Source organism: Microbacterium sp. LjRoot205 (assembly GCF_056175745.1).
The window spans coordinates 728,165-843,507 of sequence record NZ_JBGFFH010000001.1; the positions used below are offsets into that span (position 1 = coordinate 728,165).

Below are 115,343 nucleotides of genomic sequence, written 5' to 3' on the forward strand. Positions count from 1 at the left end.
CGATCGTCCGCACCGGGCTAGTCTCCTTGCTAATCGTTTAACTGCTAATCGTTTAACACGAGAATCCGACGCAGTGACGATCCCCTGCACCCGTCGAAGGAGACACCGATGCCCCGCACTTCCCCCCGCGCCCTCGGCGCCCTCGCCGCCTCCGCGGCAGCCGTCCTCGCGCTCAGCGCCTGCTCGTCGTCGGCCGGGGGCGCGAGCTCGTCCGGCGGCGATGTCACCCTCAGCTACGCCATCTGGGACGAGAACCAGAAGCCCGCCATGGAGGACATCGCCGCGGCGTTCGAGAAGGAGAACCCGAACGTCACGATCGACATCCAGGTGACGCCCTACAAGGAGTACTTCACCAAGCTCCAGACCGCGGCCACCGGCGGATCCGCGGCCGACGTGTTCTGGATGAACGGCCCGAACTTCCAGCTCTACGCCTCGAACGGCCAGCTCGCGCCGCTGGACGATGCGGGGGTGGATGCCGCCGACTACCCGCAGGGCCTCATCGACCTCTACACCTTCGACGGAAAGCTCTACGGCGCTCCCAAGGACTTCGACACCGTCGCCCTCTGGTACAACAAGGAGCTCTTCGACGCGGCCGGCGTCGAGTACCCGAGCGCAGGCTGGACCTGGGATGACTTCACCGCCGCGGCCGCCGCGCTGACCGACCCTGCCGCGGGGCAGTTCGGTGTCGCAGCCAGCCAGTACGGGCAGGAGAACTTCTACAACTCGATCGCCCAGGCAGGTGGCGAGGTCATCTCGGCAGACGGAACCGAGAGCGGCTACGGCTCGCCCGAGGCGCTCGCCGGCATCGAGCTGTGGACCGACCTCATCGAGGCCGGTTCCTCGCCGACAGCGCAGCAGATGACCGACACCAACCCCGAGGACTTCTTCCTCTCGGGCAAGGTCGCCATGTTCCAGAACGGTTCGTGGGCCGCCATCGCCTACGGAGGCAACGCCGACATCGCCGACAAGGTCGACGTGGCGCCGCTGCCCGAGGGCCCCGAGGGCAACCAGAGCGTGATCCACGGCGTGGGCAACGTCGCCAACGCGAAGAGCCCGCACGTCGCAGAGGCCAAGGCGTTCGCGGCCTTCGCCAGCGGCGAAGAGGCCGCCGAGATCCAGGCGGAGACCGGCACGGTGATCCCCGCATTCAACGGCACCCAGCAGGGGTGGGTCGACGCACTGCCGCAGTACGACCTGCAGGTCTACATCGACGCGCTCGATTCCGCGGTGCCCTACCCGGTCTCGAAGAACACGTCCGCGTGGACCAGCATCGAGAGCGAGGTGCTCTCGCAGGTGTGGTCGGGCGCCGTCGCCCCCGCAGAGGGCCTGAAGGACCTGGCCGAGCAGATGCAGACCGCGCTGGACGCCGAGCAGGAGTAACCGGACATGACCGTCGTCGCGTCACCCGCGCGCGCCCAGGCAGAGCGGATGCCGGAGGCCTCGAGCCCCGGCATCCGCCGCCGGCGACGCAATCCCGGTGCCTCCCCGTGGTGGGCTCTCGTCTTCCTCGGGCCGACCGCACTCGGCATCGCCGTCTTCTACCTGTGGCCGACGGTGCGCACGCTCATCATCTCCTTCACGAAGTCCGGCCCCTTCGGCGGCTCCGAATGGGTGGGGATGGAGAACTACGCCCGCCTGCTCCAAGACCCCGAGCTGATCGGCGCCCTGCGCAACACCGCGCTCTACACGGTGATCGCCCTCATCGGCATCCCGCTCGCCGTGGGCATCGCCGCGCTGCTGAACACCGCGGGGCTCAAGGGGCGCAGCGCCTACCGCACGCTCTACTTCATCCCGGTCGTGACGATGCCCGCCGCGATCGCGCTGGTGTGGCGCATGATCTACAACGGCGACTACGGCGTGCTCAACGCAGCCCTCGGCTCGGTCGGCATCGAGGGCCGCAGCTGGCTCACCGACCCGAACACCGCCCTCGTCGCCATCGCGGTCGTCGGCATCTGGGCGGGTCTCGGCACCAACATCGTCATCTTCCTCGCCGGCCTCCAGGGCATTCCCGACACGATCATGGAGGCGGCCGACCTCGACGGCGCGGGTCCGGTGCGCAAGTTCTTCTCCATCACCATCCCGCTGCTGTCGCCGTCGATCTTCTTCGTCAGTGTCATCAGCGTGATCGGCGCTCTGCAGGTGTTCGACCTCATCTACATGATGCTCGGCCGCAGCAACCCGGCCATGCCCAACACCCGCACGGTCGTCTACCTGTTCTACGAAGCGGGGTTCCTCGACAACGACCGGGGGTACGCCGCCGCCATCGCCTTCCTGCTGCTCGTGATCATCCTCGTGCTCACGGTCGTGCAGTTCCGTCTGCAGAAGAAGTGGGTGCACTATGAGTGACGTCTCGCTCGACACGCGTGCCATCGTCGGCGCTCCGACCGGTCGCTCGGCCGCCCGTCCCGGAAAGCCTCGCAACAGGGGGCTCTGGATCGTCCACGTCGTGCTCCTCGTCGGCGCGATCCTCATGGTCTTCCCGTTCATCTGGCAGCTGCTGACCTCGTTCAAGACGCTGTCCGACTCGGTGCAGGTGCCGCCGAGCCTGCTGCCGCGCGAGTGGGTGTTCACGAACTTCGGCGAGGTCTTCGAGTCGATGCCCTTCGCGCAGATGTTCGCCAACTCGGTGCTGCTCACTGTGGGGCGCACGGTCGGGCAGGTCGTTCTGTGCACGATGGCCGGCTATGCCTTCGCCCGCATCCCTTTCCCCGGCCGCAACGCCCTGTTCGTGGTCTTCCTGTCGGTGCTGATGGTCCCCTCGCAGCTGTACCTGCTGCCGCAGTACGAGATCATCCAGGCGCTCGGGTGGCTGAACACTCTGCAGGCGCTGATCGTGCCCGGCATCTTCAGTGCATTCGGCACGTTCCTGATGCGCCAGTTCTTCATGTCGATGCCCGCGGAACTCGAGGAGGCGGCCCGCATCGACGGAGCGAATCCGTGGCAGACCTTCTGGCGGATCATGGTTCCGCTCGCGAAGCCTGGCATCATCGCTCTCGTGGTGTTCACTGTGCTGTGGTCCTGGAACGATCTGCTCTGGCCGTTGATCGTGACGACCGACCCCGCCAAGATGCCGCTGTCGGTCGGGCTCTCGCAGCTCGTCGGCATCCACGGCACCGACTACCCGGTGCTGATGGCAGGAGCGCTGCTCGCGACCCTGCCGATGCTGGTCACCTTCATGATCCTGCAGCGGCAGTTCATCCAGGGCATCGCCTTCAGCGGATCGAAGGGCTGACCCATGGCAGAGCGCAGGCAGCAGTCGGCGACCGCACGGCGGCCGACCCTGAAGATGGTCGCAGAGCGCGCAGGCGTCTCGACGGCCACGGTGTCGTACGTGTTCTCGGGGCGCTCGGGCGCGGCATCGGGGGCGGGCGTCGCCGAGGCCACCGCGGCCAGGGTGCTCGCTGCGGCCGACGAGCTCAACTACCGACCGAACATCGCCGCGCGGACGATCCGCACCGGGCGCAGCGGCATGGTGCAGCTCTCGCTGCACATGCTGAGCGACCCGTGGTCGCTCGCGGTGGCCGACGCCGTGAACGCCGAGGCGAACAGGCACGGTCTCACGACGCTCATCCTCGCCGACGGCGACTGGCATGCGGCCCTGGACAGGGTCGAGAGCGACGTCGCCTATCTCGACGGCGTCGGGATCGACGAGGATGCCGAGCGCAAGCTCGCCGACCTCGTGCAGCGCGGGCAGCGGCTCGTCGTGTTCTCGGAGCACCTCGAACCCGCGGGCTTCGACGTCGTGCGGTCGGATGCGATCCCGGGGTGCGAGCTCGCGATGGAGCACCTGCTCGAGCGGCACACGGCGATCGGGTGTCTCGCCGCCGAGGGTGCAGTGCGCCTCGCGCCGACGCAGGTCACCAGATACACGCCGTACCTCGAGAAGATGGCCGGTGCCGGCCTCGAGGTCGATCCGGACTGGACCGTCACATACACCGAGGGGCAGGCCAGCGCGTTCGCGGCGGCCGTGCAGCTGCTGTCGAAGGACGACCGGCCTTCTGCGATCTACGCGACCACCGACTTCGCGGCCATCGCGGCGATCAACGCGGCGCACATGCTCGGGCTCCGCGTGCCGCACGACGTCGCCGTGATCGGCGTCGGCAACACCCCTGACGCGCAGCTCGTCGCCCCCACGCTGACCACGGTCGGCCCGACCGACTTCTACGACAGGCAGGCGCGCATCATCATCGACCGCGCGTTCGCCGCAGACGATTCTCCCGGGCAGCTGCACGAGTTCGCCTGGTCGCTGTTTTCCGGGGCGTCGACCGACCTCGACGCCCCCTCCTCTCACTCGCGCTGACGCCGCCGTCTGCGCGCACATCTCTACTCCCAGAAGGACCACCGTGGATCTCACCATCGGAATCATCGGCTTCGGCGCGCGCGCCACACTGCGCGAGGAGGTGCACCGCCCCGGCCAGGGGTCGCGCATCACCGCGGTCTGCGACCCGTCGGAGCGCGCCCGCGACGACGCTCGACGCCTCCTTCCGGATGCTCTCATCACCGACTCGCTCGACGAGCTGCTCGCCTCGGGTGTCGACGCCGTGATGGTGCTGACGCCGGATGACACGCATGCGGCGCTCAGCATCCGGGCCCTCGAGGCGGGCGTCGCGGTGTTCTGCGAGAAGCCGCTCGCGATCGACCTCGCCGACGCCGACGCGATGCTCGAGACCGCCCGCCGCACGGGCAGCCGCCTCTACATCGGCCACAACATGCGGCACATGCCGGTGATCACGCTGATGCGCGGACTCATCCAGGACGGCCGGATCGGTGACGTCAAGGCCGTGTGGGTGCGCCACTTCGTCGGGCACGGAGGCGACTACTACTTCAAGGACTGGCACGCCGACCGCCGCCGGACCACAGGTCTTCTTCTGCAGAAGGGGGCGCACGACATCGACATCATCCACTGGCTCGCGGGTGCCTACACCGAGCAGGTCGCCGCGATGGGCGAGCTCAGCGTCTACGGCGACATCACCGACCGGCGGGATCGCACGGGCGAGCGCATGCCCGACTGGTTCAGCGTCGACAACTGGCCGCCCACGTCGCTCACCGGGCTCAACCCGGTGATCGACGTCGAGGACATCTCGATGGTCAACATGCGGCTGTCCGGTGGCATCCTCGCCTCGTACCAGCAGTGCCACTTCACACCCGACTACTGGCGCAACTACACGGTGATCGGCACCGAGGGGCGCATCGAGAACGTCGGCGACACCGCCGGCAGCGAGGTCAGGTTGTGGAACCGCCGTCACCGCGGTGCGGCCGACGCCGACGAGACGTTCCTCGTCCCCGAGTCGGAGGGTGCAGGGCACGACGGGGCGGACGCGCTGCTCGTCGCCGAGTTCCTGCGCTTCGTGCGCGACGGAGGAGCCACCGAGACCTCGCCGGTGGCCGCGCGCGAAGCGGTGGCGGCCGGAATCCTCGCCACCGAGTCGCTGCGCGGCGACGGCTCGGCGATCACGGTCCCTCAACTGGACGAAGACCTCGTCGCCTACTTCGAGCGCGGCCAGGTCGAGTAGGCGGCGCGAGCGGCAGCTGTCGCACCAGCGGCGCCCTGAGCGAACCCCCAGGTTCGGAATGCAGAATGTACAGAAGTACATGTACGCCCGTACAGGGGTGATCGCTGGGGGTCCGGAATGAGCGATGGCACGCGCCGCCGCCGCGACCCTGAAGCGCGCCGTCGAGAGATCGTCACCGCGGCAGCCGAGCTGATCGTCGAGATCGGCGTCGACGCTCTCACCCACCGCAAGGTCGCCGCGCGCGCCGGGGTTCCACTCGGCTCGACGACCCAGTACTTCGCCACCCTCGACGACCTGCGCGAGGCGGCGATCGGGGCGTTGGCCGTCGAGATCGAGGCGCGCATCGACGCGACCCGGCAAGCCGTGATCATCGAGGGAGTGACGCCCGAGGGGATCGCCCGCCTGGTGCGCCGAGGGCTCGACGACGCGCGTGCGGTGCAGGCCGACCGTGCCGTCGTCACCGCGGCCGTGCACGACCCGCGCGTCCGACAGTTCGCCCGGCTCTGGTCCGACGAGATCGTCGGCTTCATCGCCCCCGTTCACGGAGTGGACAGGGCCAGGGCCGCAGCCGTCTTCATCGACGGCGTACTCTGGCACTCTCAGATCCACGACGAGCCGCTCGACGAAGAGCTCATCCGCGACGCCCTCGCCGGGATCCTCACTCCTCAGGCGTCCACTTCAGCATCCACCGCCGCAGCATCCGCCTGATCAGCAGAGAGAGAACCCGCCTTGTCGAACCTCGCCGTCCTGAGCCTCAAGAACCGCGCACTGATCGCGTTGATCACGATCGTCGCCGCCGTGTTCGGCGGGCTCGCTCTGACGAACCTCAAGCAGGAGCTCATCCCGTCGCTCGAGCTGCCCAACCTGATGGTCATGACGACCTACCCCGGCGCCTCGCCCGAGGTCGTCGAGAACGACGTCTCGACGCCCATCGAGTCGGCGATCCAGGGTGTTCCGGGCCTTGAAGGCACCACTGCCACCAGCACGACGAACGCCTCGATCGTGCAGGCCACGTTCGCCTACGGAACGAACCTCGCGACGGCGGAGCAGAAGATCCAGCAGGCGATCAACCGCATCTCGGGTCAGCTTCCCGAAGACGTGAGCCCGCAGGTGCTGACGGTGTCGATCGACGACTTCCCGGTGATCCAGGTCGCCGTGACCGGCTTCGAGGATGCCGAGAACGCGCAGGCGGAGCTCCAGAACGTCGCGATCCCCGAGCTCGAGGACGTCGACGGCGTCAACGCCGCGGAGATCATCGGCGGCGTCGGCCAGCGCATCACGATCACGCCCGACGTCGCGAAGCTCGCTGCGGTCGGTCAGAGCACGCAGGCCATCACCACGGCGCTGCAGCAGAACGGCACGCTGTTCCCCGGCGGCGACATCACCGAGAACGGTCAGACGCTCACCGTGCAGACCGGTGCGAAGATCACGTCTGTCGATGAGCTGGCGGCGCTGCCGCTCGTCGGCACGAGCGAGACGATCGGCGACGTCGCCACCGTCGTGCAGGAGACCGACCCCGTCTCGTCGATCTCGCGCGTCGACGGCAAGGACGCCCTGTCGATCTCGATCACCAAGCTGCCGGCGGCGAACACCGTCGAGGTGTCGCAGGGGGTCATCGCCGCGCTCGACACGCTCGAAGAGGCTTTCTCCGACGCGAAGTTCACGATCATCTTCGACCAGGCGCCCTTCATCCAGCAGTCCATCGAGACCCTCGCCACAGAGGGCCTGCTCGGACTCGTCTTCGCCGTGATCGTCATCCTCGTGTTCCTGATGTCGATCCGCTCGACGCTGGTCACGGCGATCTCGATCCCGACCAGCGTGCTGATCACCTTCATCGGTCTGCAGGCGTTCGGGTACTCGCTGAACATCCTCACCCTCGGCGCGCTCACGATCGCGATCGGCCGCGTGGTCGACGACTCGATCGTCGTGATCGAGAACATCAAGAGGCACTACGTCGGCGACGCCGACAAGGGAGACGCGATCCGGCTGGCCGTGCGCGAGGTGGCGATGGCCGTCACCTCGTCGACCATCACCACGGTCGCCGTGTTCCTGCCGATCGTGTTCGTCGGTGACATGGTCGGCGAGCTGTTCCGACCGTTCGCCATGACGGTGTCGATCGCGATGGTCGCCTCACTGCTGGTGTCGCTGACCATCGTGCCGGTGCTCGCCTACTGGTTCCTCCGCCCGGGAAAGCCGCTGCTCGACGAGAACGGCGTGCAGATCGACCCGGAAGACCCCGATGCGCCGCCGACGCGGCTCCAGAAGGCATACCGCCCGATCCTCGGGTGGACGCTGAAGCACTCCGGGCTGACCGTGATCCTCGCGGTCGTCGTGCTCGGCGCGACGCTCGCCGCCGCACCGCTGATGAAGATCAACTTCCTCAGCGACTCGGGCCAGAACACCATGACCGTCACGCAGGACCTCGGTCCGACCGCGAGCCTCGAGACCAAGTCGGAGGCGGCGATCGCCGTCGAGGACGCGCTGCTCGACATCGACGGCATCACCCACGTGCAGGCCTCGATCGGCTCGAGCGGATCCGCTCTGCGCGACGCGTTCTCCGGCGGAGCCGGCGTGACCTACTCGGTGCTCACCGACGCGGATGCCGACCAGGAGAAGCTCCGCGCCGATGTGCAGGATGCCATCGAGGGACTCACCGACGTCGGAGAGGTGTCGGTCGCCGCGTCTGCCGGACTCGGCTCGAGCGACATCGAGATCACGGTCTCGGCATCCGACTCCGAAGACCTGCAGACCGCGACGACCGCCGTCATCGACGAGCTCGACGGTCGAGACGGAATCGGACAGGTCACCGACAACCTCGCCGCAGCGCTGCCGTACCTCGCCGTGGTCGTCGACCGCGACGCCGCGGCGCAGCGCGGACTGTCCGAAGTGGCCGTCGGATCGATCGTCTCGAACACGATGCGCCCGGAGCAGGTCGGAACCGTCGAGATCGACGACACCGCGCTGACGGTCTACCTCGCAGCGTCCGAGCCGCCGACCACCGCGCAGGCCCTGCGCGAGCTGGCCGTCCCGAGCGCGACCGGTGTGGTGCAGCTGCAGGACATCGCCACCGTCGAGGAGCGCAACGGCCCGACCTCGATCACCACGGAGCAGGGACGCCGCACCGCCACGATCACGGTGCCCCCGGCATCCGACAACCTCGCCGTGGCGACCCAGTCGGTCACCGAGGCGCTCGCTGCGGTCGACCTGCCTGACGGCGCATCGGCCGAGGTCGGTGGCGTCGCCTCGCAGCAGGCCGACTCGTTCTCGCAGCTCGGACTCGCGATGCTCGCCGCGATCCTGATCGTCTACGTCGTCATGGTCGCGACCTTCAAGTCGCTGCGGCAGCCGCTGCTGCTGCTCGTGTCGGTGCCGTTCGCGGCGACGGGCGCCATCCTGCTGCAGATCGTGACGGGCGTGCCGCTCGGCGTCGCGTCGCTGATCGGTGTGCTGATGCTCATCGGCATCGTGGTGACGAACGCGATCGTGCTCATCGACCTCGTGAACCAGTACCGGGAGAAGGGGCTGTCGACCATCGACGCCGTGAAGGCCGGTGGCGAGAAGCGTCTGCGACCCATTCTCATGACAGCGCTCGCGACGATCCTCGCGCTCACCCCGATGGCGCTCGGCATCACGGGTCATGGCGGCTTCATCTCGCAGCCGCTCGCGATCGTGGTGATCGGCGGACTCCTCTCGTCGACCGTGCTCACGCTGATCGTGCTGCCGACGCTCTACAACCTCGTGGAGGGTGCGAAAGAGCGACGCCGGGCCCGTAAGGCGGGTTCGGGTGACGACGGGTCTGCGCCGACGAAGGATGCCGAGCCGTCGGACGGGCCCGTGCCTGCCGATGGCCTGGCGCTTGCGGGTGCCTCCAGTGGCGGTGCCGCTCCGGCCTCGGAGTGGCCGCACGCGAACCAGCTGACGCGGCGCGAGCTTCGCGAGCGCGGCGAGTAGCAGCATCCGCCGTCCACGATTCAGCACGACTGAGCTCGATGCCCGCCCGGAAGCGTTTCCGGGCGGGCATCGGCGCGTTTCTTGCTGAGTTGTGAACCGGGGCGGTCGAGCTCAGTCGAGCTCAGTCGAGCGTGATGCCCCATTCGAGGGTCCAGGTCTCACCGGGATTCAGGCGGCGCAGGCCGACTCCGCTGTTCAGTGCATCGGCCGGCGCGGTCATGGGCTCGATCGCGACGGCGAGGGACTGCCCCGGATACTTGTCGGTCGTGTAGACCTGCACGACGTCGAATCCCGCACCCTGCCAGAGGGTGAGTCGACGCCCGTCGGGTGCGGTGAGTGAGTGCCGAACGAGTCCGTCGGCGTCGCGCTCGAGGTCGGTGAACCCGGTGTCGAGAGAGATGTCGCCGAGGCGCACGCCGTCGCGAAGCACCCCCTCGGCCGGGCGCGTGCCCACGGGCAGCATGCGCTCGTCGGTGTCGATGGCAGTCTGCGCCGGAACCCGCAGCACGAGCTCATGGGGATCCACGTCGCCGATCGTGAGGAACGGGTGCGTGCCGAGCGCGACCGGTGCTTCGGTGGCAGAGCGGTTGGTCAGCGCGTGCGTCACGTCGATCCCGTCGGCGCGCAGCACGTAGGTGACACTCGTCTCGATCAGATACGGGTAGCCCGTCTGCGGGAAGATCGTCGCGCTCAGCGTCGTCGCCGACGCGGAATCCGCGATGTCGTAGGCCGCGAAACGCAGCAGACCGTGACTCGCGTTGCCGAACTTCGGCTCGGTGATCGCCAGCTGCCGCTCGGTGCCCTCGTCGTTCCAGAGTCCGTCCCTGACCCGGTTCGGCCAGGGCGCGAGCACCACGCCGGAGCAGGAGGGGGTGGGCGAGTCGAGCGGATACGGGGCGATCAGGTCGACAGCGCCGATGCGGAGGGAGCGGAGCGAGGCGCCGACCTGCGCGATCTGAGCGCTGACGTCGCCAAGCTGGAGGTGCACCTGTGTGCCGGTGGGGGATGCGGAGTTCACTCCGCAATCGTATGGCGACCCGCATCCGCCATGGGGCAGGGGAGTCTTTCAGGTGCGACCGCTACACTTGATGCGTCGGCTTCGGACACCCGCGCAGTGCGCGGACGTTTTTGTGTAAGAAGTGTGAGTCCAGGGGCCGATGGTGAGCGTCGCTCGACGCTAATCAACCATCACATGAATGGCCCCGGCCGCTGGCAGTCCGGAAACCCCGCGTGGTCGCATCCCACCGCGCGCAGGGTACCGCGCGTGTGCGCGGCGCCGTTCTCGTGGCGAGAACTCAGAAGGACACACTCATGCCCAAGAACAAGAAGCCCCGCGGCGGACGCCCCTCCGCCAACTTCGAGCCGCGTTACGGCGCGAACAAGACGTCGTTCCACGACCGCCACAACGGTGGCCGTGACGGTGCACGCGACACCCGCGATTCGCGTGATGCACGCGGTGGACGTGCGGATGCCGGTGAGCGGCGCACTCCCGCGGCCGGATACGACCGTCGTCCCGGCAGTCGCAGCGTCGGCCACCGCGGCTACCGCCCGGCCGAAGAGGGCGCCGCACCCAAGCAGCGCTGGTCGTCGCAGGAGCGTGCGGGTCGCGACGAGTCGCGCGGCATCCGCAACCGTGCCGAGTCGGGTCGCCGTGAGGCACCGCACAGCCGTGACGACCGTCCGCGCTACAACGACCGCTCTTCCGCGGGCTTCGACCGTCCGCGCCGCGATGACCGCGGCGGACAGCGTCCGACCGGTCCTGGTACGTACCGTGATGAGCGTGGCGGCCAGCGCGACGAGCGTCCGCGCCGTGACGACCGCGGTGCCGGCACGCAGCGCCAGGGCTTCCGCGATGGCGATCACCGCGACGGCGGACGTCCGGGTCGCGACGACCGCCGTGACCAGCGTTCCGGTGGCTTCCGCGACGACCGCGGTGGCCAGCGCTTCAACCGCGACGACCGCCCGCAGCGCGACGACCGCGGCGCTTCCGAGCGTCCGCGCTTCAACCGCGACGACCGCGGCGCATCCGAGCGTCCGCGCTTCGACCGCGCAGCATCCGAGCGTCCCCGCTTCGACCGTGACGACCGTCCTCGTCGCGACGACCGTGGCGCAGGCCCGCGCCGTGATGACCGTGGCGGTGCCGAGCGTTCTGAGCGCTCCTACGACGCCGACCGTGCGCGTCGTGCCTTCGACCGTGACCGCACTCAGCGTTCGATCGAGGGTGGCCGCGACGAGCGTTCGCGTCCCTCGACCGGTGGCGCGTACCGCACCGATCGTCCCCGCCCGCTGACGTCGGACACCCGTGGACGGCCGTCGCGCAACGAGCGCCCCAGCCGCAACGACTGGAACGCCACATCGAGTGCGGCCCCCGCCAAGAAGTTCGAGCCGACCGACGACGTCGTGCACGAGCGCCTCGAGGCGAAGTCCGTGGCGGCCGTCGAGGTCGACGGTGTGACCTTCGGCAACCTCGGTCTCGGATCCAACATCGTCGAGACCCTCGCCGGCATGGGCGCGGCGACGCCGTTCCCGATCCAGGCTGCCAGCATCCCGGCAGTGCTCAAGGGTCGCGATGTCCTCGCCCGCGGTCGCACCGGCTCGGGAAAGACCATCGCGTTCGGTGCTCCGCTCGTCGAGCGTGTGCTGCAGTCGCAGGCGGGCAAGCGCCGCGAATTCGGCCGCAAGCCCCGCGCGATCATCCTCGCTCCGACGCGCGAGCTCGCGCTGCAGATCGACGGCACGATCCAGCCGATCGCCCGCAGCGTCGGCCTCTTCACCACGCAGATCTACGGTGGCGTGCCCCAGGGCCGCCAGGTGGGCGCGCTGAAGAAGGGCGTCGACATCGTCATCGGCACACCCGGTCGCATCGAGGACCTGATCAACCAGGGCAAGCTCGACCTCTCGGACTGCCGGATCGCCGTTCTCGACGAGGCCGACCACATGTGCGAGCTCGGATTCGTCGAGCCCGTGCAGCGCATCCTGCGTCACACGGCCGACGGCAGCCAGAAGCTCCTCTTCTCGGCCACGCTCGACCGTGAGGTCGCGGCCCTCGTCGACGAGTTCCTCGTCGACCCGGCCGTCTACGAGGTCGCAGGTGAAGATCAGGAATCGAGCACCATCGAGCACCGCGTGCTCGTCATCGAGCACCGCGACAAGGCCGACATCCTCACGTCGCTGGTCGATCGCGCGGGCAAGACCCTCGTCTTCGCCCGCACCCGTGCGTATGCCGACATGCTCGCCGAGCAGTTCGACGACGCCGGCATCCCCGCGGTCTCGCTGCACGGTGACCTCAACCAGGCCAAGCGCACGCGCAACCTCGAGCGTCTGACGTCGGGCCGCGTGAACGTGCTCGTCGCCACCGACGTCGCCGCCCGCGGCATCCACGTCGACGACATCGATCTGGTCGTCCAGGCCGACGCACCCGACGAGTACAAGACGTACCTGCACCGCTCGGGCCGCACCGGTCGCGCCGGTCGCTCGGGCCGCGTCGTCACGCTGATCACGCGTCAGCGTCAGCGTCGCATGACCGAGCTGCTGCAGCGCGCCGAGATCGACGCTCCGTTCGAGAACGCTCGTCTGAACGACGACCTGATCGAGGAGATCGCCGGTCGCATGCCGACCGCGTCAGACCTCACGGCCTGATCCGCCGCCGACGAAGGCCCTGTCCCCGCATCCGCGGGGGCGGGGCCTTCGTCATGTTCGTCCGGTTCGCCGGGGCTGTGTGCGTCGCCACATCGGCACGGGGCGTCGGGGGCTCACCCTCTTCGGCGCGTGATCTGCTTCGGAAGGGGTGGTCTCCTTCGGCGCGTGTGATCTGCTTCGGAAGGGGTGGTCTCCTTCGGCGCGCGTGATCTGCTTCGGCGCGTGGGGCGACGTCTTCGGGAGGAGATCTGCGCCTCGGGAGGACTCATCGGTCGGAATCGTCCTCCCGAAGCGCAGTCGTCCGCCGGAAGCGCAGTCCTCCGCCGGAAGCGCAGTCCTCCGCCTGAAGCGCAGTCCTCCTCCCGAAGCGGAATCCTCCGCCCGAAGCGCAGTCGTCCTCCCGAAACGCAGTCCTCCGCCCTGCGCTCAGCCGAGCTCGTGCTCGTGGATCGCTGTCGTCAACGTCGTGCCGTTGAGGTCGAGGTAGAGCACCTGCTCGGTGACGGTGAGCGTCATGGTGTTGCGGCGCTCGATGAGCGGTGCGGCGGAGTCGATGAACCCCGCATCGAAGCTGAAGACCCGGATGTCCTCCGAGCGGTGGATGCGCTTGTCTGCCCAGGGGGCCATGACCTTCGCGGGATCGCGATGCGTGTAGACGACGGTGCGCTCTGCCAGTCGGCTGCCGTAGTGCAGACGCTCGGCATCGGGCGCTCCGATCTCGATCCAGGCCGTGATCTGGCCGGTGAGGTCGCGGACGAGGACGGCCGGCTCGTCGGTCTGCGAGATCCCGCCGCCGAATGCGATGCCTTCTGCGAACTCGAGTCCGTAAGCGAGCACGCGGGTGAGCATGTACGCATCGGTCTCCGACGGATGCCGTGCCGCACGCAGCGAGAAGTCGTCGTACACACCGCGATCCATGTCGGCCAGTTGGACTTCGAACGTGTGCATGGTGGAGCCGATAGCCATAACGTCCGAGCTTACGCGCCCGGGGCGTTGGCCGCCGACGCGTCCTGTTCCCTCAGAACAGCATCGGCTGCGCAGGGGCAGGCGACGGGGTGAACGCCGGCGCCGGGCGCCCGTGCGGCGCGGACCCCCGGATGCCGCGCACCGGGTAGTCGTCTTCGTGCTGGCCGTCGAGGCCGTGCAGCCTGATGAGCGGCCGCGCCCGCTTGGCGAGCCATTGGCGATAGCCTTTGGGTGCCTCGGCCGAGACGCCCGGATACAGCCCCCGGTACGACGAGACCAGGTCGGGACGGAACTCGCCGAGCCACTGCATGAACCAGGGCTTCACACCGGCGCGCAGGTGGAGAGCGCCATAGATGACGCGATTCGCTCCCGCCTCCTTGATGCGTCGCAGCGCTGTGTCGATCGCCTCGACGGAGTCCGTCATGTGGGGCATGATCGGCATCAGGAACACGGTCACCCTGAAGCCCGCATCCCGGAGCGCTCGCACCGTGTCGAGCCGAGCCTGCGTCGTCGGGGTGCCCGGTTCGATCGCCTTCTGCAGCTCGTCGTCGTACATCGCGATCGACATCTGGATGTCGACGGGCACCCGCTGGGCCGCCTTCACCAGCAATGGGATGTCTCGCCGGATCAGCGTTCCCTTGGTGAGGATCGACATCGGGGTGCCCGACGCGGCGAGGGCGTCGATGATCCCCGGCATCAGCTTGTACCGGCCCTCGGCGCGCTGATACGGGTCGGTGTTCGTCCCCAGAGCGACGGTCTCGTGCTCCCAGCTGCCTTTGCGCAGCTCTCTCTCCAGCACTTCGACGACGTTCACCTTCACGACGATCTGAGAGTCGAAGTCCGAGCCGCCATCGAGATCGAGGTATTCGTGGGTGCCCCGAGCGAAGCAGTAGACACACGCGTGACTGCATCCGCGATACGGGTTGATGGTCCAGGCGAACGGCATGCGCGATGCGCCGGGAACATGGTTGAGCGCGGACTTCGACAGCACCTCATGGAACGTCATGCCCGCGAAGTCGGGAGTGGTCACCGTGCGGAGCACCCCTGTGCGCGCCTCGAGGCCGGGCAGGGCGGCGTCATCGACGTCGCCGAGTTTCTGCCCTTGCCACCGCATGCCGATAATTCGAACATACTTACGATGGAACGTCAACCCGGGGTGGGAATTCTGTTCGATCGGACTTAAGGGACAATGGAAGCATGTTCTTCCCGCCGCAGCCTCAGCATGCGGCACAGCGCTCTCCGATCCGCGGACCCGCCTTGCCCATCGGTCTTGCGGTGACGGCGATCGGCGTCCTGCTGTCGATCGCGGGCGCGCCCATCGCCGCATCCGCGCCCGCGGAGATGGCGATGCCGGAGCCGCTGGTGGTGCAGGAGGTGCCGGCGGTCGAGGTCGGTGCGACCACCGCGGCCGATCCGTGTTCGGAGCCGAGCGTGCTCGAGGCGATAGCGGTCGCCGACGATTCGGCGATCATCGCTGGCTTCGGCGGCGGCGAGAGCTTCCGGGCCGCCGTCGTCGCGGGCAACGCCCCGTGCATCGCGCTCGACGACCCCGCTCATGTCTGGGTGGTCGTGAACAAGGCGCGTCCCCTCGCTCCGCTCTCTTTCGCGCCTTCGTCCCTCGCCGACCTTCCGCTGCAGATGACGACTCGCTCGGGGCAGGCCCGCACAGACGTCGCCGCGGCAGTCGGAGAGATGGCCGATGCCGCCGCCGCCGAGGGAGCGGGCCGCATCGGCGCTAACAACGGCTACCGGTCATACGACCTGCAGGTCGCGACCCACGCATCGCATGTGCGCAACAGCGGCCAGGCCGGGGCGGATGCCTCGTCGGCGCGTGCCGGTCACAGCGAGCATCAGACCGGGCTCGCACTCGATCTCGTGGCCTGCGACTCGTCGTGCGGAGCCATCGAGTCGTTCGGGGCGACCGTGCAGGGCGAGTGGATCGCGGCGAACGCCTGGGAATACGGCTTCATCGTCCGATACGAGCAGATCGGTTCGGGGATCACCGGGTACAAGCCGGAGCCGTGGCATCTGCGCTACCTCGGACGCGAGCTCGCGGCTGCCTACCACCAGGGCGGATATCACACGCTGGAGGAGTTCTTCGGGCTCCCCGCCGCTCCCGATTACACCCACTGACCGCGTCTCGCGCATGTCCGGATCGGCCCGATTGCGGCATCCGACAATCGCGGTACCCAGTCCCACGGATTGTGGGATGCATTCTCACAACGGGCTGTCGTGGTGTCGGTGACCCGGCATAGAATCGCCGGAGCAAAGACGCACGAACGTTCAGGAGGACGCAATGGAACGCGACATCTACGAAGAGGATCACGAGGCATTCCGCGACCTCGTCAAGGACTTCGTCAAGCGCCACGTGAGCCACGAGGCGATCGAGCGGTGGGATGCCGCGGGTGAGATCGACCGGGCGACCATGCTGGCGGCGGGCGAGGCGGGCCTGATCGGACTGTCCGTGCCCGAGGAGTTCGGCGGAGCCGGGATGCTGCAGGACTACCGATTCCGCACGGTCGTGATGGAGGAGGTCATCGCCTCCGGCGCGGGTTCGCTGGCCGGCGCCTTCGGCATCCAGGACGATCTGGCTGTTCCGTACCTCGTGCACATGGGCACGCAGGAGCAGAAGGAGAAGTGGCTGCCCCGCATGGCCACCGGCGAGGTTCTGGGCGCGCTCGCCATGACCGACCCCGGCGCCGGCTCCGACCTGCGCGGCATCAAGACCAACGCCAAGAAGGTCGACGGCGGCTACATCCTCAACGGCGCCAAGACGTTCATCTCCTCCGGCTCGACGGCCGACGTCGTCGTGACCTTCGTCAAGACCGGCGAGGGCAACCGTCCCGACGCGTTCAGCCTGCTGCTCGTCGAGAAGGGCATGGAGGGCTTCGACCAGGGCAAGAAGCTCAGCAAGATGGGCTTCCACGGCTGGGACACGGCTGAGCTCAGCTTCACCGACGTGTTCATCCCCGACGAGAACCTCATCAGCGGCAAGGAGGGGCAGGGCTTCATCCAGCTGATGCTCAACCTGCCGCTCGAGCGCCTCTCGATCGGCGTCGCCGCGGCCGCGGCCGCTCAGGCCGCCCTCGACTGGACCGTCGCCTACACGAAGGACCGCGAGGCGTTCGGCGAGCGCATCGCCGACTTCCAGAACACCCGTTTCCGGCTCGCCGACATGGCGGCGACCACCGACGCGATGTGGGCGTACATCGATCGCGCACTGCTCGCCTACAAGAACAGCACGCTCAGCGCCGAGGACGCCGCGAAGGTCAAGTTCTGGGCGACCGAGCGCGAGTGGGAGGTGCTCGACATGGGCGTGCAGCTGCACGGAGGCTACGGCTACATCATGGAGTACCCGATCGCCCGGGCCTTCACCGATGCCCGCGTGCACCGCATCTACGGCGGCACGAACGAGATCATGCGCGACCTCGTCGGTCGTCAGATCGTCGGCAAGCGCTGACGCATCGAAGATTCGAAGGGCCCCGGATGTCGGCATCCGGGGCCCTTTCTCGTGGTGCCGGGTCCACCCCGAGTCGGCTCGTGGGCGAGTGGATCGGCTTCGCTCCGCACATATTCCGCGGGCAGGAGCGACGCACCGGAACCGGATGCCGGAGCGCGGCTCGCCGCGAGTCGGCATCCGAAGCTGTGTCCGGACGACAGGCACCTGACGGGTCCTGCCCCGGTCAGCGCGGCAGCCGTGCTCCCACGCCGGCCTTCCGCAGCCGGTCGGCGATCAGGATGCCGAGGGCAGTCGCCCCGAGGCAGCTGGCGAGGGTCACGGCGAAGAACGTGACCTGCAGGGGCAGCTCGAAGCTGCCGAGGTTGAACGACGTCCAGGCGAGCACCGGGTAGACGATGCCGACGATCGCGGCGCCGAGGTAGTGCAACCAGGTTCCCCAGTAGCGCCAGAGCACGAAGAGGAACGGCAGCTCGGTGAACGCCGCCCACCACAGGTTGGTGGCGACGCTGCTGAAGCCGTATCCCGAGAACGGGACGATGACGAGTCCGGCCAGCAGGCCCACCAGCAGACCGACGAGAGGGCGGCGCAGCAGACGCAGGGCGATGACCGAGGGGAGCAGCCAGAGTCCGGCGAGCCCGACGCTGACGAAGGGGAGACCGGGGAAGAGGATCGTCGAGATCCAGTTCGCCGGCGCGAGCAGCGCTCCACCGGCGACACCGAGCGCGGCACATGTCAGGAGGATCGCCGTCGGGAACCGGAAGCGCGAGCGTCCGCCACCGGTGGGTGGTCGATTCTGCATCCCAGAAGGCGATTTCGGATGCGTTTCTGACCGCTCACCACCGTGGGAGGCCGAATCCGCGTAGGGGTTCGAGCCCGCGGCATCCGCTCAGGGCATGCCATCCGCGCCGCTCATGCGAGGGGCTCCGCTGCCGCTTCGCGGGCTGCCTTCGACGTCGGCGACGCAGCGCCGATCTTCCAGTACCCGCAGAAGCTGACGTCGTTCTTGTCTACGCTGCGCTCGCCCACGAGGTGCTTGCGCGCACCGGATGCGAGCGACTGCTCGCCCGCCGCGTAGGCGTGGAACGGCGCGTCGGGGAGCGTCAGCTCGCGCAGTCGAGCCAGAGCGAAAGACCCGGGGTCGAACTCGTGCGGGCGCACGAGCCAGACCAGGTCGACACCGGCCGGATGCGGGAAGTCGAGCGCGTCCTCCTCGGACGGCACCTCGATGATCGCCGTGCCCGTGGCGTGCGCGGGCAGCGACGCGCAGATCGAGGCGATCGCCGGCAGCGCCGTCTCGTCGCCGACCAGTACGACGCGGTCCGTTCCGCGCTGCGGGTTGAACGTCAGTCCCTCGTCGATGATCAGCACGTGCTCGCCGGGCGCGCAGGTCTCCGCCCATCGCGAGGCGGGCCCGGCCGTGCCGTCGGCCGCAGACCCGTGCAGCACGAAGTCGACGTCGATCTCGGCGCCCGACTCCGCCGTCGCCGGGCGGTGTGCGCGCACGCTGTAGTTGCGCATGACGGGGCGTTCGCCGTCGGGGATGCGCAGGAATTTGAGATACCCGAACATCTTGTTCGCCTTCGCGGGCACCCGGTCGAGGCCCGCATCGCCGCCGATCGGCAGGAACAGTCGGAACCACTGGTCGAATCCCATCGGGTGGAACTTCTCGATCTCGCCTCCCCCGAGGGTGACTCTCATCCAGTGCTCGGAGAGGCGCTGGGTGCGCAGCACGCTGAGGTGGATGAGCTCGGACGATTCGGGCTTGACCAGTTTGCTGTATGCCATGCGGGCGCCTTTCAGGGCAGCTGCCAGGGGAAGAAGAGCACGAAGATCGCGGCGGATGCGGCGATCGACGCGATGATGAAGACGGTGTCGCGGGTGCGGAACGGCACGAGATGACGCTCGGTGCGTGTCGGGTGGGCGCCGAAGGCGCGGGAGTCCATGGCGAGAGCGACGCGCTCGGCGTGGCGGATCGCTCCGGCGAGCAACGGCACGATGTAGCCCCAGCCTCGGGCGATGCGTGCGAACGGACCGCTGCCGCCGTGATGACCGCGCACCCGATGCGCGGCACGGATCACAGCGAGCTCGTGGCCGAAGCGCGGCACGAAGCGGAAGGCGGCGAGGGCCGTGTAGCCGATCCGGTAGGGCACGCGCAGCTGCTGCACGCTGGCGCGCACGAGGTCGGGGCCGGTGGTGGTCAGGCCGCCGACGAGCGCCAGGGCGACGATCGCACCGAGTCGGAGGGCGGTGGCGAAACCGATCTCAAGAGCGCCTCGGTACAGCGTCCACTCGCCGATCTGCAGCGCGGCACGGGTATCGTCGACGAGCGACGCATCGACCCACAGCGAGAACCCGACGCCGATCGCGAGCATGCCGATCGGCAGCGCGACGAACAGCAGCGCGGCCGTGCGCCAGGTCACGCGGGAACCCGCGACGATCAGTGCGAGAGACAGCACCAGGAAGGCGGCGGGTGTGGCGAGGTCGCGCACGAAGATCAGCAGCACCATGGCCGGGGCGACTCCGGCGACCTTCGCCAGCGGGTTGAGCGCATACAGGAACTGGCGCGGAGAGGATGCCGAGACGGCGGCGTACGGGTCGAAGACGTGCGCGCTCATGCGATCGCCTGCCCCGCTTCGGCCAGAACGCGCTGCAGCGCCGGGAGCCGGAGCCCCGCCTCGACGAACGGCGCCTCATCGCGGAAGAGCTCGTCGGTGCGATCGGCGGCGTGCACTCGACCGTCCTTGAGGATGACGGTGTGCGACGTGTGCTCGGCGACGAGCTGGAGGTCGTGGGTCACGATGACGATCGTCGTTCCCTCAGCGCGCAGATCGCGCAGCAGCGCGAGGAGCTCGGAGGCCCGCGCGCGATCCTGACCGAAGGTCGGCTCGTCGAGCGCCAGCACCTGCGGACGGGTGATGAGGGCCGTGCCGACCGAGAGGCGTCGCTTCTCTCCGCCCGACAGCAGGAACGGGTGCACGTCGGCCTTGGCTTCGAGTCCGAAGCGGGAGAGCATGGCATCGACGCGCTCGCGCGTCTCGGCATCCGGGGTGTGCCGCAGCCGAAGCCCGTGTGCCAGCTCGTCGAACACCGTGTGGGCGATGAACTGATGCTCGGGGTTCTGGAACACGAACCCGATGCGGCTTGCGAGCTCACGCGGCGACGCCGAGCCGGGGTCGATGCCGTCGACCGTCACCTGGCGCTTCGGCGGCGGCACGACTCCGGCCAGCGCCTGCAGCAGGGTGGTCTTGCCTGCGCCGTTGGTGCCGATGATCGCGGTGAGGGTTCCCGGCTCGATGTCGAGATCGATGCCGTGCAGGATCTCGGTGCGGTGGCGGCGCACGGTGAGACCGCGGGCGCTGATGATCGGTGCGGTGTCGCCGGTCTCGGTCGTCGAGCCGCGACCTGCGTCCGTCTGCAGGACCGTGGCACGAACGTCGGCCGAAACAGCGTCGTCTGGTCCTGCATCCGTGCCTCGGTCCTGCAGACGGTTCGGGCGGGAGGCGGCGGACGAGGCCGTGCCCGGGCCCTGCAGGTGGTTCACCCGCGTCACGGTCAGCGCCGCGGCGAGCTCGGAGGGCGTGAGGGGGAGTTCGTCGAAGTGCGCCCCCGCCTCCTGCATCCGCAGTGCGGCCAGAGTCGCACCCGGCAACCAGACCCCCATGGCCATGAGCTCGGGGGCGTGTGTGCGGATGATCTCGGCCGCCGGGCCGTCGAACGCCACGCGTCCCGCACGGTCGAGCACGATCGTGCGGGTGACGAAGCCCATCGCCGCGTCGAGGTTGTGCTCGACGAGCAGGATGGCCCGATCGCCGGCGGCGACCACATCGGTCAGTGCGGCATAGACATCGTCGATGCCCTGCGGGTCGAGGTTCGCGGTCGGCTCGTCGAGCACGATCAGGGGAGACCCCATGGCCAGTGCGCACGCGATCGCGAGGCGCTGACGCCCCCCGCCCGACAGCCGGTCGGGGTTCTCGTCCCGTCGCTCCCACAGGCCGACGCGACCGAGCGCGTCCGCCGTCCTGGCGTGCACCTCGTCGAGGGGGAGCAGCAGATTCTCGGGTCCGAACGCGACCTCGTCGTAGACGGTGCCGGTGACGATCTGCGCATCCGGGTCTTGGAAGACCATCGCGACGTGGGTGCTCAACGACGCGGTGTCGGCTTCGGCCGTGCTGACGCCGCCGGCGTCCACCGCGCCCGTCATGGTCGCCGGCACGGCATGCGGGACGAGCCCGTTGAGTGCGAGCGTGAGCGTCGACTTGCCCGAACCGGAGGGGCCGAGGAGCAGCACGACCTCACCGGTGTCGATGTCGAACGTGACGTCGTGGGGCGAGGGGCGCACCGCACCGGCGTGGGTGATCGAGAGGTCACGCACGCTGAGATGGGGCGCGGATGAGCGCACGGCATAACCCCGGTTTCGGCGGATCGGTACCGTTCTAACTTAGCTGAGCCTTACCTGAATCGCCACGCGCCGGATCAGCCGCGATCGACGCTCAGCGCCGGGCCACGCCTGCCCGGCTCAGGGCGCCTCCGATCGCCAACCCCACGGCCGTCCAGGCGATGGGGCCGAGCACCGAGATCACGAGATAGGCGATCTGCGCCCATGGCGGCAGCACGGCCAGGTGAGCGGCGAAGAACACCACGACCGCCACGATGACCCCGATGACCCCGGCCGAGATGAAGAAGCGCCACGCCCCCCACGAGCGGTACCGCGTGAGTGCGGCGATGCCCTCCTGGATCGCGCCGAACAGCAGCGCGGTGCCGATGAAGCGCAGCGTCCAGGCCGGGTTGAAGGCGCTCGAGATGAGCGCGGCGATGACGTGCGTGACGAGTGCGACCAGGGGGCGGCGCAGCACCTCCTGGGCGATGATGCCCGGAAGGACGTGCGAACCGAGGACCAGGCCGTAGAGGAATGCGGGGCCCGCGAGAACAGGGAGCGTGATCCAGCCGGCGATCCCTCCGAGGAGGCCCGTGGCGACGCCGATCGCGGCGCAGACCAGCAGCACGCGGGTCGTCAGGACGGGGGAGGATGCCACTCGTCCAGCCTACTGTCGACCATCGGCGACACGGCTGGCCGTTCGTCCAGGAATAATCCCCGACTCTGGTGTGTGGACGGAAGCCCGGCGTAGCTTGAACGGCGGTGCGGCAACGCAGTCGCACCGTGATCATCGGGAGAAGCGCATGGGTCGAACACCCCTCCGGATGGCAGCGGCCACAACCCTGGCAACGCTGTTCATCGCATCGACGGCAACCGCAGGCTACGCAAGCACGGAGGAGGTGAACCACCCCACTCCGGTCGAAGGCACGCCCGGTCACTACATCGTCGTGCTGAAGTCCGATCCACTCGCGAGCTACACCGGCGACGTCAACGGCCTCAAGGCGACGAAGCCGGCCGAGGGCGAGCAGCTCGAGAGGCAGTCGCAGGATTCGCAGCGCTATGTCGAGCATCTCGAGTCCGAGCAGCAGACGATAGCGCAAGAGGTCGGGGTCACCCCGGAGAACACCTACCAGGTGGTGCTCAACGGCTTCAGCGCCGAGCTGTCGGGAGAGCAGGTCGACAAGCTCCGTGCGTCGAAGGACGTCTACGGCGTCTACCCCGACTTCATCCGTCACCCCGACGCGCAGACCTCGACGGACTTCCTCGGTCTCGGCGACGACAAGAAGGGCCGCGGCGGCGTCTGGCAGCAGACCGGCGGTGTCGACAAGGCCGGCGAGGGCGTGGTCGTGGGTGTCATCGACACCGGGATCGCCCCCGAGCACCCGTCGTTCGAGGGCAAGAACCTCAAGAAGCAGCCCAAGAAGGACAAGCGCCACAAGGGGAATCAGCCGTACACCGACGGCACCTACGTCTACTTCGACAAGTCCGACGGCGGTCAGTTCCAGGGAACGATGGTCGAGGCCCAGGAATGGGACAAGGGCGACTACTCGACGAAGCTCATCGGCGCCCAGTACTTCTACACCGGCGCTGAGGCGGCAGGATTCGACTTCCAGTACGACTACCTCTCGCCGCGTGACGGCGACGGCCACGGTTCGCACACCGCGAGCACGGCGGCCGGCAACTTCGGTGTGAAGGCCTCGATCGAGGACGTCGACTTCGGCAGGATCTCGGGCGTCGCACCCGGTGCCAAGGTCGCGGCCTACAAGGCCTGCTACGTCGGACCCGACGAGGCGGTCACGACCGACGACATCTGTGCCGGCAGCGACCTGATCGCCGCGATCGACCAGGCCGTCGCCGACGGGGTCGACGTGATCAACTACTCGATCGGCGGTGGAGCGGCGTCGACCGTGCTCGCGCCGGAGGACATCGCGTTCTTCAACGCGGCCGCCGCGGGCGTCTTCGTGGCGACCAGCGCCGGAAACGACGGCCCCGACCCTGTCACGGCCGATCACGCGTCTCCGTGGTACACCACCGTCGCCGCCTCGACCATCCCCACGTGGGAGGGCACCGTGCAGTTCGACGGCTTCGCCCAGGCCGGTGCGTCGGTGAGCGTGCCCTTCGGCACGACGGTCACCGGCCCGTCGATCTACGCGGGCGATGCGCCGGCTGCAGGTCAGGCCGCCGCCGATGCCGCGCTGTGCCTCCCCGGCACGCTCGATGTCGCGAAGGTCACCGGTCACATCGTGGTCTGCGACCGAGGCGGCAACGCTCGCGCCGAGAAGTCGCAGGTCGTGAAGGATGCCGGTGGCATGGGTGTCGTGCTCGTCAACGTGCCCGGTGCCGCCGACTCGCTCGACAACGACTTCCATGCCGTGCCGACCGTGCACCTCGCCTCGGTGCATCGCGCAGCGGTGCTCGCCTACGTGCAGGGCGGCGTCGACCGTCCGATCACGCTCGTGGGTGAGAACACGACCGGAGTGGTGACGCCCGTGCCGCAGATCGCCGGATTCTCGAGCCGCGGCCCGATGCTGGCAGACGGCAGCGACATCATGAAGCCCGACATCGCCGCCCCCGGTGTCGCGATCCTCGCGGCCACGCAGAACGCTCCCGGAGAGGCGCCGACGTTCGGCATCCTGTCCGGCACGTCGATGGCCTCTCCGCACATCGCCGGTCTCGCGGCGCTCTATCTCGGCGAGCGGCCGAACGCCAAGCCCGCCGAGATCAAGTCCGCGATGATGACCACCGCATACGACACGGTGAACCCCGACGGCTCTGCCAACAAGGACCCGTTCCAGCAGGGCGCGGGTCAGGTCGACCCGAAGCGCTACTTCAACCCGGGTCTGCTCTATCTGAACGACGTGCCCGACTGGGTGGCGTTCCTCGAGGGCAAGGGCCTGGCCGACTTCCCCGGCGAGCCGATCGACGGCAGCGACCTGAACGTCGCGTCGTTCTCGATCGGATCGCTCGCCAGCGCGCAGACGGTCACTCGCACGGTCACCGCGACGGAGAAGGGCACGTTCACGGCATCCGTCGATCTGCCCGGCGTGAACGTGACGGTGGAGCCGTCGACGCTGAAGTTCGACAAGCCGGGGCAGACCGCGACCTACACGGTCACGTTCGACAACCAGAGCGCACCGGTCGAGCAGTGGGCGACCGGATCGCTCACCTGGACGAGCAAGAAGAACACGGTGCGGTCGCCGATCGCGGTGTTCCCCGTCACGGCGGATGCTCCGGCCGAGGTCGAGGGCACGGGAGTCGACGGTTCGACCACGGTCGACATCACTCCCGGCGTCGACGGCGCTCTCGCGCTCGGGGTGTCGGGCCTCACGCCGTTCACGCTGCTGGAAGACCCGGACGGCCGGGTCGTCGGCCACTCGGGTGACGAGGCATCGGGAGACGCGAACAAGGACGTGTCGTGGATCGTCGACGTGCCGGAGGGCACGACGCTCTCGCGCTTCGACCTCGACTCGTCGGATGACACGGGCAGCGACCTCGACCTCACGGTCTATCGGGTCGTGAGCCCCGACGACCTGCGCTACTACGAGCGCTGGCAGTCGGCGACGGGGTCGGCCGACGAGCGGGTGACGCTTCCTGCACCGACGGCCGGCACCTACCTGGTGGTCGCGAACGTCTACTCGACCTCGGCGCCGATGACGTGGGACATGACCTACGCCAACGTGCAGCCCGAGGGTGAGGGGGCGTTCACGGCGACCCCGAACCCGATCGAGGCCGTGCGCGGCCAGGCGACGAGCTACGAGCTCAGCTGGACCGGCCTCACCGCCGGCACCCGCTATCTCGGACTCGTGCAATACGGTGAGTCCGCCGTGCGCACGATCGTGACGGTCGACGCGCAGTAGCAGTCACAGGCGACGCCCCGTGCTCTTCGGAGCGCGGGGCGTCGTCATGCGCTGTGGAGTCAGATCTTCCGACCGCGGGGCATGAGCCGCACGTCGGGCAGGGGAGGTGCGGGGATGCGCACGTCGTGCCCCTCGACGACGCCGAAGCGAGCGGATGCCGCCTCCCACTCGGTGCGCGCCTCGACGATCTCGTCGTGATCACGTCCGGCGAAGTTCCACCACATGACGATCTCGTCGGCGAACGGCTCGCCTCCGATGAGGAAGAGCAGGGCACCCTGCACGCTCGTCACCTCGACGGCATCGCGCGAGTCGCCCAGGTAGAGCATCTCGTTCTGGGTCATCCCGTGCGTCGCCACGTCTGCATCTCCCTCGACGAGCATCAGGGCGTGCTCCCATTCGGGGCGCAGCGGCAGCCGGACGCGGGTGCCGGCCGGCACCACGATCTCGGCGCCGACGATGGGTGTGTGCACGGTGGCCGGTGAGGTGACGCCGGCGAACTCACCGAGAACCACGGTGGCCGTGGCCGACGAGCCTTCGTCGGCCCGAAGCGAGACCTGAGGGAGATCGGTGTGGCGCTCGAAGCCGCCCGCTCCCTGGCGTGCACCGTCGGGCAGGACCACCCAGAACTGCAGGGCGTCGAGGGGGATGGGGTCATCGCCGATCGAGTACTCGGAGTGCGAGATGCCGTTGCCGGCGGTCATCAGGTTGAGCTGCCCGCGTCGCAGGTCGGCGTCGCTGCCGAGCGAGTCGCGGTGACGGATCTCTCCGACCAGCGGCCAGGTGACCGTCTGCAATCCGATGTGGGGGTGCGGCTCGACCCGCATGCGGGTGTCGGCCGGTCCGAACCGGTCGAGGAAGCACCAGGCCCCGATCGTCGGCAGGTTGCGGTGCGGCAGAACACGCAGCACATTCATACCGCGCACCCCGCCGAGAGGCACCTCGCGCGGTTCGAGGACGATGCGACGTTCGCCGATCCGTGCTTCGCCGTCGACGTCACCGGATGGGGTCGCGATATCGGTCATCCGATTCTCCTTCGCTCAGGGGCGTCTGCGCACCGGCACTCCGGTGGACTCCTAGGCTCGCCCCATGATGTCTCGACGTTCTCCCATTATCCTGCTCGCCCTCGGTGCCTCGGCGGTGGTGCTGTCGGGTTGCGCCTCAGGGGGCGATGCCGGGTTCTGCGGTCCACTCCGTGACGAGCATGAGGCGGCGGCGGTCGCGTTCGTCGCGCTGGTCCCGGGGATGAACACGGAGGCGGACGTGCAGACGCGGCTCAGCCTCGTCGAGGAGCTCGAGCCGACCCCGGAGCTCGCCGATGACCTGACGGCCTGGACCGACTACCTCACGGTGGGTGCGGAATCGATCGATGACGATCCCACGGCGGTCATCGAGGCGTACGACGACGACGCCAAAGCATCAGGAGAAGCCCTGTTCGAGTACTACATGGGCACCTGTCTGCAGTAGTCGAGCCCTGGAGTCAGGTCATCCCCATCAGGCCATTCCCGCCAGGCCATTCGCCCAGGTCCGAATCCGGTCAGGCCTCGACCGGTGCGGTGCCGGGGCGTTTCGGCCAGCGGATCTCGGCGCCGGCGATCTCGTGCGTCGTCAGGTACTTCGCGATGTACGGGCACAGCGGCACGATCGCATCGCCGGAGGCGGCGGCATCCGTCAGCGCCCTCTCGGCGAGGATGCCGGCGAGGCCCTGCCCCTGGAACGCGGGGTCGATCTCGGTGTGGATGAAGCGGATCGCGCCGGGGCGCAGATCGAACTCGGCGTAGCCGGCGAGCGTGCCGTCCGAGCGGATCTCGTAGCGGGATTCTGCGTCGTCGCGGGTGACGGTGATGTCGGTCATCGGGATCTCCTTCAGGCGTCTGCGTCCAACCTACGCCCGTGGAGTTGTGGAGGGGCGGGCCGAGGTCGGCGGGGGTCGTTACGCTGGAGGGATGCCGCAGACTCCCCGTGACCCGTACGAGGATCTGCCGTACGCAGACGAGCCCTGGGACGGCGCAGGATGGGAGCCCTCCGAGCCGCCGGAGCCCATGGACTGGGAGCCGCAGGGCGCCGGGTTCGAGCCTCCGCTCGACTGGGGTCCCGGTCCCGTGACGCCCGTGACGACGAAGGTCGGGCGGTCGGCGTCCCGCGCGACGGCATCCACCGCAACGTCCTCCGCGGCATCCGCTCCCGCGGTGCGGCGTGCCACTCCCAGTCGCTATCCGTCGGCGGCCGAGGCGCTGCACACGGTGTTCGGCTACGACGAGTTCCGCGGCGACCAGGCCGCGATCGTCGATCAGGTCATCGGCGGCGGCGACGCGGTCGTGCTCATGCCGACCGGTGGCGGAAAGAGCGTCACCTATCAGGTTCCCGCTCTCGTGCGCGAGGGCACGGGTCTCGTGATCAGCCCGCTCATCGCCCTCATGCACGATCAGGTCGACGCCCTTCGGGCCAACGGCGTCAACGCCGCGCATCTCAACTCCACGCAGGGGATCGACGAGCGGCGCGAGGTCGAACGGGCGTACGTCGCCGGTGAGCTCGACCTCATCTACGTCGCCCCCGAGCGGCTGTCCTCGCCGCAGACCACGGCGCTGCTGCAACGAGGCACACTCAGCGTGATCGCGATCGACGAGGCGCACTGCGTGTCGCAGTGGGGCCACGACTTCCGCCCCGACTACCTCGCACTCGGCGACCTCGGCGAGCGGTTCCCCGGCGTTCCGCGCATGGCGCTCACGGCGACCGCCACCCGTGCGACGCACAAAGAGCTCACCGAGCGACTGAGGCTCGACACGGCGAAGCACTACGTCGCCAGCTTCGATCGGCCGAACATCCAATACCGCATCGTGCCCAAGGTCGATCCGCGCAAACAGCTGGTCTCTTTCATCCGCGCGCAGCCGGAGGGCTCGGTGGGCATCGTCTATGCGCTGAGCCGCAAGTCGGTCGAGCAGACGGCGACGTATCTCGCGGCGCAGGGCTTCGACGCCCTGCCGTATCACGCGGGCCTTCCCGCCGAGGTGCGGGCGAAGAACCAGTCGCGGTTCCTGCGCGAAGACGGTGTGGTGATGGTCGCGACGATCGCCTTCGGCATGGGCATCGACAAGCCCGACGTGCGCTTCGTCGCCCACATCGACCTGCCGAAGTCCGTCGAGGGGTACTACCAGGAGACCGGGCGTGCGGGCCGCGACGGCGAACCGTCGATCGCGTGGATGGCCTACGGGCTCGGCGACGTGGTGCAGCAGCGGCGCATGATCGATCAGAGCCCGGGCGACCGCACCTTCAAGATGCGGATGGGACAGCACCTCGACGCGATGCTCGCGCTGTGCGAGACGGTCGAATGCCGTCGCCAGAACCTGCTCGGCTACTTCGGACAGGAATCCCAGCCCTGCGGCAACTGCGACACCTGCCTCGTGACGCCCGAGACCTTCGACGGGCTCGTCCCCGCGCAGAAGCTGCTCTCGACGATCGTTCGCCTCAAGCGCGAGCGCAACCAGTCGTTCGGCGCCGGTCACCTGATCGACATCCTGCGCGGGGCCTCGACCGAGCGCATCCGCCAGCAGGGCCACGAGAAGCTCGCGACCTACGGCATCGGCGCCGACCTCTCGGATCAGGACTGGCGCAGCGTCGTCCGTCAGCTGCTCGCGCGCGGCATCATCGTGGCGCAGGGCGATTACGGCACGCTAGCCCCCGGCGAGCAGTCGGTCGGCGTGTTGAAGGGCGAGACGCCTGTGCCGCTGCGCAAGGACACGATCGGGCGACCGGCGTCCTCACCGCGGGCCCGCAAGGCGAGTGCGGCGGATGCTCTCGACGCCGGCGACCGTCCGCTGTTCGAGGCGCTGCGCGCGTGGCGTGCCGAGACCGCACGGGAGCAGGGGGTTCCCGCCTACATTGTCTTCGGCGATGCCACGCTGCGCGCTCTGGCCGAGCACCGGCCGGCCTCGCTCGCCGACCTCGACGGCATCACCGGCATCGGCGCCAAGAAGCGCGACGCCTACGGCGAGGGCGTGCTCGCGGTGATCGCCGCGGCCTGACGCCGTCTGAGGCCTCCGGCAGGACGTCGCACGCGTCAGCGCAGCGGAAGAACGTCGTCGAGATGGGCGCGCAGGTGGGCGGTGATGTCGACCGCGTCCCTGTCGTACAGCCATTGATACTGCAGCCCGTCCCACATCGCGACGAGCCAGACGGCCTCGTGCTCGGGGTCGCGATGCTCCGACAGGTCCCCGTCGACCTGCGCGAGCCGGAAGAGCTCGGCGAAGTAGCCGATGACCTCCTCGAAGCGCTCGGCGAAGTAGTCGTGGGCGGGGTGCGTCGCGGGAACGGCCTCGCACGACAGCACCGCATACACCTCGATCAGGCCCGGCTCGTCGAGTGCGCTGACGCGCGCGCCGGTGGGGAGATCGCGCAGTGCGGCCCCGGCGCGTTCGGGATGCTCGTCCTCGCTGCGCTCCTGAATGGCGCGGTCGCGCTCGGTGAGCACGGCGCTCAGCAGCAGCTCCTTCGAGGGGTAGTGGTGCAGGAGCGTCGACTTCGACACCCCGACAGCCTTGGCGATGTCGCTGAGACTCGTGTCGCCGTATCCTCCCCGCGAGAACAGATGCATCGCGTCCGCGAGGATCTGCGCCCGACGGCGTCGACCCACTGCGTAACCGGGCTCGCTGTCGCCAGCGCCCTCGACGAGCGCCGCCGACATGGCGGGCAACGGACCCGCGGCCACGTCTGCGGGTGCGGGCTGGGCAGGGTCGCGCCAACCGACGGGCAGCGCCCACAGCGATTCACGCTCCTCGAGCATCTGCACGACATCGACGCGGTCGGGAAGGTACTGCGAGATCAGCTGCAGCCCGTCCCAGCCGGCCATGTGACGGGTGGTCTCGTCTGACACATCCCTGCCGGCGTCGATGGTGCCGTGCAGCGCCGCGTCCTCGAGCACCTCCGAGCTCAGCTCACGCAGACGGGCGTATCGCTGTCGCATCCGCTCGTGGGCCGGATGCTCGGGGGCCGACGCCTCGCCCGTGAGTGCCGCGAAGAGCTCCAGGTAACCCGGGGTGCGCGCGTTGCGCCGGGCGACGTCGGCGAAGATCAGCTCTCCCGAGTCCGATGCCGCCCCGACCAGATCGAACGCCCTCTCGTTCTCCTCCTCGAATCCGGCGACGACTTCGGCGAGCAGGTCGTCCTTCGAGGCGAAGTGGCCGAGGAGGCCGGGGTGGCTCACGGATGCCGCGGCGGCGATGTCGCGCAGGGACGTCGAGCGGTACCCGTTCGAGATGAACAACTCGCGGGCGGCGTCCACGATCCGCTGGCGCGTGGCCGCGGCGCGCGCCTGACGCGAGCCTGTCGTCGTCGCTGTCGTCATCGCTCCCCCTTCCCCCTCATTCTCTCTCATTACCAGTCGGTAGACATTCACTTACCAAACGGTCGAGATTCGTGTATCGTCTTCCTCACGTCCGGTCGCAGATGACCGACGAACCTTGCCCGAAAGGATCCCCCGTGACAGAGCTGTCATCGGCCGCGACTGCGGCTGCCGTCGGTACCACCGGCTTCAAAGTCCCCGGCACCACGCCGCTGAAGACGCCCCGCGGATATACGCCCGGACTCGCCGCCGTGAACTTCGGCGTCTACCTGGCGCTTCTCACCCCCGTGATGGTGTCGATGGCGTTCAAGATCCAGCGCCTCGACCCCACGAACACCGAGGCGAGCCTCGGCCTCGTGATGGGCGTCGGCGCTGCATTCGCGCTCATCGCGAACCCGCTGGTGGGGCGTCTCTCCGACCGCACGACCTCGAAGTGGGGCATGCGCCGCCCCTGGATCCTCGGCGGAGCGATCGTCGGTCTCGGCGGCTTCGCGATCATCGGAGCCGCGACCTCGGTGCTCGTCGTGCTGCTGGCCTGGTGCCTGGTGCAGGCGTCGATGAACGCGGTGCTCGCTGCAGCCAACGCCACGCTGCCCGACCAGGTGCCGGTCTCGAGCCGCGGCAAGGTCTCGGGCATCATCGGCATCACGACACCCATCGGCATCCTCGCCGGCAGCTTCATCGTGAACTTCCTCCCCGGTGACTTCGAGCGGTTCTTCGTCCCCGGTGCGATCGCGCTGATCCTGGTCGTCGTGTTCGTGCTCACGCTGAAGGATCGTCGACTCACCGAGAAGCCGGCCACACGCTTCACTGTCGGCACGTTCTTCGGCTCGTTCGTGTTCAACCCCCGCAAGCACCCGGACTTCGGCTGGACCTGGCTGACCAAGTTCTTCGTCATGTTCGGCTACGCGGGCATCGCCACCTTCCTTCCCCTGTACCTCGTCAACAAGTTCGAGCTCGACGAGCAGGGGGCGGTCGGCACGATCCTCATCGCGAACCTCGCGTCGATGGCGGCGATGGCCATCTCCGCCCCGCTCGGAGGGTTCCTGTCCGACAGGATCGGCAAGCGGCGACCGTTCGTCGCGACCGCCGGAGTGATCATGGTCGTCGGCCTCGTGATCCTGGCCCTGGCACCCTCGATCCCGGTCGTGATCGTCGCGCAGGCCATCATCGGTCTGGGGGCCGGCTCGTTCCTGTCGGTCGACCTCGCCCTCGCCACCGAGGTGCTGCCGAATCCCGACGATGTCGCCAAGGACCTCGGCGTGCTGAACATCGCGAACGCTCTTCCGCAGTCGATCGCTCCCGCCATCGCGCCGAGCATCATCGCACTCGGGGCGGCGACCCCGCTCGGCGGCTACACCACCTGGTATCTGTTCGGGGCGCTCGTCGCGCTCGCCGGCGCCGTTCTCGTCTACCGCATCAAGGGAGTCAAGTGACCATGACGAACACCGATGTCATCACCGCGCGACCATGGCTCGACACGAGTCTGGCGATCGATGAGCGCGTGCAGCTGCTCCTCGATGAGATGACCATCGTGGAGAAGGCCGGGCTGTTCTTCCACACGATGATCGCGATCGGCGACCTCGACGAGGCGAACCCGATCTTCGGCACCCCGAGCGCGCGCGAGTTCGTCGAGGTCAAGAACATGACGCACTTCAATCTGCTGGGTGCCGCGCCCACCGGGCGCGAGATCGCGGCGTGGCAGAACGAGCTGCAGCGGCTCGCCGCCTCGACGAGACTCGGCATCCCGGTCACTCTGTCGACCGACCCGCGGCATTCGTTCAGCGAGAACCCCGGGGCATCGATCCTCGCAGGGCCGTTCTCGCAGTGGCCGGAGACACTCGGTCTCGCAGCCACTCGAGACCCTGAGCTGGTGGAGCGTTTCGCTGATATCGCTCGACAGGAATATACGGCCGTCGGTCTGCGTGTGGCGCTCCATCCGCAGGTCGATCTCGCCACCGAACCACGGTGGGCACGGCAGACCGCGACCTTCGGGGAGGACCCTGAACTGACAGGCATTCTCGGAGCGGCATATATCCGTGGATTCCAAGGCGACTCCTTCGGCCCCGGATCCGTGTCGACGATGACGAAGCACTTCCCGGGAGGAGGGCCGCAACTCGACGGGGAGGATCCGCATTTCCCCTACGGCCGTGAGCAGGTCTACCCGGGCGACGAGTTCGAGCTGCACCTCAAGCCCTTCGAAGACGCCCTCGCCGCGGGCACCCGACAGATGATGCCGTACTACGGCATGCCCGTGGGAACCGAATACGAAGAGGTCGGCTTCGGCTTCAACAGATCGGTCATCACGGGCCTGCTGCGCGAGCGCTTCGGGTTCGACGGGGTCGTGTGCACCGACTGGGGACTGATCAACGACGCCGAGATCTTCGGGCAGCCGTTCCCCGCTCGGGCGTGGGGCGTCGAAGACCTGACGCCGCGCGAGCGCATGCTCAAGGTGCTGGATGCCGGCGTCGATCAGTTCGGCGGCGAGGACTGCCCGGAGCTGCTGCTCGAGCTCCTCGCCGACGGCTCTGTCTCGGAGGAAAGACTCGATGTCTCGGCACGACGGATCCTGCGGGAGAAGTTCGAGCTCGGGCTCTTCGAGGATCCGTTCGTCGACGAGGACGCGGCCGATGAGATCGTCGGCCGCGCCGAGTTCCGTGCCGCCGGAGAGGCGGCTCAACGAGCGTCCGTCACCGTGCTGACGAACGACGGCGCGCTGCCGTTCGCCACCGGGCTCAAGCTCTACGTCGAAGGGATCGACGCCGAGGTCGCGGCGGCCTACGGCGAGGTCGTCGCGACGCCGGACGAGGCCGATCTCGCGGTCATCCGCCTGCAGGCCCCGTTCGAGCAGCGCGACACCACCTTCGAGAACTTCTTCCACGCGGGCTCGCTCGAGTTCCCCGACGAGGTGCTCGATCACGTGCGTGCGATCGCGGGTGCCGTGCCGACCGTGGTCGACGTGCTCGCCGATCGTCCGCCGATCCTCCAGCCGATCACGGATGCCGCGGCTGCCGTCACCGTCAACTGGGGCGTCTCCGCGGCCGCGCTGCTCGACGTGCTGAGTGGCGTCGCCGGCGCGCAGGGCAGGCTGCCGTTCGACCTGCCGAGGTCGATGGCGGCGGTCGTCGCCTCGCGTCCGGACGTGCCCTTCGACACCGCAGATCCGCTCTTCCGATTCGGTCACGGGCTCACGCTCTAGCACTCGCCCGCCCCTCTGAGACCGCCCCGCAGGCATCGACCTGCGGGGCGGTCTTCGTCGTTCCGAGGGCTCGCGGCTGCATGCTGTCGGGATGGCCTTTCGTCCGTCGAAACGTGAGGGGCGCGATCAACCTGCCGATCGGTTGCGTTCACTCGAGCGCGGCGAGAAGCAGACGGCGGTCGGCACCGGGTTCAAGCCCGGCGAGTCCGTCACCGGAGTGATGACCTCCGAGCCGATCGCACTGGGGACCAAGGTCGCCGATGCGCAGGGCACGGTCACCTTCACCTGGACCATCCCGTCCGGCACCGACCTCGGAACCCATGCAGTGACCCTGACCGGAGCGACCTCCGGCAGCGTCTCGGCCTCGTTCCAGGTCGTGGCGTCCGGCCTAGCCACCACCGGTGGCGAGATCCAGGGTGGGTGGATCGCGCTGGCGGCGCTGCTGCTGATGCTCGGGCTCGGGATGACGAGGGTCGCGCGTTCCCGACGGCCGCTCGCCCAGACGGAGTAACGCAGTGCAGGAACGCTGAGAGGTCGGGGCCGTCGCTGCGGCGGCCCCGACCTGCAGCGGTGAGAAGGATGTGGATGAGCACGATGACTGAGACCTCACCGGAAGTGCAGGATGCGGCGACTGCCGTGGCCGCCCCGCGACCGCGCCCGACCTGGTGGGTGAAGCTCATCGCATTCGCCGCCTGTCTGCTGACCCTGTGGCATGTGGGTGCGTCGTTCCTCTGGATCGCACCGTATTCGGCACTGCGAGAGATCCCCACTCAGGAGGTACTCGCCGGGTACATGCTGCCCATGTTCGGTCAGTCGTGGAGCGTCTTCGCTCCCGAGCCGATCAACGGCGACTACCACTTCAACGTCCGCGCCGTCATAGAGAAGGACGGCCAGGAGATCGAGACCGGGTGGGTGAGCGCCACCGACGTCGAGCTCTCGATGATCCGCTACAACCTGTTCCCGCCTCGCGCCGGCATCCAGTCGAGTGAGGTCGCGAGCGGCCAGATGAACGCGTTCAACAAGCTGGACGACGATCAGAAGGCCGTCGTGGGACTCGACTTCACCGAGGAGGGCTGGGAGGAGTGGATGGTGCGCTCCTTCGATGAGCTCGAGGGCGAGAAGCCGTCGACCGAGGCGTACATGGCCGAGGAGCACCTGTCGACCGCCTATGCCACTCAGGTGGCCTATGCGATCTGGGGTGCCGATGCAGTCGTCCAGGTCCAGTACCGCGTGAGCCGCCAGAACGTCGTCCCCTATGCCGACCGCAACGATCCGAGCGCGCAGCGCCCCGATCCCACGTTCTCGACCACCGGGTGGCGGCTGCCTATAGAAGAGGAAGGGCAGAGTCGCGAGAACTTCGCCGACACCTTCCGCGCCCAGTTCGAGAGGATCCAGCCGTGAGCGCGCCGATCAGGACCGCGCCCAAGCGAGACGCGAAGAAGAAGAAGGATGCCGGGTCTCAGACCTCCCGCTCGACGGTGACAGCGCCGGCGCCGGCATCCGCACCTCCGGCGCCTGCTCCGTCGGTCTCGCCTGCTCCTTCTCCCTCTCCGACACCACAGCCGCAGCTGCAGCCGCCCCGTTCCTTCGTGACGCGTCTGCTGAGCTTCGTCTCGTCGATGATCGGCGGGCTGTGGTCGATGGTCCTCTCGGCGATCGACCGGATCTCTGCGTTCGTGGGGGACTGGCTCTTCAACGGCAAGAAGGCCCTCTACGGCCTGGCGGTCACCCGCATCCTCTTCGGCATCACGGCGATCGGCCTGCTCGCATCGAACTTCGGCACACGTCTCTATACGTTCGGCTCGGGGTCGGCGTGGAACGGCGAGCTCGCCGAACCCGTCAGCGAGTTCCCGAAGATCTGGATCTTCAGCGCGTTCCATGCGGCGATGGGCAATGACGTCCTCTATACCGCTCTCTATCTGCTGCTCGGCGTGCTGGCCGTGCTGTTCGTGCTGGGCTGGCGCTTCCGGATCGTCCTGCCGGTGTTCTTCTGCCTCTGGGTGGGGTTCATCGAAGCCAACGACATGGTGGGCGACCAGGGCGACAACATGTTCCGCATCGCCCTGCTGCTGCTGTTCTTCGCAGACCCCGCCGCTCGGTGGTCGCTCGACGCCAGACGTCGTGCGAAGAACGGCGAGTGGTTCGCTCCGGGGAGCCAGCCGGCTCTTCTGGGCACCGTCTTCCACAATCTGGCCCTCGTGGCGCTCACCGCCCAGGTGTGCTTCGTCTACGCCTCCGGCGCTCTGTACAAAGCCGGCGGTGCGCCCTGGGAAGAGGGCTACGCGGTGTACAACCCGCTGCAGACCGCCCGGTTCGGCACGTGGCCGGTTCTGAGCGACCTCGTCACGACGTGGGGGCCGATGGTCGTCGCCGCGACCTGGGGATCGATCATCCTGCAGGTGGCGTTCCCACTGATGCTGCTCACGCGGCCGACGCGTCTCATCGGCCTCGTCGGCATCCTCTCGTTCCACATCGGCATCGGCGTGCTGATGGGATTGCCCTGGTTCTCGCTCACGATGATCGCGATCGACTCGATCTTCATCCGTGATCGGACCTGGGTCTGAGCTCCGGCACGAGACGGCGGTGGGAGCAGGCGCAGACGGCCCCGCCCCGGCCGTCAGGCGTGGAGGCCTGAGGTCGCGGTCTCGCGCGGACTGTGGTCTGACGACAATCCGTCGGGGCGATGTGCCCGCAGGCAGTTGGAGGATGCGTACACAGCAGTTCGCTCCTGGTTGTGGCACACCTACCATGGGCGTATCACTACTTCCCTCTGAGAGGAACGCTCATGGTCGACGCCGCCGTCCGTCCGAAGACGACTCGCCCCCACACCGACAACGCAGACGCGAACCTGCGGATCGACGTCGCTCGGGTCACCGACCTGCTGATGGGCACGTGGGCCGACACCCGCCGCGAGGCGCGCGAGATGATCAAGGACTCGGCGTTCTGGCGCAAGGACGAACTGGGCAAGGACGAGCACCGCGAGCGCGTGCTCAGCCAGCTGCACCTCCTCGTCGATAACAAGGCCGTGCACCGCGCGTTCCCGAAGTCGCTGGGCGGCGAAGAGAATAACGGCGGGAACATCGCCGGCTTCGAGGAGCTCGTCGTCGCCGATCCGAGCCTGCAGATCAAATCGGGCGTGCAATGGGGGCTGTTCGGCTCAGCGATCCTGCAGCTGGGCACGACCGAGCACCACGAGAAGTGGCTGCCGGGAGTCATGGATCTCTCGATCCCCGGCGCCTTCGCGATGACCGAGATCGGGCACGGGTCAGATGTCGCCGCGGTCGGCACGACCGCGACGTACGACCCCGCGACGGAGGAGTTCGTCATCAACACGCCGTTCCGCGGCGCGACGAAGGAGTACCTCGGCAACGCCGCACTGCACGGCGTCGCGGCGACGGTGTTCGCCCAGCTGATCACGAACGGCGTCAACCACGGGGTGCACTGCTTCTACGTGCCGCTGCGCGGCGATGACGGCATCGACCTGCCGGGCATCGGACGAGAGGACGACGGGCTCAAGGGCGGACTGAACGGCATCGACAACGGCCGTCTGAGCTTCGACCACGTGCGCGTCCCCCGCACCAACCTGCTCAACAAGTACGGCGACGTCGCGGTCGACGGCACGTACTCGAGCGCGATCGACAGCCCCGGCCGTCGCTTCTTCACGATGCTCGGCACGCTCGTGCAGGGTCGGGTCTCGCTCGACGGCGCGGCCTGCTGGGCATCCGCTCTGGGGCTCAAGATCGCGATCACATATGCCACGCAGCGCCGTCAGTTCGACGGGGCAGACGGGCAGGAGGTCGTGCTCCTCGACTACGGCAAGCACCAGCGACGCCTCTTCCCGCGGCTTGCGACGACGTATGCGCAGATCTTCGCGCACGACGAGTTCCTGCAGAAGTTCGACGGGGTGTTCTCGGGTCGCACCGATACCCCCGACGACCGCGAGGATCTCGAGACCCTGGCCGCTGCACTCAAGCCGCTGTCGACCTGGCACGCGCTCGACACACTGCAGGAGGCGCGCGAGGCCTGCGGCGGCGCCGGCTTCATGTTCGAGAACCGCCTCGTGGGTCTTCGGGCCGACCTCGACATCTACGTCACGTTCGAGGGCGACAACAACGTGCTGCTTCAGCTCGTCGGCAAGCGGCTGCTGACCGACTACGCCAAGCAGTTCACCGGCAAGGATGCTGCGGCTCTGGCCAAGTTCGCCGTCGGGATGACCGCGGGCAAGCTCTTCCACGGTGCCGGCCTGCGTCAGTTCGGCCAGTCGGTCGTCGACCTCGGGCAGGTCTCGCGTTCCGTCGAGAACGGTCTGCGCGAAGAGCAGCAGCACCTGTTGCTCGCCGAGCGCGTGCAGCAGATGGTCGCCGACATCGCCGGTCGTCTGCGCCCTGCGGGCAAGGACAAAGTGCTCGGCGCGAAGCTGTTCAACGAGAACCAGGCCGAGCTGATCGAGGCGGCCCGCGCACACGGCGAGCTGCTGCAGTGGGAGGCGTTCACCGATGCCGTCCACCGAGTCGATGACGCTGACACGAAGAAGGTTCTCACCTGGCTGCGTGACCTCTTCGGCCTGCAGCTCATCGAGAAGCACCTCGCCTGGCACCTCATCAACGGACGTCTCTCGACGCAGCGCGCCGCTGCGGTCTCGCGGTACATCGACCGCCTGTGCGCCCGGCTTCGCCCATATGCCCTCGACCTGGTCGATGCGTTCGCATACGAGCCCGAGCACGTCCGAGCGCCCATCGCGTCCGGTGCTGAGCGAGAGCGTCAGGACGAGGCCCGCGAGTACTACGCGGCGCTCGCAGCATCCGGCGATGCACCTGTGCTGGAGAAGACGCTGAAGAAGAACGCCAAGCGCTGACGCAGCTTTCGCAGAGAGGGGAACCGGCCGAAACCGTGGGATTTCGGCCGGTTCCCTTCTGTCTGAGCCGCCGTCGTGCGGCGGCTCGGTGAGTCACGGGCCGGGCTGCGGCGGGTACGGCGCAGAGGGCGGCTGCTGACCGGGGACCGGCGGGTACGGATGCTGCATCGGTGCTGGTGGGTACTGCGCCTGTGGATATTGCGCGTGTGGGTATTGCGCGTGCACCGTGGTGTCGGGTGTCGTCGCTCCGGGCGCTCCGGGCGCTCCGGTCGCTCCGGGCGCTCCGGTCGCTCCGGTCGCTCCGGTCGCTCCGGCCGATCGCGCGTGAGCGACGACGCGCAGCAGCACCACTGTGAAGGTCAGATAGATGAGTCCGGCCGCGGCTCCTCCGCCGTAGAGAAGAAGGCTCGGTGCGACGGTGTTCATGCCTCGCGGCAGCTCGAAGAGCGCAGGCATCACGGCATCGCGGGCCACGACGAGCAGGATGCTGCCGACGAGGAGCACGAGGGCGGGAACGACGAGTGCGAATCGCGACCAGCGGGTCACGGTGATACCGGCGATGACGAGCAGAGCCCCGGCGACGACTGCGAAGCCTGGCCCGGGGCGCACGTCGAACTCGAACCGCTGCAGGGCGAACAGCGTACCCTCGGCGATTCCCCAGGTGATCGACCAGGCGCCCGCAGCGAGCAGCAGTGGGGCGACGATCAGGCCGACCACGCCGAGCGCGGCACCCTTCGGTCGAGGATCCCGGCGGACGAGGGCGAGCACCAGGCCCATCGCCCCGAGCGCGGCGAGCACCACGAGAGGGAGGCCGTATACGAAGCCGTCGACCCACTCCCTGGGTGCGATGCCGTAGAGCCATGACAGGGTCACGGGAAAGACGGCGACGATCAGCGGCACGATGCTGAGGATGCCGATGGCGATCAGGCCGGCTGAACTCCACACGCCGGTGAGCACGACGAGGATGAGCAGCGCGAGACCGAGGATCTGCAGCAGCACAGGTCCGGTCAGCGACGCGAGGTCGCCGTCGCTGGCGTACGCGAAGAACGTGAGGATCATGGTCTGTCCGCCGACAGACAGCAGGATCAGGGCGATGGGAGTGAGCACGAGAGCGATCACGCTGGTGATCAGTCGGGCGGTCAAGGTCGAGCGGTGCATGGGACTTCCCCTCCGGAGTCGTAGCCCCAACGTATCGATCACACAGGGGTGGCGCACAGGGGTGGCGCACAGGGCGCCGCGAGTAGTGTCGATCTGGCCCACCCGACCCGACCCGAGGAGTCCGAGATGACCCGTGTCAACGCCTACGCCGCACCCAGCGAAGCCGCACCGCTCGAGAAGACCGTCATCGAGCGCCGCGAACTCGGCCCGAACGACATCCTGATCGACATCGCATTCGCCGGAATCTGCCACTCCGACATCCACACCGTGCGCGGTGACTGGGGTCCGCAGAGCTACCCGCTCGCACCGGGCCACGAGATCGCCGGCACCGTCGCCGCCATCGGGGCCGACGTCACGAAGCACTCCGTGGGAGACCGCGTCGGGGTCGGATGTCTCGTGAACTCGTGCGGAGAGTGCCGCAACTGCCAGCGCGGTGACGAGCAGTTCTGCTCCAACGGCGCTGTCTTCACCTACGGCAGCGTCGATCGCGACGGGACCATCACGCAGGGCGGATACTCCGAGCAGGTCGTCGTGACCGAGTCGTTCGCCGTGCGCATCCCCGACGCCCTCGAGCTCGACGTCGCCGCACCCCTTCTCTGCGCGGGGATCACCACGTACTCCCCGCTGCGGCACTGGAACGTCGGCCCTGGCACGCGGGTGGCGGTCGTCGGGCTCGGCGGACTCGGCCACATGGGCGTGCAGATCGCCCACGCGCTCGGCGCCGAGGTGACCGTGCTCTCGCAGACCCTCAGCAAGAAGGACGACGGGCTTCGCCTCGGGGCAGACCACTACTACGCGACGAGCGATCCCGACACGTTCCGCTCGCTGCGCGGATCGTTCGACGTCATCCTCAACACCGTCAGTGCCGTCGTCGACCTCCGTGCCTACCTCGGTCTGCTGGATGTGGGTGGGTCGATGGTCTGCGTCGGAGCCCCCGCAGAACCGCTCTCGGTCAACGTCTCGTCATTGATCGGCGGACGGCGCTCGCTCGCCGGATCGAACATCGGCGGCATCGCTGAGACCCAGGAGATGCTCGACTTCTGCGCCGAGCACGGCATCGCCTCCGAGATCGAGGTCATCTCGGCCGCGCAGATCAACGAGGCTTACGAGCGCGTGCTCGCCTCTGATGTGCGCTACCGCTTCGTGATCGACGCCGCGACCTTCGCGGACTGACGGTCGGAGAGAAGCCCCGGGGTGTCACACCCCGGGGCTTCTCGCTGTCTCCGGGTGTTTTTCCGGGGCGTTCTCCCCGGGGTTTTCTTCTCTGCGGGTCTCCATCCCGCGGGTGCGTTCTCCGAGGGTGTTGTTCCCGGGTTCTCTTATACCGCGTTCTCGTTCTCGTTCTCTGTTCTCGTTCTCTGTTCTCGTTCTCTGTTCTCGTTCTCTGTTCTCGTCTCTGTTCTCGTCTCTGTTCTCGTTCTCTGTTCTCGTTCTCTGTTCTCGTCTCTGTTCTCGTTCTCTGTTCTCGTTCTCTGTTCTCGTCTCTGTTCTCGTCTCTGTTGTCCTTCTCTGTTGTCCTTCTCTGTTCTTCTTCTTCTTCTTCTTCCTCTTCTTCTCCGTCTTCTCTCTTCTCCGTCTTCTCTTCTCTCTCCTCCGTCTTCTCTTTTCCTTCTGTCGTCTCTGCTCCTCTGCTCTCCTCTCCACGTCGTCAGGGCGCTCTCACCCTCTTGAGGTCCGTCCTCGCCGGGTGTTCGCTTCCTGCCCGGCGCTCTCCTCGTCGTCGGAGTGCCCTCTTCCTCCGGGTGCTCTCCCTTCGAGTCGTCTCTCCGTCTCCATTTCCATGTGTCTCTCCGTCGCCGTTCTTTCTCGCTCTCGCGCCGCTCCCGTGGCTGTGGTGTGCGCGGCGTAGGTGCGCTGTATCGGGAGATCGGAATATGGCGTTGATCTGGGAAAAAAGCGGGCAGTTGCGGGTCTCGAATGTCGGTGGTCCCCGGTTGACTGGGGGTATGAACAGCACTGCGGAGCTTCTGGATCGGGTCGTCGCCGACCTCGACGCGGTGCTGTCCGACGACGGGCTGGCGGGGTTGTCGGATGCGGACCGGGTCGCGGTGTTGCAGGGTGCGGGGGCGGCGTTCCGGCGTGCCGAGGCGGTGATCGTGGAGACGATCGCGACGGGGGATCCGGGCGACTTTCCGCATTCGGCGGGCTGCCGGGGGCTGAATGAGCTGTTGCAGCGGACGGTCGGTGTGGATGTGCGGGGTGCGACCCGGGTCGACAGGGTCGTCGATCTGGTGCGGCGGCCGATGAGTCTGGCGGGGGAGAGGATGCCGGCACGGTGGGCGGAGATGCGGCTCGCCCTGCTGGACGGGGTGGTCGGGGTCGCGGGGTTTCTGGCGGCGACGGGTCCGATCGAGAAGGTGTGGGATCGGCTCACGGTCGATCAGCGGTTGGCGGCGGATGTCGCGTTGGCGGGGTGCGCCCGCGGTCACGGCCTCGACACGGCACCCGACGACGACTCGACCGGGGACGACCCGGACGTGGAGGAGCATGCGGCGGGTCCGTCTCCGACGGCGCAGGATCTGAAGGCTCTGGCGGAGGATCTCGCGTCGATGTTCGATCCGGATGGTGAGGAACCGAAAGACGAGGACGCGCGGCGTCGTCGGGGGATCACGATCGGCCGGGTGAAGGATGGGATGCATGCGATCCGCGGCTACCTGACCCCGGACGCCGCGGCTCAGTTGCAGCTCATCTTGGACGCGATCCTCAACCCGAAGGGCGACGGGCCGCCGATGCCGGGGGTGTTCTTCGCCCCGACCGGGGGCACCGATGCCGACACCGATTCTTGGGACACCGACTCTTCTCCTGCTGGTGCTGGTGCTGGTGCCGGTTCTTGCGTCGACGCTGACGCCGAGAGGGGGCGCGATCCGGAGGAGACCGATCCGTTCAACTCCGACCCGCGGTCTGTGCTCGATGACCGCACCGCGGCGCAGAAACGCCACGACGCCCTGACCGCAGCGCTCGGGATCGCGGCGCGGCACAAGGACATGCCCACCCTCGGCGGTGCATCACCGGTCGTCGTCGTCACCGTCGACGCCAACGACCTCGCCACCCACGCCACTCAGGCCACCGGTGCTGTGTTCGGAGGCGCTGCCACCGGTGCTGCCTTCGGAGGTGCCGCCTTCAGAGGCGCTACCTTCGGAGGTGCCGGTGCTGCGGCCGGGGCGCGCGGCAATGGTGGGTGGGCGACGATCCCCGGATCCGGTGCTCATGTTCCCGTCTCCGTCGCGGCGCAGGTCGCGTGCAGCGGAGCGATTCAGCGCGTGCTCATGGACGAGGGGCGGATCATCGGGATCACGACCACGGATCGGATCTTCACCGTGCGTCAACGGCGGGCGATCATCGCCCGCGATAAAGAGTGCCTGATCCCCGGATGCCACGTCCCCGCCTCATGGTGCGAGATCCACCACGTCACCGAGCACGCCAGGGGCGGCCCCACGCACACCGATAACGGTGTGCCGTTGTGCTGGTGGCACCACCGCTCCCTCGGCACCTCGGGGTGGGAGATCCGCATGAACGACGGCCTCCCGCAAGTGCGCGGACCGGCATGGTGGGATCCCGCCCAGCAGTGGCGCACCCCACGACTCAGCCTGCCGTCACCCGCTCGAGTGCGCCGCACCTCACTTCGCATCTGAGCGCGTTTCGCTCGATGAACTTCGAGTAGAAGCGGTAGAACACGAGCCCGGAACCCATCGGTTGACGCGCGCCGTCACGTGACACCCTCCCTCACGTGACACCCTCCCTCGCGTGACGCCCTCCCTCGCGTGACACTCATCATCACGTGGCTGTCACCACTGCGTGGCACCCAATACCGAGCACCGAGCACCGAACACCGAACACCGAACACCGAGCACCGAACACCGAGCACTGATCGCCGCACAGCGACCACTGGTTGTCGGCTCTCCACATTCGTATCTGACGTCACAAGGTGTCCTAGAGCCGAGCCCGGCGGGTTGGCTGGTGACTGTCACAGCGCATCCGGCACGATCCCCCCCACCGGTGTTCGGCACCATGAGAAAGGCAAGACCATGCCCACGGGCTCCCTCGAGGAACAGCTGAGGCCGCAGCTTCTCAGCGGTCTCGCCTACGAGCGACTGCTCGCCGAGATCGTGAGCGGCCGTCTTCCTCCCGGGCAGCGGCTGCGTCTCGACCTGCTCGCCCATGCCTGGGCTGTGTCGCGCACCCCGGTGCGCGAGGCTCTGCAGAGACTGGTCGACATGCGATTCGTGCAGGTGTCGCCGAGCGCAGGGACCCGCGTCGCAGAATGGTCGTCCGTCGACATGGTCGAGCGCGCTCACGTCGTCGGTCGCCTGATCGTCGAGAAGACGTGCAGCGGCCCGCCCGTGCCGATGCGCGAACAGGCTCCTCGGTTCGCCGAAGGCGCCTGTGAACTGCTCGGATACCTCGAACTCGCCGAACACCTCATCTCGCGGGAACTCGGCCGCCTCGGCACGAGGATCGTCCGCGATCACATCGACCCCCTCCGGCTGTTCGTGGACTCGCAGACCGCGAGTCGTCACGGCGTGGACCTCGACGCGGATCGCACTTCGCGCCGCGACCTCCTTTCGGGCGCCCTCGACGCCATCGAGCGACAGGAGCCCGTCGCGGCCCTTGAAGCACTCGACGCGTTCTCGGCATCCTTCATCGACGCGCTCGGATCCGGAACCGCGCGAACCGCCGCTCAGCCGCAACCCCAGACCCCGGACATCTTCTTCTGAGGGCATGCGAGCGCCGGCGCAGCGATCCGTCCCGGGTGTCCGTGGCGACGGCTAGCGTGGACACATGACGTCACTGATCGCCGGCCCCGACCGACGCGAGCGATGCGGCTGGGTTGGCGACGACCCGGAATACCGCCGGTATCACGACGAAGAGTGGGGCACGCCCCTGCATGGGGATCGGGCGCTGTTCGAGAAGATGGCGCTCGAGGGTTTCCAGGCGGGGCTCTCGTGGATCACCATCCTCCGCAAGCGCCCCCGATTCCGCGAGGTCTTCGCCGGATTCGTCCCTGAGCTGGTCGCCGAGTTCGATGAGTCCGACGTGGAGCGCCTCATGGCGGATGCGGGGATCATCCGCAATCGGGCGAAGATCGAGGCCACGATCGGCAACGCGCGTATCGTCCGCTCGATGGCAGAGGGCGAGCTCGATGAGCTGATGTGGTCGTTCGCGCCGGCGCCCGGCATCCGCCCCGCGTCCTTCGCAGATGTTCCGGCGGTGACGCCGGAGTCGACGGCGATGAGCAAAGAGCTGCGCCGTCGAGGCTTCAGGTTCGTCGGTCCGACCACCATGTACGCCCTGATGCAGTCGGCCGGCATGGTCGACGACCACGTGGTGGGATGCTGGCGCGCCTGACCAGCAGCATCGGCCCAGACCGCCTTCGAGATCATCCATGCCCTCGATATACTCGTTGATCGGGGGGATCGTCCAGCGCAGCGCGCAGGGCGAATGCAGAGCGCGGTCTCCCATCCGACCGTGAGGAGCATGGGTGGCCACGCGCATGGCATCGACACCGCCGACGCTGGCGGGGTACAGCTATGTGCGCCCGCTGGGCTCCGGTGGGTTCGCCGACGTCTTCCTGTATGAACAGGACATGCCGCGTCGCGTCGCCGCTGTGAAGGTGCTGCTGGCGGATGCGGTGAACCGCGAGGTGCTGCGCACCTTCAACGTCGAGGCCGACATCTCCGCGAGGCTCAGCGCACACCCCTCGATCGTGACGATCTATCAGGCGTCGATCTCTGCCGACGGCCGTCCGTACTTCGCCATGGAGTACTGCCCCGACACCATGAGCGCTCGCTACAAGAAGGCGCCATTGGCGCTCGCGGACGTGCTCGACACCGGGGTGCGTATCGCCGGTGCGCTCGAGACGGTGCACCGGGCGGGGCTCCTGCATCGCGACATCAAGCCGTCGAACGTGCTCATCAACTCCCTCGGGGCTCCCGTGCTCGCCGACTTCGGCATCGCCGCAGCCGTGATCGACGAGGGCGACGGAGAGACGATCGCGATGTCGGTGCCGTGGAGCTCGCCCGAAGTGCTGCAGGAGCGCGTCTCCGGGTCGGTGCCGAGCGAGATCTGGAGCCTCGGCGCCACCCTGTACACGCTGCTCGCCGGAAGGAGCCCGTTCGAGAGGGCGGACCGCGGCTCCAATTCACGCGATCAGCTCACCGATCGGATCATCAAGGCGCGTTACACGGCGGTGCCCGTCGACGGCATCCCCCCGATCATCGACGAGATCTTCGCGACCGCGATGCACCGTGATCCCGCCAAGAGGTTCGCGAGCATGGCCGACTTCGCCGAACGACTCCGCTGGGCGCAGTACGAGCTCGGACTGCACCCGACGGCGTTCGAGGCGGCATCCGCCGAGTGGGCCGCCGCGGCTCCCGTCAGCTTCTCGGACGCCACGGCCCGTGGCCCGGTGATCACGACGGTCGCACCCGACTCGCGACGTGCCGAGCGTGCCGCACGGCAGCAGGCGATGCCGCGCGATCGCGACGACCTGCCCGCAGCGCGTGCGAAGACCCGCTCCCCACTCGTCGCCGGTGTCATCGGCGCGCTGATCGGAGCCGCTGTGCTCGCCGCAGTCGGTCTCGGCGCCCTCCACCTCACCGGGGTTCTGTGATGGCGATCGGCGATCGCGCGCGTGCGGAGGCGAACCCCCGATCGCGGGGACGCCTGATCACGGCGATCTCCGGCATCGCCGCTCTGGCGGTGGTGCTCACCCTCGCCATCACCGCGCAGGGCTACCAGTCGCAGGAGGTGCCCCGGCTCGAGTCGTCGGTCTGGGTCATGCGCGACAGCGGTCAGTACGCACGCGTCAACACCGAGCTCGCCGAGATCGACACAGTGCGCAACGTCGACGACCCGGAGGCGGTCTGGCAGAACGGCTCCGCGGCCGTGGTCTATGCGCAGGGCAACAGGCAGCGGTGGGACGTCGACCCTGCGAGCCCCGCCGATCTGCTCTCCGACTCGTCGGAGGAGGGCACGCCGATCGCTTCCGAGCCGACGCCGGCGGGCACGCGGGAGATCCTCTCCGCCGGGGCCTACGTGGCCTATCGCACCGACACCGGTCAGGTGTCGGTGACCACGCTCGACGCCGGCGCGGCCACCGCTCTCGTCGACCCGTTCGCGGGCGTCGAGGTCGAAGAGGGCGAAGATCCTCCGACATACACGGCGGATGCGATCGGACTGTCGCCCGAAGGACTGCTGGTGCTCTATTCCTCGGACGAGGGCGCGATCCGGCGGTTCGACATCGACGAGCACAGCTTCCTCGGCGATCCCGAGTCCGTCTCCGCAGCTCCGGATGCCGCCGAGGGTCTGACCGTCACGGTCGTGGGAGACCGCTGGGCGATGCTCCAGACGGGCACCGGCGAGCTGTGGCTCCAGGGGCGCGACGAGCCGATCGAGCTCGATGTCGCCGAAGATGCGCGCCTGCAGGAGGGCGCCGACTCCGGCGAGGTCGTGGTGATCGCCGACTCCGACGGCCTCGTGTCGGTCGACCTCGCCTCGGGTGAGCCCGAGCGCGTCGCGGAGGCGTCGGGCGTCCCGGCCACTCCGGTCGTCGTGGCAGGCGAGACCTACGCGGCCTGGCTCGACACCGGTGCGGGAACCCTGTGGGCGGATGGCGAGACCGTTCCGCTGCGCGTTCCGGACGAGGCCCTCGACTCGTCGACGATCGAACCGGTGTTCCAGGAGAACGGCGATCGCGCGGTGCTGAGCGAGATCGGCACCGGACTCATCTGGACGGCCCCCGACGGCGTCCTCATCCCGCTCGAGCAGTGGGCGATCGAAGACGATACCGAGCAGCAGGAGGGCACGATCATCGTCGAGGACGTGGCCGAGCAGATGCCGCCCGTCGCCGTCGACGACGCGTTCGGCGTGCGCGCGGGTGAACAGGTGATCCTGCCGGTGCTGCTCAACGACCACGATCCGAACAAGAAGGACGTGCTGTCGATCGACCCCGACTCGGTGTCGGGCGGACTCGGCGATCCCGCGTTCGGCGACCTGACTCTCGTCGCCAACGGGCAGTCGCTCGTCGTCAATGTCACGGCGGGTTCGGGGCAGGCCAGCTTCACCTATGCGGTCACCGACGGTGCCGCCGTGTCGTCGCCGGCGACAGTGACGCTGACCGTCGTCGACGAGGACGCCAACTCCGCGCCCGTGTGGTGCGGGGTCGACGCGTGCCAGCAGGAGTGGCCGACACCGCAGCTCCTTCCCGGTGGCAGCACCGTCGTCTCTGCGCTGTCGGGCTGGGTCGACCCCGAGGGCGACCCGTTCGTGCTCAGCGATGCCTACGAGACCGACTCCTCGTCGCCCGTCATGGTCGTGCCCATGGCAGACGGACGGGTGGCCATCCGCCACACCGACCCCAACGCCGCCGATGCGGTGATCTCGGTCACCGTCGTCGTCGAGGATGTGCACGGTGCGACGGGCGAGAAGACCCTCGATGTCCAGGTCACCGGCAGCCCGGCCCTGGTCGCCTCGCCCGTGGCGCTGACCGCCCGTGTCGGAGAGCTGCAGTCGGTCCGCATCTCCGACCACCTGTCCGGAGGATCCGGCTCGTACCGTCTGGTCGACGCCGTGCAGACCGCCGCGTCCGCTCAGGGCCTCGAGGTCAACCCCAACGCGGCGTCGGGCACCGTCGAGATGACGGTGGCCGAACCCGGTCAGTACGTCGTGACCTACACCGCCCAGGACGTCTCGACCCAGGCGGAGCAGTCGGCGGTCATCCGCATCACGGCCGTCGACGGATCCGCAGGCCTCGCGATGGCACCTCTGACCGCGTTCGTGCGCGAAGGCGAGGACACGACCGTCGATGTGCTCCGTGCCGTGCAGAACACCAGTGGGCGAGTGCTCATGCTGGCAGATGCCGTGAGCTCGACGCCGCAGCTCGGCGTGCGTGTGGTCGGCAACGAGAGCATCCGCGTCAACGGCACCACGGAGGACGGCGAGCCCGGAGTGATCGGCAAGGCCACCGTGACGGTCGCCGACGGAACCGGAGCCGCGGTGCAGGGAACGGTCACGGTCTTCCTCACTCCGCCGTCGACCGTCACCCGGCCGATCGTGTTCCCCGATGCGATCACCGTCCGTGCCGGTTCACTCACGCGCATCAACGTCGCGGCGAACGACGTGGCCCCGCGCGGTGAACCCCTGGTCGTGCTCCCCGAGGTGACCGGCTCAGGTGAGTCCGGAGAGCTCGTCTTCGCCGATCGCAACGCGCTGCGATACCTCGCACCCACGACGCCGGGCACCTACCGCCTCACGTACTCGGTGTCGCTCGAGCGCAATCCTGCTCTCTCCGACAACGGCGTCGTGACGGTCACGGTCGTTCCTCCGGGCACGAACCGCGCGCCGACACCCTCGACACTGACGGGTCGGGTCCTCAGCGGTCAGACGGTGTCGCTGCCGGTGCCTGCGACCGGCATGGACAGCGACGGCGACCGCGTGGTCCTCGCGGGCATCGACCAGCCCCAGAAGGGCTATGGCACGGCGACGATCTCGGCCGACGGAGACGCGATCGTCTACCGGGCACCGGCGGCCGGCGTCGACGGCGGTCAGGTGACGTTCCGCTACACGGTGCGCGACCCTCAGGGCGAGCAGGGGACAGGCGTGGTCCGCGTCGGCGTGCTCGACGCCGACATCGACGACGCGGCTCCCGTGACCTTCAGCGACTACGTGCGGGTCGAGGCAGGATCGACCACTCCGATCGTGCTGGACCCGCGTCTCAACGACCTCGACCCGGCGCAGAGCGAGCTCGAGATCACCGAACTCGTGCCCAACGCGCCTCCGGTCAAGGGCAACCCGCTGTACGACCGCCTGAATGCGCTGATCGACTCGGACACCTCTCTCGAAGACGGCCGCGTCGTTCTCCGTGCGGGAGACACGGCAGGCACGAACTCCTACTTCTACACCGTCAAGTCCTCGCGCACGTCGAGCACGTCGCAGGGGCTCATCGTGGTCACCGTGACCGACGGCGCGGTCGCCGATCAGCCGAGCGTCGCCGACACCGTGCTCACCGCGCGCGACCGGGAAGACCTCCCGGAGCGGGGGATCGACGTCGTGACCGACCGTGTGAGCTGGCCGTCGGGCGATGCCTCCTCGCTCACGCTGAGTCTGTGGGGTGACCAGCCCGGATTCACGGTGCAGGGCGACCGCATCGTGGGCGCAGCGCCGGAAGACGGCGCGCTGGTGCCGTTCCAGCTCAAGGGCAAGGGGTCGGGAGGCAGAGACGTGGTCGCCTACGGGTTCCTGCGCATTCCCGCCTTCGACGACATGCAGGTGCAGCTGAAGCCCGGCACCACCCCCGTCGTGGTCGACGAGGACGCGTCTGTCTCGTTCGATGCGGCCGACTATGTCGACCTGATCGCCTCGGATGCCGTCGAGGTGGGCTCCGGCCAGTTCAGCGCCCAGCGCGCGGCGGCGTCGTGCTCAGCCGAGGGCTCGGGCGAGGTGACCTACCGAGCCGGCCGGGAAGCGCCCTGGTCCGACACCTGCCTCGTTCAGGTGCGGCTGCAGGGGCAGGAGCGCTGGTCGTTCATCGATGTGCCGATCAGCATCCGTCCTGCGGAGCCTCAGCTGCTGCTGTCGTCGATCTCGCACACGATCGCTCCCGGAACCACCGAGACGGTCGACATGTACTCGAACATGGCCGCCTGGGAGGGCGGCCGCGAGGGGGACGCCGGATCGCTCGAGTACCGGATCGTGTATTCGGGATCGGCCTTCATCGTCACGCGCACCGGTTCTCAACTGACCATCGAAGCGCGAGCGGACGCCAGACCGGGCAACACCGAGAACGTGAGCGTCACCGTGCCGCAGTACGGTGAGCCGTCGGCATCCGTCCGCCTGGTCGTCGGCGCGGCGCCGCCCGATGCGCCGCGGGGCGCGACCTTCACGACGCAGTGCATCGTCACGAACCCGAGCTGCACGATCGATGTCGTCGACGTCGCGGGGGAGTACGACCCGTTCGCGGGCAAGCCCGGATCCGGGCTCCGACTGATGTCGCTCGGCGGGGGCTCGCGGTGCGATGTCGCATCGGTCTCGACCTCGGGAAGCACGTCGATCACTGCGACCTGGCCCGGCGGAGGGCAGGCGCCCGGGGGCCAGTGCATCATCCCGTTCATCGTGTCGGATGCGCAGGGACGCACCGGCACCGGAACCCTCACCCTCGACCTGCAGGGCTTCCCGCAAGCGCCCGCCAGCGTGACGACCGTCGGATTCACCCGCTCGACCGTGGTGCTCGACGTGCCGCTCGGCGAAGCGGGGCGCGCGCACCCCGGCGTCACCGGTGTGACGATCCTGCAGGACGGCTCCCCGGCGAACGCGTCATGCAGCCCGGCGGGAGGCGTCTACCGCTGTACGGTGAACGGGCTCGTCAACGGAGCGCCGCATGTCTTCACCGCAGCGGCCGTCAACGCGGTCGGAACCTCAGCGGCCACGTCACCGCACACCAGCTGGGCGTATGCCGCCCCTGAGGTGTCGAACGCGACCGCCACGCCCGTCTACCGCCCCGACGGCACCGAACGCGGACGCGGCATCGTCGAACTCGCGATCGCCGCGTCGGACGACTCGCTGTCCTTCCGCATCGAGGAGACCGGCCAGGTCATCAACCGCACCGGCGCGACGACCTCGGCCGAGATCGCGCTGTCTCCCGGCCCGCAGAACATCACGATCGTGCCGATCAGCCAGTTCCAGCCGCCGACGGGCGACGGCGGCAATGAGGGCGGCGCCTTCCGCACGTCGGTCACGGCCGCGGGAACCGTCTACTTCGACCCCGCGGGCACGCAGGCGAAAGCGACCTCCAACACGTCGATCGATGTCTCCGGCGTCGCTGCGCAGCCCAACGGCAGCGCCCTCGGAATCGACGTCGTCTACCTTGCGTGGCGCTCGGGCGATGCGAGCTGCAGCGCCGACGGAAACGGGCGGCTGCGGATCTCGGGCGCGGAGGCGCAGTCGTCCTCTCCCGCGTTGACCGGACTCGCCGAATACTCCACTTATAACGTCAAGGCCTGTGCCTCGAACGGGTTCGGCGTGTCCGAGTCGAACACCACGCAGGTCTTCACCTTCACTTTCGTCGAGGGTCCGAAGGGCAAGACCAACTACACGGTCGCGACCCAGCCCTCGGTCGAGGGCAACCGCTATTCCTATGGCCTGGAGTCGCCGCCCGAGATCGGTGCGCGAGACGGCTTCATCGCGCGGTACAACCTGTACGGATCGTGGTTCGAGAACTTCGAGCTGAGCCCCGATGCTTCGCCGCTGCCGGTCGTCGCGCGCTCCTGCCACTCGGTGCTGACCACCTACTGCTCCGATCCGATCGAGATCACCGCGAGGACCGTGCCTACGGTGGTGGTCGTGCAGTTCCAGGAGTGCGTACCGGCGAACCCTGGTGACCTGTTCGTCGTCAGCCGCGCTGCGCGCGGTTCGTACTCGACCATCCTCACCCCGAACATCGTCGACGGGACCTCCGTGATCGACGCGAGGATCACCTGGACGGGGGCCTACGCTCCGCTCAAGTCGATCACGCACCGCGCGCCGCTGTGCACGCAGCCGGATCCGGTCGACCCGCCTGCCCCCGTCCCGTCAGGCCCTGCCGAACCGGCCGACCCCGAGGGATGAGCGCGCTCAGATGACGACTCCCTACACCCCACCGCCCTGCACCGCGCAGGTGCCCGAGACGAATACGGTTGCCCTATGCCTGCTCCCTCCGTCGCTCCCGTGACCATCGCTCCCGAACAGGCCTCCTGGTTCGCGGAGACGTTCTCGATCCTCGCCGCCAACGTCGAACAGGCGATCCTCGGCAAGCGGCATGTCATCGAGCTGGCGCTCGCCGCGGCCGTCAGCGGCGGGCATGTGCTGCTCGAGGACTTCCCCGGCACCGGCAAGACCGCTCTCGCCCGAGCCATCGCCCAGACCGTCACGGGCACGAGCACGCGCATCCAGTTCACCCCCGACCTGCTTCCGGGCGATGTGACAGGCATCACCGTCTACGACCAGAAGGAAGGGGCGTTCGAGTTCCACGCCGGCCCCGTCTTCGCGAACATCGTGCTCGCGGACGAGATCAACCGGGCGAGCCCGAAGACGCAGTCGGCGCTGCTGGAGGTCATGGAAGAGGGCACGGTCACGGTCGACGGTGTCACGCGTCCTGTTCCTTCGCCCTTCCTCGTCATGGCGACGCAGAACCCGATCGAGCAGGGCGGCACCTACCGCCTGCCTGAGGCGCAGCTCGACCGCTTCATGATCAAGACGTCGATCGGCTACCCCGACGAGGCCGCGACCATGCGCATCCTCCAGGGCGCCGCACAGCCGAAGCATGTGCTCGACGGCATCGTCGGCACCGACACCATCCTCACGATGGCCGAGATGACGCGCGGCGTGTATGTGAATCCGCTGGTGTCCGACTACATCATGCGCATCGTCGATGCGACGCGTCGCGCCTCCGAGGTGCGCCTCGGCGCCAGCGTGCGAGGTGCGATCGCGCTCTCGCGCCTCGTGATGACGTGGGCGGCGAAGAACGGCCGCACGTTCGCCACCCCCGACGACGTCCGAGAGCTCGCGGTCGTGGCACTCGCCCACCGCCTCGTGCTCGAACCGGAGGCCGAATTCGACGGCGTCACCGCGGTCGCCGTGGTGGGGCAGATCCTGCTCGACGTCGAGCCGCCGCGCGAGAACGGCACTGCGTGAGCTTCAGCACCGAGTCCCGTCTGACGCGCACCACGGCGGGCACCAGCACGTCGACGCGTACGTCGACGGTCACGCGATACGACCGCACACGACGAGGGCCCGTCCGCGGCGCCGTCTTCGGTGTCCGTCGTGCCGCTCGCACGACGCGTCGCGCGGCCCGCACGGCTGTCGCGTGGGTGCGCGAGACGGTCACGTCGGCCGGGATGCTGGTCGTCGTGGCGCTCGTGCTCTGCATCGCCGCCGGACTGCTCTTCGGGTGGGTCGAGGCATGGGCGGTGGCTGCGATCGCGCTCGTGCTGCTGATCGCGTGCGTCCCCTTCATCCTGGGGACCCACGACTATCGCATCGAGCTGACGCTCGACCGCGATCGCGTGGTCGCGGGGGCGGAGATCGGCGCGACGCTCGATGTGCGCAACAACAGCGAGCGCCTCTCGCTGCCGGGTATCGTCGACGTCCCCGTGGGGGAGGGGCTGGTCGAAGCACACGTTCCACTGCTGCGCCCCGCCGCCCACCACCGCGAGCAGCTCACGATCGCCGCGCACCGCCGCGGTGTCATCGACGTCGGACCCATGACCATCACCCGAGGCGACCCGATCGGCATCCTCCGACGCGAGCTGCGGTGGCCCGACGTCCAGCGCATCCATGTGCACCCTGTCACGGTTCCTCTGCCCAGCACGAGCGCGGGTCTGATCCGCGATCTCGAGGGCACACCGAGCTCGACACTGGTCGATGCCGACCTCTCGTTCCATGCGGTGCGCGAATACGTGGTGGGTGACTCGCAGCGGCACGTGCACTGGAAGTCGACCGCGAAGACCGGAAAGCTCATGGTGCGCCAGTACGAGGAGTCGCGTCATGCCCGCATCGCGATCATCCTCGACCTCGACACCGAGTCGTACGAGAGCGACGACGAGTTCGAGAACACGGTCAGCGCTGCCGCATCCCTGGCGCTTCAGGGCGTGCGCGACGGCCGCGATGTGCTCTTCTCGGTGAGCAACGAGATCCCCGAGCACAGCCGTGCCGAGGTGCTGTCGATCCGCACACTTCCCACTGTCACGCCCAAGGCGCTGCTCGACGCGACGTCGACCATCGACCCTGCCGACCGCGTGATGCGCCTCGAGGCGGTCGCCGCGCTCACCGCGCAGTCCTACCCCGACCTGTCGATCGGGTTCCTGATGACGGGCTCGCGCATGCCGCTCGAGCGACTGCGTCATGCCGCGGTCAAGCTGCCGGCGGCGGTCGAGGCTGTCGCGGTGCGCAGCGAGCTGGGCGAGCAGCCCACGATGCGCACGGCACGCGAGCTCGCGGTGATGACCCTGGGCGCGCTGGGCGATCTTCCGCAGATGCTCGCTCGGGGAGCGCTGCGATGAGCGCGGCAGGCCCCCGGCGCGGCGTCGCAGGGTCGCGACGCTCGTTCGCGCTCTCGGCCCTGACGGTCTGGGCTCTCGGATACGTGCTGGTCGGCGTGGGCCTCGCGACGGCGGCCGCGTGGCCGGTCTACGAAGCCCCGCGCGCTCTGGCGGTCGGCCTGATCGGCGGACTGCTCGGCATGGCCGTCGCCGTGCTGACGCGGGTGCTCCGGTGGGGCATGCTGATCGGTTCTCTCGCGGCGGCCGGCACCTATCTGGTCGTCTCGGTTCCGCTCGCGATCCCGTCGGCACTCTCGTCGATCCCTGCTTTCCTCGGCGGACTCCGGGATGCCGTGCTCGGGATCGCACTCGGGTGGAAGCAGATGCTGACGCTGAACCCGCCCCTCGGCGAGTATCAGGCGGTGCTGATCCCGTTCCTCGTCGTGATGCTGTTCGGCACGTTCATCGCGACCCTGCTCGTGCTCGAGGGCGGTCGTCGCGCCACGATCGCGGTTCCCGTCGTGACCGCGATGAGCGTCTTCGGCATCGCCTTCGGGGTGAGCGGCACGACGGCTCCCGTCTCTGTGCTGGGCGTGGCGCTTCCGGCGCCGCGGGAATGGCTGATCGGCGTCGCGCTCTTCGTGATCTCTCTCGTCTGGCTGGTCGGTCGCTCGCGGCTGCAGCGTGCGCAGGCGCTGCGCACCGTCGCCGCGGCGAACATCTCGCGTCGGGCGACGCCTGTGTGGCTGACCATCCGGCGTCATCTGCTGTCGGCGGGGCTCGCCGTGGTCGCCCTGGTCGCCGGGTTCGCGGTCGCACCCGCAGCGGCCGGGTGGAGCGATCGCTCGGTTCTGCGCGACGAGGTCGAGCCCATGGTCGTCGTGCAGCAGCAGGCGAGCCCGCTCAGCGCCTACCGCTCGTGGTTCGCCGGCAGCACTCTCGACGACACTGTCGTGAAGATGGAGGGCGACCCCGGCGCGATCGAGCGCCTCCGGCTCGTCACCCTCGACTCGTACGACGGCGAGGACTTCCACATCGCACCCGCGGACCGGTTCAGCAGATTGCCCCGCACGGCGATGCCGGGCGCCGGTCGCATGTCGCTCGAGATCACGATCGGCGACGCGTACCGCGGCATCTGGGTGCCGTCGCCCGCGGGTCTCGCCGAGGCGCCCGACTTCACCGGCGCGCGGGCGGATGCGCTCGCCGACGGCTTCCATGTGAACTCCGGCGGCGACACCGCGATCACCGTGGCAGAGGCGCCGGGCGGCGGAGAAGGGCTCGTCCCCGGTGACCGCTACACCGTGCTCGTGGACGCTCCCGGTGCCCCCGGCGAGGTCGCCGCGCTTCAGGGCTCCGCCTCTAACCTCGACACAGACCTGTATCCCGCGCTCACCGAGTGGGCCGAGATGCAGGAGCAGCCTCGCACGGGAGCCGGATACCTCGAGATCATCGATCGTCTGCGAGCGCGTGGCTACCTCAGCCATGCGCTCATCGACGACGACGCCGCGACGGGGTGGATCGCCTCGCTCGAGGAGTCCGAGGGATACGCGTTCGCGCCGAGCTATGCGGGGCACTCCGCCGCCCGCATCGAGGAGCTGTTCACCGACATGGTCGAGCAGGAGCGAAGGGCGGGGTCTGACGCCGCACCCGAGCTGCTGGTGTCCGCCGTCGGCGACGACGAGCAGTTCTCGGTGGCGGCTGCGCTGCTCGCCGAGCACTGGGGTCTCGAGTCCCGAGTCGTGATCGGGGCACGGCTCGCGGCGGCAGAAGAGGTTCCGGGCATTCCGGCCTGCACCGAGACCTGCACGGGCGCCAACATGAGCGCCTGGGTCGAGGTCAGGGGGTCCGGTGGAGAGTGGATGCCGGTCGACACCACGCCGCAGTACGCGATGCTGCCGAGCTCCATCACCGAGGGCGAGCAGCTGCCGGAGCACCCGACCGTGCCCGAGCAGCCGCGGTCCGAGGCGCTCGACCCGCCTCAGGCGCAGAGCGATTCGAACAACGACGCACCCCCGCTCGAGGCGCCGCAGTCGGAGGTGCTCGCCTTCCTGCTGCCGATCCTCAGGGCCGTGGGACTCAGCCTGCTCGCTCTCGCGCTGCTCGCTCTGCCGTTCCTGGTGCTGTTGTTCGCCAAGAGACAGCGCGCCCGAACCCGCCGCACGGCGGAAGACCCCGAGGTGCGGCTGGCCGGAGCCTGGGAGGAGCTGGTCGACGTGTACGCCGATCACGACGTGGCGATGAACGCCGAGGGCACCCGAACCCAGCGTGCGCTGTCGACCGACCGCGAGGCCGCTGACCGCCTGGCGGTGCTCGTCGATCGCGCGGTCTTCGCCGAGCATCCCCCGACGAACGACGATGCGAGCGCCGCCTGGGCGATCGTGGATGCCGAGCGGGCTGAGCTGGCAGCATCCGGCAAGTGGTGGCACCGCATCGTCAGGCGTGTGCGCCCGACGTCGTTCATCGGACGCATGCGGGCTGCGAGCGGTGGAGGTTACGCCGGAGCCAGGCCCGCTCTCGCTACGCTCGGATTCACCGGGTCGTTCGGCGACCGGAAGAAGGGGAACTCATGATCGCACCCGTGGATAGCGGCTACGTGACGATGCTCGCCATCGTGGGAGGTGTCGGCGTGCTCGTCGGCCTCGCCGTCTACGTCTGGTACGCCTTGGCGCTGTCGCGTCTGTTCCCGCGCATCGACGGAGAGGGGTGGAAGGGCTGGGTGCCCGTCCTCAACGAGGCCGAGATCCTGGCGCGAGGCGGAGTTCCTGCGTGGTCGGTGGTCTTCTACTTCATCCCGATCGTGCAGCTGTACGGCATCTACCTCAAGGTCGTCGCGACCCACCGCATCAATCGGAGGTTCGGCAGGGGCGCCGGCATGACGGTGCTCGCCATCCTGCTGCCTCCGGTCTGGGCGACCATCCTCGCCTGGGGCACCCCGCCGCACCCCGAGGGCGAACGACTGGCCGCGTTGCAGCCTGGTCCTCGCCGCACCGCGCAGCCCGCTGCCGCGCCTGCCAGGGATGCGTCGGGGTACACGATCCCGTCGCTGGCTCCGCACACTCCGAGTCAGCCGGATGCCCCCGCGCTCGTGTTCCCCGACTACGCCGCGCCGACCCGTGCGAACGCGCCGTCTGACGCGCACGCCGGCGCCGTCGCGACCGGCGCACCCTCGGATGCCGACGCCGTCGCTCCCTCTGCGTGGGGAGCGCCGCCGCAGAGACCGCAGTCGCCGGTCGGGCCCCCGCCGGTTCCCGGGGCTGCGCCTGTTCCCGGGGCTGCGCCCGCTCCCGGGGCTGCGCCCGCTCCTGGAGCGCCGCCTGTTCCCGGAGCGCCACCCGTTCCCGTCGCCGGGCAGCCCCCGACCGCCGGTGCGCCCGCTGCGTCGTTCGCGCCGCCCCAGCCACCCGCTCCTGCCTATGGGCAGCAGCCACCCGCTCCCGCCTACGGGCAGCAGCCTCCGGCACCGCAGCCTCCTGCGCCTGTGGCAGCACCTGCACCGCAGCCCCCTGCGCCTGCGACTCCTGCCGATCCGCACCCGACCACCGGGATCATGGCAGCAATGGGCGGCGACCCCGGGGCCGCGGGCACGCCGCAGCCCCCTGCGTCTCCGGCACCCGCCCCTGGGGAGATCGCGGTGCAGCCGCCTGCGTCTCCGGCGCCCGCATCCGCGCCTGCGTCTCCGGCGCCCGCATCCGCGCCTGCGTCTCCGGCACCCGCATCCGCGCCTGCGGCCCCGTTCGAGACGTCGGGAGAGCACGCGCCTTCTGCGCGGCCCGTCGGAGAACCGCAACGCGCGGTCCGACCCGCGCCGCCGTCGTTCCGCGACGGCGGGCACTCGGCCGAACAACCGCAGATGCCGACGATCCGTCCGGTCCCGTCATCCGCCGCAGATGCCCCTGCCGCCGCAGACGTCCCGGTCGCAGAGGCGCCGCCCGCGCCCGCCGCTGATGCGCCTGATGCGCCTGCCGTGCCTGCCCCACAGTCTCAGGGGATGCCGTCGGGTGGGCTCGCGGCGGATGTCGACAAGACGGTCGTCACCCCGCGCCCGACGGACGAGGTCGTCGTCGACGACCTCGACGCGACGGTCGTCGTCGCCCGCAGGCGCGGTGTGCGTCGCTCGCTGGTGCTCGACGACGGACGCAAGTTCTCGTTGTCGGGGGCGAGCGTCGTGATCGGACGCAACCCGATCGGCGAGCCGGGCGAGCAGCGGCTCGCGATCTCCGACACCACCCGCACGCTGTCGAAGACGCACGCTCGCCTCGTCGTGCACGACGACGAGTGGCGCCTCACCGATCTGCACGCCACGAACGGCGTCGTCGTGGTCGAGGAGAACGGCACCGAGACGCTGCTCGATCCGGGCGAGAGCGTGACCGGCAACGGCCGGTTCATCCTCGGCGAAGTGGGAATGCACGTGATGGCGGAGCGCGACTCGTGACCGTCTCGTCGGTCGTACTGAACGTCGCCTCCTTGACCGACACGGGGCTCAAACGCGCCGCGAACGAGGACTCCTTGCTCGTGGCATCCCCGGTCTTCCTCGTCGCAGACGGCATGGGCGGGCATGAGGCCGGCGACCGAGCGAGCGCCGCGGTGGTCGATGCGTTCGAGCCTCTTCGCGGGTCGGTGATCGAGGTCGCCGACATCGGCGACGCGCTGAGCCGAGCCTCGGCCGTCGTCGACGACATCTCCGCCGAGCACAAGCGCGGGGCGGGCACCACGGTGACGGGTGTCGCACTCGTCGACCACGAAGGCGCACCGCACTGGCTCGTCTTCAACGTCGGCGACTCTCGCGTCTACCGGCACCACGCCAACGAGCTGACCCAGCTGACGATCGATCATTCGCTGGGGCAGGAGTTGGTGGATGCCGGTGAGCTCCGCGCAGAGGACCTCTCGTCGTTCTCGCAGCGCAACGTCATCACCAGGGCGATCGGGGCGCCGGACAGCACGGCCGACAGCTGGCTGCTGCCGGTGGTCGACGGTGAGCGGCTGCTGCTCTGCTCAGACGGCCTCAGCGGCGAGGTGAGCGACGAAGCGATCCGAGCCACCCTGACCATGAACGGGAGACCCGAGTCGGCCGCTGCGGCTCTCGTGAGCCGGGCGCTCAAAGCGGGTGGTCGCGACAACGTGTCGGTCGTCGTGATCGACGTGGTCTCGGGAGGAGCGCGCACGCGTCCGGACGACAGCACGGCCGGTCGCGAGGCCGCATCCGCCTCTCTCACCGACTCGAGCCTCGAGGGCACGACGATCCCGGTCCGCGCCAGATGACCGACGACGAGCCCGAGGTCGACGAGACCGTCATGCTCACCCGTCGCGATCGGCGCCGGGGCGGGGTGGTCGTCGGTTCGCCAGCAGCGCCGAGCGAATCGGAGGCGGCTGTCGCGGACGGCGCAGCGGAGACCCACGATTCCACCGCGGCCGACGATTCTGAGGCGCCGGACGATGTCGATGAGGCGACCGTCGTCGTCGACCGCCATCCGATCGCGGTCGGGGCACCCGTCGATCCTCTCGGGGAACCAGTCGATCCTCTCGAGGAGGCGACCGTCGTCGTCGAACGGAGCCCGTCGAGGTCGGATTCGAGGTCGGATGTGCCGGACGGTGCTCGCGACGGGGAACAGGAGCAGGAGCTCCCCGATGAGCCGACCGTGCTCGTCTCCCGGACTCCGCGCCGTGTGCGCAGGAAGCGATCGGAACGGCCCGAAGAGGGCGACGCCGTCGTCGATCCCGCCCCCGTCACCGATCCCAGTGCCGCAGCCGTCTCGTTCGAGGCGCCCACCGATGCTCCGGAGCCGGCGATCTACCGACCGCGTCCCGCGCCACTGGGCCCTTCCGCGCCGCCCGTGGTGATCGGCGCCGCCGCGCCCACCCGCGCGGTGGACCCGGAGCTGCCTTCGGTCACGAAGCAGGGACTGCGCTGGAGCGTGACCACCCTCTTCGCGTTCGCAGCGGCCTGTGTCGTCTCGGTCGCCGGACTGGTGGCACTGGGCTTCGTCGTCTTCGCCTGACACCCTCACCCGGATGGGCGCATCGCTCAGCGCCGAGGCTCTCCCACCGGCCGCTGGGCCGCCAGAGGGCCCTGGAGGGAGCGCGCCTTCCAATTGAGGATCAGGAGGGTTTCGAGAGCAGCGGAGAGCACCACGGCATAGACGAGAAGCACGGCCCATCCGTCGGAGCCCACGGCGGTGATGGCGGAGAAGACCATCGCGAAGACCACCACCAGCCCGACCAGCGCGATCAGGCGGTCCGTCGCCGCGCTCATCTCTGTGTGCCCGCCTCTCGCAGCGAGAACGAAGGCCCGAACCGCGGCGACGAGGAACGCGGCGCTGAGCAGCAGGTTGCTGGGGAGTGAGACCATCCCCGGCGCCGCTGTCTCCTTCCAGAGGTCGAGGGTCAGCAGCACGCCGATGAGACTGACGACCACCAGGATCGCCGCGACGATACCGCGCAGACGCGCGGAACGACGAACTCGGTCAGGCGGAGAACTCGTGGAAGACGTCATGCGATTCTCCTCTGCGGAACAGCTCGCCTCAGCTGGCTGCGAAGTCGGGCCATCCGGTCGCCTTCGCGGCGACGCCCGCGATCTGGCTCTTGGCCGAGTCGATGGCGTTGTCGAGCTGCACGTTGGCGCTGGCGATCTGGATCAGCGCCGCGGCGAGCGCGCCGACCATCGCAAGGATCCCGGCGGGTGCCGCGATCAGCGTCGCGAGAGCGGCGATGCCGGAGATGAGTCCGGCGACCAGCGTTCCCAGCGTGGTCCACATCAGCGTCGTGAAGGTGTCGAGGCCGCCTGCCAGCTTCTCGAGTCCGCCCGCCACCGGGTTCACGATGGCGGATTCGAAGTCCGAGAGAGTCGTCCGCTGTGCGGCGGTGGTCTGCTCGTAGCGCTCAGCGCCCTTCCCGCCCCACTCCTCGTCGGTCTGCAGAGCGGAAGGATCGATCTGATCCTTCGCGTTCGAGAGCGGCGTGGCGAGGTCCGAGCGCCAGGTGCCGGCAAGGGCGCGGATCTGCTCACGGTAGCCGGGGCGCTCGTACGGGGCGGAGATGACATCCCAGAACTCGCCGAGACGCTCGGTGAGCCAGTTCCAGGCGTCCAACAGGCGGTCGGCCGCCCATTGCAGCCAATCCCAGACGTTCGAGAGAAGGTTGTTGACGTTGTTCCGTGCCTCTTCGATTCGCTGCTCGATGTCTTCGACCAGCTGACCCCAATCGGGGGTTCCCGAACCACTCACAGGGATGGACATTGACGCCTCCAGACGTTGCGGTCGACCCGCAGGTTCATTCGGACTTGGTTCACAGCTGCACGTCCCATGCGCCGTTGATCGTGCTGACCGTCTCGTCTTCGCGAGCGATGAACAGGTCGCGTACTTCGCGGAGGACCTGAGCGCCGTCAGCCGCTGCGGACGATCCGTCCGCAAGATATGTCGATACCGCGTCGACGATCTCGGTGTACTGAGCGTAGAGCTCGTCACCCTTCCAGCAGAACGCCGCATCCGAGGAACGCATCGATCCCGTGGCGGATGCTGCTGTCGAGAGCGTCGCCGAGACGCCATCCCACACCGTCGCATCGCTGCTGAGAGCTTCGGATGCGACCCTGATCTCTTCCGGTGAGAGCATCGTCTCAGCCTCCCCTTGTCAGCATTCTGATCATCTCGACCGGATCGGCCATTCCCTCGGCGTACTGCGCGAGCGGAGTGCCCTCGAAGGGGAGTGCCGGCGTCGCCGCGGCGACGGAGGTCTGGGCCTTCGAGAGAGCGGAGCGGATCGCGTCGGTGACGTCTCGGCCGTCGGCGGTGCGCAGCCAGGTCTCGTCGAGTCGGAGCCCCACGATCGTGCCCCTGCTGTCGAGATCGACCTGAGCGTTGCCGCCGCTGTCTTCGCCGCCGTGCACCTGAGCGGCGCGCTCGCTGAGCTGAGACAGGGTCGAGTTCAACTCCTTCGAGAATGTCTCGATGAATCGATTGACGTTGCGGTGGAAGACGTCGCCATCCGCAGACTCCACGAGCTCGTTGATCTCGTTCGCGGCGATGGCGGGCGAGGGCGCGGGCGGCGCCGCGACCTCGGGAGCGTCATCGCTGAAGCTGGCTCCCCACGCTTGAAGACGAGCGAGGAGCACCGTGTTCACGGTCTCGAGAATGACGCCGGACAACTCTTCTGGGCGGATGGATGCGCGCCAGAAGGTGCCGATCGTGATCTCGATCGACGGATCGTCGAACCGGACGGAGACCTGTCCGGTCGGATCCTCGGCGGTCTCGGAGCCGGTCTGCTCGAGTGCCTCGCGCATCTGGACTGTCTTCTTCATGAGCTGATCGTGCAGCTCGTAGATCGCGTCGTTGTCGTGAGCCATGCAGTTTCCCCCCCCGGGTGAGCGTCGTCCGACGGTCCCACCGTACATGATCCGACTGCCCCCGCCCTAGGGCCTCGAGCGCGTCGCTCGGTTCAGAGAGATCTGCCCGTATCGGCGGAGCCCGGCCCGGGCACGTTGAGCAGCCCGCCCTCGCGTTCGATCTCCACCGGATCCACGGCAGGCTGCTCTCTGCGGCGGCGCAGCACGATGAGGATGCCGAGCACACCGAGCAGGGTCGCTCCGCCGATGGTCGTGAAGAGTGCGGCCTCCCGTGTGAGCAGGAACGGCGATGCGCCGTGGTCGGGATTCACGGCGGCGGCAGGCGGGCGCGCCGCGCTCTCGCTGGTGTCGAAGTAGGGGCTCACCGGCCCTCGCGTCGTCTCGTCCGGGAGCAGCTCGATGGCCGCGAACGGCTGGATGAATCCCCATCCGTTGACGTCGTCACGGTTGTCGGCGTCGTCTCGCAGGGCCGTGGCGGTGAGCCGGTACGCCCATCCGGCCGGTGGATCCTCGGGGTGCGCCTCGGCCACCAGAGCCGCGGCCGCGCTGGCGTATCCGGTCGCGAAACTCGATGCGGGGGCGTCGGCGGCGAAGATGCAGTCTCCACCGCCGAGCGCCGCGCTCAGCACATTCATCCCGGGAGCCGTCACGCCGACCTGCGGGCCATGGATCGATGCATCGTTCGCGCGGCCGCTGGCGTCGGCGGCGCTGACTCCGAGCACCTGCTCGTAACCTGCGGGGTAGCGAGCGCCGTCTTTCGCATCGGGGTCCGATGCCCTGTTGCCGCCGCTCGCCACGACCAGGGCTCCGACGGCTGACGCGTGCTCCACCGCCGCACGGAGGTCGGGGGAGTCGGTCTCCTGCGAGATCGAGACGTTGATGATGTCGGCGCCGTTGTCGGCCGCCCAGTGGATGCCGTCCGCGATGCGCTGCGACGTCGGTCCGAAGCCCTTGTCCTTGTCCTGCTGCTGGTTGCTGCGGAACACCCGCACCGAGAGCAGACGGGCGTCCGGCGCGAGCCCGACGACCCCGGAACCGTCGACCGGCTGTGCCGCGATCTGGCCGGCGATCGCGGTGCCGTGCCCGGTGGTGTCACTCAGACCATCGGCGCGCTCGCCGTCGCCGACGAGATCCACACCGCCGATCACGACTCCGGCGAGATGCGGATTTCCCGCATCGATGCCCGAGTCGACGACGGCGACGACGACTCCTCTGCCTGTGGCGACGCGGTTGGCGTCTTCGGCGCCGAGCAGAGCGAGGGCCGGCGGGGCCTCGGGTGTGAACACCCTGGTGCCCGGGGTGCAGGCCTCTCCGGCAGTGGCTGCGGGCACGGTCGAGCCGAGTGTGGCCGCCGATGCCGGCGCGCTCGTCAAGACGGCGCCGAGCGCGATCGCGCCCACCAGGAGGGCGGGAAGGGCGGTTCTGCGTCGACGCATCACTTCGTCCCTGAGCCGGGCGACTCTCTGGCGGCTTCGGAGGTCAGCGCAGGGCCGGCGGCGAAGAACTCGATCCACGCGTCTGACACACGCCCGACGTCGTCGGGGGAGTAGCCGAGCTGAGCGATGGGGCCGCTCGCCGCGTCCTCCGCGCTCTGCTCCGCGGCGGCACCGGGGATCGCGAACGCGGTGCCTGATTCGTCGATGAGCACGGCCAGGCCCGCCGCGTCGTCAGACGCTCCGCTCACTTCGACGAGGGCGCCGCCGCCGACCGAGACGTCGACGCCGGAGCGCTCTTCCGGCAGCTCGGCCGTGGTCGCTCCGAGCACGGTGCGAGCATCATCGGTGACCATCGCGCACGGTGTCTCGCCCGCAGCGAGCGTCGTCAGCGGGAGAGTCGGCCAGTCCTCACCGCCGATGAACGGACGTGTCTCCACGTCTGCGATCTCCGCGGGAGACACCTCCTGCTCGGCGCCGGCCTCCTGCCCGCTGCCGAGAAGGTAGAGCTGGTAGGCGAGCGGGCTGAGGCGAGCGATCTCGCCGGTCGCGAGCGCCACATAGCGCTCCTCCGCGGGGCTGCCCTGCGTGTGCACGATCGTCCCCGCAGTCAGATCGGTGCCGGGAACCGAAGCTCCCATCGCGTTGAGACTGATCGGCTCGAGATCCTCGCCCGACTCGAAGAGGTTGAGCCAACGCCCGTCGACCTCGAGGATGTCGGCGGTGCCGAGTCCGACGGCGCGGAGCACGGCGTTGGCGTCGTCCGACGGAACGGCGTATCGGAGACCGTCGGCGATCACGAACAGCTCGTCGCCGCGCTGGACGACGGCGCCGGTCCCGGTGGAGATCTCGGCGATCGGCGTGCTCGACAGCGAGACAGACGCACCCGCGGTGTCGTCGATGCAGGCCGTCCACGACGAGTTGATCAGGGCGCTCGGGGCCGGCAGATCGTCCGGTGCGCCGAGGATGCCGATCGATGGGCCGACCGGGATGCCGTCGAGTGCGGCCTGATCCGTGCGCACGACCTTGAACTCGCCGGCAGGGATCAGCAGTCGTGCGCTCGCCGTGTTGATCACCGGGTACAGCGTTCCCTCGACCGAGACGTAGCGGGCCCCGGTGTCGGTGGCGACGATCAGACGGTTGTTCTGCCAGTCGCCCGGGAGTCCAGGCTGCATGATCCCCCAGAACACCCCGACGAGGATGACGCCGATCGTGAGCGCGACTCCGGCGACGACCGCGCGCAGCGGCTTCGCGGGGTCGAGCTCTTTGCCCCCGGGGGCTCCACCGGTGAACGCCGAGAGCAGTCGTCGCCTGCTGAAGCCCTGGGCCTCGATCAGATCCTTCTTGGTCGCCATGGGTCAGACGAGCCCGGCCGTCGTGACGCCGAGCGGCAGCAGCAGCGCGAGGGCGATGACCTCGACCGTGTCGCCGAGCCTCGTGAGCCGCAGACGCGCCTTCGGGGTCAGCAGCGTGAGCCCGACCAGGATCACGGTGGCGACGACGAGGATGAGGAGCATCCAGGTGCGGACGTCGGGCAGGGCCAGTGCCACCGTGACACCGGTGACGGCGAGCCCGATCGCGCCGATCGCCATCAGCACGAGCACGCCGAGGCGGGCGTAGATCTGCCGAGACTGGAACATCATCCCGACGAACGCGAGCACGCACAGCAGGGCGCCGAAGACGCCGCTCGCAGCGACCAACGGCGTCGCTGTCAGGGCCGCGAGGCCCAGCGCTGCACGGAGTGCGATCAGGGTGCGCGTCCCTGCCGCTGCGCGACGCTTGACCTCGTCCGCGTCGATCGGCTCCGGCGCCGCGAACATGTCGGCATCGCTCTGCGGCGAGATGACCCGGATGCGCGTGGAGCTGAGCGCGAGCCACGGGATGCCGTTCGCGAGCAGCGCGGTGGTCGCGAGCATGATCGCGTACGGCGCGAGCGCGTCGCCGAAGATCGCGGCCGTGGTCGCGGTGATGCCGATCGAGGCGCCGAGTGCGATGGGCACGAGATGGATCTCGGGCTTCTCCTGGGTCACGGCGAGGCCGAGGCCGCCGACGATGACGAGGCCCAGTCCCATCGCGGCGAGCGGCCAGCCCCAGATGCTCTGCACCGGAACGGCGAGGTAGCCCGCGAGTCCGCCGTAGGCCGCGGCGGTGAGTCCGAGCGCGTGCCCGGCTTCGGGCTGACGGAGGCGCATGAGCACGGCGGCCGCGACGCTGAGCACGATCGCCCCCGACGCCGCGATGATCGCGGGCAGAAGGGAGGTGGGCGGGGTCGCGACGAGCAGGAGCGCGCAGAGGGCGAGGAAGGTGAGGCTGACGAAGAGGGCAGTGCGCGAACTGTCTGCCGGCGTCCAGGAGCCGTGCTGCTCGGCCGTGGCGTCGATCACCGCTTCGACGACGTCGTCGTACACACGCGGCTCCTGCATCAGGCCGCCCCGCACGAGCGTCAGCAGCTCCCCGTCGTGCACGCCCTGCGCTGCGGCTCCGCGTGCGGGGTCGAGGGGTGTGCCGTCGGCTCGCTGCAGCGAGTAGCCGCCATGGGTGAGCGTCGGGTCGAGCACGCCGAGACTCCGAGCGAAGCCGGGGATGATCTCGACGAGCGGGATCTGCGATGGCACGCCGACGTCAAGCCGGCGGTCGTCGCTGACGACGGAAAGCCGCAGCACGGTGCCTGCCGTTGCGCTCTGAGTCATGGAACGATGCCCCCTCCATGGTGTGCAACCGAGCGGGAGGAGACCCGTGGCTGCGCATTCCGCCTTTCACCCTAGTTGAGGCGTGCGGCAACGCGTAGTCGCGAGGCGGGACGATTTCTCCATCGAACGCACGAATGCTGTGCGGATACAGCTGGTGTTATGGCGCATCCCGCCGATGTGATCTAGCCTGGCTCCTGAAACGAATCGTGGGGGGTTGTTTCGAAGTCGTCCCAACACAGGGATGCGCTCCCCCGCACGTGTGTCCGTGAGGACCGGAGGGAGTGAGTTATGGCTGATGTCATCTCCGCAGAAGAAGGGGCTCTGCGCCGCGGAGCCCAGGCGGTGCGGGAGACCAAGTCCGGGATCGACCAGCAGACCAAGAAGGTCCGCAGCGAGATCGAGCAGCTGCGCGGCTTCTGGACGGGTGCGGCTGCCGCATCGTTCACGACGCTGATGTCCCGCTGGGACGAGCAGGCTCGTCAGCTGAACGAGGTCCTCGTGACGCTCGAGGATGCCCTCGCAGGCACCGAGCGCGACCAGGCCGCAACCGAAGAAGCTCACCAGCAGACCATCTCGGGCCTCGGCTCGATGATGGGTTCCTGAGCGACGACCACAGAGATTTCAAGGAGAACATGATGCAGTCGATGTCAGTTCGCCCGGAGCAGGTCAACGCTCTGGCAGCGCAGATCCGCAGCGGGTCGCAGGGTATCCGTTCAGAGCTCGACCGTCTCGAGTCCGAGGTCGGCAAGCTGCGTGCGGCGTGGGATGGTTCCGCGCAGCAGGCCTACGACCAGGCTCAGGCCAAGTGGAACCGTTCGCTGAGTGAGATGCAGCAGCTTCTCACGCAGATCGCGGGCAAGACCGAGGAGATCTCGGGCCAGTACGTCCAGACCGACAAGTCGGCCGCCGGGCGCTTCGGAGCCTGATCTCCGGCGCGGGCCCGACGCAGAGATGCGCCGGGCCCGCGCCGTCTGCTGTGCTGTTCGGCGATCGAGTCGGAGGGCGCAGCAGATGTCACGGGAATCGCCGTAGTCAACAGGGAGGGGTTGTCGATGGCCATCGCATTCGACTTCGAGCAGATCTTCGCCGAGCTGAAGCGCATCGAGCGCGACATGCAGCAGTTCCCCGCCGCCTCCGAGGTGGCCGTGTCCGAGGGCGGGTCATCGAAGGCCACCGCCGAGTTCCGGATAGCCGTCACTCAGGTCGCCCAGGGCATGGGTGCCGTCACGGAGAACTCGATCGCCGCCCTCAACGACGCCAACCAGGCGATCCGACAGGCGGTCACGGAGATCGCAGAGCAGGATGCCGCGCTCGCGGATGAGGCGAAACTGATCCTGACCCTGCTCGACTCCGCCGGCCAGCAGACGCCGGCCGGGCAGCAGCCGGTCGGCGGCCAGACGGATGCCGCCGCCGAGGAGCCTGAGGAGATGGACTACTGATGACCCGAGTGCGGCGGTCGATCGCTGCAGTGATCGGCGTGGTCGCGCTGAGCATCGTGGTCGCGGTCCCGGCTGCCGCCGCCACAGACGCGTCGGAAGGCGGGCTCTGGTATTTCACTCGAGGCAAGGTGCAGGCGGCGATCGATGCGGGTTTCGACGGGGCCGGAGTCACGATCGCTGTGGTCGACACGCAGGTGAATCCTGACGCGCCGGGCCTCCGAGGGGCTGACCTCGAGGTGCGCGAGGAGTCATATTGCTTCGATGCCTCCGGTGAGAGGTACGACGCGGTGTCGTCCGATTACATCGCTGCGAACCATGGCACGAATGTGACGTCGATGATCCTGGGCACCGGCGAAGCCGTCGGCGGGACGCCGATCAGGGGCGTGGCGCCCGGCGCGAAGGTGCTCTACTACAACTCGATGGTCACCTCGAGTGCGCCCCAGGGCAACGACGTCGATTCGACATGCCTTCAGGAGAACGGCGAGTTGATCGGCGACGGCGACACCCGGGAAGAGAGGAACCTCGCGTCGGGCCTGGCCCAGGCGATCTCGGACGCCGTTGACGACGGCGCCGACATCATCTCCGTCTCGCTGGGCGGTCTCGTCGACGCGTCGTATGCGGTGGCCAAGGCGCACGCGGCCGGTGTGGTCGTGCTCGGGTCTCTCCCGAACGTCGGCGGAGTGGGCGACTGGCCGTCGAGCTACAACGGGGTGATCGCGGTTCAGGCGTTCGGTCCTGACGGGCAGATCCAGTACTCGACGTACGACCCGGCGCTCGCAGAGCCGTCGCCCAATCTGAGCGACGACGTGATCATCGCATCGCCCGGACTCGACGTCATCGCGCAGGGGACCGCTGATTCCTGGGACGCACAGCAGCTGCGGTCAGGCACGTCGTTCGCTGCCCCGATCGCCGCGGGCTTCCTGGCTGTGGTGAAGCAGAAATATCCGGATGCCACCTCGAATCAGCTCATCCAGAGCCTGATCCACAACACGGGCACAAAGGGCGAACACGAGCCGAAGTGGGACAACAGCGGTGGGTACGGAGCGATCTCGCTCACGGGGATGCTCGCGGTCGACCCGACCAAGTATCCGGATGTGAATCCGCTCTTCGACGCGGAGAACGAGGACGCTCTTCCCAATCAGGCCACCGTGGACGAGGAAGCCCGGTTGCTCGAGGCGGAAGCCACCTCGCAGCCGACGAGCGATCCGGCCGGCGGGGCGTCGTCGGAGGGCGTCGACGCGATGCCGTTCCTGGTCGGCGGGGGAGTCGTGATCGCGATTCTCGTCATCGGCGGCGTGGTGCTCGCCGTGGTCCTGACGAGATCGTCTCGGCGACAGACGACACAACAAGGGGGAGACCATCGTGAGTAGTCAAGGGGCAGGGCCCTACGAGACCGAGCTCGAACGGATCCGGGGGCTCGAGGACTGGCGGATTCCGAAGGCGGCGTCGTTGCGGACGGCACTCACTACGCTGGACCGCGCATTGGGCACTGTGCTCGAGTCGGCGGCGTGGGAGGGAAGCTCTGCAGAGGCTGCGCGGAGCGCGCTGGCTCGGCTGCAGCAGAACTTCCGGATGATCGAGACGTACGTGGGGCATCTCACCGAGACGATCGAACACGCCAACACCTACCGCCGCAACGCCGCGGCCGCGGAGCTCCCGTCAGCCACCGTCGATCCGTTCTGGGCGAACGCGGCCAAGGTGGGATCCGTCGTCGTGCACCCGGTGCTCGGCCCGCTCGCCGCCGACAAGGCCCTCGATGTGATCGGCGGGTTCCTCGGCAACCAGCGTGAGGAGGAAGCGAAGAAGATCGTCGATCAGATCGAGAGGGACCTCTCGCCGTCGGCGAAGTCGCTCACAAAGGCATCCTCGACGTTGGCGGATTTCGATCCGCGCGTCGCAGTACCCACCCCGCCTGAGAAGCCGGTCGACCCAGGGACGGGCATCGATGGTCCGCAGATCACCTATCCCGGAGGAGGGTCGTCGCCTTCGGGTCCCGGGGCCGGCGGCGGCGGGCAGCAGCCCTCGACGCCGACGTTCCCGACGCACCCCGGCGGCGGGGGTGGAAGCGGCGGCCTCAACCCCGGCGGCTGGGAGCCGACGTATCCCGGCGGCTGGGAGCCGACGTACCCCGGCGGTGGGGAGCCGACGTATCCCGGCGGCTGGGAGCCGACCTATCCCGGTGGGGTGGAAGGCGTCGACCCCGACGGCTCGGGCAGCGGAGACGGCGACCCTTCGGTCGATCACCCCGGCGGCGGGGTGCTCCCCGGGGCGCCCATCGGCACGGGTGGTGGCGGTTACCCCGGCGGGGCCGGCGGCCCTGGTTCTGGTGCGTCTCCGAGCGGTTCGCTTCCCGGGGCGTTCCTGCCCGGTGGCGGTGGCGGCCTGGGTGGCGTCGTCGGAGGGGGTGCGGGAGCTGCGGCGATCGCCGCCAGCTCGAAGATCGCCAGTGTCGGCAGCATGGGAGGAATCGGCGGCTCGGCATCCGGCGCAGGGCTCAAGTCGGGCGGCGGGCTCCTCGGCAACTCCGCGTCCGGCGCTGCCGGCGGAACGGCCGCGGGCGGCACTGCTCGCGGTGGCGTCGGTGGCGTCGGTGGCGTCGGTGGTGTGGGTGGTGTGGGTGGCGTGGGCGGCGCGGGCGGCCCCGGTTCTGCGTCGGGCTCCGCCGGTGCCGGTTCGTCCGGTGCGGCCGGTGGTCGCCCCGGCATGGGCATGATGGGCGCCGGCGGAGCCGATGAGGCGGACAAGGCGAAGCGCTCCGGACTCGGAGGCCCGATCGCCCCCAAGCTCGAAGATGAAGAGGAGCGTGGTCCGCGTGCGAAGAGCGCGCAGGCCGGCTCCCGTGACGAGAACACAGACTGATCCACGGGGCGGCGGAGAGCGTGGGCGGCGGATGCCGTGCACGCCCTCGGCATCTGGGTGGTCAGTGGTCGGAAGGGCCGCGGCGAGAGCCGCACACGGTCGATAGGGTTCAGGTATGTCAGTCGAAACGGTAGAGCGGCGTCGGATCGTTCTTCAGAGCGAGGATCGTCGAATCGATCTCTCGCTTCCGTTCGACGAGACCCTCGACGACGCACTCATCCTGAGCGGACTGTCCACGGCGGATCGATTCGTGACGATCGGTCCCGGCGGGTTCGAGATCCCCGGGGACACCGAGTGCGAAGACCTCGTCGATGGCGGTCTCTATGCGCTCATCGACCGCACGGCGCTGGCGCCGCAGGCCCGACCTGCGGTGACGAACGAACGGGCGTCACGCGCAGACCACGGTGCTCGATGGTGGATGCTCGCGGTCAGCGGGCTGCTGCTCGTCGCCGTCTTCGCACAGGGGGCCGGAGATCCGCTGCTCAGACTCCTGATCGGTCTCTTCCTCGTGGTCGGTGCCGTCAGCGGAGCGGTCGCATGGTCGCGCCGGGATTCGGCGGCAGGGGTGCGCGGCATCCTCGGGGTCCTCGCCCCGGTCCTCCTCTCGTTCGCCGCGGGCGCTCTCCTGATCCCGGCGGAACTCGACGCGAGCGCGCACCTCTCCGCCGCCGCAGGTCTTCTCGCCGCCGGAATCACCACGGCGGTCATCGCCGTCTCTGCCCGAGCGCGTCCGATGCGGGCGGCCGCCGGAACCGCGACCGTGCTCCTCGTCGGCGTCGCCGCGGTCTGGGGGCTCGCGTTGCTGCTGCGCTGGGGACCGGCCGAGGCCGCCGCCATCTCGCTCGGACTCGTGCCGCTCGGACTGCGCGCTCTGCCGAGCAGCCTGGTGAACCTCCCTGAGGGGTACTTCATCGACTACAAGCACTTCATGACCAGTCGCTGGACGGTCCGCGGAGCCATCCCCGAGTCCGTCGGTCTCCTGCGACCCGAGCGCATCATCGCCGTCGTCGACGATTCCTCGGCACGACTCATCGCCGGAACCGCCGTGCTCAGCATCGTCGCCGCGCTGATGACCCCCCTCGCGTTCCTGCGCCCGTGGCCGGACGACCCCTTCGTGATCTCCGGAGGCATCGCACTTCTCGTCTGCGTCGGCCTCGCGCTGCTGCTGACACCCCGGCACACGACCTCGCGCATCCTCCGCTGGCTTCCCCGTGCGGCCGCCGCCGTCGTGTTCCTGGTCGCCGGTCTGCAGGCATCCGCCGCGATGGGCGACGGCTTCCAGGTGCTCGGTGCCCTTGTGCTGTTCGCTGTCGGTCTCACCGCGGTCGCGGTCATCATCCCCATCTCGCGCGGCGCGAGCTCGCTCGTCTGGTCGCGCTTCGGAGACGCCTTCGAATGGCTCGCCGTCGCGCTCGCCCTCCCCGCGGCGCTCCTCTACGCGAATGCGCTGTCCCTCCTTCGTGGAATGATGGCGGGATGATCGGGAACGGCGAACCACAGCCCTGGCCGGGCGGTGGCACCATCCCACCCGTGCATCCGGGACCCGGCCAGCCTGGTGAGATCCCCGCGCTGCCGCCGGCGTTGATCGCGGCTCCGCCCGGAGTCGACGGCGCACCGCTGCGGTCGGGATCCACGCCTCCCGCACCGACGCCGATCGTCTCGACACGCGCCAGGACGAGACGCCCCTCTGACGGGCTCGGCCCGGCTTTCGTCGGCGCGCCGGCGGGGACCGGAGCGCGGATCGCTGCCTTCACACTCGATGCCGCGGCAGTGATCCTCAGCGCGGCGATCGTGCTCATCACCACCCGCAGCATGCTGCTCGCAGGGCTCACGGCCGCCGAGCTCGCGATCTTCCTCTGCGTGCTCGAAGCGCGCACCGGACTCACCCTCGGCAACGCCGTGCTTCGTCTGCGCGCCGCCCGCGGCGACCGGCCCTACTCGCCGGGCGTCGGGCGCCAGTTCGTGCGCGCGATCATCACGGGCGCCGGTTTCCTGGTGGCGGTCGGCAGCTGGGTCGTCGTCGCGTCGAGCGCGTGGGATCGCGGTGGTCGCCGTCAGTCCTGGGCCGATCGCGTCGCCGGCACCGTCGTGGTCTCGGTCCCGCCTCGTGCCGCCGCGGACGCACAGCAGAAGGTCTCCGTCGCCGAGGCCGCCGCCCCTCTGGCGCCTCCGCAGGTCGTGCCTCTGGGCGCACACCCGTCCGTCATCGACGAGGACTCCGAGCCGACCGACTCTCGCGCGGCCTCGCACCGCACCGAGACGCCCGCACCCGTGTCGCAGGGGGACGACAGGCCGCTCTTCACCGTCGCCCCGGCCGCAGCACAGCAGTCCGATCCCGCCGCCCAGGCATCCGAGTCCGGAGCGCTGCTCCTGATCTTCGACACCGGGCAGCGCGTGCAGCTCGGGCTGCCGCTCGCGGCGAACCTCGGACGCGCACCTGCGGCGAGTGTGCACGACGACCGACTCGTGATCGTGACCGACCCCGACTCTTCGGTGTCGAAGACGCACCTGCGCCTCGAGCACTCGCGCGGCCGCACCTGGGTCACCGATTTCGGATCCACCAACGGCTCCGACATCCGATCCGACGACGGGCAGACGACCGAGCTCGTCGCCGGTGAGCGCGTCCTGCTCGACGACGCGGATCGCGTAAGGATCGGCAACCGCAGCTTCACCATCAGCCTCCTGCTGGCCACGGACAGCAGCGCCGGAGAGAGAGCATGACAGGACCCCGTCTCGCGCCGCCCCGCGTCCCCTCCGGAAAGCTCCCCGTTCAGGCGCCCCCTGAGCTTCAGCCCAATGACGGCGGCATGGGGATCCTCGGATCTCTGCTGCCGATGCTGGGCAGTGTGGGTGCGATCGTCATGGTCACGATGTCGAACCAGTCGGTGACGGGTCTGCTCACCGGCGGCATGTTCCTGCTGTCGTCGCTCGGGTTCGTCGCGGTGAACGGCTGGCGTCAGCGATCGCAGCGTCAGGCTGCGACTCTCGGCGAGCGTCGGGAGTACCTCGCGTACCTGACCGAGCTGCGCCAGACAGTGCGGGTCGCGGCGCGGCAGCAGCGCCGCGCGGCGAACTGGCACCTTCCTGCGCCTTCGGCCCTGCCCTACATCGCCGAAGAGCGCACGAGGGTGTGGGAGCGCGGCGTGAACGACCCCGATTTCCTCTCCGTGCGCGTCGGCACGAGCGACCAGCCGCTGTGCATCTCGCTCGAGGCGCCCGAGCTGCCCCCGCTCGCGCAGCTCGACCCGGTCGCCGCATCGGCCGCGCATCGCTTCATGCTGACGCACGAGATCCAGAAGAACCTCTCGCTCGGCATCACGCTGCGCGACTACGCCCGTGTCGAGATCACGGGAGACGAGACCGAATCCCGCGGCCTCGCGCGCGCCATGCTGCTGCACCTCGCGACCATGCACGACCCAGACACGGTGCAGATCGTGATCGCCGCTGACGCGGCCGTGCTGCCCCAGTGGGAATGGGCCAAGTGGATGCCGCACACGCATTCGCGCACGGTCAGGGACGGTCTCGGCGCCGCACGCATGATCGGCTCTCAGCTGTCAGAGCTCGAGGACATGCTCCCCGCCGAGGTGCGCGAGCGGCCGCGTTTCGCCCGCGACGGCTCCGGCGTCAAGGCGCCGCACATCGTGATCCTGACGGATGGCATCACCACCTCGTTCAACGACGTGCTGGCGAGCGGCGACGGCGTGCAGGGGGTGACCGTGATCGACCTCCCCTCCCGGTGGGGCGATCTCGACGACCCGAACGCCCTGCGCATCGCGTTCGCGCCGGGCGACAAGGGCAGCCGAGCCGAGCTCGTCAGTCTGCAGGTGCCTGCTCGCCCCTTCGAGGCCGACGCGATCAGCATCGTCGAAGCCGAGGCGACCGCCCGGCGACTCATCGCCCTCTACTCGGGCGGCACGACGATCACGAAGAAGAAGAGCGCGACCGATCAGGCCGAGCTCGTCGAGCTGCTCGGCCTCCCCGACGTCCGTGATCTCGATCTCGATGCGGCCTGGTCGCCGCGTCTCGAGCGGGATCGGCTGCGTGTGCCCATCGGGCAGACGGAAGACGGCAGCCCGCTGATCCTCGACATCAAAGAGTCGGCTCAGCAGGGCATGGGCCCGCACGGCCTCATCATCGGTGCGACCGGTTCGGGAAAGTCCGAGGTCCTCCGCACGCTCGTGCTCGCGCTCGCGATGACCCACTCGCCCGAGCAGCTCAACTTCGTGCTCGTCGACTTCAAGGGTGGAGCCACCTTCGCAGGCATGGCCGACATGCCGCACGTGTCGGCGATCATCACGAACCTCGGCGAGGAGATCTCGCTGGTCGACCGCATGCAGGATGCGCTGCAGGGTGAGATGGTTCGGCGTCAGGAACTGCTCCGGGCGACCGGACCCTTCGCCAACGTCGCCGACTACGAGAAGGCCCGTCGTGGCGGCCGCACCGACCTCGCGCCGCTTCCTGCGCTGCTCATCGTCGCCGACGAGTTCTCGGAGCTGCTGTCGGCGAAGCCCGAGTTCGTCGACACCTTCGTGAACATCGGCCGACTCGGCCGTTCGCTGCAGGTGCACCTGCTGCTCTCGTCGCAGCGTCTGGAAGAGGGCAAGCTCCGCGGACTCGACACCCACCTGTCGTACCGCATCGGTCTGCGCACCTTCTCCGCCGCCGAATCGCGCACCGTCCTCGGAGTCCCCGACGCCTATCACCTGCCCACGCAGCCCGGCGCCGGAATCCTGAAGTCCGACACCGAGACCATGACGCAGTTCCGTGCCGCCTACGTGTCAGGACCCCCGCCCCGCCGTCGGCGCCGTGCGGCATCCGGTTCTGCGCAGAGCACGGGCTCGACCGCGGTCGAGCTCTTCACCGCGGCGCCGGTGTGGCGAGCCGAGACGACGGTCGAGGAGCCCGAGGTCGTCGTCGACGCCGAGCCCGAAGAGAAGCGCAACAGCTTCGAGATCGCCGTCGAGATGATGAGCGGACGAGGGCCGGCGGCCCACCAGGTGTGGCTGCCGCCGCTCGAGACCCCTGCCACCCTCGATCAGCTGTTCGGCGATCTCGTCGAAGACCCCGCCCTCGGACTCATCTCGCCGCGGTGGAGAGGTGCTGGTGCGCTCACCGTGCCGCTCGGAATCGTCGATGTGCCGCTCGAGCAGCGGCGTGAGAATCTCGCGATCTCGCTCGGGGGCGCGGCCGGTCACATGGCGATCGTCGGTGCGCCGCTCAGCGGCAAGAGCACCCTCGCCCGCACCGCGCTGGTCGCCCTCGCCCTCACGCACACACCACAGGAGGTGCAGTTCTTCGTCATCGACTTCGGCGGTGGCAGCTTCACGGGACTGCAGCGTTTCACGCACATCAGCGGCGTGGCGACGCGCTCCGAGCCCGACATCGTGCGCCGCACGGTCGCCGAGGTCACCAGCCTGCTCAACGCGCGCGAGGTGTATTTCCGGCAGAACGGCATCGACTCGATCGACACCTACCGACAGCGCCGCGCCCAAGGACTCGCCGATGACGGATACGGCGACATCTTCCTCATGGTCGACGGCTGGGGAACCCTGCGTGCGGAGTTCGAGATGCTCGAACCGCAGATCCATGCCATCGCGGCGCGAGGACTCACGTACGGCGTGCACATCATCATCACGGCGTCGCGCTGGATGGAGGTCCGTGCCAACATCAAGGACCTCATCGGCACCCGCATCGAGCTGCGGCTCGGCGACCCGACGGACTCCGAGGTCAACCGCAAGGCCGCCGAGAACGTCACGGCGATCCCTGGTCGCGGTCTCAACGAGAACGGCCTGCAGATGCTCACGGCGCTGCCGCGCATCGACGGCGTCGACGACGCATCCTCGCTCGCCGGCGGCATCGACGATCTCGTCACCCGCGTCGCATCCGCGTGGCATGGCCCCGCCGGGCCCAAGCTGCGACTGCTGCCCTCGCGCATCAGCCACGCCGACCTCCGGGCAGTGGCCGCCGCCGCGTCGGCGGACGGCACGGAGCCGCGTGAGATCCTGCTCGGCATCGACGAGGCGAACCTCGCGCCGTTCTCGATCGACCCGCTCGAAGAGCCGCTGCTCTATCTCTACGGCGACGCAGATTCGGGCAAGTCGTCGATGCTCCGCGGTGTCGTGCACGAGATCACGCGTCTCTACGGTCCGACCGAGGCGAAGATCTTCGTCGTCGACTACCGTCGCGCGCTGCTCGGTGAGATCCCGCAGGACTACCTCGGCGCCTACCTCACCTCGCACGAGATGACCGAGGGTGGGATGAGCGAGCTCGCCCAGTTCTTCCAGAGCCGCATCCCCGGCTCCGACGTCACGCCCGACCAGCTGCGCTCACGGTCGTGGTGGAAGGGCGCAGAGGGCTTCGTGCTGATCGACGACTACGACCTCGTGTCGACGTCGCAGGGCAACCCCGTCGCGGTGCTCGCCCCGCTGCTCGCGCAGGCGGCAGACCTCGGTCTTCACGTGATCCTCACGCGTCGCACCGGTGGAGCGAGCCGTGCCGCCTACGATCCGATCATCCAGCGCATGACCGACCTGGGCGCCACCGGCATCCTGCTCTCGGGAAACCCCGAGGAGGGACAGCTGATCGGCAAGGTCAAGGCGATCCCGGCGATCCCCGGCCGTGCCCAGATCGTCAGCCGCGACCGCGGGCTGGTCGCCGCACAGCTGCTGTGGGTGCCGCCGAGCTATCAGTGATCTGGCGGGGCGGTCAGTGGGCGAGTGCGCCGACTGGCCGCCTGAGCTCAGCGGGTCGCGTCGGCGAGGTGACGTGCGTCGTGGCTCAGCACCTTGACGATGATGCCGTGGCGACGCAGCTCCTTGGCGGTGCGAGCACCCTCCTCGGCGTCGCGCCCCAGAGCGTTGATGTTCGCCACGACGAGAACGTCTCCGGTCTTCAGCGTGCCGATCAGGCGCGACAGTCGATCGCTCCAGCTCTCGAGGATGTCGGGAGCGGGGTGACGGAACCCCTCGATCGGCACTCCGAACCGGGTGAGGTCGTCGCGCTGCTCGACCACCGACGGCATGCCCTCGCGGGAGACGACGAGTCCGACCAGGCGTGACCCGTCGGGGCGCGCGAGCCAGAAGTCGCGGTTCTGCTGCAGTTCGGTGAAGCACTTGGGGCACTCCGCGGCCGCGTGCGGCAGATGCAGCGGACTCGTCAGGGCCTCGTCGACGGATGCCGTCGCCTTCATGGGATCGATCGTCTCGCTCATCGCGCACCTCCGGCATCCATTCTGCCCTGATCGGAGCCGGCGCGGTGACCTTTCAGAGCATCCCGAGCGCGCGTACCGCTTCTCGTTCCTCTACGAGCTCGGCCACGGAGGCGTCGATGCGAGCCTGGGCCCATTCACTGATCTCGAGCCCTTCGACGATCTGCCACTCTCCGTCGATCGACCGCACCGGGAACGACGAGATCAGACCAGCAGGAACGCCGTACTCGCCGTGCGAGACGACCCCGGCAGAGGTCCAGTCGTCGGTGCCGTGCACCCAGTCGCGCACGTGCTCGATCGTGGCGTTCGCGGCAGACGCCACGGAAGACGAGCCGCGCACCTGGATGATCTCGGCCCCTCGCTTCGCGACACGAGGGATGAAGGTCTCATCGAGCCACGTGGGCACATCGCCGACGATGGCCTCGAGAGCCTTCGCGACCGGTTCTCCGGCCACTGTCGCGTGCGAGACGTCGGGGAACTGCGTCGCCGAGTGGTTGCCCCAGATGGGCACACGACGAATCGTGTCGACCGGCACTGCGAGCGTCTGCGCCAGCTGTGCCCTGGCGCGGTTCTCGTCGAGTCGGGTGAGAGCGGTGAATCGCTCTGCAGGGATGCCGTCTGCCGCGGCCGCGGCGATCAGCGCGTTCGTGTTCGCCGGGTTGCCCACCACGGTGACGCGCACGTCGGACGACGCGTGGGCCGCGATCGCGGCGCCCTGCGGGCCGAAGATGCCGGCGTTGGCCGCGAGCAGGTCTCCGCGTTCCATCCCGGGTCCTCGTGGACGAGCGCCGACCAGCAGAGCGAGGTCGCACCCGTCGAAGCCGACGGCGGGGTCGTCCGTGACCTCGACGTGCTCGAGCAGGCCGAAGGCGCCGTCCTGCAGCTCGAGGGCCGCTCCCTCGGCGGCGCCGAGCCCCTGGGGGATCTCCAGCAGCCGCAGTCGCACCTTCTCGTCGGGGCCGAGCATGTCTCCGGCGGCGATTCTGAACAGCAGTGCGTAGCCGATCTGTCCGCCCGCACCCGTGAGCGTGATGGTGGTCGTCATGACTCGAGCCTACGACCGTGAAGAGGCCGCCGTGCAGAGTACCCTCGTGGCATGACCTTCAACCCTGACGCTGATGTCTCCGGCAACACCGCCCGCCGACGCGGCCGCGGCGCCGTCGTCGCCGGAGCGGGCGGTGTCGGCCTGCTCGGCATCATCGCCCTGATCGCCGGACCACTGCTGGGCATCGACCTGACCGGCCTGCTGGGCGGCGGTGGCGGCACCGGCGGGGGCACCGAGCCTGCGGGCGGCAGCGTGATCGAGAACTGCCTCACCGGCGAGGACGCCAACGAGAACGTCGACTGCCGAGTGGCGGCCTCGCAGCTGGCGCTCGACGGCTACTGGGAGGACCACGTCGAGGGGTACCGCCCGCCGCAGCTCATCATCGTCGACGGAGCCACCTCGACCTCGTGCGGCACCGCGTCGAACGCGGTCGGCCCGTTCTACTGCCCGCCCGATGAGACGGTCTTCATCGATCCCACGTTCTTCGACCTCATGCAGCAGCAGTTCGGGGCATCCGCCGGCGATCTCGCTCAGCTCTACATCGTGGGTCACGAGTGGGGCCACCACATCCAGTACATCACCGACGTGATGAATCAGTATCCGAACAACGGCACCGGCCCGGACAGCAACGGGGTGCGCATCGAGCTGCAGGCCGACTGCTATGCGGGCGCCTGGATCGGGCAGATGACCCAGGAGAAGGACCCGGACGGTGTCCCCTACCTGTTGGAGCCGACCGAGGCGGAGATCACCGACGCGCTGAACGCCGCGAACACGGTCGGCGACGACAACATCCAGGAGCAGTCGTCCGGTTCGGTCAATCCCGAGAGCTTCACGCATGGCACCAGCGAGCAGCGGCAGGGGTGGTTCGCGAGCGGCTACAAGTACGGACTCGATGTGTGCGCCGACCCGCTCACGGCGGCGCCCGGAGAACTCTGACCATGGAACTCGACGCGCTGTATCCGCCCATCGAACCGTACGAGTCCGGTGAACTGCTCGTCGGCGACGGGCACCGCATGTACTGGGAGACCAGCGGCAACCCCGAGGGCAAACCCGTGGTGTTCCTGCACGGCGGCCCCGGCAGCGGCACGTCGCCGTGGCAGCGTCGGTTCTTCGACCCTGAGGTGTATCGGATCGTGCTCCTCGACCAGCGCGGGTGCGGGCGCAGCACTCCGCACGCGAGCGCCCCCGATGCCGACCTCCGCTTCGTCACCACCGCGCACCTGATCGCCGACATCGAGCTGCTTCGCCGCAACCTCGGCATCGAGCGGTGGCAGGTGTTCGGCGGGTCGTGGGGGAGTGCACTCGCGCTCGCCTACGCGCAGGCTCATCCGGATGCCGTCAGCGAGCTGATCCTGCGGGGCATCTTCACACTCCGTCGGGCAGAGCTGGAGTGGTTCTACGAGGGCGGCGCCGCCGCTCTGTTCCCCGACCTCTGGGAGGAGTACATCGCGCCCATCCCGGTGCTCGAGCGCTCGCACATGATCGAGGCCTATCACCGGCGTCTGTTCGACCCCGATCCGGCCGTGCACGAACCGGCAGCTGTCGCCTGGTCGCGGTGGGAAGCCTCGACGGTCACGTTGCGCCCGGATGCCGCGCAGATCGAGGCGATGTCCGACCCGCACACGGCGACCGCCTTCGCCCGCATCGAGAACCACTTCTTCGTGAACCGCGGATGGTGGACCGAGGGGCAGCTCATCGCCGGTGTCGACGGCATCCGTCACATCCCGACCGTCATCGTGCAGGGGCGTCACGACGTGTGCACTCCGATGATGACCGCCTGGGACCTGCATACAGCCTGGCCGGAGGCCGAGTTCGTCGTCGTCGACGATGCCGGACACTCGGCGACGGAGCCCGGCATCCAGCGCGCGCTGCGCGCCGCGACCGACCGCTTCGCCGGCTGAGCCCGCGGCGGCCGGTCGCGCGTCAGGCGCGCAGCGCCGCGGTCAGGGTCTTCAGCAGCCCGATGGTGCCGCCGTGCGCACGGAACCGCGTGAGGCCCTCGCTCACCGCTGCGCCCGTCCGGGAGGAGACGAACCACGGCGGCTTGGGCAGGATGGTGAGGCGCCCGCCGCCGTTGACGACCGGAAGAGAACGCGGGAACGGCCGGAAGGGTCCGCGGATCACCGAGCGCTCGACGCGATCGAGCAGGAGTGCGTTGTGGACGACGCCGATGCCGCTGCCGACGTCGGCGATCGTGCTGCCGGGGAACGCTCCCCAGGTCATGGTCGGGGTGATGAAGCCGAAGGCCGTCCAGCCGTTGATCGCGATCGAGCCATAGCGAAGGGCCGCGATCGCCCGGTCGAATCCCGCGCCCAGTGCCTTCTCGGTCGACGGGTCGATCAGCAGGTTCGCGCCGAGCGTGCCCTGCAGCCGGTCGTTCGCGTAGGCCACGGCCGCGTCGAGGAACTCCTGGCCGGCGCCCGCCACCGAGACGACGCCCAGCACCGGAGCGAAGTACTCGGTGCTCTGCAGCGCCGTCGCGTCGTCGCCGTCGGAGACCTCGACCAGCACACGATCGCCGAGCACGAGGGCGTCGGGGTACGCATCGGTCGCGAGGTGCATCCTCGAGGGCGAACCGGGGTACCAGATCGGCCGGTCCGGAGCGTTCGCGTAGGCGCGGCGCAGAGCGGCTCGGAAGTCGTCGGCCTGCGCCCAATCCGACGACATGATCACCACCTGGCCGGCGATGCAGTTGTGTCCGCTGTTCTGCAGACGCATCGTCGCGACGTGCTCCGCCTGATACGTGAGATCGGCGTCCGTCCACTCGCCCGGGACGATGATGATGGGCGAGACCCCGCCGAGCTCGGCCGTGATGGGCTTCTTCAGCAGCGGACGGTTCTCACGGCGCCGCCGCGTGGCCGCAGCCCCCGTGCCCCACACGATGGCGTCGAAGGTCGCGGCCGACCCCGTGATGTGCACGTGCACGAGGTCGGGGTGGCCGGTCAGGTAGGCGCCGACGTCGGGCCCGCCGCGCGTGATGCGCAGCAGCCCAGGACCGATGAGCGGCGCGAGCGCTCGCTTGTAGACGGGCACGAGCGCGTCCTGCGTCGGATTGACCTTGAGCAGCGCCGTGCGATTGTGAGCGAGCAGTTCGTAGAGCACATCGAGCACGGGGATCGAGGTGATGTTGCCGGCGCCGAGCACGAGTCCCACGCCCCCCGAGTCCGACGGGGTGCGCTGCGCGAGCCCTGCCGCGGCGCGCGCGCCGTTGGGGGTGACGCCGGGTTCGAGCCAGACCTCTCCCGTGTAGCCGGAGAGCAGGAACCGGTCGATGCCGGTGAGGGGAAAGGCACGCACGCGGGTGCGTCCGCCGGGAGCCCGATCGATCGTGATCCCGTCCAGCGGGTTGGTGCCGTTCGCGAGACGCGTGAGCGTCTCGATGTAGGCATCGAGGGCGCCGAGCACGCTGTAGGGTCCGCTGAGCCATTCCTCCCCGCGCAGCGGATGCCGGCCGTCGAGGCCCTTCGACGCGGCTGCGGTGTCGGCCCAGTCCTCCGCAGCGGCGGCGACACTCGAGCGCACGGCGCGCAGCAGGGTTACCCGCTGGGCGAGTGTCAGGGCCGACCACGTGCGGCTGCCGCCCTGAAGGTCGTCGATCGCGGCGTCGAGGCGATCGCGTTCGGCCTCTCCGAGCTCCGGGGTCTTCGTCGAAGCGGCGGGCGTTGTCGCAGAAGTCATCGGCGTCTCCTTCGGGCGGGATCCCAGCTTATGTCGCGCATTCCGGTCAGGCGTCGATGTCGGCGCGGCGCAGGCGGTAGCGGCGAAGCGTGAGCAGGCTCGCCGCCATCAGCAGGGCGGGCAGGATGCTGAATGCGAGCACGATGCCGGTGATCGCGGCGTCCGGCTGCTGCGTGGTCGTGCCCGCCACGCTCGAGACGTATCCCGTCGCGGCCAGCGTGAGGGAGACCGCGCTCGCTCCGAGCGCGAACCCGACGGTCTCTCCTGCCGTCCAGACGCCCGTGAAGGTGCCGGCCCGGCCTCTTCCGGTGCGGCGTTCGTCGTGTGAGATCACATCGGGCAGCATCGCCATCGGCAGCGACTGCAGCCCGGCATAGGCGATGCCGGCCACCGCGATCGAGCCGTACATCCAGGGGCCCGGCGTCCAGACGGCGAGGACGAGTGATGCGGCGGCGATCAGGAAGAGGATGCTCGCGAGAGCGAACGCCCGCTCCTTGCCCAGGCGCCGGGCGACGACCGTCCAGCCCGGCGTCGCGAGCAGGGCGGGCCCGACGAGCGCCAGGAACACGAGTGTCACGGCGTCTTCCGAGCGCAGCACCCACGTGGCGACGTACTGCGCGCCGGCGAGCATGGTCCCGGTCGCGAGCGCCTGCAGCACGAACGTGCCGAGGAGGGCGCGGAACGGCTGACTGCGCCGTAGAGTGCGCACGCCGGCGGCATACTGCTCCCGGAGTCCTGCCGGAGCGACCGCCGTGGGACGTTCGTCCGCGGCCATGTGATGGGCGGCGGCATCCGCTGTCCGCGACGCGATGAGCATGCCGACGCCGATGACCACGCCCGCCACCACGCCCATCAGCAGGTATCCCGCGACGGGGTCGGCGGTGGCGCCCCTCAGCTCGGGGCCGCCGGCGCCGAAGAGCAGGATGGCTGCGGTGAGCACGACGACGCGCCACCCGAGCAGCCGGGTGCGCTCGTCGTAGCCCGAGGTCAGTTCGGCGGGCAGTGCGACGTAGGGCACCTGGAACAGGCTGAAGGATGTCGCTGTGGCGAGGAACGCGAGGAGCACGCAGACGGCGCCGGCGGTCGGGCCCCAGGACGGGGGCACCGCGAAGGTGAGCGCGAAGAACACCGGAAGAGTGAGGCCGCCTGCGACCATGAATCCTCGACGCGAGCCGGTCCTCGCGTACTGACGGTCCGACGCGCCGCCGATCACCGGGTCGATGATGACGTCCCAGATCTTCGCCCCGGTGACGATGAGGCCGGCGGTGAGGGCGGCGACACCCAGATTGTCGGTGAGGAAGTACGTCAGAACCAGCCCGGGAAGGGTCGCATACCCGCCTGTGCCGAGCGAGCCGATCGCGTAGAGGGCGACCGTGCGGGCGGACAGGCGGACGGAGGCTGCTTCGGGCCGAGCCGCGGTGCTCATCGCGCCAGTGTATCGGTGCGCGAAGAGCCTGCTTCAGGTCAGATGAGCGAGAGCTCCCGGAGCTTCGACTCGACGTCCGCGTTCGACGGCTCGACGTGGTGCGAGGAGTCGGGGTAGAGCACCACGGGGATGTTCATGCGGCCCGAGATCTCCTTCGCGATGTCGGCCGCCGAGGGGTCGGCGACGAGGTCGACGTAGGTGTACTCCACGCCGAGGGAGTCGAGTTGCTTCTTGGTGCGGATGCAGTCGCGGCACCAGTCGGCGCCGAACACGGTGATCGCGGAGTCTGCGGGAGAAGTCATGCTTCCAGCGTAGAGCGCCCTGGCTGGGCGGGCGCCGAGCGGAGGGACGCCATCGATCGATCATTGCTCACTAAGGGTAGCCTTACCTATACTGAGGGCATGAACAGCGCGTGCGAGCATCTCGAAGACCCCGACTGGGAGAACATCGAGGGGGTCGTGCTCATCGCCGGCGACTCGACCGACGCCGGAGCCATCGCCGCCATCGCCGCACGGCTGCCCTGGGATGCCGAGGGGGTCATCCTCCTCGAGGCGGCCGCACGCATCCAGTTCCGCCACATCGACGTGCCCGAGGGGGTGTCGGTGCGCTGGCTGCTGCGCGGCGACGGCATCCGTCAGCATGCGAAAGGCGAACGCCTCGCGAATGCCGTGCACTCGTGGTGCATCGAGTGGACGTGCGCGGAGCCCGCGCTGCAATGGACGGTCTGGCTCGGCGCGCATACGCCGCCGCACGTGGCGCGGATGGCACGCAGTCTGCTCGGCGTCGCGAACTGACGCCGCGGGCGCAGCGTCAGCGGTCAGCGGTCAGCGGTCAGCGGTCAGCGGGCAGGGACGCGGGCGCGGGGTCCGCGGACCCGATTCAGCGGGTCGCGAGCGCCGGAGCGCCGACGGTCGCGCCGGCGCTGATCGCATCGAGCGCGCGGCGGAGCGACGAGCTCGACGTGTGCGCCGTGTACGGGAAGTACACGACCTCGACGCCCACCTCCGCGAACTCCCGCTCGAGCCGCAGGCCCTTGTCGGTGCCGCGCCAGTCGTCGCCCTTGAAGAAGTGCGTGAACTGCACGTCTCGCCACGAATCCATCTTCGACGGAGTGGTCTCGACGTAGACGTCGTCGACGAACGAGATGTGACGGACGATCTCGGCCCGCTCAGCGGTCGGGATGACGGGCTCGATGCCCTTCACCTGCCGCAGCATCTCATCGCTGACGACACCGGCGACGAGGATGTCGCAGTGCTGCTTGGCGTGACGAAGAAGGTTGAGATGCCCGACGTGAAACAGGTCGAAAGCACCCACGGCATAGCCGATGCGCGTCCCCATGATCTCCCCAGATCAGTATTTCCCCAGAGGCGGATCCCCATCCGCCCAGCGACTCCCACAGCCGCATCCCGTCACTCTAGCAGGTCGTCGTTTCCTCATGCATAGGAACACATGGAACTATGGAGTCCGCAGTGCTGTCGGCACAGGGGAGGGGCGCACAGTGGGGACATCGGTCACCGTCATCGTGCCGACCTTCAACGAGCGTGAGAACGTCGCCGAGCTCGTCGCACGCACCGCCGTCGCGCTCGCCGGATACGACGCGGAGATCCTCTTCGTCGACGACAGCACCGACAGCACCGCCGCCGAGGTCGAGCGGGTGGCCGCCGACGCCCCGCTGCCGGTCAGGGTCATCCACCGCACGGACAACACCGGCGGACTCGGGGGAGCGGTCGCCGTGGGCCTCGAGGCCGCGGCATCCGATCTCTGCATCGTCATGGACGGCGACCTGCAGCATCCGCCCGAACTGCTTCCTGCACTGGTGCGCCGGCACGACGAAGGCGATGCCGATGTCGTGGCAGCCTCGCGCTACATCGGCGGGGGCGACATGAGCGGTCTGGGCACTGCCGTGCGGTTCGGAGTCTCTCGGTCGGCCACGTGGCTGACGCGAGCGATGTTCCCGATCCGTCTCGCGCGCAGCACCGATCCGATGACCGGCTTCTTCCTGGTCGACCGCTCGCGCCTCGACCTCTCCGCCCTCAGGCCGCAGGGCTTCAAGATCCTTCTCGAGATCCTCGCCCGCACCGATCTGCGCATCGCCGAGGTGCCGATGGAGTTCGGCGAGCGCCGCCACGGAACCTCCAAGGCGAGCCTGCGTCAGGGGGCGACCTTCGTCGCGCACCTGGCCAGACTGCGATTCGGCAAGATGTCGCTCTTCGCGATGATCGGTGTGATCGGGGCGGTCGCCAACCTCGGCATCATGTGGCTGCTGACGCTGGCCGGTGTGCCCTACATCTGGGCGGCGATCATCGGCGCCGAGGTCACCATCATCGGCAATTTCATCCTGCAGGAGCGATTCGTCTTCGCGGATATGCGCACGGATGCGCGAGGGCTGGGCGGCCGCTTCGCCGCGTCGTTCACGTTCAACAACGTCGAGGCAGCGCTGCGCATCCCTGTGATGGCATTGATGGTCGAGACCTGGCATATCTCGAGCGTCCTCGCGACGGGACTGTCGCTCATCGTCGCGTTCTTCGCGCGCTTCCTCTTCCACTCCCTGGTCGTATATGCGCCGAAACGGCGTGTGAAGGCGGACGCGACGACGGGCGAGCCGAAGCCGGACACCGCGACCGTGCGCATCATCCGGGCGATCGACGCCGAGGCGATGAAGCCCGGCGAGCTCTGAGGTCGTGTCGAGTCGGATCACTGTGCGGCGCGCCGGGTCCCCGCGGTAGACCCGAACTCGTGATTCGGTCGTGCGTGCGAGGATGTCTGGCGGGGAGGCGAGATGAAACGCAAGGCTCTGGGGGCCGTGATCGCGCAAGCGGCGCAGGCGGGAATAGGTCTGCTTCTGCAGATACTCGTCGCGCGACTGCTCGGGATCGACGAGTACGGGCGCTTCGCGATCCTGTACGGGGTCGTGATCGTCGCGACGGCCGTGGTGACGGGGCTCATCGGCGATTCACTCGTCGTGCTGGAGCGTTCGCAGCGTGCGATCCGGGCCGGTCTGCAGGCGATGCTGCTCATCACGTCGGCGGTGCTCGCGGCTGGTGCGTTCCTGACCGCCTGGCTGACGGGCTTCTCGGATGCGCTCGAAGCGGCGATCTTCGCGGTCGCCCTCGCCGCATTCGCCGTCGAGGAGATCGTGCGGCGGCTCCTTATCGCGCACATGTCGTTCGTGCGCACCGCCGCCACCGATATCTCGGGATTCATCGTCGCGCTCGCGATCATCCTCGCCGTGAATGCGACCGGCACCCTCTCGCTGGGGGTGTTCCTCGCGGGCATCGCTGCGGGGCAGATCGTCGCGACAGTCATCGGCTGGTTGCTCGTGCCCCGCTCCGATCGACATCTCGTCGGACTCCGCGGTGCCGCGATCGCCCCTGTCTGGCGCTATGGCATGTGGCGGGGGCTGCAGCAGGTGCTGCGCCCCAGCCTGTTCACGGTGCTGCGCCTGCTGGTGCTCGCGGGCGCCGGACTCACCGCGGTCGGCCTGCTCGAAGCTGCGCGCACGTACACATCGCCACTGATCCTGGTGATCGGTGGGCTCTCGTCGTTCCTGTTCGTGCGCTTCGCCGACCAGCACAGAGCAGGCACGGGAGGCTCCGTCCGTGAGGCGGACCGCGTCGTGGGCTTCCTCCTGATCGGCACGGTCCTGATGAGCGTCGTCGCCGTGGCGCTGGTTCCCTGGGTGAGTCCGCTTCTCTTCGACGTCGAGGTCGATCCGCTCGCGGTGGTCGCCTGGCTCGCGTATGGGATGTCCGTCGCGATCGTCACCCCGTACGGCGCACTGGGAGCGGTCGGAGGCAAGCAGGTGGCGGTGTTCCTGATCCGCCTCTCGGACACCATCCTCGCGATCATCGCCGTGATCGTGATGCTCGCGTGGGGAGCGGAACCGTCGACTCTCCCGTTCGCGCTCGCGGTGGCGTCGATGCTCGGCGGTCTGGGGCTGCGGTGGCTCGTCGTCGCCGACGGTCGGACCGAGAGGCCGCCGCGGTAACAGGTGGCCGCGGGGCGAATGGTAGGTTTAGGCCCTGTCTTCGACTGAGGGGGTTGGCGATGGAAGATGTTCCTTACGGACGTATTCTGCGCGAGGGATGGGTGGTCATCGTCGTGCTCGCGGTGTTCGGGGCCGGCATGGGGTGGCTCGTGACCAAGATGCTTCCAGAGACCTATGCGGCGACGTCGACTCTCCTGCTGCGCGTCGACTCGACCGAGGCATCGCTGTTCGAGCGCAACCAGTTCAGCCTGGCGCGCATCAAGTCGTATCCGCCGCTGGTCGACAGTCCGGAGGTCATCGACGCCGTACGCGACGACCTCGACCTCGACGACGACGAGTACCCCGACCGCGACATCCGGCGAATGGTCTCGGCCGAGAACACGGCTGACACCGTGCTGCTCGTGGTCCGCGCCGACGCGCCGACCGCCCAGCTCGCAACGGACATCGCCAATTCGGCCGCGACCCACCTGTCCGAGTTGATCGGTGAGACCGAGAACGACGAGGATGACGCGCGCTACACCGTGGCGCTCGATCAGGTGCTGCCGGCGGTCGCACCGCTTGCTCCGATCTCGCCGCAGGTGACGGCGATCACAGGGCTCGGCGGCATCGCGGGTCTCGCGCTCGGAGCGATCGTCGCCGTATACCGCACCACGACCAATCGGCGTCTGCGCACGATCTCGGATGTCCGACGCTCGTCCGGCCTTCCCGTCATCGGGCAGATACCGAGACGCAGCCGTCTGCGCCAGGACGCGAACTCCGGAGCGGCGGTCGCCTACGAGGAAGCGGCAGGAAACCTCGTCGCGCTCGCCGGAGGCGGCGTGCGCACACACGTGGTCGTCCCGGCCACAGACGACGCGATTGACGACGAGGCGGTCACGGGGATGCTCGAGGCCCAGCGGCTGATCGGCGCGACCGCGTGCGTCGTGGACACGAGAGAATCGCACGTGAAGGGCCACGGTCACACGCTCAACGAGGTGCTCGAGGGCGAGCCGATCTCGACGGGTGAGGAGACCGACGCGGTCTTCGTCGCCGACGATCCCATCCCGCTCGAGAAGCTGGTCTCGGCGCTTCCCGGCATCATCGCGGCCCTGCATGAGGCCTTCGACGTGGTGGTCGTCGTCTGCGATCCCGGGGCCTCGGCGCTCATCGAGAAGCTGGCGGGTCCGGGGGCGGGTGTCATCATCAACGTGAAGCACAACTCCACGTCCGCGACCGATCTGGTGGCCGTCACGACGCGCCTGCGGGTCATGGGCGTGCGCCCGGTGGGCGTGGTGATGCTGCACACGGGTTCGAGGTCCCTCGGCTCCATCGCCGAGTCATGGCGGATCTCCGACCGTGATCCGGCTCCGGTTCTCGCGGGCGCCGGAGGCTCGCATGCCCGCTCTGACTGACACCCGTCGCCAACCCCGGCAGCAGTCCGCTCACCACCCGAGCACCGCGCGGGTGACGGCGGTGTGCGCTCTCTACGTGCTGATCATCGTCAGCGTGATCCCGTGGCGAAGCGCGACGATCTACTCCGGCGGTGCCGATGGAGTGGTGGTCGCCAAGGCGTTCATCGCTGTGCTCGCGTTCGCCGCCACCCTCGCCCTGGCCGCGCGGACACGCGAGCGGGTCGCCGTAGGGATCGCCCCTGCATGCGTGATCGCCCTCGCCCTGCTGGTGAGTGTGCTGGGTTCGGTTCTCGCGGGCAACGACTCCGCGACGATCATCCTCGTCGGCAGGATGTTCCTTGTGATGGCCACGATCCTCTTCCTGCTCACCACCGTCCCCTGGGTGACGAGCATCGTGTGCCTCCTCGCAGCGATGGCCTCGGTGGCGGTCGTCGCCGCCGTCACGGGCCTGCCGAGCCTCGCGGCCAGTGGTCGCCTCGGCGGAGGCATCCCGGAGATCCATCCGAACGAGCTCGCGGGACTCGTGGCCGCGCCGATCATCGGACTGGTGATCCTGATGCTGCGCAACGGCGTGCGGGTGTGGCGCCTGCTCGCCGCGGTCGTCCTGGTGGGGATCGCCGTGGCCAGCGGATCGCGGACCGGGCTGCTCGCGATCGTCGTCGGAATCGGCGTCGCCGTTCTGGTCAACGGGATCCGCGACCGCAGCGTGCTCTATCTGCTTCTCGGAGCTCTCCCGCTCGGTTACGCCATCGGCTCGTTCACCGACGTGTTCGGCAGCCTGGCCACGAGAGCGGGTTCCAACGACACGTCCACCGCGCTCGACTCGCGCTTCGACGTGTGGAGGGTCGTGCTCGGCTGGGACTGGGGTGAATGGCAGAAGTGGATCGGCATCGGGCTCTCGGCCAAGAAGATCCCCGTCGACATCAAGTGGCGTGACGAGCAGGTGCTCGACAGCAGCTGGGCGTCGCTGCTCGCCCAGACCGGCCTCATCGGCACGGCGCTGATCGCGGCACTCATCGTGTGGTGCGTGGCGAGCGCGCTGATCTCGTCTCGGCGTCGGTGGCTCGTCACGCCGTTGCTGACGCTCGTCATCATCCGCTCCGTCACCGAGAGCGGGCTGATCGACAGCGCTACGGCCTTCATCCTGTTCTTCGTGGTGGCCTCGCTGCTCACACATCGGTCGCGACATGCGGACGACCCCGTGGGACCCGAATACGATCGGGTCGACGGGCGCAGGTCACACCACCTGAGTCTCACCTAGAATGTCGGTATATCCGTGTCATCGACGCGGAGAACCGGTGCGCGGAGGAGGGGACCAGTGTCTGAGTCGCTCAACGAGCCGCGTCGGCGGATGGGGTGGCGAGGATGGGCGATCGCCGGCGTGATCGCGGCGCTCCTCATCGGCGGAACGGTCTGGGGTGTGCTGGCGAACAGCGACTCCAGCGAGGGGAATCCCGGCGCTTCGGCATCCCCCGGCGCCACGGGCAGCCCGGGGCCGACACCGACGCCTCAGCCCACTGAGTTCGAGACGCCGTCGCCCGGCTCCACCGACGCGGTCGTCAAACCCGACGCGGGCGATGAGGTGCCGATCGACGAGCCGGCGCCGCCCGTGCAGGGCGTCGTCTCAGAGGTCACGGCGCTCGAGGCCATCACTGCCGGCAACGACATCCCGGGAGAGCCGAGCGGCCCGGCGATTCAGGTGACGGTGCGGCTGACGAACGAGTCGGACGAGGCTGTCGATACCGCAGGCGCGAACGTCACCCTCACGTACGGCGGTGACGACAGACTTCCCGCAGCCGGTCTCACGGGAGACGCCTCGTCGGTCTGGCCGGCATCGATCGCAGCGGGCGACAGCGCAGAAGCGATATTCCAGTTTGCAGTTCCCTCTTCTCCTGAGGGGGACCTGCGTGTTACCGTCGATATATTGGCCTCTGCGCCAAACGTCATCTTCGTAGGCCCACGACCCTAGGTCGTCAGCACCGAGCGACGTAATACTGGGGAATCATCGTTCGGTGCCGATGTAGGGGTCGCGCACGAACGGTCCATCATCTGGGGAGATGAACGATGGGCACTACAGCAATGTCTTGGGGACGCCGCGGACGCGGTGCATTGATCGCGATCGCGGTGACGCTCGCCGTCGCCTTCGGATCGCTGGTGACGATGTCGCCCGCGCAGGCGGACGTGAGTCCACCGGCCGGAGAGGCCTCGACGGTCACCGCTGATTCGCTGCCTACGGTGCAGATCAACGGCATCGTCTGGGATCAGGCCGTGGTCGGCAACGTCGTGTACGCCGCCGGCAAGTTCACCAGCGCACGCCCCGCAGGGGCGGCCGCCGGAACGAATGAGACGCCGCGATCGAACCTCCTGGCCTACGACATCCGCACCGGGGTGCTGATCGCGTCGTTCGCGCCGTCGATCAACGGCCAGGTGCGTCAGGTCGAAGCGTCGCCAGACGGCACTCGCCTCTACATCGTCGGTGACTTCACGACCGTGAACACCCAGACCCGCAACCGCGTGGCGGCGTTCGACCTGCCCAGCGGAAACCTCGCGGCGTTCAACCCGAACTCCAACGGCGTCACCTCGGGTGTCGCCGCGACCAACGACACCGTGTACATCACCGGGACGTTCGGTCGCGTCTCCGGCAACGACCGTTCCGGCGCCGCAGCGTTCACCCGCGCCGGCGCTCTGCTGCCCTGGGCCCCGGCGCTCGAAGGCCGGCAGGGTCGTGTCGTGACCGTCTCTCCCGCGGGCGACAAGGTGGTCCTCGGCGGTAACTTCCAGACTCTCAACGGCAGCTCGAACCCGGGCTACGGCCTGGCCATGGTCTCGGCATCCGACGCCTCCCTGCTGCCGTTCTCGGCGAACAACGTCATCCGCAACGCCGGACTCGACGCGGCGATCCTCTCGCTCAAGTCGTCCGGCGACGACATCTACGGCACCGGCTACGTGTTCGGCGCCGGTGGCAACCTCGAGGGCTCCTTCCGCGCATCGTGGTCGAGCGGCGACCTCGTCTGGGTCAACGACTGCCACGGCGACCAGTACGACGTGGAGCCGATGGGCGACACCGTGTACGCGGCCGGTCACTCGCACTACTGCGGCAGCCTCGAAGGCGGTTTCCCGCAGAGCGACCCCTGGTCCTTCTACCGCGGTCTCGCGGTTTCGAAAGACGTCGCGCGGACGACGCCCTACGGACTGAACCTCGGATACTACGACTTCGGCGGCAACCCGGCGCCCAAGCTGCTGCACTGGTTCCCCGCTTTCAACGCGGGCAACGTCAGCGGCGCATCGCAGGGCCCGTGGTCGGTCAGCTCGAACAGCGAGTACCTCGTCTACGGCGGTGAGTTCACCCGGGTGAACAACACCGGTCAGCAGGGTCTCGCCCGCTTCGCGGTGACGTCGAAGGCGCCCAACGCGCAGGGACCGATCCTCTGGAACACGGCCTGGCCCGCCTCGTCGATCGCCCTCACGGGCGGATCGGTCCGCGTCAGCTGGCCGCTCAACTACGACCGTGACAGCGAGTACCTGAAGTACGAGGTGCTGCGCGACAACGCGGTCGTCAAGACCTATGAGAACGTCCGGTCGAAGTCCGCCGACTGGGGGCTCCCTCCGATGGCGTTCGTCGACACCACCGTCACGAACGGAACCACGTACACGTACCGCGTGCGTGCCACCGACAACGAGGGACACTCGATCCTCGGTGGGACGACGACCGTGACGGCATCCGGATCCGCGGCCCCGAGCGCGTACCGCACCGCGGTGCTCGATGACGCACCGTTGAACTACTGGCCCCTCGACGACTCGTCGGCCACGCTCTCGTATGACTGGGCCGGCGCATCCGACCTCGCCGTGCGCAGCGGCGTGACCCGCGGAACCACCGGTGCCATGCTCTCGGACTCGCGCAGTGCGTCGAGCTTCGACGGGTCCGGCGAGGGCTTCGCGTCGACGACATCGGCGATCGCCGGTCCGAACACGTTCGGCATCGAGGCCTGGTTCAAGACGACCACCACCAACGGTGGAAAGATCGTCGGATTCGGCAACAGCTCCACCGGCACCTCCGGCAGCTACGACCGCCACGTCTACATGGAGCCGAGCGGACAGGTCACCTTCGGTGTCTACCCGGGGTCGTCGCAGACGATCAGCTCGGCCAGCGCGTTCAACGACGGGCAGTGGCACTACGTGTCGGCGGGTCTGAGCGACGGCGGCATGGTGCTCTACATCGACGGCGTCCGCGTCGCCCAGCGCACCGATGTCACGTCGGCGCAGGCGTACAACGGCTACTGGCGAGTCGGAGGCGACAGCCCGTGGTCGGGAGCAGCCTTCTTCCCCGGTCAGATCGACGACGTCGCCATCTACGGCGCCCCGCTGACCCGCGAGCAGGTCGCTTCGCACTACACGGCATCCGGTCGTGAGCTCGAGGGATCGACCGCTCCGGCTGACGCGTACGGCGCGGCCGTGTACGCCGCAGACCCGGCGCTGTACTGGCGACTCGGCGAGTCGACGGGCGACACCGCAGCGGATGCCTCGGGCTACAACCAGAAGGGCACCTACTTCGGCAGCGTCAGCAAGGGCGCCGACGGAGCCCTCGCCGGTGTGACCAACAAGGCGGCCTCGTTCGAGGGTGGCCAGGTCATCAGCCAGAACTCCTACACGAACCCCCGCTCGTACTCGCTCGAGGCATGGTTCAAGACGAGCACGACCACCGGTGGCAAGATCATCGGCTTCGGCAACAGCTCGAACGGCAACTCCTCGGGCTACGACCGTCACGTCTACATGACACCGGACGGCAAGCTCATCTACGGAGTGTGGGTCGGTTTCGCCGACACGCTGCAGACCTCCGCGTCGTACAACGACGGCCAGTGGCACCAGGTGGTCGCCACGCAGGGCGCCACCGGAATGCGCCTCTACGTCGACGGCGTGGAGCAGGGGTCCAACGGCCAGACGAACGCTCAGGACTACACCGGGTACTGGCACGTGGGCGGCGACGTCACGTGGGGTCCGGGCGACTGGGAGTTCGACGGATCGATCGACGAGGTCGCGGTCTACCTGTCGCCGCTGTCCGGAACGACCGTCTCGCAGCACTACGCGCTGGGAACCACGGGAGCGCCCGCGAACATCGCACCGACGGCGAGCTTCACGAACACCATGACCAAGCTCGGCCTCGCGGTCGACGCGAGCGCCTCCGCGGATGCCGACGGCACGATCGCGAGCTACAGCTGGAACTGGGGCGACGGAACGCCTGCGGGCACCGGAGCCACGGCGACGCACACCTACGCGGTCGCGGGCTCCTACACGGTGACCCTCACGGTGACGGACGACAAGGGCGCGACGGGCACGTCGACGTCCGTCGTCGAAGCCGTCGCGAACCAGGCGCCGGTCTCCTCGTTCACCTCCGCCGCCACCGACCTGAAGGCCGATGTCGACGCGAGCGCCTCGCAGGACACCGACGGCACGATCGCCGGCTACTCGTGGAACTGGGGTGACGGCTCGGCGGCCGGATCGGGCAAGACCGCGACCCACACGTACGCGGCAGCGGGAACGTACACCATCACGCTCACCGTGACCGATGACGAGGGAGCGACGTCGCAGACGACGGCGTCGATCACGGTCACGGCGCCGGTGGGAGCGGTGACCTACGCCACCGACTCGTTCAACCGCACGGTCGCCAGCGGCCTCGGTACCGCGAACACCGGGGGAGCGTGGACCCTGTCGAACACGGCATCCAACTACCTCGTCAGCGGCGCCTACGCGGCGTTCCAGCAGCCGGCCGGAGGAGCGCAGCGGTACGCGTACCTCACGGGAGTCTCCTCGACCGACACCGCAGTCGACGTCGACGTGGTGCTGCCGCAGCTCCCGACCGGGGGCAGCGCGTACTACACGGTGGCCGCACGTCGTGTGGGCACGGAGGACTACCGGTCGCGGGTCATCGTCTCGCCGACCGGCGGGGTCCAGCTGCAGCTGCAGCAGACGGCTACCGTCCTGACGACCGCGTCGACCGGGCTGACCGTGAGCGCCGGTGACGCACTGCACGTGCGCACCGAGGCCACGGGCACCTCGCCGACGACGGTCAGGGCCAAGGTGTGGAAGGTCGGCACGGCTGAGCCCGCGAACTGGACCTCGTCGACGACGAGCTCCACCGCTGGTCTGCAGTCGGCCGGACACGTCGGTCTCGGTGTGTATCTCGGCGGCTCGGTCACCAACGTGCCGTTCCAGACCCGGTTCGACAACTTCTGGGCAGGATCCACGACGGGCGGCCCGACGCCTCCCGCCAACCAGGCGCCGGTCGCCGCATTCACCAGTTCGGTGAGCGGGCTCTCGGCCACGGTGAACGGATCGACCTCGACCGACGCCGACGGCACCATCGCCTCGTACGCCTGGGACTTCGGAGACGGAGCCACGGCCACGGGCGTCACGCCCGCTGCGCATGCATATGCTGCCGCAGGCACGTATCAGGTGAAGCTGACGGTCACGGACGACAAGGGCGCAACCGGAACGGTCACCAAGGCGGTCACGGTGACGGCGGGCCCGGCCAACCAGAACCCTGTCGCATCGTTCACGGCGACTCCGACCGATCTCACGGTCGCGGTCGACGGCACGGCATCGACGGATCCTGACGGCTCTGTCGCCTCGTATGCGTGGAACTTCGGTGACGGGTCGACCGCCACCGGGTCGACGGCTTCGCACCCGTATGCCGCAGCGGGCACATACACGGTGACGCTGACGGTGACCGACAACCTCGGCGCGGTGAACACCGTGACGAAGTCCGTGACGGTGGTCGCTCCGGCCGGTGCGGCCTTCGCCGCCGACGACTTCGGTCGGGCGAACGGCACGCTCGGGACGGCCCAGACCGGTGGTGTCTGGACGCAGACGAGCGGAGCGGCGAACGTCGCGATCGACAACGGGGCAGCGAAGTTCACGACGCAGGCGGCGGGGCAGACTCGCACGGCATCGTTGAACTCCGCCACCTCGACGAGCACGGATCTGACGTTCACCGTGACCGCGCCGGCGATGCCGGCCGGAGCGCGCGTCTACGTCGCGGCACTCGCTCGGGTCGTCGGGTCGGATGACTACCGGGCGCGGTGGCTGATCGGTGCCGACGGATCGGTGACGGCACAGCTCGCCCGCGGTGGCACGGCATTGGTCTCGCAGAACATGGCGGGCTTCACGTTCGCCGCCGGAACGGTATATAACGTGCGGGTGCAGGCATTCGGCACGGGTACGACGACGCTCCGGAGTAAGCTCTGGGCGGCGGGAACGACGGAGCCGGCTGCCTGGCAGCTGTCCACGACCGATTCCACCGCAGCACTGCAGACCGCCGGTTACGTCGGGATCTCGACCTACGCGGGATCCGGCTTCACCAGTGTTCCGTACACCCTGACATTCGACGACTTCCGAGCACGAGGAGTGACGCCCTGACTTTCGCAGATTCGTACCGGAGCCTCGCGGCCGCCCAGAAGGGGCGTGCACGCGGGGCTCCTGCGTACTCGGTCTTCATCAACCGTCCCGTCGGCCGGGTCATCGCAGCCGGCGCATTCACCGCAGGGCTCGTGCCGAATCAGGTCTCTCTGATCAGCGCGGCCTTCACCTTCACGGGGATCGTGCTCCTGGCGACGGTCCCGCCGTCGATCGTGCTCGGGATCATCGTCTGGCTGCTCCTCGCGGTCGGCTATGCCTGGGACAGCGCAGACGGTCAGGTCGCGAGGCTCCGTGGAGGAGGCTCGCTCGCGGGGGAGTGGCTCGACCACGTGCTGGACTCCACCAAGCTCGTCGCTCTTCCGCTCGCAGTCGCCATCGGCTGGTACCGGTTCTTCCCGCTGCCGTCGGACCTCTGGCTTCTGGTGCCGCTCGGCTTCGCAGTCATCTCGACGGTGACGTTCTTCGGGATGATCCTGAACGACCTGCTGCGCGGCAAGAAGGGCGTTGCGCAGGCGGCTCAGGCCGGTGGGTTCTCACTCGGGCGCTCTCTGCTCGGGCTTCCGACGGACTACGGCATCCTCTGTTTCGCGTTCGTGCTGTGGGGCTGGCCGCAGGCTTTCATGCTGATATACAGCCTCCTCGCCCTCGCCGCGCTGCTGTACTTGGCCGCCGCTCTGGCCATATGGTTCCGGAAGATGTCAGCGCTCGGCTGAGCCCGCACGCGCTCCGAACGCTGACAGTCTGTAGACCAGTATCAGCGAATCCTCAGCCACTGCGCAGGGAATTCAGGCTATTGTCTACGTCAATCCGCCACCGAAGTCGGATGTCGTAGCTGCCACACCCGACCCTGCAGTGACGAGAAGCACATCGGAGACCCTCCCCCCATGCGTAAAAACTCCCTCCCCCTGATCGCAGCTTTATCCGCACTACTCCTTCCCTTCGCCTCCGTGGCCCCCGCCGCGGCCGCAGAGAGCTCAGGCGTGGTCCTCATCCAAGACTCGATGACGCGCACCGTCGCCAAGGGCCTGGGGACCGCGCCCGACGGCCGAACGTACGACGCCTCACCGCTGACCTCGATCTCGGTCGCGAACGGCAAGGCGAAGCTGTCCGCCGCCGCGCCGGGTGCCACCGTGACCGCGCGACCGGTCGGTCTCTCCGTCCGCGACTCCACTCAGTCGACGGTCTTCACGCTTCCGCAGCTGCCGAAGTCCGGTTCGGGTGTGTACGTGAGCCTGCAGTCGCGACTCACGGCCGACGGCTTCTATCAGACGCAGGTCCGCGTGGATCCGAAGGGCGTGGTGCTTCTCGAGACGCTCCGCGTGAACGCGGGGGTGCAGACGAGCCTCGGCCACGCGTGGGTTCCCGAGCTCCGTGTGAAGGCCGGCGTCCCGTTCGTCCTCGAGACCCGCCTCGCTGGGACGACCGCAGTCACGGTCGATGCACGGGTGACCGCGGCAGGAACGAAGCCGACCACGTGGAAGCTCTCTGTCACCGATCGCTCGGCGAAGCGCCTCGCGGCCCAGGGGCGCGTGGGGGTGCGGCTCTATGTCTCGCGGAGCACACCCGCGCTGGCAGCTCTCTTCGATGACCTCACCGTCACCGCGAAGGCGACGACGACGCCTGCTCCGCCGACGACTCCGACGACTCCGACGACTCCGACGACGCCGACGACTCCCACGACTCCGACGACACCGACGGCTCCCGCCGGTGCGGCCGGAGCGGCCCCGGTCTGGAACGTCGCCGGCGCGAGGACGGGCGCGGGATCGGCGCTCGTCGGAACCACGAAGTATCCGGTTCCCGCTGGAGCGCTCTTCGTCAGCCCGAACGGCACAGCGGCCGGCTCGGGTACCTCCGCGGCCCCCTTCGCCACGGTCCAGGCCGCGGTCGACCGGGCGCCTTCAGGTTCGACGCTCGTGCTTCGCGCGGGCTCGTATCACGAGACGGTCGTGATCCCCGCGGGCAAGAAGATCACGATCCAGTCCTATCCGGGTGAGGCAGTCTGGTTCGACGGCGCCTCGACCCTGAAGAACTGGCAGGCTTCCAGCGGTCGCTGGTTCAGCGCGGACTGGAAGTACGACTTCGATTCGACGCCGTCCTTCACCAAGGGCGAGGCCGACGGAACAGAACCCGGCTGGCGGTGGCTGAACGCGGCGTATCCCATGGCCGCGCACCCCGAGCAGGTCTGGATCGACGGCGCCGCTCAGGCCGAGGTCTCTTCGCTGGCGGCACTGAAGCCGGGCACCTTCTTCACCGACGTGGCGAACGACCGGCTCTATCTCGGGAGCGACCCTGCAGGCCGTACGGTGCGCGCGTCGACTCTTACCAAGGCGCTTTCGCTGCGCGGGGAAGGCGCGGTCGTCCGAGGCATCGGCGTCCGCAACTACGCGACGTCCGTCTGGATGATGGGCGCCGTCACCGTCGAAGCGCCGAAGGCGACGATCGAGAACGTCGTGATCTACGACACGGCGTCGACCGGACTCTTCGTCGGCGCCTCGAACACGACGGTGCGCGATGTGACGCTGGCTCGCAACGGCCTGATGGGGCTCGGCGCCAACTACGCTGACGCGCTGACGATCGATGACCTCCTCGCCGTCGAGAACAACGCCGAGCACTTCAACACATCGCCCGTGTCCGGCGGCGTGAAGATCGCGAAGTCGCGGGGAGTCACCGTGAGCGATTCCGCCCTGCTGCGCAACGACGGCCCAGGGGTGTGGCTCGATCAATCGGTCTACGACGTTCGCATCACAGGATCCGACCTCGTCGAGAACAGGGGTGCCGGCGCTTTCCTCGAGTTGTCCCAGAAGATCGATTTCGTCAACAACCTCGTCCTTCGGAACGCGGGCAACGGCGTCAAGATCAACAACACCGGCGGCGTGAACCTGTGGAACAACACGATCATCGGCGGTGACCGGGCTGTGAACATCGTGCAGGACAGCCGCAGCTCCACGGATTCGTCCGTCCCGGGACACAACGCTCGGCGCCCGTTCCCGGATTCGACGATGCCGTGGCTGATCCGCGACATCTCGATGGGGAACAACGTCATCGGTGAGAGCGCCGGAAACTGCACGGTGTGCGTCGAGGACTACACGCACCGGTACACCCCGGCCGACCTCAACATCCGCTCGGACGGAAATGTGGTGCAGCGGAACAGCGCTGCGGCGCCCACTTGGTTCGTCATCTGGTCGCGTGGCACGGCCAATGTGAACCCGTATGTGTTCACGACGTGGGCGGATTACCGGACGACGACAGGGCAGGACGCGAACTCCACCGCGGTCGAGGGCAGGAAGGCGACGGATGCCTCGGGAAGGCTGCTCGCGGGTGTGACGGCCCCCGCCAGAGGTCTTCCGGCGATCGTGGCGACGATCCTCGGATCGACGACACCCACGATCGGGGCCCGGTTCCCCTGATCGCGATCCGGTTCCCCTGATCGGGGCCCGGTGCCCCCTCATCGCGACTCCCGACCTTCGGTGAGGGCGTGTCATCAACCCAGAAGGGCCGAGGCGGTGATCGCCTCGGCCCTTCGTGTCACGGATGACTGACTACTGTGCGGGTCCTGCCCAGAAGTCGTCGTACGTGTAGACGACAGGCACGGCCGTCGCGCTGGACGACAGGTAGCTGTTCACGCCCACGTAGCCGGGGGCCTGCAGCGAGGCCGTGGCATCGGTCGTCGAAAGGGTCCACGCTGTCGGTTCTGTGGTGGCGGTGCGCCAGACCTTCGCCTTGAGGGTCGTCGGGTTGGTGCCCGTCACCTGGAACTTGACGCTCAGCTGGTCGGCGCTCGTGATCGTCAGACCGGGGACGGTCGTCGACGAGAGGACCGTCTCGACCCCGGCGATCGTCTTCGTCAGCCAGAGGGACACGACGCCGTTCGACGCCACGCGGAACTTCGCCCGGTAGTCGTTGGCAGTGTCGATCTGTCGTCCGAGAGCGGAGAAGTAGAACCCGCCACCAGTGGACGGCTGGTTGAAGGCCACCGTGAACCGTTCCTCGGTGTTCGTCGACGGCGTCGAGCCGGCGAGCGAGGCCGAGTAGTTGTTCCCCGCCGACAGGGTGACGGTTCCGCCGGTGCCGTTGACGGCGAACTTGCTCAGTGCCGTCGCGCTGGTCGGGAACATGGTCCACGCGCCGCCGGTGGTGGTCGCGGTGCCCCATCCGTTGGTGCCCGTCCGGGTGAAGGCATCCTGCGCCCACACCTGCGGTGCCGCGACGGTGACCGACTTCGTCGTGGTGGCTGTCGCCCCCCGATCGTCCGTCACCGTCAGGGTCACGGTGTAGGTGCCCCCGGCTGCGTAGGTGTGGGACGACGTCGCACCCGAAGCGGTGCCGCCGTCGCCGAAGTCCCAGGCGTAGGACTCGACGGTTCCGTCCGCATCCGCTGAGCCCGAGCCGTCGACAGCCACAGCGAGGTTCGCCACCGAGGTGGTGAAGGCCGCAGAGGGTGCCTGGTTCGGCGCCACGGTGACGTCATGCGTCACGGTCGCCGTGCCACCTCGGTTGTCCGACACCGTGAGCTTCACGGTGTAGGTGCCGGCGCTCGCATAGGTGTGGGACGCCGTCGCTCCGGATCCGGTGCCGCCGTCACCGAAGTCCCAGGCGTAGACGTCGATGGTCCCGTCAGGGTCCGTCGATGTCGTGGCATCCACGGTCACTGCGAGCAGGTTCGCCGCGGTCGTGAACGCCGCCGTCGGATCCTGGTTCGGCGCCAGCGTCGTCGTGACGGCCCGCGTCTTGGTGGCAGTGGCGCCGTTGTCGTCCTTCACCGTGAGAGTCACGGTGAAGTCGCCCGCCGTCGCGTAGGTGTGGGTCGTGGTGGCGCCGGTGCCGGTCGTGCCGTCACCGAAGTCCCACTCGTACGACGCGATCGTGCCGTCGGGGTCGGACGATGCCGATCCGTCGAGCGCGACGTCGAGGTGATCCGTGGTGGCGCTGATCGCCGCGGTGGGAGCCTGGTTAGGGGCGACCGTGACCGACCGGGTGAGGGTGTTGACGAGCGAGGTGCTGTCCGTCACCTTCAGCGTGATCGTGTAGGTGCCCCCGGCGGTGTAGACGTGCGACGCCGTCGCCCCCGTCGCGACCGTGCCGTCACCGAAGTCCCACGCGTAGGCGAGCGGCCCTCCGTCGGCATCGGTCGACGTGCTCGCGTCGACGTCGATCTTCAGTTTGTCGGCCACCGAGGTGAATGCCGCCACCGGTGCACGCCCGGGAACGGTGCGGCCGCTCGCTGCGAAGTGATCGCGAACCCGCTGCTCCGAGAGCACCGAGGGGTACACGGCGACCTCGTCGAGTGTTCCGGCGATGTAGTTGCTGGACGTGCTGCCCCACGTCCTGTCCGCGCCGATGCGCCAGTATCCGCGGTAGTTCTCCGAACCCGCCATCGAGTTGCTGCCGACGAGCTGCGTATCGAGCCACAGCCTCATCCCGTCGGCGCCCTGAGTGGCGACCACGTGGTGCCATTGGCCGTCGTTGTAGGCGGTGGGGGTGACCAGGGTCGTCTGCGGCTGACCGCTTCCGAACTGCACCTTTCCGTCGCTCTGCATGATGACGTGTCTGTCGTACTGGGTGCTGAGCCCGCTCGTGGCGTTGCCGAATCCGATCAGCGTGCCGCCCTTGTTGCTCGTCGTCTTGAACCACAGCTCTGCGCTGTAGGTGGTCGGCGCCGTCCAGGGCTCCTGCGCGACCACGAGCGCGGTCGTGCCGTTGAAGGTGGTCGCGGTTCCGGTCCCGATCGCGGACGTCTGCCCGCGGGTCACGGTGCCGGCGAGGTTGCCCGTCGTCCCGCCGGAGGCGGAGTCGACGATGGTGCCTGCCGCCGTCTCGTTGAGACGCCAGTAGAGATCCGGCTTGTCCGTCGACACCGCGGCGCCGTAGACATCGGTCGGAGCTGCGGTCCACGCGGCCGAACGCCCGCTCGCGAGGTAGTGCGACTGGATGTCGGCCGGAGTCAGGGCGGACGGGTACACCGCCACATCGTCGATCGTGCCCGCGAGACCGGCGTTGGTCGGCTTGTTGGTGAAGCCGTTCGTCTGGTCTGCGCCGATGCGCCAGTAGCCGTCGTAGATCCTCGGCGAGGTGCGTGCCTGATCGCGATCCACGCGCTTGCCGTCGACGAAGAGCTGCATGCCCTCGGCGCCCACGGTGCCCACGATGTGGTGCCAGTTGCCGTCGTTCACCGCGGTGCGGCTGAAGATCGTGCGGTAGGAGCCGTCGTTGATCGCGAAGTTCGCGCGTCCCGAGTTGTCGAGGTAGAGCACTCGGTCGGTGATCCCCGACGTCGACGTGCCCGTGGCGGAGTCGCCGAAGCCGACGATCCGCCCGCCCCTCGTGTTGGTGGTCTTCACCCACGCCTCGACCGTCGCGGCCGGCGTCGCGGTGCTGACATCCTGCGTCGTCATCTTGGGCGTGCTTCCCCCGGCAGAGGTGATCGCCGCGTTGGAGTCGTTGAGCAGTGCGCCCGACGAGCCGAGCGTGAGGCTCGTGGCCGTACCGGGTGCGTTCCCCACGTCGTCGTACAGTCGCGTTCCGGTCGTCTCGTCGAGGCGCCAGAGGTGGCTGGCACCGTTTGCCCTCACTGCTGCGCGGTACGTGGCGGTCGGCGTGCTCGACACGGTCACATAGGGCGACCAGGCGCTCCACTGCACGTTGCCGTCGGCATCCTTGGCCCTGACCTGGTAGCGCACCTGCGCTCCCGGCGTCTGGCCGCTGTCGGTGATGCTCAGGCTCGGCAGGTTCCAGAACCGGCCGTCGGTGCGGGTGAAGGTCGCGATCTTGACGGAGGGGCTGCGGAACACGTCGTACGTGATCGTGGCGTTGTCGCGATCCCAGACGCTGGTGAACGGGACCCTCACCACTCCGGACTCGTTCGAGTACGGCGCGGGGGTGAGGCCGGCGTTGTAGACCGGGGCGACGGCGTGCGGCGAGACGTTCGTCTTGCCGAAGCGGACGAGGCCCTGCTGCGCCACGTTGTTCACCTTCGGGAACTCGCCGCCGAGAACGACGTAGTTCGCGTTTCCGGTGACCGACCATGCGGCTTGACGCGCGCTCGTGTAGGTGCCGAACTCGAGATCGGGGTACCAGTTGAGCTGCTCCGTGTAGGGAAGACCGGTGAAGTCCCACCCGTAGGCGTCCTTCTTGGTGATCACGCCACCCGTGGGCGTGGTGCTCTCGGCGATCGCCTTCACCCAGCGCGAGCGCGGGTTGGTGTCGCCGAAGGCGCCGACGACGCTGCAGTCGTGCTTGTGCGAGACGGAGTAGAGCACACCGCCCTGCGGGAAGCTCGCATACGTGTCACCGAGGCAGTCGTTGAGCCAGTTGATCTGGCCGGTGTAGGGGTCAGCCGCGAAGGTCCCCTCGAAAGATGCTCCTGCACCGAACGCGTACCCGGTGCCGTAGACCTGCGTGCCGTCGGTGCTGAGGCTCGAGATCGCACCGTTGAGCCCGGCGGTCTTGATCTTGTCGGTGGCGGCCCAGGGGAGTGCGGCCCCGGTCGCGGTGTCGACAGAGGCCATGCCGTATGCGGGTGCCCCGTTGAGAGTGGTGAACGAGCCGCCGATGATGACGCGGGAGGAGTCGGGCGACATCAGCATGTCCCACACGAATCCGTCGCCGGCCGCAGACGGAGCCCACGACGTGATCGTCTTGGAGGTGGTGTTCCAGGCCGCCAGCTCGCTGCGCGGCTGACCGCCGCTGGAGCGGAAGTTGCCGCCCACGTAGACAGTGTCGCCCGCGAAGGCGAAACCTCTCACCTGTCCGTCCGTGCGGGGCGCCCAGTCGAGCATCGCGCCGGTGGCGACGTCGAAGGCCGCGACGTGCGCGCGCGCCTGACCGTCGACGGCCGTGAAGTCGCCGCCGAAGTAGACCGTCTTGCCGTCGGGGGTGACTCGTACGACGAGTCCCTGAGCGTCGAAGGAGTGGCTGAAGTTCGGAACGGGGTTTCCCGTGGTGATGTCGAACGCGAACACGTTGTTCGCGTCGATCTCGCCCGGTCCGCCGACGGCGACCCCCGGCGGGCGTGCCTTCGTGAAGCTGCCCGTGACGTACACCGTGTTCCCGGCCACGACCTGACTCCACACGACACCGTTGATCTGCCAGGTGGGCAGGACGTCAGCGGTGACGGTGTTGGGCTGTCCTGGTGTGTCGGCGGACGCTGGCTCGGTGGGCAGAGCGATGAATGCGATCGCGGCGAGGGCTGTCGCGGCGGTGGCGATCGTGGCGATCACGCGACGGAGACGGTCTGCTCCGCGAGCGGTGCGTGTCATGGAGGTTCCTCGTGTCGAGAAGCGGTCGGAATCGGTGGTCGCGGACGGGCTCAGCGTGGACATGTCAGTCGAGCCCTCCGCGGAAGACGGCGGATGTATGGTCGCCGTCGAAGTCGACGACCACGGTGACCTCGTCGCGCGCATCCACGGTCAGCGCGAAGGCGTAGGTCGCGGTGGCGCTCTTGCCTGCGGCCACCGTGCCGGCGAAGTCGGTGACCTCCGCTTCGGCGGCGTAGACGCGCACCGCGGTCGCGCCGCTCGCATCGAGCACCGTGAGCACCGACGTGCCGAGGTCGATCGAGTCGGAGGAGCCGTTGTCGATCGTGATCGTCAGTCGGGCGTATTCGCGGCCCGGAAAGCTCCCTGGTCCCTGCGACGTCTCCTTGCCGAACGACACGTCGTCGATGCGGACGCTGACGCCGTCGTCGTAGGACACGGCATCCGAGGTGTCCGCCGGATCCGCCTTCACGGTCGGTGCATCCGAGTGCCCCGCACGCTCGATCTTCGCGACAGGCTCGTCGGGGGTGGTCGCTCCCGAGTTCGCCGACGGCGCGGAGCTCGCGGACGGTTCAGGAGCGGGAGTCGCCGACGATGTGACCGTCGGATCCGCTCCGCTCGACGGCTCCCCAGTGCCGCTGCAGGCGACCAGGCTCACGCAGAGCGCGAGGGCCGCGATGGACATGCTTGTACGCGCAATCACCATGATTGTCGATTCCCCAGATTCCCCAATCAGGGTTGCCGATGTCGGCCCGTTCAGAACGAGTCGATCGGCTTGCGTCATCCCCAAATGACGCTATCCCCAGTGAGCGCGATCGTATCATGTCCACTGGATGGGGGACAAGAGTCCTGTGGATAGATCTCGCTAGACCTTCAGCGAGGAAGTGCGGCGAGGATCCCGTCGGTGTACCGATCGACCGAGAACGCGTCCGCGACTGCCGAGGAATCCGATACGGCGAGCGTTGCCTGCGAGGGCCAATCGTCGATCTTGGCAGCGATCGCCGCCGCGAGCGCAGCAGCGTCGCCGGGGGCCACGAGCGTCGCGCTCTGCGACGAACTCACTGCTTCCGGCAGACCACCGACCTTACTCACCACCGCAGGACGCGCGGCGAGAGCGGCCTCGACGGCGGTGTTGCCGAACGTCTCGTCGACCAGGGAGGTGATCACGGCGATGTCGCTGCGCGCGAGGTCGTCCCACACCGACGACTTGAATCCCAGGAAGGACACCCGATCCTCGAGTCCGCAGCGGGCGACCTGGGCGCGAAGCTCATCGAGGTATGCCTCGTTGCCGGGGAAGACAGCGCCGACCACGTCGAGACGAACGTCGCGATCCTCGCGGACGAGCGCGTCGAGCGCATCGACCGCCACATGCACGCCCTTGCGATGTGACAGTCGACCGACGTAGAGGAGGCGCGTCGGGGCGGTGAGCGCGATTCGCGGTGGAACGACCTCACCTGGACCGGGGACCGCGTTGTGCACCACGATCGTCCTGTCGCGGACCCGAGGAGCGGAGGACGCCAGGACGCGACGCGTGAAGTCGCTGTTCGCGATGACGCGATCGCTGAACACGAGCGGCAGGTACAGGGCGCGGCGCACGATGCCGGCGACGGAGCCCTCGCCCTCGTGCACGTGACAGACCGTGCGGCGTCGGCTGATGCGGCCGAGGAGGATCCACAGCGGGGGAGTGATGGTGTTCACGATCACCGCGCCGGGGTCGACGCGTCGGATGAGTCTGAGCCCGGGGCCGACGGCCTTGATCGTCGTCACGACCAGCTCCACGAGTCCCCGTGCGTTCAGCAGGCCCTTGCGGACGATCGGCGTCGCGCACTCGACGACCTCGGCTCCGGCTTCCTCGAGCAGCGGCACGAGGGGCCCTGCCATGGGCACGGTCACCACGACCCTCCGCCCCGCGCCGACGAGCGCGCGGACGGTCTCGAGAACCATCCGATCCGAGCCGTAGAGGTCGGAGCCGGGGTTGGCGATCAGGACGACGTTCGGGTCACCCTTCGGCATGTCAGCGCTGAGGCCAGTACTCGTCGACCAGGCTCACCGTCGATGCGATGTTCGCACGGCTGGATGCGCCGAAGACGATCGACTCGAGGTTCGGCAGCGAGGTCACCCATTCGATGGCTTCGCGAGGCGGGATCGCGCCACTCGCATACACCGACATCGCGACGGCACGGAACTGGCGCTTCTCCATGGCGTCACGGTACGCCTCGACTCCGCCGGACATGCGGAACCCCAGCTTGTTGATGTTGGAGCACACGATCGGGTTCTCGACGCCGGCCTTGTCGAGGTCATCGAGCAATCGAGGGAGGTTCATGGTGATGAAACCGGGCTCCGCGTTGTAGCGCTTGCGCACGTGGTCGGCGAAGATCCGGAAGGCGTCGGTGAAGCCCAGACCCGACAGCAGATCGACGACCACGTTCTGCAGCCAGATGACGGGGGTGTCGAGCCCCTCGAACATCTTCATCTCGGCGTCGATGAGCAGGGTCGTCACGCCTTCGATGTCCTTGCGAGCGAGCGACGACGTGCCGCGCGCGATGCTGTCGAGCAGCCCTTCCTCGGGGAGGAACTTGCGGATCGCGCCGAGGAACCCGTCTTCCGTCACAGCGTTCGCGTACTTGTGCGCATACGGCATGCACGGGAAGAACGTCATGTCCGCATAACGGTCCGGATGTGCGCGGACGTGGTCGGTCACCTCCGAGATGCGATCATGCGTGGTGCACATGAACGTGTGAACGCCCTCGTCGTACGCGGCATCGAGCACCCCCATGATCGCACCGGTGTCCTGGAACCGCATCTGCTGAGCGCGGGCCTTCTCTTCGGACATGTGATTGACGCCGAAGAACTGGTTGTCACCGAACAGAAGCCGGTCCATGGTTCGCGTGGGTGTCGTCATGGTCATTTCCCTCCGCGCAGTGCGGTCAGTGCTGCCGCGATGCGCCCCTTCGGTGCCGTGTTCACTGCAAGATCGGACGCGGCGTCGGCGGTGAGCCGTGAACCGTCGCGCAGAGCATCTTCGCTGATCATCGAGATCACCCTGTCGGTGACCGCCGCTGAGGCGAAGTCGTTGAGCCCGGCGGACGCGCCCGCCTGAGCGCGCTGCACGAACGAGTCGAGCTGAGCGCTGTACTCCTCGCCCCGAAGATAGAACCAGGGCGCTTCCGTCAGGTCGGTCGTGTACCGCACGTTCCAGCCGACGCGATATCCGTCGGGGATGGTCGCGGTGTCGCGCAGGTAGACGTGAATCTCCTGCCGGTCGGCGTAGATCCGCCCGTTCGTTCCCCAGAGGGTGATCTTGGTCGTCATCTTGCGCTGCGACTCGTCGGACCAGTTCGAGATGATCTGCGCCGTGCCGTTCGGGTAGTGCAGCGTGCTCGCGACCGCATCGTCGATCTGCGCCGAGAAGATGCTCGTCAACTGGCTTCCGCTCACCGAGTCCGGCGTGCCGAGATACCAGGTGAGGAGGTTCAGCGGATGGGCCGCGTAATCGTAGAGGCAGCCGCCCCCGGTCGCGCGCTCGCTGCGCCAGGTGCGCCCGGCGGGCTTCAGCACGACGGGGCCGTACGCCTCGGCGAGGGCCGTGTTGACGGTGCCGATGGCGTCGAGGTCGAGCAGGCGCTTGACCTCGCTGAAAGCACCGACGAAGCGGTTGTGATAACCGACCTGCGTGACGAGTCCCTTCTGCTCGGCGAGCGCGGTGAGCTCGATGCTGTCGGCCGGATCGATCACGAGCGGCTTCTCGCAGAAGACGTGGATGCCGCGCTCGAGTGCGTTCCGGATCATCCCGGCGTGCAGATGCGTCGGCGTCGCGATGATGATGGCCTGCGGGCGGGCCTCGTCGAGCATCTTGTCGAGGTCCTTGTAGGGCTTGACCCCGGTGTACTTGGCCAGGATGTCGAGCAGATACCCGGTGGCGTCGCACACCCCCACCAGATTCACGTCGGGGTGGGCCTTGATCATCGAAAGATGAGACAGCCCCATCTTCCCGAGTCCGACCACTGCGACATCGATCATGCGTTTACCCCTGTCTGCTGCTGTACGTGCCCGCGACGCGCGAGCGCGGTGCGAAGAGCGTGTTCATACTCGGAGCCGATCTTGGTCCACGTGAACTCAGCGTGGAAACGGTCACGGCTGGCGGCACCCATGCGCCGCCTTCTGCTGTCATCGGAGAGCACATCGTCGAGCAGGCCGGCGAGATCGTCGGTTCCGGTGAAGTAGGCGTTGTCGGGTCCGGCGACCCAGGTGTTGTAGGGATTGTCATGGGCGATCACGGCGTTGCCCGCGGCCATCGCCTCGACCAGTGACGGGTTGGTGCCGCCCACCGTGTGCCCGTGCAGGTAGAGAGCGGAGTGGAAGCGGAGCGACTGCAGACGCTCGGGTTCGAAGATCGCCCCCGGGAACAGGACCTCATCGGAGGCTGCGGCGCGCACGGCGAGATGGTATGGATCATCATCTCCGTAGGGACCCACGACCACGAGCGGCATGCCGCGTTTCGCGGACGACCACGCCTTCACGATCTCGAGCACCGAGTTCTCGGGGATCGGGCGGCAGACGATCGTCGCGTACTGATCGGGGACGAGGCCAAGCGCCTCGACGGGGCCCGTCGGCGCCTCGGTGACCTCGTGCGCGCCGTAGGTGATCGTCTGCACCCGCTTCTTCCCGAAGTGCCGACGCAGGTACGTCGCGATCACCGGGTGGTCTGCGATCAGCACGTCTCCCACGAGGCCGGCCAGGCGTTCGTTGGCGAGCAGGATCCCCTGTTTCACGACCCCCCACCGCTTGCGGGTCCACTCCATGCCGTCCATGTTGATGACATTGGGGATCCGGCGAAGCCGGGGGATCACGTCGAACACGCCGGTGTTGTAGCCGAAGGTGAGCCAGACATCGCCATCCGAGTGCGCTCGCATCGCGTGACGGATGGAGGTCAGGTCGAACGCCGAGGTCCCCTTCCAGCCCTCGCGGGGCTCGTGGATCAGAACGCGCTGCAGGCCGTTCCATTCATCCACCGTCGTCGGCCCCTCCCCGGGGATCTGACAGTAGACGATGACGTTCCACCCCTGCTCGCGCAGGTACAGGCCGACGTTCTCGGCGGCCGTCTCGAAGCCGCCGTAGGCGGCGGGAACGCCATGGGTGCCAAGTATCCGGACGGTTGATGGCACGGTGATTTTCCCCTCATGTCGGGTGCTTCCGCACCCACTTCACTGCGTCACGGTTCTGCATCCGCCTCCCCGGCGGACCGAACCACAGTGTTCTGTGACTAGTATGCCCCGCTGGGCCGCACCATGACCTTGGCAGTGCGCCACATGATCTGCAGGTCGTTCATGACCGACCAGTTCTCGACGTAGCGCAGGTCGAGACGAACGCTCTCGTCCCACGAGAGGTCGCTGCGGCCGGAGACCTGCCACAGACCCGTGATGCCCGGCTTGATGTAGAGACGACGGAACACGGTGCCGTCGTAGGCGGTGACCTCGGAAGGAAGCGGCGGGCGCGGACCCACGACGCTCATGTCTCCGATGAGGACGTTCCAGAACTGCGGCAGCTCGTCGAGCGACAGCTTGCGCAGGATCCGGCCGACTCGGGTGACACGCGGGTCGTCCTTCATCTTGAACAGCAGGCCGGCGCCCTCGTTCTGCTCTTTGAGCGTCGCGAGCTGCTGCTCGGCATCGGTCTTCATCGAGCGGAACTTCATGATCTGGAAGGTGCGGCCATCTCGGCCGACGCGCTCCTGAGAGAAGAACAGGGGCCCCGGCGAGTCGAGCTTCACGAGCAGGGCGAGGATCGGCGTGATCAGTGCGATCGGGATGAGCGCGACGGATGCGACGGCGATGTCGAGTGCACGCTTGAGCACGTGCTGACCGCCCTCGTACGAGGGGATCTGCACCTGGATGAGCGGAAGCCCCTCGACCGGTGCGAAGGAGATGCGCGGACCGGCGACGTCGGTGAGGCGGCTGGAGAGCACGAGTTCTGCTGCGGTGCCCTCGAGCTGCCAGCTGAGGTGCTTCACGAAATCGGGCTCGCCGTCGGGACGGCTCGCGACGATGATCGTGTCCGCGCCCAGCTCGGCGGCCACGGTCGAGACCGAGTTGACGTTGCCGAGCACCGGGAACTGTGCGCCGCGGGCTTCGACGTCGCGTGCGTTGCCGTCGAGCAGCGTCGCGCCGACGACCTGATACCCGGAGGCGCCGATCGGGTGCAGGGTGCGGATGACGTACTCGACGTCGTCGCGGTTGCCGACGACGAGCGTGCGCGAGGCGAAACGCCCTCGCGCACGCTGCGCCGTCAGCCAGTGCCGCCACGCCCAGCGGGTGACGAGCAGCGTGAGAACACCGAGCGGCAGGCCGACGAGCAGCACGAGCTGCGTCGTCTGCCAACCGAGCACGACGCTGAGCATGGCGATGATCCCGAACGCCAGCCCGCTGGCGTGTGCCACACCGCGGTACTCGGTGGCGCTGGCGCGGAACAGCGCTGCGTCACGGGTGTGCAGCGCGCCGAGCATCAGATACCAGAGCGTGCCCAGCAGAGTGCCGGTTCGCAGGGCCTCTTCCCCTGCGACACCGGTCATCACCTGGACCGCTGCTGTGATTCCGACTGCGAACAGGATGACCCCGGCATCCGTGATCCGCAGTCGCATCCGATACCGCCGCTCCCACTGACGGCGTCGCTCCAGCGTTGCGGACACGCGAGGTGTGACCACCGTGCGCGTGACCGACTTGGCGGCTCGCGGAGCAGCGACCGGCGTGAAGACCGTACCCGTGCGGGTGATGCTCAGAGCATCCTCGACGGAAGTCATGCCGAGGCCCCTTGAGCCGTGAATGTACGCAAAATTCCCCAGTGCGCCATAGTTTTCCCCAGATATTCCCCAGACCACGGACCCCACGTCCATGGCATCGTCTGCGTCCCGACCCCTCGGGTCCTGCTGCATCCGTGATCCCAAATCACGAGTTGCGGTCACCGTCCCACACGGTGGTGCTGGCAGCAGGCACTGCAGACTTCGTTCACTCTAGCGGAACCGGACGTTCAGCGGAAGGTAATTCACGCGAGTGGATCAACCTTTATTCCAGTACATGCGCTCCGGGGCGAGCGGCGCCGATATTCTGACCGCGTGACGACCACCTCAGCGACCCGATTCCATCTCAGCCGCATGCTGCCCAGGGATCCGGCGCAACCCCATCGCACCGCAAGCACGCTCGAGCTGTTCTTCGATCTCGTCTTCGTCGTCGCGGTGAGCATCGCCTCGGCCCAGCTGCACCATGCGCTGAGCCACGGCGACTTCGTCCACGGCATCACCTCCTATGCGCTGGTGTTCTTCGCGGTGTGGTGGGCGTGGATGAACTTCACGTGGTTCGCCACATCATTCGACACCGACGACTGGCTCTACCGCGTCACGACGATCGTGCAGATGGGCGGAGTCCTCGTGCTGGCGGCCGGGATCCCCGCGGCGTTCGAGCGCGGTGACTTCACGCTGCCGGTGATCGGCTACATCGTGATGCGTCTCGCGATGATCGGGCAATGGCTGCGCGCGTCTCGTGGTGCGGGAGAGCTGAAGGCCGCGACCCGTCGGTACGCGTTCGGCATCGCCGGTGTGCAGGCGCTGTGGGTGCTGTTCCTCTTCATCCCGTCGGGGCCTTTCCAGATCGTGGCCTTCGTCGTCTTCGCGCTCGTCGAGATCAGCGTGCCGGTGTTCGCCGAGCACCGCAGGCAGACGCCCTGGCATCCGCATCACATCACGGAGCGCTACGGTCTCTTCACGCTCATCGTGCTCGGCGAGAGCCTCCTCGCCTCCGCCAACGCGATCATCGATGCGAGGAACGAGCTCGACTCCTTCGTGCCGCTCATCTCGATCTCCGTGCTGACCCTGGTGGTGACCGCCTCGCTGTGGTGGATCTACTTCTGGCCGCCGCATCACAAGGCGATCACGACGTTCGGGCGATCGCTCCGTTACGGGTACTCGCACTATTTCGTCTTCGCCGCGGCCGCCGCGTTCTCGGCCGGAATCGAGGTCGAGCTCGACGTCCTGACCGGCGAGAGTCATCTCCCGCACGCCGTCGGTTCTCTCACGGTGGCCATCCCCATCGCGCTGTTCCTGCTCGGCATCTGGTGGATCGCGATCCGCGAGCACGCCGACAGTGTCGTGAACACGGTCATCCCGCTCGGTGCGGCGGTGGTGCTGCTCGACCCGATCCTGCCGATCCCGGTGGCGATCACGGCCGCCGTCCTCGTCGTGATCGTCGTCGTGCTCGTCCTGCACCCGCCCGTCCGCCGGGAGTCATAGTCTTCGCATAGACGAGACATAGCTCGCTGATCGGGCCCTCCGTGACCATGGGTACATCGACACCCATCCACACCGAGAGGAGCACGATCATGAGCCGCATCCCCGAACCCGTCCAGACCCCTGAGGGCCCGACCTACGAGGGGCGACTGCTCGACCGCGCCGACGAGGAGGTCGTCGATCAGGGCGCCGCCTTCGACATCCGCACGCTGGTGACCCGCCGCGGCGTGCTCGGACTCGCCGGGCTCGGGGTGGGTGCGCTGGTCCTCGCCGCATGCGCGCCGTCGCAGAGCAGCACGTCGAGCACGAGCGACTCGACGGCGACGACCGACACGGGTGGCTCGTCCGGATCGACGGCCACGACAGCGACGGGCGAGATCCCGGATGAGACCGCAGGGCCATACCCCGGCGACGGCTCGAACGGGCCGGATGTCCTCGAGGAGTCCGGCATCGTGCGTCAGGACATCACGACCTCGATCGACGGGTCGGCGACCGCAGACGGCATGCCCCTGACCTTCGAGCTGCAGGTCGTGGATCTCGCGAACGGCAGCGTCCCGTTCGAGGGAGTCGCGGTCTACGCGTGGCACTGCACG

General features: G+C 68.5%; 85 protein-coding genes (1 of these 85 cut by a window edge). 52 read left to right on the forward strand and 33 right to left on the reverse strand.

Going from position 1 to position 115,343, the window contains the following annotated elements:
* Nucleotides 1-108: 108 nt before the first annotated feature.
* The 7 genes from AC04ME_RS03655 to AC04ME_RS03685 all read left to right on the forward strand — a co-directional run bounded on the left by AC04ME_RS03655 (nucleotide 109) and on the right by AC04ME_RS03685 (nucleotide 9,464).
* The gene (locus AC04ME_RS03655; RefSeq protein ID WP_475433615.1) at nucleotides 109-1,380 is read left to right on the forward strand and encodes an ABC transporter substrate-binding protein; all 1,272 of its coding nucleotides are present in this window, start codon (nucleotides 109-111) and stop codon (nucleotides 1,378-1,380) included.
* A gap of 6 nt (nucleotides 1,381-1,386) precedes the next feature.
* Nucleotides 1,387-2,346: a carbohydrate ABC transporter permease gene (locus AC04ME_RS03660; RefSeq protein ID WP_475433617.1), complete on the forward strand. Its 960-nt coding sequence runs from the start codon at nucleotides 1,387-1,389 to the stop codon at nucleotides 2,344-2,346.
* Entirely contained in the window at nucleotides 2,339-3,232 is an 894-nt protein-coding gene (locus AC04ME_RS03665; protein WP_197065957.1) for a carbohydrate ABC transporter permease, read from the forward strand. Before AC04ME_RS03660 ends, AC04ME_RS03665 begins: the two co-directional genes overlap by 8 nt.
* Before the next feature lie 3 nt (nucleotides 3,233-3,235).
* Nucleotides 3,236-4,300, forward strand: a complete 1,065-nt coding sequence (locus tag AC04ME_RS03670) for a LacI family DNA-binding transcriptional regulator (RefSeq protein ID WP_475433619.1) — start codon at nucleotides 3,236-3,238, stop codon at nucleotides 4,298-4,300.
* Nucleotides 4,301-4,343: 43 nt separating this feature from the next.
* On the forward strand, nucleotides 4,344-5,513 hold the full coding sequence (locus AC04ME_RS03675) for a Gfo/Idh/MocA family protein (protein ID WP_309693506.1): 1,170 nt from the start codon (nucleotides 4,344-4,346) through the stop codon (nucleotides 5,511-5,513).
* A gap of 117 nt (nucleotides 5,514-5,630) precedes the next feature.
* On the forward strand, nucleotides 5,631-6,221 hold the full coding sequence (locus AC04ME_RS03680) for a TetR/AcrR family transcriptional regulator (protein ID WP_042537962.1): 591 nt from the start codon (nucleotides 5,631-5,633) through the stop codon (nucleotides 6,219-6,221).
* 21 nt (nucleotides 6,222-6,242) lie between these two features.
* Nucleotides 6,243-9,464: an efflux RND transporter permease subunit gene (locus AC04ME_RS03685; RefSeq protein WP_475433622.1), complete on the forward strand. Its 3,222-nt coding sequence runs from the start codon at nucleotides 6,243-6,245 to the stop codon at nucleotides 9,462-9,464.
* A gap of 121 nt (nucleotides 9,465-9,585) precedes the next feature.
* Here the strand turns inward: AC04ME_RS03685 and AC04ME_RS03690 are convergent, their stop codons facing one another.
* Nucleotides 9,586-10,482: an aldose 1-epimerase family protein gene (locus AC04ME_RS03690; protein ID WP_042537958.1), complete on the reverse strand. Its 897-nt coding sequence runs from the start codon at nucleotides 10,480-10,482 to the stop codon at nucleotides 9,586-9,588.
* A 293-nt stretch (nucleotides 10,483-10,775) separates the two neighbouring features.
* Here AC04ME_RS03690 and AC04ME_RS03695 point away from each other — a divergent pair, with 293 nt between their 5' ends.
* Nucleotides 10,776-13,103, forward strand: coding sequence for a DEAD/DEAH box helicase (locus tag AC04ME_RS03695; RefSeq protein ID WP_475433624.1), 2,328 nt, complete (start codon nucleotides 10,776-10,778; stop codon nucleotides 13,101-13,103).
* A 426-nt stretch (nucleotides 13,104-13,529) separates the two neighbouring features.
* Here the strand turns inward: AC04ME_RS03695 and AC04ME_RS03700 are convergent, their stop codons facing one another.
* Both AC04ME_RS03700 and AC04ME_RS03705 read right to left on the reverse strand, forming a co-directional pair.
* Nucleotides 13,530-14,069 carry a YaeQ family protein gene (locus tag AC04ME_RS03700; RefSeq protein WP_056375486.1) on the reverse strand — a complete coding sequence of 180 codons (540 nt, stop codon included), beginning with the start codon at nucleotides 14,067-14,069 and terminating at the stop codon, nucleotides 13,530-13,532.
* A gap of 52 nt (nucleotides 14,070-14,121) precedes the next feature.
* Nucleotides 14,122-15,183 (reverse strand): Rv2578c family radical SAM protein, encoded by a 1,062-nt coding sequence (locus AC04ME_RS03705; protein WP_079112165.1) that lies wholly within the window; start codon nucleotides 15,181-15,183, stop codon nucleotides 14,122-14,124.
* Nucleotides 15,184-15,266: 83 nt separating this feature from the next.
* Here AC04ME_RS03705 and AC04ME_RS03710 point away from each other — a divergent pair, with 83 nt between their 5' ends.
* Together AC04ME_RS03710 and AC04ME_RS03715 are read left to right on the forward strand one after the other, a co-directional pair.
* Nucleotides 15,267-16,202 (forward strand): M15 family metallopeptidase, encoded by a 936-nt coding sequence (locus tag AC04ME_RS03710; protein WP_042537952.1) that lies wholly within the window; start codon nucleotides 15,267-15,269, stop codon nucleotides 16,200-16,202.
* 163 nt (nucleotides 16,203-16,365) lie between these two features.
* Nucleotides 16,366-17,529 (forward strand): acyl-CoA dehydrogenase family protein, encoded by a 1,164-nt coding sequence (locus tag AC04ME_RS03715; protein WP_056375489.1) that lies wholly within the window; start codon nucleotides 16,366-16,368, stop codon nucleotides 17,527-17,529.
* Between the two features lie 223 nt (nucleotides 17,530-17,752).
* Here AC04ME_RS03715 and AC04ME_RS03720 read toward each other — a convergent pair whose 3' ends face one another.
* The 5 genes from AC04ME_RS03720 to AC04ME_RS03740 all read right to left on the reverse strand — a co-directional run bounded on the left by AC04ME_RS03720 (nucleotide 17,753) and on the right by AC04ME_RS03740 (nucleotide 22,562).
* Nucleotides 17,753-18,328, reverse strand: a complete 576-nt coding sequence (locus tag AC04ME_RS03720) for an ECF transporter S component (RefSeq protein ID WP_056375490.1) — start codon at nucleotides 18,326-18,328, stop codon at nucleotides 17,753-17,755.
* 110 nt (nucleotides 18,329-18,438) lie between these two features.
* A complete protein-coding gene (locus AC04ME_RS03725) occupies nucleotides 18,439-19,314 on the reverse strand; it encodes a siderophore-interacting protein (protein WP_475433626.1) in 876 nt (291 codons plus the stop codon).
* A gap of 11 nt (nucleotides 19,315-19,325) precedes the next feature.
* Nucleotides 19,326-20,144 carry an energy-coupling factor transporter transmembrane component T gene (locus AC04ME_RS03730; RefSeq protein ID WP_475433628.1) on the reverse strand — a complete coding sequence of 273 codons (819 nt, stop codon included), beginning with the start codon at nucleotides 20,142-20,144 and terminating at the stop codon, nucleotides 19,326-19,328.
* The gene (locus AC04ME_RS03735; protein ID WP_475433630.1) at nucleotides 20,141-21,928 is read right to left on the reverse strand and encodes an ABC transporter ATP-binding protein; all 1,788 of its coding nucleotides are present in this window, start codon (nucleotides 21,926-21,928) and stop codon (nucleotides 20,141-20,143) included. Before AC04ME_RS03735 ends, AC04ME_RS03730 begins: the two co-directional genes overlap by 4 nt.
* A gap of 91 nt (nucleotides 21,929-22,019) precedes the next feature.
* On the reverse strand, nucleotides 22,020-22,562 hold the full coding sequence (locus AC04ME_RS03740; protein WP_042537937.1) for an ECF transporter S component: 543 nt from the start codon (nucleotides 22,560-22,562) through the stop codon (nucleotides 22,020-22,022).
* A 166-nt stretch (nucleotides 22,563-22,728) separates the two neighbouring features.
* On the opposite strand from AC04ME_RS03740, the gene AC04ME_RS03745 reads away from it, so the two are divergent.
* Nucleotides 22,729-25,761, forward strand: a complete 3,033-nt coding sequence (locus AC04ME_RS03745) for a S8 family peptidase (protein WP_194286000.1) — start codon at nucleotides 22,729-22,731, stop codon at nucleotides 25,759-25,761.
* 59 nt (nucleotides 25,762-25,820) lie between these two features.
* On the opposite strand, the gene AC04ME_RS03750 is transcribed toward AC04ME_RS03745, so the two are convergent.
* Nucleotides 25,821-26,783, reverse strand: a complete 963-nt coding sequence (locus AC04ME_RS03750) for a pirin family protein (RefSeq protein WP_475433633.1) — start codon at nucleotides 26,781-26,783, stop codon at nucleotides 25,821-25,823.
* Between the two features lie 64 nt (nucleotides 26,784-26,847).
* Between AC04ME_RS03750 and AC04ME_RS03755 the strand changes: the two genes are divergently transcribed.
* A complete protein-coding gene (locus AC04ME_RS03755) occupies nucleotides 26,848-27,225 on the forward strand; it encodes a hypothetical protein (RefSeq protein ID WP_475433635.1) in 378 nt (125 codons plus the stop codon).
* A gap of 70 nt (nucleotides 27,226-27,295) precedes the next feature.
* Here AC04ME_RS03755 and AC04ME_RS03760 read toward each other — a convergent pair whose 3' ends face one another.
* A complete protein-coding gene (locus AC04ME_RS03760) occupies nucleotides 27,296-27,613 on the reverse strand; it encodes a GNAT family N-acetyltransferase (RefSeq protein ID WP_056375496.1) in 318 nt (105 codons plus the stop codon).
* A 91-nt stretch (nucleotides 27,614-27,704) separates the two neighbouring features.
* On the opposite strand from AC04ME_RS03760, the gene recQ reads away from it, so the two are divergent.
* Entirely contained in the window at nucleotides 27,705-29,780 is a 2,076-nt protein-coding gene (recQ, locus tag AC04ME_RS03765) for a DNA helicase RecQ (RefSeq protein WP_475433638.1), read from the forward strand.
* Nucleotides 29,781-29,815: 35 nt separating this feature from the next.
* Here recQ and AC04ME_RS03770 read toward each other — a convergent pair whose 3' ends face one another.
* Nucleotides 29,816-31,099: a TetR/AcrR family transcriptional regulator gene (locus tag AC04ME_RS03770; RefSeq protein ID WP_455904170.1), complete on the reverse strand. Its 1,284-nt coding sequence runs from the start codon at nucleotides 31,097-31,099 to the stop codon at nucleotides 29,816-29,818.
* Nucleotides 31,100-31,233: 134 nt separating this feature from the next.
* On the opposite strand from AC04ME_RS03770, the gene AC04ME_RS03775 reads away from it, so the two are divergent.
* The 6 genes from AC04ME_RS03775 to AC04ME_RS03800 all read left to right on the forward strand — a co-directional run bounded on the left by AC04ME_RS03775 (nucleotide 31,234) and on the right by AC04ME_RS03800 (nucleotide 39,150).
* Entirely contained in the window at nucleotides 31,234-32,532 is a 1,299-nt protein-coding gene (locus tag AC04ME_RS03775; protein WP_475433640.1) for an MFS transporter, read from the forward strand.
* Nucleotides 32,533-32,534: 2 nt separating this feature from the next.
* Nucleotides 32,535-34,295 (forward strand): glycoside hydrolase family 3 protein, encoded by a 1,761-nt coding sequence (locus AC04ME_RS03780; RefSeq protein ID WP_475433642.1) that lies wholly within the window; start codon nucleotides 32,535-32,537, stop codon nucleotides 34,293-34,295.
* 142 nt (nucleotides 34,296-34,437) lie between these two features.
* Nucleotides 34,438-34,806 carry a hypothetical protein gene (locus tag AC04ME_RS03785; RefSeq protein WP_042537928.1) on the forward strand — a complete coding sequence of 123 codons (369 nt, stop codon included), beginning with the start codon at nucleotides 34,438-34,440 and terminating at the stop codon, nucleotides 34,804-34,806.
* A gap of 74 nt (nucleotides 34,807-34,880) precedes the next feature.
* Entirely contained in the window at nucleotides 34,881-35,696 is an 816-nt protein-coding gene (locus tag AC04ME_RS03790; RefSeq protein WP_042537925.1) for a DUF5819 family protein, read from the forward strand.
* On the forward strand, nucleotides 35,693-36,859 hold the full coding sequence (locus AC04ME_RS03795; protein ID WP_475433645.1) for an HTTM domain-containing protein: 1,167 nt from the start codon (nucleotides 35,693-35,695) through the stop codon (nucleotides 36,857-36,859). The genes AC04ME_RS03790 and AC04ME_RS03795 overlap by 4 nt, the downstream gene beginning before the upstream one ends.
* A 221-nt stretch (nucleotides 36,860-37,080) precedes the next feature.
* Nucleotides 37,081-39,150 (forward strand): acyl-CoA dehydrogenase family protein, encoded by a 2,070-nt coding sequence (locus tag AC04ME_RS03800; protein ID WP_042537923.1) that lies wholly within the window; start codon nucleotides 37,081-37,083, stop codon nucleotides 39,148-39,150.
* Between the two features lie 93 nt (nucleotides 39,151-39,243).
* Here AC04ME_RS03800 and AC04ME_RS03805 read toward each other — a convergent pair whose 3' ends face one another.
* Entirely contained in the window at nucleotides 39,244-40,308 is a 1,065-nt protein-coding gene (locus tag AC04ME_RS03805; protein ID WP_475433647.1) for a hypothetical protein, read from the reverse strand.
* Nucleotides 40,309-40,434: 126 nt separating this feature from the next.
* Here AC04ME_RS03805 and AC04ME_RS03810 point away from each other — a divergent pair, with 126 nt between their 5' ends.
* A complete protein-coding gene (locus AC04ME_RS03810; RefSeq protein WP_042537918.1) occupies nucleotides 40,435-41,481 on the forward strand; it encodes an NAD(P)-dependent alcohol dehydrogenase in 1,047 nt (348 codons plus the stop codon).
* 24 nt (nucleotides 41,482-41,505) lie between these two features.
* Here AC04ME_RS03810 and AC04ME_RS03815 read toward each other — a convergent pair whose 3' ends face one another.
* The gene (locus AC04ME_RS03815; protein ID WP_475433649.1) at nucleotides 41,506-41,952 is read right to left on the reverse strand and encodes a hypothetical protein; all 447 of its coding nucleotides are present in this window, start codon (nucleotides 41,950-41,952) and stop codon (nucleotides 41,506-41,508) included.
* A 302-nt stretch (nucleotides 41,953-42,254) separates the two neighbouring features.
* On the opposite strand from AC04ME_RS03815, the gene AC04ME_RS03820 reads away from it, so the two are divergent.
* The 11 genes from AC04ME_RS03820 (at nucleotide 42,255) to AC04ME_RS03870 (ending at nucleotide 61,315) form a co-directional block, all read left to right on the forward strand.
* Nucleotides 42,255-43,940 carry an HNH endonuclease signature motif containing protein gene (locus AC04ME_RS03820; protein WP_475433650.1) on the forward strand — a complete coding sequence of 562 codons (1,686 nt, stop codon included), beginning with the start codon at nucleotides 42,255-42,257 and terminating at the stop codon, nucleotides 43,938-43,940.
* Between the two features lie 393 nt (nucleotides 43,941-44,333).
* Complete coding sequence (locus AC04ME_RS03825; protein ID WP_052493029.1) at nucleotides 44,334-45,023, forward strand: GntR family transcriptional regulator; 690 nt, start codon at nucleotides 44,334-44,336, stop codon at nucleotides 45,021-45,023.
* A 64-nt stretch (nucleotides 45,024-45,087) separates the two neighbouring features.
* Complete coding sequence (locus AC04ME_RS03830) at nucleotides 45,088-45,654, forward strand: DNA-3-methyladenine glycosylase I (protein WP_042542223.1); 567 nt, start codon at nucleotides 45,088-45,090, stop codon at nucleotides 45,652-45,654.
* 133 nt (nucleotides 45,655-45,787) lie between these two features.
* Complete coding sequence (locus AC04ME_RS03835) at nucleotides 45,788-46,918, forward strand: serine/threonine-protein kinase (RefSeq protein ID WP_228385641.1); 1,131 nt, start codon at nucleotides 45,788-45,790, stop codon at nucleotides 46,916-46,918.
* Nucleotides 46,918-52,908 carry an Ig-like domain-containing protein gene (locus AC04ME_RS03840; RefSeq protein ID WP_475433651.1) on the forward strand — a complete coding sequence of 1,997 codons (5,991 nt, stop codon included), beginning with the start codon at nucleotides 46,918-46,920 and terminating at the stop codon, nucleotides 52,906-52,908. Before AC04ME_RS03835 ends, AC04ME_RS03840 begins: the two co-directional genes overlap by 1 nt.
* Nucleotides 52,909-53,007: 99 nt before the next feature.
* A complete protein-coding gene (locus tag AC04ME_RS03845) occupies nucleotides 53,008-53,973 on the forward strand; it encodes an AAA family ATPase (RefSeq protein ID WP_042542259.1) in 966 nt (321 codons plus the stop codon).
* Nucleotides 53,970-55,340: a DUF58 domain-containing protein gene (locus AC04ME_RS03850; protein ID WP_042542225.1), complete on the forward strand. Its 1,371-nt coding sequence runs from the start codon at nucleotides 53,970-53,972 to the stop codon at nucleotides 55,338-55,340. Before AC04ME_RS03845 ends, AC04ME_RS03850 begins: the two co-directional genes overlap by 4 nt.
* The gene (locus AC04ME_RS03855; RefSeq protein WP_475433652.1) at nucleotides 55,337-57,889 is read left to right on the forward strand and encodes a transglutaminase domain-containing protein; all 2,553 of its coding nucleotides are present in this window, start codon (nucleotides 55,337-55,339) and stop codon (nucleotides 57,887-57,889) included. Before AC04ME_RS03850 ends, AC04ME_RS03855 begins: the two co-directional genes overlap by 4 nt.
* Entirely contained in the window at nucleotides 57,886-59,751 is a 1,866-nt protein-coding gene (locus tag AC04ME_RS03860; RefSeq protein ID WP_475433653.1) for a DUF5684 domain-containing protein, read from the forward strand. The genes AC04ME_RS03855 and AC04ME_RS03860 overlap by 4 nt, the downstream gene beginning before the upstream one ends.
* The gene (locus AC04ME_RS03865) at nucleotides 59,748-60,578 is read left to right on the forward strand and encodes a PP2C family protein-serine/threonine phosphatase (RefSeq protein ID WP_056375511.1); all 831 of its coding nucleotides are present in this window, start codon (nucleotides 59,748-59,750) and stop codon (nucleotides 60,576-60,578) included. Before AC04ME_RS03860 ends, AC04ME_RS03865 begins: the two co-directional genes overlap by 4 nt.
* Complete coding sequence (locus AC04ME_RS03870; protein WP_475433654.1) at nucleotides 60,575-61,315, forward strand: hypothetical protein; 741 nt, start codon at nucleotides 60,575-60,577, stop codon at nucleotides 61,313-61,315. The genes AC04ME_RS03865 and AC04ME_RS03870 overlap by 4 nt, the downstream gene beginning before the upstream one ends.
* Nucleotides 61,316-61,341: 26 nt before the next feature.
* Here AC04ME_RS03870 and AC04ME_RS03875 read toward each other — a convergent pair whose 3' ends face one another.
* The 7 genes from AC04ME_RS03875 to eccD form a co-directional block, all read right to left on the reverse strand.
* Complete coding sequence (locus tag AC04ME_RS03875) at nucleotides 61,342-61,809, reverse strand: hypothetical protein (protein ID WP_042542230.1); 468 nt, start codon at nucleotides 61,807-61,809, stop codon at nucleotides 61,342-61,344.
* A gap of 28 nt (nucleotides 61,810-61,837) precedes the next feature.
* Nucleotides 61,838-62,551, reverse strand: a complete 714-nt coding sequence (locus AC04ME_RS03880) for a hypothetical protein (protein ID WP_042542231.1) — start codon at nucleotides 62,549-62,551, stop codon at nucleotides 61,838-61,840.
* 49 nt (nucleotides 62,552-62,600) lie between these two features.
* The gene (locus AC04ME_RS03885) at nucleotides 62,601-62,924 is read right to left on the reverse strand and encodes a hypothetical protein (protein ID WP_042542232.1); all 324 of its coding nucleotides are present in this window, start codon (nucleotides 62,922-62,924) and stop codon (nucleotides 62,601-62,603) included.
* 4 nt (nucleotides 62,925-62,928) lie between these two features.
* The gene (locus tag AC04ME_RS03890) at nucleotides 62,929-63,654 is read right to left on the reverse strand and encodes a hypothetical protein (protein ID WP_475433655.1); all 726 of its coding nucleotides are present in this window, start codon (nucleotides 63,652-63,654) and stop codon (nucleotides 62,929-62,931) included.
* Between the two features lie 92 nt (nucleotides 63,655-63,746).
* Complete coding sequence (locus AC04ME_RS03895) at nucleotides 63,747-65,090, reverse strand: S8 family serine peptidase (RefSeq protein ID WP_079112183.1); 1,344 nt, start codon at nucleotides 65,088-65,090, stop codon at nucleotides 63,747-63,749.
* Nucleotides 65,090-66,442 carry a type VII secretion protein EccB gene (gene eccB, locus AC04ME_RS03900; RefSeq protein WP_475433657.1) on the reverse strand — a complete coding sequence of 451 codons (1,353 nt, stop codon included), beginning with the start codon at nucleotides 66,440-66,442 and terminating at the stop codon, nucleotides 65,090-65,092. The genes AC04ME_RS03895 and eccB overlap by 1 nt, the downstream gene beginning before the upstream one ends.
* 3 nt (nucleotides 66,443-66,445) lie before the next feature.
* Complete coding sequence (eccD, locus tag AC04ME_RS03905; protein WP_475433659.1) at nucleotides 66,446-67,777, reverse strand: type VII secretion integral membrane protein EccD; 1,332 nt, start codon at nucleotides 67,775-67,777, stop codon at nucleotides 66,446-66,448.
* Nucleotides 67,778-68,065: 288 nt separating this feature from the next.
* Here eccD and AC04ME_RS03910 point away from each other — a divergent pair, with 288 nt between their 5' ends.
* The 8 genes from AC04ME_RS03910 (at nucleotide 68,066) to eccCa (ending at nucleotide 78,767) form a co-directional block, all read left to right on the forward strand.
* Entirely contained in the window at nucleotides 68,066-68,380 is a 315-nt protein-coding gene (locus tag AC04ME_RS03910) for a WXG100 family type VII secretion target (RefSeq protein ID WP_042542236.1), read from the forward strand.
* Nucleotides 68,381-68,421: 41 nt separating this feature from the next.
* Nucleotides 68,422-68,703, forward strand: a complete 282-nt coding sequence (locus AC04ME_RS03915; RefSeq protein WP_079113895.1) for a WXG100 family type VII secretion target — start codon at nucleotides 68,422-68,424, stop codon at nucleotides 68,701-68,703.
* A gap of 126 nt (nucleotides 68,704-68,829) precedes the next feature.
* Complete coding sequence (locus AC04ME_RS03920; protein WP_475433662.1) at nucleotides 68,830-69,216, forward strand: hypothetical protein; 387 nt, start codon at nucleotides 68,830-68,832, stop codon at nucleotides 69,214-69,216.
* Entirely contained in the window at nucleotides 69,216-70,586 is a 1,371-nt protein-coding gene (locus AC04ME_RS03925; protein WP_475433664.1) for a S8 family peptidase, read from the forward strand. Before AC04ME_RS03920 ends, AC04ME_RS03925 begins: the two co-directional genes overlap by 1 nt.
* The gene (locus AC04ME_RS03930; RefSeq protein ID WP_475433666.1) at nucleotides 70,579-72,075 is read left to right on the forward strand and encodes a WXG100 family type VII secretion target; all 1,497 of its coding nucleotides are present in this window, start codon (nucleotides 70,579-70,581) and stop codon (nucleotides 72,073-72,075) included. The genes AC04ME_RS03925 and AC04ME_RS03930 overlap by 8 nt, the downstream gene beginning before the upstream one ends.
* 115 nt (nucleotides 72,076-72,190) lie before the next feature.
* Nucleotides 72,191-73,555, forward strand: a complete 1,365-nt coding sequence (locus tag AC04ME_RS03935; RefSeq protein ID WP_475433668.1) for a hypothetical protein — start codon at nucleotides 72,191-72,193, stop codon at nucleotides 73,553-73,555.
* Nucleotides 73,552-74,796 carry an FHA domain-containing protein gene (locus AC04ME_RS03940; protein WP_475433670.1) on the forward strand — a complete coding sequence of 415 codons (1,245 nt, stop codon included), beginning with the start codon at nucleotides 73,552-73,554 and terminating at the stop codon, nucleotides 74,794-74,796. The genes AC04ME_RS03935 and AC04ME_RS03940 overlap by 4 nt, the downstream gene beginning before the upstream one ends.
* The gene (gene eccCa, locus AC04ME_RS03945) at nucleotides 74,793-78,767 is read left to right on the forward strand and encodes a type VII secretion protein EccCa (RefSeq protein ID WP_475433672.1); all 3,975 of its coding nucleotides are present in this window, start codon (nucleotides 74,793-74,795) and stop codon (nucleotides 78,765-78,767) included. Before AC04ME_RS03940 ends, eccCa begins: the two co-directional genes overlap by 4 nt.
* 47 nt (nucleotides 78,768-78,814) lie before the next feature.
* Here eccCa and AC04ME_RS03950 read toward each other — a convergent pair whose 3' ends face one another.
* A complete protein-coding gene (locus tag AC04ME_RS03950; protein WP_052493032.1) occupies nucleotides 78,815-79,285 on the reverse strand; it encodes a recombinase family protein in 471 nt (156 codons plus the stop codon).
* Between the two features lie 52 nt (nucleotides 79,286-79,337).
* Nucleotides 79,338-80,327 (reverse strand): malate dehydrogenase, encoded by a 990-nt coding sequence (locus tag AC04ME_RS03955; RefSeq protein ID WP_455904193.1) that lies wholly within the window; start codon nucleotides 80,325-80,327, stop codon nucleotides 79,338-79,340.
* 51 nt (nucleotides 80,328-80,378) lie between these two features.
* Here AC04ME_RS03955 and ypfJ point away from each other — a divergent pair, with 51 nt between their 5' ends.
* Nucleotides 80,379-81,263, forward strand: a complete 885-nt coding sequence (gene ypfJ / locus AC04ME_RS03960; RefSeq protein ID WP_042542245.1) for a KPN_02809 family neutral zinc metallopeptidase — start codon at nucleotides 80,379-80,381, stop codon at nucleotides 81,261-81,263.
* A 2-nt stretch (nucleotides 81,264-81,265) separates the two neighbouring features.
* A complete protein-coding gene (gene pip / locus AC04ME_RS03965) occupies nucleotides 81,266-82,228 on the forward strand; it encodes a prolyl aminopeptidase (RefSeq protein WP_475433675.1) in 963 nt (320 codons plus the stop codon).
* Nucleotides 82,229-82,250: 22 nt separating this feature from the next.
* Here pip and AC04ME_RS03970 read toward each other — a convergent pair whose 3' ends face one another.
* Genes AC04ME_RS03970 through AC04ME_RS03980 form a run of 3 tightly spaced genes read right to left on the reverse strand, consistent with a single transcriptional unit; the run spans nucleotide 82,251 to nucleotide 85,733 of the window.
* The gene (locus tag AC04ME_RS03970) at nucleotides 82,251-84,005 is read right to left on the reverse strand and encodes an aldehyde dehydrogenase family protein (RefSeq protein WP_475433676.1); all 1,755 of its coding nucleotides are present in this window, start codon (nucleotides 84,003-84,005) and stop codon (nucleotides 82,251-82,253) included.
* A 46-nt stretch (nucleotides 84,006-84,051) separates the two neighbouring features.
* Nucleotides 84,052-85,431: an MFS transporter gene (locus tag AC04ME_RS03975; RefSeq protein ID WP_475433677.1), complete on the reverse strand. Its 1,380-nt coding sequence runs from the start codon at nucleotides 85,429-85,431 to the stop codon at nucleotides 84,052-84,054.
* Nucleotides 85,432-85,469: 38 nt separating this feature from the next.
* Nucleotides 85,470-85,733, reverse strand: a complete 264-nt coding sequence (locus AC04ME_RS03980; RefSeq protein ID WP_042542249.1) for a glutaredoxin domain-containing protein — start codon at nucleotides 85,731-85,733, stop codon at nucleotides 85,470-85,472.
* A 99-nt stretch (nucleotides 85,734-85,832) separates the two neighbouring features.
* On the opposite strand from AC04ME_RS03980, the gene AC04ME_RS03985 reads away from it, so the two are divergent.
* Entirely contained in the window at nucleotides 85,833-86,225 is a 393-nt protein-coding gene (locus tag AC04ME_RS03985; protein WP_042542250.1) for an SIP domain-containing protein, read from the forward strand.
* Between the two features lie 85 nt (nucleotides 86,226-86,310).
* Here the strand turns inward: AC04ME_RS03985 and AC04ME_RS03990 are convergent, their stop codons facing one another.
* On the reverse strand, nucleotides 86,311-86,769 hold the full coding sequence (locus AC04ME_RS03990; RefSeq protein WP_042542251.1) for an FAD synthase family protein: 459 nt from the start codon (nucleotides 86,767-86,769) through the stop codon (nucleotides 86,311-86,313).
* Nucleotides 86,770-86,866: 97 nt separating this feature from the next.
* On the opposite strand from AC04ME_RS03990, the gene AC04ME_RS03995 reads away from it, so the two are divergent.
* The 8 genes from AC04ME_RS03995 to AC04ME_RS04030 all read left to right on the forward strand — a co-directional run bounded on the left by AC04ME_RS03995 (nucleotide 86,867) and on the right by AC04ME_RS04030 (nucleotide 101,630).
* Entirely contained in the window at nucleotides 86,867-88,108 is a 1,242-nt protein-coding gene (locus tag AC04ME_RS03995; RefSeq protein WP_396654546.1) for a glycosyltransferase, read from the forward strand.
* A 102-nt stretch (nucleotides 88,109-88,210) separates the two neighbouring features.
* Entirely contained in the window at nucleotides 88,211-89,419 is a 1,209-nt protein-coding gene (locus tag AC04ME_RS04000; RefSeq protein WP_311879887.1) for a lipopolysaccharide biosynthesis protein, read from the forward strand.
* A 59-nt stretch (nucleotides 89,420-89,478) separates the two neighbouring features.
* Nucleotides 89,479-90,810: a hypothetical protein gene (locus AC04ME_RS04005; protein WP_475433678.1), complete on the forward strand. Its 1,332-nt coding sequence runs from the start codon at nucleotides 89,479-89,481 to the stop codon at nucleotides 90,808-90,810.
* Complete coding sequence (locus tag AC04ME_RS04010; protein WP_475433679.1) at nucleotides 90,794-92,071, forward strand: O-antigen ligase family protein; 1,278 nt, start codon at nucleotides 90,794-90,796, stop codon at nucleotides 92,069-92,071. Before AC04ME_RS04005 ends, AC04ME_RS04010 begins: the two co-directional genes overlap by 17 nt.
* Before the next feature lie 57 nt (nucleotides 92,072-92,128).
* Nucleotides 92,129-92,779, forward strand: coding sequence for a hypothetical protein (locus AC04ME_RS04015; RefSeq protein ID WP_157550032.1), 651 nt, complete (start codon nucleotides 92,129-92,131; stop codon nucleotides 92,777-92,779).
* Nucleotides 92,780-92,889: 110 nt separating this feature from the next.
* Complete coding sequence (locus AC04ME_RS04020; RefSeq protein WP_475433681.1) at nucleotides 92,890-98,223, forward strand: PKD domain-containing protein; 5,334 nt, start codon at nucleotides 92,890-92,892, stop codon at nucleotides 98,221-98,223.
* A 131-nt stretch (nucleotides 98,224-98,354) separates the two neighbouring features.
* On the forward strand, nucleotides 98,355-98,936 hold the full coding sequence (locus AC04ME_RS04025; protein ID WP_327037341.1) for a CDP-alcohol phosphatidyltransferase family protein: 582 nt from the start codon (nucleotides 98,355-98,357) through the stop codon (nucleotides 98,934-98,936).
* A 288-nt stretch (nucleotides 98,937-99,224) separates the two neighbouring features.
* Nucleotides 99,225-101,630 (forward strand): right-handed parallel beta-helix repeat-containing protein, encoded by a 2,406-nt coding sequence (locus AC04ME_RS04030; RefSeq protein ID WP_475433682.1) that lies wholly within the window; start codon nucleotides 99,225-99,227, stop codon nucleotides 101,628-101,630.
* A gap of 132 nt (nucleotides 101,631-101,762) precedes the next feature.
* On the opposite strand, the gene AC04ME_RS04035 is transcribed toward AC04ME_RS04030, so the two are convergent.
* The 7 genes from AC04ME_RS04035 to AC04ME_RS04065 form a co-directional block, all read right to left on the reverse strand.
* A complete protein-coding gene (locus AC04ME_RS04035) occupies nucleotides 101,763-106,478 on the reverse strand; it encodes a PKD domain-containing protein (protein ID WP_475433683.1) in 4,716 nt (1,571 codons plus the stop codon).
* Between the two features lie 64 nt (nucleotides 106,479-106,542).
* Nucleotides 106,543-107,160 carry a hypothetical protein gene (locus AC04ME_RS04040; protein ID WP_475433684.1) on the reverse strand — a complete coding sequence of 206 codons (618 nt, stop codon included), beginning with the start codon at nucleotides 107,158-107,160 and terminating at the stop codon, nucleotides 106,543-106,545.
* A gap of 188 nt (nucleotides 107,161-107,348) precedes the next feature.
* On the reverse strand, nucleotides 107,349-108,488 hold the full coding sequence (locus AC04ME_RS04045; protein ID WP_311879870.1) for a glycosyltransferase: 1,140 nt from the start codon (nucleotides 108,486-108,488) through the stop codon (nucleotides 107,349-107,351).
* Between the two features lies 1 nt (nucleotide 108,489).
* Nucleotides 108,490-109,377, reverse strand: coding sequence for a hypothetical protein (locus AC04ME_RS04050; protein WP_197065936.1), 888 nt, complete (start codon nucleotides 109,375-109,377; stop codon nucleotides 108,490-108,492).
* A 2-nt stretch (nucleotides 109,378-109,379) separates the two neighbouring features.
* Nucleotides 109,380-110,495 carry a Gfo/Idh/MocA family protein gene (locus AC04ME_RS04055; protein WP_042536937.1) on the reverse strand — a complete coding sequence of 372 codons (1,116 nt, stop codon included), beginning with the start codon at nucleotides 110,493-110,495 and terminating at the stop codon, nucleotides 109,380-109,382.
* Nucleotides 110,492-111,640 (reverse strand): DUF1972 domain-containing protein, encoded by a 1,149-nt coding sequence (locus AC04ME_RS04060; protein WP_042536939.1) that lies wholly within the window; start codon nucleotides 111,638-111,640, stop codon nucleotides 110,492-110,494. Before AC04ME_RS04060 ends, AC04ME_RS04055 begins: the two co-directional genes overlap by 4 nt.
* A 98-nt stretch (nucleotides 111,641-111,738) precedes the next feature.
* Nucleotides 111,739-113,271: a sugar transferase gene (locus tag AC04ME_RS04065; RefSeq protein ID WP_042536941.1), complete on the reverse strand. Its 1,533-nt coding sequence runs from the start codon at nucleotides 113,269-113,271 to the stop codon at nucleotides 111,739-111,741.
* A gap of 351 nt (nucleotides 113,272-113,622) precedes the next feature.
* On the opposite strand from AC04ME_RS04065, the gene AC04ME_RS04070 reads away from it, so the two are divergent.
* Both AC04ME_RS04070 and AC04ME_RS04075 read left to right on the forward strand, forming a co-directional pair.
* Nucleotides 113,623-114,753: a low temperature requirement protein A gene (locus tag AC04ME_RS04070; RefSeq protein WP_079113896.1), complete on the forward strand. Its 1,131-nt coding sequence runs from the start codon at nucleotides 113,623-113,625 to the stop codon at nucleotides 114,751-114,753.
* 89 nt (nucleotides 114,754-114,842) lie between these two features.
* On the forward strand, nucleotides 114,843-115,343 hold the 5' portion of the coding sequence (locus tag AC04ME_RS04075) for an intradiol ring-cleavage dioxygenase (RefSeq protein ID WP_475433685.1). 483 nt of this gene lie beyond the right edge of the window; the window shows 501 of its 984 coding nt (coding positions 1-501); it begins with the start codon at nucleotides 114,843-114,845; its stop codon lies beyond the right edge, outside the window.

What these genes read in the sequence shown, in the direction of transcription:
- AC04ME_RS03970 (WP_475433676.1), bottom strand. Translation starts at nt 84,005, where the DNA reads ATGACTTCTGCGACAACGCCCGCCGCTTCGACGAAGACCCCGGAGCTC.
- AC04ME_RS03730 (WP_475433628.1), bottom strand. Translation starts at nt 20,144, where the DNA reads ATGAGCGCGCACGTCTTCGACCCGTACGCCGCCGTCTCGGCATCCTCT.
- AC04ME_RS04070 (WP_079113896.1), top strand. Translation starts at nt 113,623, where the DNA reads ATGCTGCCCAGGGATCCGGCGCAACCCCATCGCACCGCAAGCACGCTC.
- AC04ME_RS03720 (WP_056375490.1), bottom strand. Translation starts at nt 18,328, where the DNA reads ATGCAGAATCGACCACCCACCGGTGGCGGACGCTCGCGCTTCCGGTTC.
- AC04ME_RS03895 (WP_079112183.1), bottom strand. Translation starts at nt 65,090, where the DNA reads ATGCGTCGACGCAGAACCGCCCTTCCCGCCCTCCTGGTGGGCGCGATC.
- eccD (WP_475433659.1), bottom strand. Translation starts at nt 67,777, where the DNA reads ATGACTCAGAGCGCAACGGCAGGCACCGTGCTGCGGCTTTCCGTCGTC.
- AC04ME_RS04030 (WP_475433682.1), top strand. Translation starts at nt 99,225, where the DNA reads ATGACGCGCACCGTCGCCAAGGGCCTGGGGACCGCGCCCGACGGCCGA.
- AC04ME_RS03950 (WP_052493032.1), bottom strand. Translation starts at nt 79,285, where the DNA reads ATGAGCGAGACGATCGATCCCATGAAGGCGACGGCATCCGTCGACGAG.
- AC04ME_RS03980 (WP_042542249.1), bottom strand. Translation starts at nt 85,733, where the DNA reads ATGACTTCTCCCGCAGACTCCGCGATCACCGTGTTCGGCGCCGACTGG.
- AC04ME_RS04020 (WP_475433681.1), top strand. Translation starts at nt 92,890, where the DNA reads ATGTCTTGGGGACGCCGCGGACGCGGTGCATTGATCGCGATCGCGGTG.
- AC04ME_RS03655 (WP_475433615.1), top strand. Translation starts at nt 109, where the DNA reads ATGCCCCGCACTTCCCCCCGCGCCCTCGGCGCCCTCGCCGCCTCCGCG.
- AC04ME_RS03760 (WP_056375496.1), bottom strand. Translation starts at nt 27,613, where the DNA reads ATGACCGACATCACCGTCACCCGCGACGACGCAGAATCCCGCTACGAG.
- AC04ME_RS03660 (WP_475433617.1), top strand. Translation starts at nt 1,387, where the DNA reads ATGACCGTCGTCGCGTCACCCGCGCGCGCCCAGGCAGAGCGGATGCCG.
- AC04ME_RS03855 (WP_475433652.1), top strand. Translation starts at nt 55,337, where the DNA reads ATGAGCGCGGCAGGCCCCCGGCGCGGCGTCGCAGGGTCGCGACGCTCG.
- AC04ME_RS03880 (WP_042542231.1), bottom strand. Translation starts at nt 62,551, where the DNA reads ATGTCCATCCCTGTGAGTGGTTCGGGAACCCCCGATTGGGGTCAGCTG.
- AC04ME_RS03800 (WP_042537923.1), top strand. Translation starts at nt 37,081, where the DNA reads ATGGTCGACGCCGCCGTCCGTCCGAAGACGACTCGCCCCCACACCGAC.
- ypfJ (WP_042542245.1), top strand. Translation starts at nt 80,379, where the DNA reads ATGACCTTCAACCCTGACGCTGATGTCTCCGGCAACACCGCCCGCCGA.
- recQ (WP_475433638.1), top strand. Translation starts at nt 27,705, where the DNA reads ATGCCGCAGACTCCCCGTGACCCGTACGAGGATCTGCCGTACGCAGAC.
- AC04ME_RS03840 (WP_475433651.1), top strand. Translation starts at nt 46,918, where the DNA reads ATGGCGATCGGCGATCGCGCGCGTGCGGAGGCGAACCCCCGATCGCGG.
- AC04ME_RS04035 (WP_475433683.1), bottom strand. Translation starts at nt 106,478, where the DNA reads ATGACACGCACCGCTCGCGGAGCAGACCGTCTCCGTCGCGTGATCGCC.
- AC04ME_RS03695 (WP_475433624.1), top strand. Translation starts at nt 10,776, where the DNA reads ATGCCCAAGAACAAGAAGCCCCGCGGCGGACGCCCCTCCGCCAACTTC.
- AC04ME_RS03860 (WP_475433653.1), top strand. Translation starts at nt 57,886, where the DNA reads ATGATCGCACCCGTGGATAGCGGCTACGTGACGATGCTCGCCATCGTG.
- AC04ME_RS03755 (WP_475433635.1), top strand. Translation starts at nt 26,848, where the DNA reads ATGATGTCTCGACGTTCTCCCATTATCCTGCTCGCCCTCGGTGCCTCG.
- AC04ME_RS03870 (WP_475433654.1), top strand. Translation starts at nt 60,575, where the DNA reads ATGACCGACGACGAGCCCGAGGTCGACGAGACCGTCATGCTCACCCGT.
- AC04ME_RS03725 (WP_475433626.1), bottom strand. Translation starts at nt 19,314, where the DNA reads ATGGCATACAGCAAACTGGTCAAGCCCGAATCGTCCGAGCTCATCCAC.
- eccB (WP_475433657.1), bottom strand. Translation starts at nt 66,442, where the DNA reads ATGGCGACCAAGAAGGATCTGATCGAGGCCCAGGGCTTCAGCAGGCGA.
- AC04ME_RS03710 (WP_042537952.1), top strand. Translation starts at nt 15,267, where the DNA reads ATGTTCTTCCCGCCGCAGCCTCAGCATGCGGCACAGCGCTCTCCGATC.
- AC04ME_RS04005 (WP_475433678.1), top strand. Translation starts at nt 89,479, where the DNA reads ATGGAAGATGTTCCTTACGGACGTATTCTGCGCGAGGGATGGGTGGTC.
- AC04ME_RS03985 (WP_042542250.1), top strand. Translation starts at nt 85,833, where the DNA reads ATGAACAGCGCGTGCGAGCATCTCGAAGACCCCGACTGGGAGAACATC.
- AC04ME_RS03940 (WP_475433670.1), top strand. Translation starts at nt 73,552, where the DNA reads ATGATCGGGAACGGCGAACCACAGCCCTGGCCGGGCGGTGGCACCATC.
- AC04ME_RS03995 (WP_396654546.1), top strand. Translation starts at nt 86,867, where the DNA reads ATGCATAGGAACACATGGAACTATGGAGTCCGCAGTGCTGTCGGCACA.
- AC04ME_RS03705 (WP_079112165.1), bottom strand. Translation starts at nt 15,183, where the DNA reads ATGCGGTGGCAAGGGCAGAAACTCGGCGACGTCGATGACGCCGCCCTG.
- AC04ME_RS03810 (WP_042537918.1), top strand. Translation starts at nt 40,435, where the DNA reads ATGACCCGTGTCAACGCCTACGCCGCACCCAGCGAAGCCGCACCGCTC.
- AC04ME_RS03700 (WP_056375486.1), bottom strand. Translation starts at nt 14,069, where the DNA reads ATGGCTATCGGCTCCACCATGCACACGTTCGAAGTCCAACTGGCCGAC.
- AC04ME_RS03780 (WP_475433642.1), top strand. Translation starts at nt 32,535, where the DNA reads ATGACGAACACCGATGTCATCACCGCGCGACCATGGCTCGACACGAGT.
- AC04ME_RS04065 (WP_042536941.1), bottom strand. Translation starts at nt 113,271, where the DNA reads ATGACTTCCGTCGAGGATGCTCTGAGCATCACCCGCACGGGTACGGTC.
- AC04ME_RS03770 (WP_455904170.1), bottom strand. Translation starts at nt 31,099, where the DNA reads ATGACGACAGCGACGACGACAGGCTCGCGTCAGGCGCGCGCCGCGGCC.
- AC04ME_RS03910 (WP_042542236.1), top strand. Translation starts at nt 68,066, where the DNA reads ATGGCTGATGTCATCTCCGCAGAAGAAGGGGCTCTGCGCCGCGGAGCC.
- AC04ME_RS03885 (WP_042542232.1), bottom strand. Translation starts at nt 62,924, where the DNA reads ATGCTCTCACCGGAAGAGATCAGGGTCGCATCCGAAGCTCTCAGCAGC.
- AC04ME_RS04045 (WP_311879870.1), bottom strand. Translation starts at nt 108,488, where the DNA reads ATGCCGAAGGGTGACCCGAACGTCGTCCTGATCGCCAACCCCGGCTCC.
- AC04ME_RS03820 (WP_475433650.1), top strand. Translation starts at nt 42,255, where the DNA reads ATGAACAGCACTGCGGAGCTTCTGGATCGGGTCGTCGCCGACCTCGAC.
- pip (WP_475433675.1), top strand. Translation starts at nt 81,266, where the DNA reads ATGGAACTCGACGCGCTGTATCCGCCCATCGAACCGTACGAGTCCGGT.
- AC04ME_RS03825 (WP_052493029.1), top strand. Translation starts at nt 44,334, where the DNA reads ATGCCCACGGGCTCCCTCGAGGAACAGCTGAGGCCGCAGCTTCTCAGC.
- AC04ME_RS03975 (WP_475433677.1), bottom strand. Translation starts at nt 85,431, where the DNA reads ATGAGCACCGCGGCTCGGCCCGAAGCAGCCTCCGTCCGCCTGTCCGCC.
- AC04ME_RS03890 (WP_475433655.1), bottom strand. Translation starts at nt 63,654, where the DNA reads ATGGCTCACGACAACGACGCGATCTACGAGCTGCACGATCAGCTCATG.
- AC04ME_RS03925 (WP_475433664.1), top strand. Translation starts at nt 69,216, where the DNA reads ATGACCCGAGTGCGGCGGTCGATCGCTGCAGTGATCGGCGTGGTCGCG.
- AC04ME_RS03875 (WP_042542230.1), bottom strand. Translation starts at nt 61,809, where the DNA reads ATGACGTCTTCCACGAGTTCTCCGCCTGACCGAGTTCGTCGTTCCGCG.
- AC04ME_RS03790 (WP_042537925.1), top strand. Translation starts at nt 34,881, where the DNA reads ATGAGCACGATGACTGAGACCTCACCGGAAGTGCAGGATGCGGCGACT.
- AC04ME_RS03990 (WP_042542251.1), bottom strand. Translation starts at nt 86,769, where the DNA reads ATGGGGACGCGCATCGGCTATGCCGTGGGTGCTTTCGACCTGTTTCAC.
- AC04ME_RS03745 (WP_194286000.1), top strand. Translation starts at nt 22,729, where the DNA reads ATGGCAGCGGCCACAACCCTGGCAACGCTGTTCATCGCATCGACGGCA.
- AC04ME_RS03935 (WP_475433668.1), top strand. Translation starts at nt 72,191, where the DNA reads ATGTCAGTCGAAACGGTAGAGCGGCGTCGGATCGTTCTTCAGAGCGAG.
- AC04ME_RS04040 (WP_475433684.1), bottom strand. Translation starts at nt 107,160, where the DNA reads ATGTCCATCGCGGCCCTCGCGCTCTGCGTGAGCCTGGTCGCCTGCAGC.
- AC04ME_RS03920 (WP_475433662.1), top strand. Translation starts at nt 68,830, where the DNA reads ATGGCCATCGCATTCGACTTCGAGCAGATCTTCGCCGAGCTGAAGCGC.
- AC04ME_RS03665 (WP_197065957.1), top strand. Translation starts at nt 2,339, where the DNA reads ATGAGTGACGTCTCGCTCGACACGCGTGCCATCGTCGGCGCTCCGACC.
- AC04ME_RS04000 (WP_311879887.1), top strand. Translation starts at nt 88,211, where the DNA reads ATGAAACGCAAGGCTCTGGGGGCCGTGATCGCGCAAGCGGCGCAGGCG.
- AC04ME_RS03915 (WP_079113895.1), top strand. Translation starts at nt 68,422, where the DNA reads ATGTCAGTTCGCCCGGAGCAGGTCAACGCTCTGGCAGCGCAGATCCGC.
- eccCa (WP_475433672.1), top strand. Translation starts at nt 74,793, where the DNA reads ATGACAGGACCCCGTCTCGCGCCGCCCCGCGTCCCCTCCGGAAAGCTC.
- AC04ME_RS03670 (WP_475433619.1), top strand. Translation starts at nt 3,236, where the DNA reads ATGGCAGAGCGCAGGCAGCAGTCGGCGACCGCACGGCGGCCGACCCTG.
- AC04ME_RS03680 (WP_042537962.1), top strand. Translation starts at nt 5,631, where the DNA reads ATGAGCGATGGCACGCGCCGCCGCCGCGACCCTGAAGCGCGCCGTCGA.
- AC04ME_RS03805 (WP_475433647.1), bottom strand. Translation starts at nt 40,308, where the DNA reads ATGCACCGCTCGACCTTGACCGCCCGACTGATCACCAGCGTGATCGCT.
- AC04ME_RS04055 (WP_042536937.1), bottom strand. Translation starts at nt 110,495, where the DNA reads ATGATCGATGTCGCAGTGGTCGGACTCGGGAAGATGGGGCTGTCTCAT.
- AC04ME_RS03715 (WP_056375489.1), top strand. Translation starts at nt 16,366, where the DNA reads ATGGAACGCGACATCTACGAAGAGGATCACGAGGCATTCCGCGACCTC.
- AC04ME_RS04010 (WP_475433679.1), top strand. Translation starts at nt 90,794, where the DNA reads ATGCCCGCTCTGACTGACACCCGTCGCCAACCCCGGCAGCAGTCCGCT.
- AC04ME_RS03750 (WP_475433633.1), bottom strand. Translation starts at nt 26,783, where the DNA reads ATGACCGATATCGCGACCCCATCCGGTGACGTCGACGGCGAAGCACGG.
- AC04ME_RS03955 (WP_455904193.1), bottom strand. Translation starts at nt 80,327, where the DNA reads ATGACGACCACCATCACGCTCACGGGTGCGGGCGGACAGATCGGCTAC.
- AC04ME_RS03830 (WP_042542223.1), top strand. Translation starts at nt 45,088, where the DNA reads ATGACGTCACTGATCGCCGGCCCCGACCGACGCGAGCGATGCGGCTGG.
- AC04ME_RS04050 (WP_197065936.1), bottom strand. Translation starts at nt 109,377, where the DNA reads ATGACGACACCCACGCGAACCATGGACCGGCTTCTGTTCGGTGACAAC.